This window comes from Streptomyces griseus (assembly GCF_001715295.1).
GTDB classification, from domain to species: Bacteria; Actinomycetota; Actinomycetes; order Streptomycetales; family Streptomycetaceae; genus Streptomyces; species Streptomyces griseus_G.
In genome coordinates, this window is sequence record NZ_MDKB01000001.1 from 1,429,292 (window position 1) to 1,540,611 (window position 111,320).

The 111,320-nt window shown below is 71.5% G+C and carries 111 protein-coding genes; 60 read left to right on the top strand and 51 right to left on the bottom strand.

What is annotated here, in order from left to right:
* From BA175_RS05615 to BA175_RS05650, 8 genes are all read left to right on the top strand, one after another.
* On the top strand, positions 1 to 422 hold a 422-nt coding region (locus BA175_RS05615), incomplete at its 5' end, for a phosphopantetheine-binding protein (RefSeq protein ID WP_175420747.1).
* Positions 423 to 502: 80 nt separating this feature from the next.
* Complete coding sequence (locus tag BA175_RS05620; RefSeq protein WP_069170076.1) at positions 503 to 1,225, top strand: GPR1/FUN34/YaaH family transporter; 723 nt, start codon at positions 503 to 505, stop codon at positions 1,223 to 1,225.
* Between the two features lie 57 nt (positions 1,226 to 1,282).
* Entirely contained in the window at positions 1,283 to 2,338 is a 1,056-nt protein-coding gene (locus BA175_RS05625; protein WP_069170077.1) for a hypothetical protein, read from the top strand.
* Between the two features lie 157 nt (positions 2,339 to 2,495).
* Positions 2,496 to 3,560: a methyltransferase gene (locus BA175_RS05630; protein ID WP_069170078.1), complete on the top strand. Its 1,065-nt coding sequence runs from the start codon at positions 2,496 to 2,498 to the stop codon at positions 3,558 to 3,560.
* Between the two features lie 129 nt (positions 3,561 to 3,689).
* Complete coding sequence (locus BA175_RS05635; RefSeq protein ID WP_069170079.1) at positions 3,690 to 4,736, top strand: methyltransferase; 1,047 nt, start codon at positions 3,690 to 3,692, stop codon at positions 4,734 to 4,736.
* Between the two features lie 185 nt (positions 4,737 to 4,921).
* Positions 4,922 to 6,511: an MFS transporter gene (locus BA175_RS05640; protein WP_069170080.1), complete on the top strand. Its 1,590-nt coding sequence runs from the start codon at positions 4,922 to 4,924 to the stop codon at positions 6,509 to 6,511.
* A gap of 895 nt (positions 6,512 to 7,406) precedes the next feature.
* Complete coding sequence (locus BA175_RS05645) at positions 7,407 to 8,837, top strand: FAD-binding oxidoreductase (RefSeq protein WP_069170347.1); 1,431 nt, start codon at positions 7,407 to 7,409, stop codon at positions 8,835 to 8,837.
* Positions 8,838 to 9,402: 565 nt separating this feature from the next.
* Entirely contained in the window at positions 9,403 to 10,245 is an 843-nt protein-coding gene (locus BA175_RS05650) for a methyltransferase domain-containing protein (protein ID WP_069170081.1), read from the top strand.
* A gap of 164 nt (positions 10,246 to 10,409) precedes the next feature.
* Here BA175_RS05650 and BA175_RS05655 read toward each other — a convergent pair whose 3' ends face one another.
* The gene (locus BA175_RS05655; RefSeq protein WP_438947311.1) at positions 10,410 to 11,336 is read right to left on the bottom strand and encodes an SDR family oxidoreductase; all 927 of its coding nucleotides are present in this window, start codon (positions 11,334 to 11,336) and stop codon (positions 10,410 to 10,412) included.
* A 630-nt stretch (positions 11,337 to 11,966) separates the two neighbouring features.
* On the opposite strand from BA175_RS05655, the gene BA175_RS05660 reads away from it, so the two are divergent.
* Both BA175_RS05660 and BA175_RS05665 read left to right on the top strand, forming a co-directional pair.
* Positions 11,967 to 12,404 (top strand): VOC family protein, encoded by a 438-nt coding sequence (locus BA175_RS05660; protein ID WP_069170348.1) that lies wholly within the window; start codon positions 11,967 to 11,969, stop codon positions 12,402 to 12,404.
* A 307-nt stretch (positions 12,405 to 12,711) separates the two neighbouring features.
* A complete protein-coding gene (locus BA175_RS05665) occupies positions 12,712 to 14,541 on the top strand; it encodes an ABC transporter ATP-binding protein (RefSeq protein ID WP_069170083.1) in 1,830 nt (609 codons plus the stop codon).
* 130 nt (positions 14,542 to 14,671) lie between these two features.
* Here the strand turns inward: BA175_RS05665 and BA175_RS05670 are convergent, their stop codons facing one another.
* From BA175_RS05670 to BA175_RS05730, 13 genes are all read right to left on the bottom strand, one after another.
* The gene (locus tag BA175_RS05670; RefSeq protein WP_069170084.1) at positions 14,672 to 17,680 is read right to left on the bottom strand and encodes a family 16 glycoside hydrolase; all 3,009 of its coding nucleotides are present in this window, start codon (positions 17,678 to 17,680) and stop codon (positions 14,672 to 14,674) included.
* 388 nt (positions 17,681 to 18,068) lie between these two features.
* Complete coding sequence (locus BA175_RS05675; RefSeq protein ID WP_069170085.1) at positions 18,069 to 19,151, bottom strand: ABC transporter ATP-binding protein; 1,083 nt, start codon at positions 19,149 to 19,151, stop codon at positions 18,069 to 18,071.
* A 61-nt stretch (positions 19,152 to 19,212) separates the two neighbouring features.
* Positions 19,213 to 20,088: a molybdate ABC transporter permease subunit gene (gene modB / locus BA175_RS05680; RefSeq protein WP_069170086.1), complete on the bottom strand. Its 876-nt coding sequence runs from the start codon at positions 20,086 to 20,088 to the stop codon at positions 19,213 to 19,215.
* Positions 20,085 to 20,897: a molybdate ABC transporter substrate-binding protein gene (gene modA / locus BA175_RS05685; protein ID WP_069170087.1), complete on the bottom strand. Its 813-nt coding sequence runs from the start codon at positions 20,895 to 20,897 to the stop codon at positions 20,085 to 20,087. The genes modB and modA overlap by 4 nt, the downstream gene beginning before the upstream one ends.
* An 813-nt stretch (positions 20,898 to 21,710) precedes the next feature.
* Complete coding sequence (locus BA175_RS05690) at positions 21,711 to 22,103, bottom strand: TOBE domain-containing protein (RefSeq protein ID WP_069170088.1); 393 nt, start codon at positions 22,101 to 22,103, stop codon at positions 21,711 to 21,713.
* 164 nt (positions 22,104 to 22,267) lie between these two features.
* The gene (locus BA175_RS05695) at positions 22,268 to 23,803 is read right to left on the bottom strand and encodes an NADH-quinone oxidoreductase subunit N (protein WP_069170089.1); all 1,536 of its coding nucleotides are present in this window, start codon (positions 23,801 to 23,803) and stop codon (positions 22,268 to 22,270) included.
* Entirely contained in the window at positions 23,800 to 25,299 is a 1,500-nt protein-coding gene (locus tag BA175_RS05700; protein WP_069170090.1) for a complex I subunit 4 family protein, read from the bottom strand. The genes BA175_RS05695 and BA175_RS05700 overlap by 4 nt, the downstream gene beginning before the upstream one ends.
* 7 nt (positions 25,300 to 25,306) lie before the next feature.
* Positions 25,307 to 27,181, bottom strand: a complete 1,875-nt coding sequence (locus BA175_RS05705) for an NADH-quinone oxidoreductase subunit 5 family protein (RefSeq protein ID WP_069170091.1) — start codon at positions 27,179 to 27,181, stop codon at positions 25,307 to 25,309.
* On the bottom strand, positions 27,178 to 27,483 hold the full coding sequence (locus BA175_RS05710; protein WP_069170092.1) for an NADH-quinone oxidoreductase subunit NuoK: 306 nt from the start codon (positions 27,481 to 27,483) through the stop codon (positions 27,178 to 27,180). Before BA175_RS05710 ends, BA175_RS05705 begins: the two co-directional genes overlap by 4 nt.
* Complete coding sequence (locus tag BA175_RS05715) at positions 27,480 to 28,043, bottom strand: NADH-quinone oxidoreductase subunit J (RefSeq protein ID WP_069170093.1); 564 nt, start codon at positions 28,041 to 28,043, stop codon at positions 27,480 to 27,482. Before BA175_RS05715 ends, BA175_RS05710 begins: the two co-directional genes overlap by 4 nt.
* Positions 28,044 to 28,062: 19 nt before the next feature.
* Positions 28,063 to 28,965 (bottom strand): NADH-quinone oxidoreductase subunit H, encoded by a 903-nt coding sequence (locus BA175_RS05720; protein WP_069170094.1) that lies wholly within the window; start codon positions 28,963 to 28,965, stop codon positions 28,063 to 28,065.
* Positions 28,958 to 30,217 carry a hypothetical protein gene (locus BA175_RS05725; protein ID WP_069170095.1) on the bottom strand — a complete coding sequence of 420 codons (1,260 nt, stop codon included), beginning with the start codon at positions 30,215 to 30,217 and terminating at the stop codon, positions 28,958 to 28,960. Before BA175_RS05725 ends, BA175_RS05720 begins: the two co-directional genes overlap by 8 nt.
* Positions 30,208 to 30,570, bottom strand: coding sequence for an NADH-quinone oxidoreductase subunit A (locus BA175_RS05730; RefSeq protein WP_069170349.1), 363 nt, complete (start codon positions 30,568 to 30,570; stop codon positions 30,208 to 30,210). The genes BA175_RS05725 and BA175_RS05730 overlap by 10 nt, the downstream gene beginning before the upstream one ends.
* A 218-nt stretch (positions 30,571 to 30,788) precedes the next feature.
* Between BA175_RS05730 and BA175_RS05735 the strand changes: the two genes are divergently transcribed.
* From BA175_RS05735 to BA175_RS05745, 3 genes are all read left to right on the top strand, one after another.
* Positions 30,789 to 31,295 carry a DUF6153 family protein gene (locus BA175_RS05735; RefSeq protein WP_254667812.1) on the top strand — a complete coding sequence of 169 codons (507 nt, stop codon included), beginning with the start codon at positions 30,789 to 30,791 and terminating at the stop codon, positions 31,293 to 31,295.
* 99 nt (positions 31,296 to 31,394) lie between these two features.
* Positions 31,395 to 32,021, top strand: coding sequence for a DUF305 domain-containing protein (locus BA175_RS05740; protein ID WP_069170096.1), 627 nt, complete (start codon positions 31,395 to 31,397; stop codon positions 32,019 to 32,021).
* Positions 32,022 to 32,448: 427 nt separating this feature from the next.
* Positions 32,449 to 32,877, top strand: a complete 429-nt coding sequence (locus BA175_RS05745; protein WP_069170097.1) for a pyridoxamine 5'-phosphate oxidase family protein — start codon at positions 32,449 to 32,451, stop codon at positions 32,875 to 32,877.
* A 315-nt stretch (positions 32,878 to 33,192) separates the two neighbouring features.
* Here BA175_RS05745 and BA175_RS05750 read toward each other — a convergent pair whose 3' ends face one another.
* The 3 genes from BA175_RS05750 to BA175_RS05760 form a co-directional block, all read right to left on the bottom strand.
* A complete protein-coding gene (locus BA175_RS05750; protein ID WP_069170098.1) occupies positions 33,193 to 33,696 on the bottom strand; it encodes a metallophosphoesterase family protein in 504 nt (167 codons plus the stop codon).
* Positions 33,697 to 33,718: 22 nt separating this feature from the next.
* Complete coding sequence (locus BA175_RS05755; RefSeq protein ID WP_069170099.1) at positions 33,719 to 35,377, bottom strand: catalase; 1,659 nt, start codon at positions 35,375 to 35,377, stop codon at positions 33,719 to 33,721.
* Positions 35,378 to 35,792: 415 nt separating this feature from the next.
* A complete protein-coding gene (locus tag BA175_RS05760; protein ID WP_079159423.1) occupies positions 35,793 to 36,992 on the bottom strand; it encodes a metallophosphoesterase family protein in 1,200 nt (399 codons plus the stop codon).
* Between the two features lie 620 nt (positions 36,993 to 37,612).
* On the opposite strand from BA175_RS05760, the gene BA175_RS05765 reads away from it, so the two are divergent.
* The 3 genes from BA175_RS05765 to BA175_RS31060 all read left to right on the top strand — a co-directional run bounded on the left by BA175_RS05765 (position 37,613) and on the right by BA175_RS31060 (position 38,220).
* Positions 37,613 to 37,861, top strand: a complete 249-nt coding sequence (locus tag BA175_RS05765) for a DUF5133 domain-containing protein (RefSeq protein WP_368073311.1) — start codon at positions 37,613 to 37,615, stop codon at positions 37,859 to 37,861.
* Positions 37,862 to 37,945: 84 nt separating this feature from the next.
* Positions 37,946 to 38,080 (top strand): hypothetical protein, encoded by a 135-nt coding sequence (locus tag BA175_RS32090; RefSeq protein ID WP_302622483.1) that lies wholly within the window; start codon positions 37,946 to 37,948, stop codon positions 38,078 to 38,080.
* Positions 38,077 to 38,220, top strand: coding sequence for a hypothetical protein (locus BA175_RS31060; RefSeq protein WP_175420723.1), 144 nt, complete (start codon positions 38,077 to 38,079; stop codon positions 38,218 to 38,220). Before BA175_RS32090 ends, BA175_RS31060 begins: the two co-directional genes overlap by 4 nt.
* 181 nt (positions 38,221 to 38,401) lie before the next feature.
* On the opposite strand, the gene BA175_RS05770 is transcribed toward BA175_RS31060, so the two are convergent.
* Entirely contained in the window at positions 38,402 to 38,959 is a 558-nt protein-coding gene (locus BA175_RS05770; protein WP_069170101.1) for a hemerythrin domain-containing protein, read from the bottom strand.
* A 240-nt stretch (positions 38,960 to 39,199) separates the two neighbouring features.
* Positions 39,200 to 41,248 (bottom strand): heavy metal translocating P-type ATPase, encoded by a 2,049-nt coding sequence (locus BA175_RS05775; RefSeq protein WP_069170102.1) that lies wholly within the window; start codon positions 41,246 to 41,248, stop codon positions 39,200 to 39,202.
* Between the two features lie 96 nt (positions 41,249 to 41,344).
* On the opposite strand from BA175_RS05775, the gene BA175_RS05780 reads away from it, so the two are divergent.
* On the top strand, positions 41,345 to 41,731 hold the full coding sequence (locus BA175_RS05780) for an ArsR/SmtB family transcription factor (protein ID WP_069170352.1): 387 nt from the start codon (positions 41,345 to 41,347) through the stop codon (positions 41,729 to 41,731).
* Positions 41,732 to 42,039: 308 nt separating this feature from the next.
* Here BA175_RS05780 and BA175_RS05785 read toward each other — a convergent pair whose 3' ends face one another.
* The 4 genes from BA175_RS05785 to BA175_RS05800 form a co-directional block, all read right to left on the bottom strand.
* On the bottom strand, positions 42,040 to 42,447 hold the full coding sequence (locus BA175_RS05785; protein ID WP_069170103.1) for a DUF2267 domain-containing protein: 408 nt from the start codon (positions 42,445 to 42,447) through the stop codon (positions 42,040 to 42,042).
* A 210-nt stretch (positions 42,448 to 42,657) separates the two neighbouring features.
* The gene (locus BA175_RS05790) at positions 42,658 to 42,834 is read right to left on the bottom strand and encodes a DUF6381 family protein (RefSeq protein ID WP_069170104.1); all 177 of its coding nucleotides are present in this window, start codon (positions 42,832 to 42,834) and stop codon (positions 42,658 to 42,660) included.
* A 141-nt stretch (positions 42,835 to 42,975) separates the two neighbouring features.
* Positions 42,976 to 43,596 (bottom strand): L-threonylcarbamoyladenylate synthase, encoded by a 621-nt coding sequence (locus BA175_RS05795; RefSeq protein ID WP_069170105.1) that lies wholly within the window; start codon positions 43,594 to 43,596, stop codon positions 42,976 to 42,978.
* 94 nt (positions 43,597 to 43,690) lie between these two features.
* The gene (locus tag BA175_RS05800; RefSeq protein ID WP_069170106.1) at positions 43,691 to 45,052 is read right to left on the bottom strand and encodes an FAD-dependent oxidoreductase; all 1,362 of its coding nucleotides are present in this window, start codon (positions 45,050 to 45,052) and stop codon (positions 43,691 to 43,693) included.
* A 451-nt stretch (positions 45,053 to 45,503) separates the two neighbouring features.
* On the opposite strand from BA175_RS05800, the gene BA175_RS05805 reads away from it, so the two are divergent.
* The 4 genes from BA175_RS05805 to BA175_RS05820 are packed head-to-tail and all read left to right on the top strand — an operon-like array spanning position 45,504 to position 48,307.
* Positions 45,504 to 45,947, top strand: coding sequence for a nitroreductase family deazaflavin-dependent oxidoreductase (locus tag BA175_RS05805; protein ID WP_069170107.1), 444 nt, complete (start codon positions 45,504 to 45,506; stop codon positions 45,945 to 45,947).
* Positions 45,948 to 46,002: 55 nt separating this feature from the next.
* A complete protein-coding gene (locus tag BA175_RS05810; RefSeq protein ID WP_069170108.1) occupies positions 46,003 to 46,680 on the top strand; it encodes an ABC transporter permease in 678 nt (225 codons plus the stop codon).
* Complete coding sequence (locus tag BA175_RS05815) at positions 46,677 to 47,354, top strand: ABC transporter permease (RefSeq protein ID WP_069170109.1); 678 nt, start codon at positions 46,677 to 46,679, stop codon at positions 47,352 to 47,354. The genes BA175_RS05810 and BA175_RS05815 overlap by 4 nt, the downstream gene beginning before the upstream one ends.
* Positions 47,351 to 48,307 carry an ABC transporter substrate-binding protein gene (locus tag BA175_RS05820; protein WP_069170110.1) on the top strand — a complete coding sequence of 319 codons (957 nt, stop codon included), beginning with the start codon at positions 47,351 to 47,353 and terminating at the stop codon, positions 48,305 to 48,307. The genes BA175_RS05815 and BA175_RS05820 overlap by 4 nt, the downstream gene beginning before the upstream one ends.
* Positions 48,308 to 48,740: 433 nt before the next feature.
* Here the strand turns inward: BA175_RS05820 and BA175_RS05825 are convergent, their stop codons facing one another.
* The 3 genes from BA175_RS05825 to BA175_RS05835 all read right to left on the bottom strand — a co-directional run bounded on the left by BA175_RS05825 (position 48,741) and on the right by BA175_RS05835 (position 52,018).
* Positions 48,741 to 49,715: an acetylxylan esterase gene (locus tag BA175_RS05825; RefSeq protein WP_069170111.1), complete on the bottom strand. Its 975-nt coding sequence runs from the start codon at positions 49,713 to 49,715 to the stop codon at positions 48,741 to 48,743.
* Positions 49,716 to 49,863: 148 nt separating this feature from the next.
* On the bottom strand, positions 49,864 to 50,688 hold the full coding sequence (locus BA175_RS05830) for an aldo/keto reductase (RefSeq protein ID WP_069170112.1): 825 nt from the start codon (positions 50,686 to 50,688) through the stop codon (positions 49,864 to 49,866).
* Between the two features lie 166 nt (positions 50,689 to 50,854).
* Complete coding sequence (locus tag BA175_RS05835; protein ID WP_069170113.1) at positions 50,855 to 52,018, bottom strand: ABC transporter ATP-binding protein; 1,164 nt, start codon at positions 52,016 to 52,018, stop codon at positions 50,855 to 50,857.
* Between the two features lie 106 nt (positions 52,019 to 52,124).
* Here BA175_RS05835 and BA175_RS05840 point away from each other — a divergent pair, with 106 nt between their 5' ends.
* Positions 52,125 to 53,414, top strand: coding sequence for an alpha/beta fold hydrolase (locus BA175_RS05840; protein ID WP_069170114.1), 1,290 nt, complete (start codon positions 52,125 to 52,127; stop codon positions 53,412 to 53,414).
* Between the two features lie 284 nt (positions 53,415 to 53,698).
* On the opposite strand, the gene BA175_RS05845 is transcribed toward BA175_RS05840, so the two are convergent.
* Positions 53,699 to 54,271: a rhodanese-like domain-containing protein gene (locus tag BA175_RS05845; RefSeq protein ID WP_069170115.1), complete on the bottom strand. Its 573-nt coding sequence runs from the start codon at positions 54,269 to 54,271 to the stop codon at positions 53,699 to 53,701.
* Positions 54,272 to 54,487: 216 nt separating this feature from the next.
* Here BA175_RS05845 and BA175_RS05850 point away from each other — a divergent pair, with 216 nt between their 5' ends.
* From BA175_RS05850 to BA175_RS05885, 8 genes are all read left to right on the top strand, one after another.
* Positions 54,488 to 55,219 (top strand): PIG-L deacetylase family protein, encoded by a 732-nt coding sequence (locus tag BA175_RS05850; RefSeq protein WP_069170116.1) that lies wholly within the window; start codon positions 54,488 to 54,490, stop codon positions 55,217 to 55,219.
* Between the two features lie 655 nt (positions 55,220 to 55,874).
* Positions 55,875 to 56,474: a helix-turn-helix domain-containing protein gene (locus BA175_RS05855; RefSeq protein ID WP_069170353.1), complete on the top strand. Its 600-nt coding sequence runs from the start codon at positions 55,875 to 55,877 to the stop codon at positions 56,472 to 56,474.
* 102 nt (positions 56,475 to 56,576) lie between these two features.
* Positions 56,577 to 57,545 (top strand): NADPH:quinone oxidoreductase family protein, encoded by a 969-nt coding sequence (locus BA175_RS05860; protein WP_069170117.1) that lies wholly within the window; start codon positions 56,577 to 56,579, stop codon positions 57,543 to 57,545.
* Complete coding sequence (locus BA175_RS05865; RefSeq protein ID WP_069170118.1) at positions 57,542 to 58,735, top strand: acyl-CoA dehydrogenase family protein; 1,194 nt, start codon at positions 57,542 to 57,544, stop codon at positions 58,733 to 58,735. The genes BA175_RS05860 and BA175_RS05865 overlap by 4 nt, the downstream gene beginning before the upstream one ends.
* On the top strand, positions 58,732 to 59,883 hold the full coding sequence (locus BA175_RS05870) for an acyl-CoA dehydrogenase family protein (protein ID WP_069170119.1): 1,152 nt from the start codon (positions 58,732 to 58,734) through the stop codon (positions 59,881 to 59,883). Before BA175_RS05865 ends, BA175_RS05870 begins: the two co-directional genes overlap by 4 nt.
* Positions 59,884 to 60,084: 201 nt before the next feature.
* Positions 60,085 to 60,966 carry a phosphatidylinositol-specific phospholipase C/glycerophosphodiester phosphodiesterase family protein gene (locus BA175_RS05875; protein ID WP_069170120.1) on the top strand — a complete coding sequence of 294 codons (882 nt, stop codon included), beginning with the start codon at positions 60,085 to 60,087 and terminating at the stop codon, positions 60,964 to 60,966.
* A 138-nt stretch (positions 60,967 to 61,104) separates the two neighbouring features.
* The gene (locus BA175_RS05880; protein WP_069170121.1) at positions 61,105 to 61,299 is read left to right on the top strand and encodes a hypothetical protein; all 195 of its coding nucleotides are present in this window, start codon (positions 61,105 to 61,107) and stop codon (positions 61,297 to 61,299) included.
* Positions 61,300 to 61,454: 155 nt separating this feature from the next.
* On the top strand, positions 61,455 to 62,204 hold the full coding sequence (locus BA175_RS05885; protein ID WP_069170122.1) for a hypothetical protein: 750 nt from the start codon (positions 61,455 to 61,457) through the stop codon (positions 62,202 to 62,204).
* A gap of 9 nt (positions 62,205 to 62,213) precedes the next feature.
* Here the strand turns inward: BA175_RS05885 and BA175_RS05890 are convergent, their stop codons facing one another.
* Both BA175_RS05890 and BA175_RS05895 read right to left on the bottom strand, forming a co-directional pair.
* The gene (locus BA175_RS05890; RefSeq protein WP_069170123.1) at positions 62,214 to 62,828 is read right to left on the bottom strand and encodes an endonuclease; all 615 of its coding nucleotides are present in this window, start codon (positions 62,826 to 62,828) and stop codon (positions 62,214 to 62,216) included.
* On the bottom strand, positions 62,825 to 63,007 hold the full coding sequence (locus BA175_RS05895; RefSeq protein WP_069170124.1) for a DUF6480 family protein: 183 nt from the start codon (positions 63,005 to 63,007) through the stop codon (positions 62,825 to 62,827). Before BA175_RS05895 ends, BA175_RS05890 begins: the two co-directional genes overlap by 4 nt.
* A gap of 122 nt (positions 63,008 to 63,129) precedes the next feature.
* On the opposite strand from BA175_RS05895, the gene BA175_RS05900 reads away from it, so the two are divergent.
* Complete coding sequence (locus tag BA175_RS05900) at positions 63,130 to 64,371, top strand: FUSC family protein (protein WP_069170125.1); 1,242 nt, start codon at positions 63,130 to 63,132, stop codon at positions 64,369 to 64,371.
* A gap of 228 nt (positions 64,372 to 64,599) precedes the next feature.
* Here the strand turns inward: BA175_RS05900 and BA175_RS05905 are convergent, their stop codons facing one another.
* The 3 genes from BA175_RS05905 to BA175_RS05915 all read right to left on the bottom strand — a co-directional run bounded on the left by BA175_RS05905 (position 64,600) and on the right by BA175_RS05915 (position 66,587).
* On the bottom strand, positions 64,600 to 64,836 hold the full coding sequence (locus tag BA175_RS05905) for a CDGSH iron-sulfur domain-containing protein (protein WP_069170126.1): 237 nt from the start codon (positions 64,834 to 64,836) through the stop codon (positions 64,600 to 64,602).
* Positions 64,820 to 65,503, bottom strand: coding sequence for a HemK2/MTQ2 family protein methyltransferase (locus BA175_RS05910; protein ID WP_069170127.1), 684 nt, complete (start codon positions 65,501 to 65,503; stop codon positions 64,820 to 64,822). Before BA175_RS05910 ends, BA175_RS05905 begins: the two co-directional genes overlap by 17 nt.
* Positions 65,504 to 65,621: 118 nt before the next feature.
* Positions 65,622 to 66,587, bottom strand: a complete 966-nt coding sequence (locus tag BA175_RS05915) for an iron-containing redox enzyme family protein (protein ID WP_069170128.1) — start codon at positions 66,585 to 66,587, stop codon at positions 65,622 to 65,624.
* Positions 66,588 to 66,790: 203 nt separating this feature from the next.
* On the opposite strand from BA175_RS05915, the gene BA175_RS05920 reads away from it, so the two are divergent.
* Complete coding sequence (locus tag BA175_RS05920) at positions 66,791 to 68,149, top strand: PP2C family protein-serine/threonine phosphatase (protein ID WP_069170129.1); 1,359 nt, start codon at positions 66,791 to 66,793, stop codon at positions 68,147 to 68,149.
* A 121-nt stretch (positions 68,150 to 68,270) separates the two neighbouring features.
* Here the strand turns inward: BA175_RS05920 and BA175_RS05925 are convergent, their stop codons facing one another.
* Together BA175_RS05925 and BA175_RS05930 are read right to left on the bottom strand one after the other, a co-directional pair.
* Positions 68,271 to 69,290: a PHP domain-containing protein gene (locus BA175_RS05925; RefSeq protein WP_069170130.1), complete on the bottom strand. Its 1,020-nt coding sequence runs from the start codon at positions 69,288 to 69,290 to the stop codon at positions 68,271 to 68,273.
* Between the two features lie 2 nt (positions 69,291 to 69,292).
* Entirely contained in the window at positions 69,293 to 69,736 is a 444-nt protein-coding gene (locus tag BA175_RS05930) for a hypothetical protein (protein ID WP_069170131.1), read from the bottom strand.
* 127 nt (positions 69,737 to 69,863) lie between these two features.
* Here BA175_RS05930 and BA175_RS05935 point away from each other — a divergent pair, with 127 nt between their 5' ends.
* The 10 genes from BA175_RS05935 to BA175_RS05980 are packed head-to-tail and all read left to right on the top strand — an operon-like array spanning position 69,864 to position 75,427.
* The gene (locus tag BA175_RS05935; protein WP_069170132.1) at positions 69,864 to 70,184 is read left to right on the top strand and encodes a gas vesicle protein; all 321 of its coding nucleotides are present in this window, start codon (positions 69,864 to 69,866) and stop codon (positions 70,182 to 70,184) included.
* Between the two features lie 38 nt (positions 70,185 to 70,222).
* Positions 70,223 to 70,675 carry a gas vesicle structural protein GvpA gene (locus BA175_RS05940; protein WP_069170354.1) on the top strand — a complete coding sequence of 151 codons (453 nt, stop codon included), beginning with the start codon at positions 70,223 to 70,225 and terminating at the stop codon, positions 70,673 to 70,675.
* Positions 70,676 to 70,678: 3 nt separating this feature from the next.
* Positions 70,679 to 71,419: a GvpL/GvpF family gas vesicle protein gene (locus BA175_RS05945; RefSeq protein ID WP_069170133.1), complete on the top strand. Its 741-nt coding sequence runs from the start codon at positions 70,679 to 70,681 to the stop codon at positions 71,417 to 71,419.
* A gap of 1 nt (position 71,420) precedes the next feature.
* Positions 71,421 to 71,675, top strand: a complete 255-nt coding sequence (locus BA175_RS05950; RefSeq protein WP_069170134.1) for a gas vesicle protein GvpG — start codon at positions 71,421 to 71,423, stop codon at positions 71,673 to 71,675.
* Positions 71,676 to 71,682: 7 nt separating this feature from the next.
* Complete coding sequence (locus BA175_RS05955) at positions 71,683 to 72,582, top strand: histone protein (RefSeq protein ID WP_069170135.1); 900 nt, start codon at positions 71,683 to 71,685, stop codon at positions 72,580 to 72,582.
* A 6-nt stretch (positions 72,583 to 72,588) separates the two neighbouring features.
* Positions 72,589 to 73,758, top strand: coding sequence for an SRPBCC family protein (locus BA175_RS05960; RefSeq protein WP_069170136.1), 1,170 nt, complete (start codon positions 72,589 to 72,591; stop codon positions 73,756 to 73,758).
* Complete coding sequence (locus BA175_RS05965; protein ID WP_069170137.1) at positions 73,751 to 74,086, top strand: gas vesicle protein; 336 nt, start codon at positions 73,751 to 73,753, stop codon at positions 74,084 to 74,086. The genes BA175_RS05960 and BA175_RS05965 overlap by 8 nt, the downstream gene beginning before the upstream one ends.
* Positions 74,087 to 74,105: 19 nt before the next feature.
* Positions 74,106 to 74,921 carry a GvpL/GvpF family gas vesicle protein gene (locus BA175_RS05970; RefSeq protein WP_069170138.1) on the top strand — a complete coding sequence of 272 codons (816 nt, stop codon included), beginning with the start codon at positions 74,106 to 74,108 and terminating at the stop codon, positions 74,919 to 74,921.
* Positions 74,922 to 74,924: 3 nt separating this feature from the next.
* Positions 74,925 to 75,152 (top strand): gas vesicle protein, encoded by a 228-nt coding sequence (locus BA175_RS05975; RefSeq protein ID WP_069170139.1) that lies wholly within the window; start codon positions 74,925 to 74,927, stop codon positions 75,150 to 75,152.
* A complete protein-coding gene (locus tag BA175_RS05980; RefSeq protein ID WP_069170140.1) occupies positions 75,149 to 75,427 on the top strand; it encodes a gas vesicle protein K in 279 nt (92 codons plus the stop codon). Before BA175_RS05975 ends, BA175_RS05980 begins: the two co-directional genes overlap by 4 nt.
* 93 nt (positions 75,428 to 75,520) lie before the next feature.
* Here the strand turns inward: BA175_RS05980 and BA175_RS05985 are convergent, their stop codons facing one another.
* Positions 75,521 to 76,198 (bottom strand): Dps family protein, encoded by a 678-nt coding sequence (locus BA175_RS05985; protein WP_069170141.1) that lies wholly within the window; start codon positions 76,196 to 76,198, stop codon positions 75,521 to 75,523.
* A 205-nt stretch (positions 76,199 to 76,403) separates the two neighbouring features.
* Between BA175_RS05985 and BA175_RS31065 the strand changes: the two genes are divergently transcribed.
* Positions 76,404 to 76,559 (top strand): DUF6131 family protein, encoded by a 156-nt coding sequence (locus tag BA175_RS31065; protein ID WP_175420748.1) that lies wholly within the window; start codon positions 76,404 to 76,406, stop codon positions 76,557 to 76,559.
* A gap of 367 nt (positions 76,560 to 76,926) precedes the next feature.
* Positions 76,927 to 78,510: an MFS transporter gene (locus BA175_RS05990; RefSeq protein WP_438947312.1), complete on the top strand. Its 1,584-nt coding sequence runs from the start codon at positions 76,927 to 76,929 to the stop codon at positions 78,508 to 78,510.
* Positions 78,511 to 78,734: 224 nt separating this feature from the next.
* On the opposite strand, the gene BA175_RS05995 is transcribed toward BA175_RS05990, so the two are convergent.
* From BA175_RS05995 to BA175_RS06005, 3 genes are all read right to left on the bottom strand, one after another.
* Positions 78,735 to 79,316, bottom strand: a complete 582-nt coding sequence (locus tag BA175_RS05995) for an N-acetylmuramoyl-L-alanine amidase (protein WP_069170142.1) — start codon at positions 79,314 to 79,316, stop codon at positions 78,735 to 78,737.
* A gap of 268 nt (positions 79,317 to 79,584) precedes the next feature.
* Positions 79,585 to 80,868 (bottom strand): SWIM zinc finger family protein, encoded by a 1,284-nt coding sequence (locus tag BA175_RS06000; protein ID WP_069170143.1) that lies wholly within the window; start codon positions 80,866 to 80,868, stop codon positions 79,585 to 79,587.
* Positions 80,865 to 83,756, bottom strand: a complete 2,892-nt coding sequence (locus BA175_RS06005; RefSeq protein ID WP_069170144.1) for a DEAD/DEAH box helicase — start codon at positions 83,754 to 83,756, stop codon at positions 80,865 to 80,867. The genes BA175_RS06000 and BA175_RS06005 overlap by 4 nt, the downstream gene beginning before the upstream one ends.
* A gap of 257 nt (positions 83,757 to 84,013) precedes the next feature.
* Here BA175_RS06005 and BA175_RS06010 point away from each other — a divergent pair, with 257 nt between their 5' ends.
* From BA175_RS06010 to BA175_RS06020, 3 genes are all read left to right on the top strand, one after another.
* Positions 84,014 to 85,075, top strand: coding sequence for a fatty acid desaturase family protein (locus tag BA175_RS06010; protein WP_069170145.1), 1,062 nt, complete (start codon positions 84,014 to 84,016; stop codon positions 85,073 to 85,075).
* A gap of 83 nt (positions 85,076 to 85,158) precedes the next feature.
* A complete protein-coding gene (locus tag BA175_RS06015) occupies positions 85,159 to 85,341 on the top strand; it encodes a hypothetical protein (RefSeq protein WP_069170146.1) in 183 nt (60 codons plus the stop codon).
* Complete coding sequence (locus BA175_RS06020; protein ID WP_175420768.1) at positions 85,338 to 85,880, top strand: MOSC domain-containing protein; 543 nt, start codon at positions 85,338 to 85,340, stop codon at positions 85,878 to 85,880. Before BA175_RS06015 ends, BA175_RS06020 begins: the two co-directional genes overlap by 4 nt.
* A 73-nt stretch (positions 85,881 to 85,953) precedes the next feature.
* Here the strand turns inward: BA175_RS06020 and BA175_RS06025 are convergent, their stop codons facing one another.
* A complete protein-coding gene (locus tag BA175_RS06025) occupies positions 85,954 to 86,844 on the bottom strand; it encodes a hypothetical protein (protein WP_069170147.1) in 891 nt (296 codons plus the stop codon).
* A gap of 206 nt (positions 86,845 to 87,050) precedes the next feature.
* Here BA175_RS06025 and BA175_RS06030 point away from each other — a divergent pair, with 206 nt between their 5' ends.
* Complete coding sequence (locus BA175_RS06030) at positions 87,051 to 87,956, top strand: oxygenase MpaB family protein (protein ID WP_069170148.1); 906 nt, start codon at positions 87,051 to 87,053, stop codon at positions 87,954 to 87,956.
* Between the two features lie 135 nt (positions 87,957 to 88,091).
* On the opposite strand, the gene BA175_RS06035 is transcribed toward BA175_RS06030, so the two are convergent.
* Both BA175_RS06035 and BA175_RS06040 read right to left on the bottom strand, forming a co-directional pair.
* Entirely contained in the window at positions 88,092 to 88,691 is a 600-nt protein-coding gene (locus BA175_RS06035; protein WP_069170149.1) for a class I SAM-dependent methyltransferase, read from the bottom strand.
* Positions 88,692 to 88,865: 174 nt separating this feature from the next.
* Entirely contained in the window at positions 88,866 to 89,294 is a 429-nt protein-coding gene (locus BA175_RS06040) for a PPOX class F420-dependent oxidoreductase (protein ID WP_069170357.1), read from the bottom strand.
* Between the two features lie 133 nt (positions 89,295 to 89,427).
* On the opposite strand from BA175_RS06040, the gene BA175_RS06045 reads away from it, so the two are divergent.
* The 5 genes from BA175_RS06045 to BA175_RS06065 all read left to right on the top strand — a co-directional run bounded on the left by BA175_RS06045 (position 89,428) and on the right by BA175_RS06065 (position 94,245).
* Positions 89,428 to 89,838 carry a roadblock/LC7 domain-containing protein gene (locus BA175_RS06045; protein ID WP_069170150.1) on the top strand — a complete coding sequence of 137 codons (411 nt, stop codon included), beginning with the start codon at positions 89,428 to 89,430 and terminating at the stop codon, positions 89,836 to 89,838.
* A gap of 117 nt (positions 89,839 to 89,955) precedes the next feature.
* A complete protein-coding gene (locus tag BA175_RS06050; RefSeq protein WP_254667813.1) occupies positions 89,956 to 91,065 on the top strand; it encodes a DUF6397 family protein in 1,110 nt (369 codons plus the stop codon).
* Positions 91,066 to 91,124: 59 nt separating this feature from the next.
* Positions 91,125 to 91,613 carry a GNAT family N-acetyltransferase gene (locus tag BA175_RS06055; RefSeq protein WP_069170152.1) on the top strand — a complete coding sequence of 163 codons (489 nt, stop codon included), beginning with the start codon at positions 91,125 to 91,127 and terminating at the stop codon, positions 91,611 to 91,613.
* Positions 91,614 to 91,980: 367 nt separating this feature from the next.
* Positions 91,981 to 92,619, top strand: coding sequence for an LAETG motif-containing sortase-dependent surface protein (locus BA175_RS06060; RefSeq protein WP_069170153.1), 639 nt, complete (start codon positions 91,981 to 91,983; stop codon positions 92,617 to 92,619).
* 567 nt (positions 92,620 to 93,186) lie between these two features.
* Positions 93,187 to 94,245 carry an enoyl-CoA hydratase/isomerase family protein gene (locus BA175_RS06065; protein ID WP_069170154.1) on the top strand — a complete coding sequence of 353 codons (1,059 nt, stop codon included), beginning with the start codon at positions 93,187 to 93,189 and terminating at the stop codon, positions 94,243 to 94,245.
* Between the two features lie 60 nt (positions 94,246 to 94,305).
* Here BA175_RS06065 and BA175_RS06070 read toward each other — a convergent pair whose 3' ends face one another.
* From BA175_RS06070 to rhaI, 3 genes are all read right to left on the bottom strand, one after another.
* Positions 94,306 to 95,790: a rhamnulokinase gene (locus tag BA175_RS06070; protein WP_069170358.1), complete on the bottom strand. Its 1,485-nt coding sequence runs from the start codon at positions 95,788 to 95,790 to the stop codon at positions 94,306 to 94,308.
* 245 nt (positions 95,791 to 96,035) lie between these two features.
* Positions 96,036 to 98,081 carry a bifunctional rhamnulose-1-phosphate aldolase/short-chain dehydrogenase gene (locus tag BA175_RS06075; RefSeq protein ID WP_069170155.1) on the bottom strand — a complete coding sequence of 682 codons (2,046 nt, stop codon included), beginning with the start codon at positions 98,079 to 98,081 and terminating at the stop codon, positions 96,036 to 96,038.
* Between the two features lie 62 nt (positions 98,082 to 98,143).
* A complete protein-coding gene (rhaI, locus tag BA175_RS06080; RefSeq protein WP_069170156.1) occupies positions 98,144 to 99,310 on the bottom strand; it encodes an L-rhamnose isomerase in 1,167 nt (388 codons plus the stop codon).
* Between the two features lie 476 nt (positions 99,311 to 99,786).
* Between rhaI and BA175_RS31635 the strand changes: the two genes are divergently transcribed.
* Positions 99,787 to 100,239, top strand: a complete 453-nt coding sequence (locus tag BA175_RS31635) for an SRPBCC family protein (RefSeq protein WP_254667814.1) — start codon at positions 99,787 to 99,789, stop codon at positions 100,237 to 100,239.
* Between the two features lie 79 nt (positions 100,240 to 100,318).
* Here the strand turns inward: BA175_RS31635 and BA175_RS06090 are convergent, their stop codons facing one another.
* Both BA175_RS06090 and BA175_RS06095 read right to left on the bottom strand, forming a co-directional pair.
* Positions 100,319 to 100,546 carry a hypothetical protein gene (locus BA175_RS06090; protein WP_069170157.1) on the bottom strand — a complete coding sequence of 76 codons (228 nt, stop codon included), beginning with the start codon at positions 100,544 to 100,546 and terminating at the stop codon, positions 100,319 to 100,321.
* Between the two features lie 87 nt (positions 100,547 to 100,633).
* Positions 100,634 to 101,125, bottom strand: a complete 492-nt coding sequence (locus tag BA175_RS06095; protein WP_069170158.1) for a hypothetical protein — start codon at positions 101,123 to 101,125, stop codon at positions 100,634 to 100,636.
* Between the two features lie 119 nt (positions 101,126 to 101,244).
* On the opposite strand from BA175_RS06095, the gene BA175_RS06100 reads away from it, so the two are divergent.
* From BA175_RS06100 to BA175_RS06115, 4 genes are all read left to right on the top strand, one after another.
* A complete protein-coding gene (locus BA175_RS06100) occupies positions 101,245 to 102,114 on the top strand; it encodes a pentapeptide repeat-containing protein (RefSeq protein ID WP_069170159.1) in 870 nt (289 codons plus the stop codon).
* A gap of 217 nt (positions 102,115 to 102,331) precedes the next feature.
* Positions 102,332 to 102,883, top strand: coding sequence for a glycoside hydrolase family 25 protein (locus BA175_RS06105; protein WP_069170359.1), 552 nt, complete (start codon positions 102,332 to 102,334; stop codon positions 102,881 to 102,883).
* A 158-nt stretch (positions 102,884 to 103,041) separates the two neighbouring features.
* Positions 103,042 to 104,772, top strand: a complete 1,731-nt coding sequence (gene ctaD / locus BA175_RS06110; RefSeq protein WP_069170160.1) for an aa3-type cytochrome oxidase subunit I — start codon at positions 103,042 to 103,044, stop codon at positions 104,770 to 104,772.
* A gap of 38 nt (positions 104,773 to 104,810) precedes the next feature.
* Positions 104,811 to 105,152, top strand: coding sequence for a hypothetical protein (locus BA175_RS06115; RefSeq protein ID WP_069170161.1), 342 nt, complete (start codon positions 104,811 to 104,813; stop codon positions 105,150 to 105,152).
* Between the two features lie 109 nt (positions 105,153 to 105,261).
* Here the strand turns inward: BA175_RS06115 and BA175_RS06120 are convergent, their stop codons facing one another.
* Entirely contained in the window at positions 105,262 to 105,639 is a 378-nt protein-coding gene (locus tag BA175_RS06120; protein ID WP_069170162.1) for a VOC family protein, read from the bottom strand.
* 539 nt (positions 105,640 to 106,178) lie between these two features.
* A complete protein-coding gene (locus tag BA175_RS06125; RefSeq protein ID WP_069170163.1) occupies positions 106,179 to 106,373 on the bottom strand; it encodes an antitoxin in 195 nt (64 codons plus the stop codon).
* Positions 106,374 to 106,727: 354 nt separating this feature from the next.
* Between BA175_RS06125 and BA175_RS06130 the strand changes: the two genes are divergently transcribed.
* Entirely contained in the window at positions 106,728 to 108,014 is a 1,287-nt protein-coding gene (locus tag BA175_RS06130) for an FAD-binding protein (protein WP_069170164.1), read from the top strand.
* Between the two features lie 15 nt (positions 108,015 to 108,029).
* Here the strand turns inward: BA175_RS06130 and BA175_RS06135 are convergent, their stop codons facing one another.
* The 3 genes from BA175_RS06135 to BA175_RS06145 form a co-directional block, all read right to left on the bottom strand.
* Positions 108,030 to 109,025, bottom strand: coding sequence for an MASE1 domain-containing protein (locus tag BA175_RS06135; protein WP_069170165.1), 996 nt, complete (start codon positions 109,023 to 109,025; stop codon positions 108,030 to 108,032).
* 61 nt (positions 109,026 to 109,086) lie between these two features.
* Positions 109,087 to 109,923 carry a PP2C family protein-serine/threonine phosphatase gene (locus tag BA175_RS06140; protein WP_069170166.1) on the bottom strand — a complete coding sequence of 279 codons (837 nt, stop codon included), beginning with the start codon at positions 109,921 to 109,923 and terminating at the stop codon, positions 109,087 to 109,089.
* A gap of 172 nt (positions 109,924 to 110,095) precedes the next feature.
* The gene (locus tag BA175_RS06145; protein WP_069170167.1) at positions 110,096 to 110,575 is read right to left on the bottom strand and encodes a MarR family winged helix-turn-helix transcriptional regulator; all 480 of its coding nucleotides are present in this window, start codon (positions 110,573 to 110,575) and stop codon (positions 110,096 to 110,098) included.
* A gap of 108 nt (positions 110,576 to 110,683) precedes the next feature.
* Here BA175_RS06145 and BA175_RS06150 point away from each other — a divergent pair, with 108 nt between their 5' ends.
* The gene (locus BA175_RS06150) at positions 110,684 to 111,094 is read left to right on the top strand and encodes an organic hydroperoxide resistance protein (RefSeq protein ID WP_069170168.1); all 411 of its coding nucleotides are present in this window, start codon (positions 110,684 to 110,686) and stop codon (positions 111,092 to 111,094) included.
* The last annotated feature ends 226 nt before the right edge of the window (positions 111,095 to 111,320 follow it).

Here is a 111,320-nt window from a genome sequence, read left to right on the forward strand (position 1 = left end):
TTCCCGACTTCATGGTTCCCTCCGTCTTCGTCGGCCTGGAGGAGTTCCCCCTCCTGCCCAACGGCAAGATCGACCGCTCCGCTCTGCCCGACCCTGACCCCGGCACAGGCCACGCCACCTACCGCGCTCCCTCCGGGCCCGCCGAGGAACTCGTCGCCGAGATCTGGCGCGAAGTCCTCGAGGTCTCCGACATCGGCGCGGACGACGACTTCTTCGTCCTCGGCGGCCACTCCCTCCTCGCCACCCGGGTCATCAGCCGACTGACGGCACGCACCGCAACCGACATACCTCTCCACCTCATCTTCGAGCACTCCGTACTCGCCGACCTCGCCCGCCGGCTGCCCGATCCGGCGTCCTGGTCGGCGGCGCCCACCCAGATCCAGCGCATCCGGCGCGTCAGGGGAGGAACACCCGCGGGGTGACATCCGGTTCCTTCCCTCCACTCCCGTACACCCCGCTCCGCCCATCCCACCTCCGCTCCCTACCAGACCAGGAGAAAGTGATGAAGCAGGAAGAGACAACACTCGACATCCCGGCGGCGGCCACCGGGACCGCTCACACCGCCAGGCCGTCCGCGCCCGTGCCGGACCTGTCCGACGGACCCCGGGCCAACGAGCCCGCCATGCTGGGCTTCGGAGGCTTCCTGCTGGGCTCCATCTCGCTCGCCTTCTACCTGAAGGACGTCAGCATCCCGGCCAACTCCCTGGTGGCCTCGCTGCCCATCATGGTGTTCGCCAGCACCATCATGCTGCTGATGGCCTCGGCCTGGGCGATGCGCCTGGGCGACGGGGTGTTCGCGGCGGTGTACGGCCTGTTCGGCACCTTCTGGCTCAGCTTCTCCATCCTCAGTCTCGCGCTGAACAACAACTGGATGGGAGAATTCGAGAACATCGAGCAACGTCAGGCCACCGCCAACTTCGTCCTGGTGTGGGCCATCGTGATCGTCCTCCTGACGCTGACCACCCTGCGCCTGCCGCGGGTCTTCACGCTCCTCTTCACCGTGGTCTCCGCGACCCTCCTCGTTCTGTTCGGCTCGATCGAGCAGGCCATCGACCAGACCGTCAACAACCCCCTGAAGCCGAGCGACCCCTGGCTGATCTACATCGGGATCACGACGATGTTCCTCTTCATCGCCGTCGGCATGTACGTCTTCGCGAGCTTCATGCACCGCGCGACCGGCGCCAAGAACCTCCCCCTCGGCAAGCCGCTGATCAAGAGCCGCTGACCGGCACGGCCGCTGCGTACGGACCCTTGCCGACCATGCACACGTAAAGGAGGCACGATGACCGACTACCTGCCAGACGTCGCCACCGTCCCCTTCCCCATGCCGTGCCCGGAGGACCTGCCGGGCGACGCCCCGGCCATCGCGGCAGCGGCTCCCTCCACCCTCACCGCGCTGGCCGACGGGATGGCCGGCCCGGCGTACCGGACCGCTCTCGCCGGCATGCTCGCCGCCGTCCGGACCGCTCGCGCGGATCTCGGCCCGGTGCCCAGCACGCTCGTCGTGGACGATCCGAGGGAGTCCCGGCCGAATCTGGACAACGACCTGGCGTTCGGCATCGAACGGCACCACGGCGATCCCCTCACTCTGTTCGTCGCTGCGGCCCTCAACGCCCATCTCGGCATCCTCGAGATCGCCGAGGAGCGAGGTACGGGCTTGGACGAAGCCGCGTGGCACGACCTGGTCAACGGCTTCGACACCCTGGTGCGGTGGCCGGCCGATCCCACCCGGCTGCCGGCGCCGCTGCCGGTGCCCGCCTGCGGACGGTCAGGGAAGCCGGAACCCCTCGACGGACTCCGGCGCTGGGTCCGCGGCCACCACGTCTTCATGGTGCTCGCGCAGGGCGGCACCCTCGCCGTGAACAGCCTCACGGCGGCGGCCGAGGCAGGCGACGAGGAGGTCGCCGCCACGGCGGCCGCAGTGGCCTCCCGGGTCATGTGGGCCTGCCGCGCCGCGCTCCAGTTCGCCGGGGATGCCAGCCCCGACCAGTACCAGGCGGAGATCAGACCCACCCTCATGCCACCCGTCGCGCCCCCGCAGATGAGCGGGCTGCGCTGGCGGGACCACGAGGCCCTGGTGGTCGCGCTCACCGCGTCGAGCGGAGCCTGGTCCTGGCTGGCGGAGCGCCGCCCCGACGCCCTGAGGGACTTCCGGACCGCGCTCGACGCCACGTACGAGTCGCACAAGGGTGTGTGCGGTCACTTCGTCGGCCGCCAGTCACCGAGTCTCCTCGCGACCAGCAGGTCCCATCGGCCCGCCGTCGGCGTCATCGAGCAGTTCCGGCGGCTGCGCGTGGGCACCCTGCCCGCCGTCCCGCATCCCGACCCCCACACATGACCCCCTCACCGCCACCGACCGTCCGACCGCGGCACTCCGCGCCCCACGGGCTCTGCGGAGGAACGCGCGCACTTCCCGACCGCACCACACGCACCACCACCGGTACACCCCCCAGTGACCGGTCGGAACTCACTCACATCCGAGAGGCAGGGCACTCATGACCGAGACCGCATCCACCCAGCACGGCGGGCCCGTCGAGCTCGATATGGACGGCCTGTCCCGGATTCTCTTCGGGCATGCGGCCTTCCAGTACCTCAACGCCGCCTGCGAACTGGGCCTTCCGAACCTGGTCGCCGAGAAGCAGGAACTGACCCGGGACGAGATCCGCGACGCACTCTCCCTCCAGGACCGCGCCGTCGACATCCTGCTCCTCGGATGCACCTCGCTCGGCATCCTCGTCAAGGAGGACGGACGGTACCGACTGGCCGAGGTCGTCAAGAACCTCATGGACGAGGGCGACTGGCAGCGCTTCGAGGACACCGTCGCCTTCGAGCAGTACATCGTCTACGAGGGCCAGCTCGACTTCACCGACTCGCTCCGCGAGAACCGCAACGTCGGTCTGCGCCGGGTCCGCGGCTCCGGCCGTGACCTCTACCACCGGCTCGCCGAGAACCCGCACATGGAGCAGGTGTTCTACCGCTACATGCGTTCCTGGTCGGAACTGGCCAACAAGCACCTGGTCCAGGAACTCGACCTCTCCGGCCGCCGGCACCTGCTGGACTGCGGCGGCGGTGACGCCGTCAACGCCATCGCCCTCGCCCAGGCCAACCCGGACCTCAAGGTCACCGTCTTCGAGATCCCGGCATCCGGCTCCATCGCCGAGAAGAAGATCGCCCAGGCGGGGGTCGGTGACCAGGTCTCCGTCATCACCGGCGACATGTTCCGCGACCCGCTGCCCACCGGCTGCGACGTGGTGATGTTCGCCCACCAGCTGGTCATCTGGACGCCGCAGGAGAACACCGAACTGCTGCGCCGTGCCTACGAGGTCCTGCCCGAGGGCGGCCAACTGGTCATCTTCAACTCCATGTCCAACGACGAGGGGGACGGCCCCGTCGTCGCCGCCCTCGACAGCGTCTACTTCGCCGCGCTGCCCGCCGAGGGCGGCATGATCTACTCCTGGGCCACCCACGAGCAGTGCCTGCGGGACGCCGGGTTCAGCACTCTCAAGCGCATCCCCTTCCCGGGCTGGACCCCGCACGGCGTCATCGTCGCGACCAAGTAGGCCCTCCCTCGCACGCGGATCCACCGGGCCGGCCACCACGGCGGCCCGGTGGTACACCGCCCCGCGAGACCCACCGACCACAGCAGACGCATGACGACAGAGAACCGCGACGAACAAGGAGGTGACCGCATGCTTCACCCACGACTCCGGGACGACGCCGCACGCATGCGCATGCTGCTCTACGGCCGGCTCGTCTCCCAAGCGGTGTGTACGGCGGTAGAGCTCGGTCTGCCGGAGGCACTGGCCGGCGGCCGCCGCTCGGCCGAGGACCTCGCCGACGAGGTGGCGGCGCACCCCCTCGCCCTGCGCCGACTGCTCCGCGCGCTCGTTCCCTTCGAGGTGTTCACCGAGGAGCCGGACGGCACCTTCGCGCTGACCCGCCTCGGCACGACCCTCCTGCCGGACACCCCCGGCACTGCACGCCCCAGCGCCCTCCTGCTCGCCGGTGAAGTCGGCCGCACGTGGGGCGAGTTCGGCCACGCCGTCCGGACGGGCGACTCGGCGTTCACCCTGCTCCACGACTGCGCACTCTTCGAGCACCTGGAGCGGCGACCGGATCGGCGCGAGGTCTTCGACCGCTCCCAGGAGGCCGGACTGCGACTGGAACTGGACGAAATCTTCGACGCGGTCACCTTCGACCGGTACCCGACGATCGTGGACGTCGGCGGTGGAAACGGCCATCTGATGTGCGAACTGCTGCAGCGCACCCCGGGCAGCACCGGCAGTGTGGTCGACCTGCCCGGGACCGTGCAGCTCGCGGAGAAACGCATCGTGGAAGCAGGCCTCACCGACCGTTGCACCGCCGTCGCAGGAGACTTCTTCAGCGGTGTCACACCCGGCGCGGACCTCTACATCCTCAGCCACATCCTGCACGACTGGGGTGACGACAGCGCGGTATCCATCCTCCGCACCTGCGTCGACGCCATGCCCGCGCACGGGCGGGTCATGGTGATCGACCTGCTCACCGACGCTGCCGCGGACGACCGGGGCGGACGTCACCGGCTTCCCGCGCTCATGGACCTCTACATGCTCTCCCTCTTCGGAGCGGCGGGCGGGCAGGAGCGCACCGGCGAAGAGTTCACCGCGCTGCTCACGGCCGCCGGACTGGAACCGGAGGAGACCAGGGTGCTGCCCAGTGGCATGGGCGTCATCACGGCCCGCCCACACGTCACCTGACGGGTGACCCACTCCGTCCGACGGGTCGTCGGCACCTGCCCGGTTTCTGATCCGCCGGCACCGCCCGGACGCCGGTGCGGTGTGCCACGACCCGTCGCCCCCCGGGGCCGAAAACCGCTCCCAGGGCGGCCATGGACCGTTCAGATGGGCGTACCACCCTTTCGTCTCCGGATAGGCACTCCCACATGATTCACGACTCCACCGCCGCCCCGCCCGCCCGCGCCGGCAAGCGCGAATGGACGGCCCTCGGCGTCCTCGCCTTACCGGCGCTGCTCATCAGCCTCGACAACACGGTGCTCCACCTGGCAGTTCCACATCTCAGCGGGAGCATCGAGCCCAGCGGACTGCAACTGCTGTGGATCGTCGACATCTACAGCTTTCTGATCGCCGGTCTGCTGATCATCGCGGGCACGCTCGGTGACCGGTTCGGCCGACGTCGGCTGCTGCTGGTCGGGGCGGCCGGCTTCGGACTGGCCTCCGTGCTCACGGCGTTCTCCTCCAGCGCGGAGATGCTGATCGTCAGCCGGGCTCTGCTCGGCATCGCAGGGGCGACCCTGATGCCGTCCTCGATGTCCCTGATACGCAACATGTTCCTGGACTCGCGACAGCGGTCCGTCGCCTTCAGCGTCTGGATCGCCTGCTTCCTGGTGGGAGGGGCTCTCGGTCCTCTGGTCGGCGGTGCGATGCTGGAACACTTCTGGTGGGGATCGGTCTTCCTGCTGAGCGTGCCGGCCATGGTGCTGCTGCTGGTACTGGGACCGGTACTGCTCCCCGAGTACAGGGACCCGAACCCCGGCAGGATCGACCCGGCGAGCGTACTGCTGCTGGTGGTATCCCTGCTGGCGACGGTGTACGGGCTCAAGGTGCTGGCGGGCAAGGGGTTCGACGTCCTGCCGGTGGTGCTGCTTCTCGCCGGGCTGGCTCTGGCCGTGGTGTTCGCCGTACGCCAGCGGCGTCTCACCCATCCTCTGCTGGACCCCGCCCTGTTCCGTGAGCGCACCTTCTCCGTCTCCCTCACCACCATGAGTCTCGCCCTCTTCGTGATGTCGGGATCGCAGTTCTTCGTCGCGCAGTATCTCCAGATGGTCGTGGGGCTGTCACCGTTGGAGACCGGCCTGGCGTCCCTGCCCGGAAGTGTCGGCGGGGTGGCCGGTGCCCTGCTGGCCCCGGTGGCACTGCGCTGGATGCGGTCCGCGTACGTCATGACGGTGGGACTCGCGATGGCCGTGATCGGTTTCGCCGTACTGACCCAGGTCGATACGGAGAACGGGCTCGTCCCGGTGATGATCGCGCTCGGGATGCTCAACTTCGGTGTGGCACCGACCATCGCGCTCGGCACCGACATGATGATCGAGTCCGCGCCGCCGGAGAAGGCCGGGGCCGTCTCCGCGATCTCCGAGACCTGCCAGGAACTCGGCCTGGGCATGGGCATCGCGATCCTCGGCAGCGTGGGGACCGCCGTGTACCGCGCCGAGGTCTCGGACACCCTGCCCGCCGGCGTGGCCGCCCGGGCCCAGGACACCATCGGATCGGCCGTGTACGAGGCCGGGAGACTTCCGGACGAGGTCGGCGCGGCGGTCCTCGCCGCGGCCCGCGAGGCGTTCACCGACAGTCTCTTCTACGTCAGCGTGATCTGCGTGGTGGTCACCCTGTTGGTCGTGGTGACCATCGCGGTGCTGCGCCCCACGACAGGGGGCAACCGTCACGGCCTGGACGACGCCGATGAGTTGGACGGCCGCGGTGCCGCCGGGGGTGCGTCGCGTACCGGTCCCTGACCGGATCGGCGCGTCGGTGCGTGATGCCCCCGCCGGACGGCGGAACCGGATGACCGGAGCCATCGACCGGCATATCGGCCGGTGCCGCCGTTCGGATCCGCCGAGCTCTCCCGCCGGGCTGCGGGTGCCGGCCTGCCGACCCGTCTCACCGAGCGGCGCCGCCGGGCCGGTTCACCCGATGGGGGCGGGACCGCGCGCTGCACACTCCCTGCGCCGGGCGGCGATCGCGCGCGGGCGCTGTCGGAACCCGCCGCCTTCCGGACATCACTTCACCGTGAGGTGGGCCAAGGGCTGTCCCGCACTTCCCGGTGGATCGGCGTGCGGCGTCAGATGCGGGGCATCGCAAGGCGGAGGGACGTCCGCATACTGGATGTATGTGGACGTTCCGACAACGCGGCGAGGTGCCGTAGCTGTCGTCGCGCGCCCGCCGGGAATTGCGGAACAGCCCTTACCGGCGGGTAGTGGCCGTCCAGGCGTCCATCTCGCATCCCGCGCTCCCGGGTCGAGCGGATTCCCGTATTCCGCCTGTGAAAGGAGACCTGGTGAACACCGTCCGGCCCGGGATTCCTTCAGGATTGAAACATCATCAAAACTGACACGTTTCGACACCCCCGGTATGACGTAGGCTTCCGATCTGCCGATGTCGGGCCAGTCGGTGAACGTTTGAGATCGAGTTGTGCCCAATTCCTGTGAGAAGCAAGGAGTCGCGTCAATGTCTGAACTGAACCGCCGGGGATTACTCACTCGTGCCGGACTTGTCGGGGCCGGTCTGGTCTCGGCGGACCTCTTAGCCGGAGGTGGCACCGCGGCCGCGGCAGGGAGGAGCGCCGGAGAATGTTCACCGGCGTTCGGCTCCATCACCGTGCAGCCCGGGGACTCCCGGTACGACAGCTTCATGCGCGCGCACAACACCCGCTTCAGCAACCGGCCGGACCAGGTCACCATCGCGACCTCCGCGGCCCAGGTCGCCGAGGCGCTCGGCCGCGCCGTCGCGGCCGGCCAGCAGGTGGCCGTCCGCTCCGGCGGCCACTGCCTGGAGAACTTCACGACCTACTCCGGGGTCAAGCACCTCATCGACCTCTCGCAGATGTCGGACGTCTACTACGACGAGCGCCGGTGCGCCTTCGCCGTGGGCCCCGGCGCGATCGTGGCCCCGACGCAGAACACGCTCTTCAAGGGCTGGGGCGTGACGATACCCTCGGCGGGCTGCTCGGAAGTGGGCCTCGGCGGGCACATACTCGGCGGCGGCTACAACTTCTTCTCCCGTATCCACGGAATCGCCGTCGACCACCTCTACGCCGTCGAGGTGGTCGTGGTGGGCGCCGACGGGCAGCCCCGCGTCGTCGTGGCGACCAGCCGGGCGGACGACCCCAACCGCGACCTGTGGTGGGCACACACGGGCGGTGGCGGCGGCAACTTCGGGATCGTGACGCGGTACTGGATGCGTACGCCCGGTGTGGTCTCCACCGACCCCCGTCAGCTCCTGCCCCGTGGCTCGAACCAGCGGGTCCGGAACGTGCAGTGGTCGTGGGACAACCTGTCGCCGCAGGCGTTCAGGACGCTCGTGCGCAACTACTCCCAGTGGTACGAGCGGAACAGCGCCCCCGGAGCCAAGGAGGTCCAGGTATGGGCCTCCTTCTCCGCCTCGCACCAGGCCGCCGGTGTCATCGGCCTGATGGCCGGTGTCTCGAAGGACGTCCCGGGGGGCGAGGCCCTGCTCGACGGGCTCTTCGAGGCCACCACCGCCGGAGCCGGTGTCACCGCCGTCTCCGACTCGCGGTACGAACTGCCGTGGCTCGACCGTGACAACTGGTACTGGGGTCCCCCCGGACGCCAGAAGGACAAGACCTCGGACCTCAAGAAGAGCTACTCCGACGAGCAGTTGGACACGATCTACACCTACCTGACCGACGACTCGATCAGCAATCCGGGCGCCCAGGTGAATCTGGCCGCCCTCGGTGGGAAGATCAACTCGGTTCGCTCCGACGCGACCGCCTACGTCCACCGGGACTCGATCCTGCGCGTCTACTTCACCCCCGGTGTGTGGCGCGAGGAGGCCGACGACGCCACCCACGTCGGGTGGGTGCGCAAGCTCTACCGTGACGTCTACCGCAACACCGGCGGTGTTCCGGTGCCCGACGCGGACAACGCCGGCGCGTACATCAACTACCCGGACGTCGACCTCGCCGACCCGGAGTGGAACACCTCCACCACCCCGTGGCACGGCCTGTACTACGGCGCCAACTACGCGCGGCTCCAGCGGGTCAAGGCGGCCTACGACCCGCGTGACGTGTTCCGCCACGCGCTGTCGATCCGTCCCGCCTGATCCGGCATCGGCACGGTGTGCCCGCCGGGCGGCCTCGTCCGGCGGGCACACCGCACCCCCAGGTGAGGGAGCCCGCCTCGCCCGGCTGTCCCGCGACGTCCGGTGGATCAGTGCGTGGCGTCGGACGCGGTGCGCCGCACGGTCGAGGGGCGTCCGCCTACCGGGCGTACGGGGACGTCCCGGCGACGTGGCGAGGTGCCGTGGCTGCCGCCGCGCGCCTGCCGGGAGTTGCGGGACGGCCCCGGGCAGGCGTCCCGGTGCGTCCGGCGCGGGGAGCGCGCGGCCGATCGTAAGAGCCGCCGGATTGTCCGGTGGGCGCTTCCGGGAAATGCGCCCCTTTCCTTCCGCCGTGCCGCCTTCTTTCGGCCGGAGGAATGCGAACGGGGGGCCCGGGACCGCCTTGACACCCCGTTCCTGTCATGAGTTCGTTTGTGCTTCACAGAAAGTCTTCGAGCGCCCCGGTACGCCTTCAGCCCCGCACTTCCGCACCGGACCCTGGCGGGCTCGACGGTGGTCCGGCCGAGCACCCGGGGCCAGGATGTCGCAGACAACAGGGAGATGAGAGATGACTGCCGAGATGTCCGGCGTCGACAATGTCGCGAGTTTCTACGAGGGCCTCGGCCAGGTTCTCAATATCGCCTGGGGTGAGAACCTGCATTACGGCTACTGGGAGAACGACGCCGACGACAGCACGGTCGACGTCGCCACGGCCCGCCTCACCGACCTGCTGATCAGCATGCTCGACCCCGCGCCCGGTGCCTCCGTCCTCGACATCGGCTGCGGTGTCGGCAAACCCGCCCTGCAGCTCGTCGCGGCCAGGAAGACGCATGTCACCGGCATCGATGTCAGCGACGTCGAGGTGGAGCAGGCCACCGAGCGCGCCGCCCGCGCGGGCCGGTCCGAACTGGCCACCTTCCGGAACGCGGATGTGATGGAGCTGCCTTTCGGAGACGACTCGTTCGACGGTGCCTGGGCGGTCGAGTCGCTGCTCCACGTGCCGGACCGGAGCCGCGCGCTCGCCGAGACGGCCAGGGTGCTGCGTCCCGGCGGGCGTCTGGTGATCGCCGACACCGTCGAGCGCCCACCGGTGGGTCCTGAGGCCCGCGCGGTGCTCGACGAGATCTGCGCCGCGTACCACGTGAGCGCCTACGCCACCGCCGACGAGTACAGCGGACTGCTCACCGCGAGCGGGTTCGTCGACATCGACATCCGCGACATCAGCGACAAGGTCGCCCGGACAGGGATGATCATGGCCGATGCCGTCGAGGCCCGGCGCGAAGAACTGGCGCGGATCGACGGGCCGGAGCCGGTCGACCAGTACATCGGCCTCATGCGCCGGGCGGCGGCCAGCCCGGACATCGGGTACCTGGTGATCGCCGCGACGCTGGACCCCGCGTCCGGCTCCTGATCACCGCCGCTGCGCGCCGGGCCGCCCTGCACCCCGCCGTCTCGTGGGGTGCAGGGCGGCCCGGCGCGCGTGCGGGTACCGGAGCCCGGCCGGGACGGCGCAGACCCGCCGTCCCGGCCGGGGAGCGGACCGCTGTCAGCGCCCCTGACCGTGAACGGTGCCCGTCACCGGTAACCGGACGCGTCGGCGGGCTTGCCCGCCTCCTCCACCTCGACCAGATAGCGCCAGCAGTCGGGCCGCGAGCCGTCGAGGTCGGTGAAGCCGTACTCCTGCGCGAGCTGCCCGCTGGACACCGACTGGCCGTTCCAGCGTGCGACCTCCGCGTCACCCGCGAGCGCCGCGACCGCCCGGCCCACGTACGACGGGCTCTCCGAGATGCAGAAGTGCGGCACCTCGGTCAGCGCGTCGCGCCAGGTCTCCTCCGTGACGCCGAGCGTCTCGAGCATCATCTCCGAACGCATCCAGCCCGGTGTGAGCGTCACCGCCGTCCCGCCGTACGACTTCAGCTCGTGGGCGAGCACATATCCCATACGCAGCACGCTGTTCTTGACCAGGTCGTAGAAGTACGAATTGCGGTAGTGGCTGCCGTTGTAGTCGGAGGTGCCGTCGGTCATCTCCACCACGAGCCCGCCGGGCCGGCGCACCAGGAGCGGCAGCAGGAAGTGGCTGGAGATCGCATGCGTGTCCATGCCGAGCCGCATCAGCCGGAGGCCGTTGTCCAGATCGTGTTCCCACACCTTCTTGTCGAACTCGAACAGCCGCTCACCGCCCCAGACGTCGTTGACCAGCACGTCGAGCCGCCCCTGCTCGGCGTCGACGCGCTCGGCGAGCGCACGTACCTGCTCGGGCACCAGATGGTCGGTCGGGACCGCGATACCCGTCCCGCCCGCCTCGGTGACCAGCTCCGCGGTGTCCTCGATCGTCTCGGACCGGTTGTACTCCGAGCGGCGTTCCCGGGTCGTACGGCCGGTGACGTAGACCGTCGCACCGGCCGCGCCCAGTTGGACGGCGATGGCTCGTCCGGCTCCCCGGGTCGCACCCGCGACCAGTGCGATCTTCCCCTGGAGGTCCGGAGCTGGTGTGTCGGACATGAGTCCCATGGAGTTCCCTCATCTGTCTGTGCGGTTCCGGCCCGCGTTCGTCCTCGACGCGAGCGGCTTCACACCATGATCACCTCTTAACCCGACAACCCTTGTCGTCTTTTTCGGCCGTTCTGTGCGAGCGCGGCGGAAAGGGCGGGCCACCGCGCGACCGGACGAGCCGTCGGCCGCGTCGTCGGGAGAGGACCCCGTCGGCGCCGCCCGGTGGGACTCCATCCCGTGGATGCCCCGCGCGCCTCACGGGGAGAGGAGCGCGGGGCTACGGTGTCAGCACGATCCTGCCGAGGACCGGCGCGTCACCGAGGCCCGGACGCCGCCGGGCGGACCGGCCCGGACGTCGGTGGACCGGTCACGGCCGACCTCGCCGGGGACGTGTCACCCGACTGGGGACGCGTACCCGGCCGTGGTCTGAGGGCTGTCCCGCAATCCCCGTTCGATCAGCGTGCGGCGTCGGATACGGGGCTCCGCACGGCGGAGGGACGTCCGCATGCTGGATGTACGGGGACGTCACGACGGCGCGGCGTGGTGCCGTAGCCGTCGTCGCGCGCCCGCCGTGAAGCGCGGGGCAGCCCTCAGCGGGAAGCGCCGTGTCGGTACGGGTCAGCCCTTAGCATGCCGCGTATGGCCATCACACTCGAGAACGTCGGAATCGCCGTGCGCGACCTCGAAGCAACCATCTCCTTCTTCACCGACCTCGGTCTCACGGTCGTCGGCCGTGACACGGTCAGTGGTGAGTGGGCCGACACCGCCGTCGGCCTGGACGGCAATCACGTCAACATCGCGATGCTCCGGACACCCGACGGGCACGGCTGCCTCGAGCTTTTCGAGTACATCCACCCCGAAGCGATCGAGTCGGAGCCCACTCGCCCCAACGAGATCGGCATGCACCGCGTCGCCTTCTCGGTCGACGACCTCGACCAAGCCCTCGAGACAGCCGCACGGCACGGATGCCACCCGCTGCGCGGGGTGGCGACCTACGAGGACGTCTACAAGCTCACGTACGTCCGCGGTCCCAGCGGCATTCTCGTCATGCTCGCCGAGGAGCTGAAGAACAACTGACGGACGATCGCGCCCGTGGCCCGTGAGGACACCCGGTTGTCGACGGGGCTGGGAGGACTGCCCGTAGGGCGTGTGCGCCGGTCGCGCGAAGGTGAGCCGTGGACCGGCCGAGCGGCGCCGCGTGCTGCTCGCGCCCCTGAAAACACGTGGACGCCGTTCGCTCGGCCACGGGAGACTCTTCTCTTCGGATCTCTTGCCACGGACGCCCGGCGAGCACGTGGGCCGGCACGGAGGAGCGCCCTCGCGGGAGGCCTCTCCCACCTGGCGGAGCCCGGAGCAACTGCCCGCGAACGGACGTGAGGTCGGTATGGGATCGCAGCAGTTCCGCAGGGCCCGACCGGGTGGAGGCCCGGTCCGTATCGCTCTCCGCCACTACCTCCGGGAGCTCTCCCGCCAGCGTGGACTCTCCGTTCCTGCGCTCGCGCTCCCGGCCCTCGGCAACATCGGCATCACATACGTCGCGCCCCTGGTCGTCGCCAAGCTCGTGGGCCGCATCGCCGACGACGGCCCCCTCGGCATCCGCGACGCGCTTCCCTACGTCGGCGTGTTCGCAGGCGTACTCCTTCTGGCGGAAACTCTCTGGCGGCTCGGGTTGCACTGCCTCAACCGCGTCGACGCCCGTGGCATCGAGCACCTGTACGTCATCGGCATGGACGAACTGTTCGCAAAGGACGCCGCGTTCTTCCAGGACAACTTCGCCGGGTCACTGACCAAGCGGGTACTGAGTTTCGCCTCGCGCTTCGAGGAGTTCGTCGACACCCTCACGTTCAACGTCGTCGGAAGCCTGGCCCCGCTGCTGTTCGGCACGGTGATCCTCTGGAGCTACGACCCGTTGCTCGTGGCCGGGCTCCTGATCATGATCACGGTCACGGCGTTGTGCGCCGCTCCTCTCATCCGCCGCCGCCAGAAACTGGTCAACCGCCGAGAGGACGCGATCGCCCGCGTGTCGGGCCATGTGTCCGACGCACTCATGAACATGGACACCGTGCGCGCGTTCGCCGCCGAGGAGCGCGAGGCCGCCGAACACCGGGCACGGGTCGCGGAGTCCCGTCGGCTGACGCTGCGCTCCTGGGACTACGGAAACCTCCGGATCGACACCCTCGTCGCGCCGCTCTCCGTCCTGACCAACGGGCTGGGTCTGCTCCTCGCCCTCGGTATCGGCGCCGGCGGCGGCAGCGTCGAGGCGATCGTGGTCGCCTTCACGTACTACACCGGTTCCACCCGCATCATGTTCGAGTTCAACCAGATCTACCGCCGCCTCGAGAGCTCGATGACCGAGGCGGCCCAGTTCACCGAGCTGCTGCTCACCCCGCCCACCGTGCTCGACCCGGTGGCACCCGAACCGCTGGACCCCCGGTCCGCGGACGTCCGCTTCGAACGCGTCACCTTCGCGCACGACGGGGGCGCCCCCATCTTCGACGGGCTGGAACTGGACGTGCCCAGCGGAGCGAGGATCGGCCTCGTCGGACGTTCCGGCGGCGGCAAGACCACGCTCACCCGGCTCCTGCTGAGGATGGCCGACGTCCAGTCCGGCCGCATCCTGGTCGGAGGCCAGGACATCAGCCGCCTGCGCCAGTCCGACCTACGGAGCCTGATCGCGTACGTCCCCCAGGAACCCGCCATGTTCCACCGCACCCTGCGGGAGAACATCCGCTTCGCACGCCCGGACGCCACGGAAGCGGAGATCCGCGCAGCCGCCGACGCGGCACACGTCACGGAGTTCGCCGACAACCTGCCGGCGGGCTTCGACACGATGGTGGGGGAGCGTGGCGTGAAACTCTCCGGCGGGCAGCGGCAGCGGGTCGCCCTGGCCCGTGCGATCCTGCGCGACGCGCCGATCCTCCTGCTGGACGAGGCGACCAGCGCGCTGGACTCCGAGAGCGAGACCCTCGTGCAGCAGGCCCTGTGGCAACTGATGGAGGGCCGGACCGCGCTGGTCGTCGCGCACCGCCTGAGCACCGTGGCGGCCATGGACCACCTCATCGTGCTCGACCGCGGCCGCATCGTCGAGCAGGGTACGCACCACCAACTGCTGCGTACCGACGGCGCCTACGCCAGGCTCTGGCACCACCAGTCCGGCGGGTTCCTCGTCGACTCCGTCGCCGGAGGGCCCGCGGACGTGCCCGGACCGCGCTGACGGCCCGGCGCTCCGGGCCGAAGGAGCCGACCTCCTCGGAGTGGCAGGAGAGCGGGGCGCAGAGGCCGGGCAACGCTGCGGGGCTCCCACAGGACCGTGGGAGCCCCGCGCCGTGCGGACAGGCGGGGCCTCAGCCCAGCGGTTCGATACGGATGTCCCGGAACCTCACCTTGTTGCCGTGGTCCTGGAGGCGGATGGCCCCGGCCGACGGCCCCTCCGGCCGGCCCGCGCCGGTCGGTCCGTCGATCGCGACGTCGTCGTGCACCGTCCGGCCGTTCCACACGACCGTGACCCGCGCATCGGCGGTCTTGCGGCCGCTGTCGTCGAAGCGCGCGGCGCGGAAGGTGATGTCGTACGTCTGCCAGGTCTCCGGGGCGGTGGCCGCGTTGATGTCCGGCGCCTTCTTCTGGTAGATCGCCCCCGCCTCGTTCGTGTCCGGAGTGGTGTCGCCGTAGGAGTCGAGGATCTGCAGCTCGTAGCGGTCCTGGAGGTAGACACCGCTGTTGCCCCGGTCCTGTCCGGTCACGTCGTCGGGGAGCAGGGGCACCCGGAACTGCAGGCTCAGCCTGAAGTCCTGGTAGGCGTCCTTGGTGCGGATGTCACCGCAGCACACCTCCATCGACCGCTCGGCGGACAGCGGCCACTGGACGCGGCGGCCGTCCGTGTGCTGCCACTGGTCCTGCGAGCCGCCGGTACCGTCGAAGAGGGGGACGGGCTCCCCGTGGGGGCGCACGGTGATCAGGTCGAGGTTGACGTGACCGGCGTCACCGGCATCGAAACGGTACGAGACGGTGTTGGGTCCGGCGTGCAGGCGGACCCGCTCGGTCCGCGTCGCCCAGTCGTCCCAGGTGCCGGTCGAGGTGAGCGGGATCTGTCTCAGCTTCTGCCCGTTGACGTAGAGCGAAAGGGACTTGGTGCCCTGGTAGGGGTTGGGCCCGTTGGCGTATCGGAGGTTCACGTCGTAGTCGCCGACCGCGGGGACGGTGACGTCGAAGGTCGTGGCGGCCTTGCCCTCGGTGTTGTAGCGGTCGACGAAGCCGCTGCCCGAGTAACCGGGATGGTCCTTGTTGATTCCGGCCGTCCCGGTGAGCCGTGCCTCCTCCGCCTCGTACAGGGTGGCCGGGGGCGGCTGCTTGCCCGGCAGGGCGTTCAGCGTGTACCACGCTTCGGTGCTCCACAGCGCCTCGCCCGACGCGGAGGCGAAGGGGCGCGGAGACCGCAGGTGCACCACCCGCCCGGGCTTGAGCCCGTCGAGCCGCAGACGTACGGTACGGCCGTCGTCGGCGAGTGCCGCGGAGCGCACGGCGAGCCGCTCCTCGGCGATCTTCGGGCCGCCGTAGTCGGAGGTCGGGGTGTAGCGCCACTGCTCCGCCCGGTAGCGGGTGGCCAGTTGTGCCGCGGTGTCCGATGACAGCGGCTGGGTGTACTCGAGGTCGAAGCCTCCCGGGACCGCCCGCATCTCCTTGATGTCGAAGGTGTTGCCGCCGTTCGGTGTGAGTTTCTGCAGACCGAACTTCAGCTTCCCTTCCTGGCCCCAGTTGCCGTCGGCGCCGAGGCCGCCGGTGTAGAGGGCGCCGTCGGGTCCCATGGTGACGCGGTTGACGCCGGCTTCGAGCCCCTGGGTGTAGCGGAACACGGCCCCCTGGTACTCACCCTTCACCTTCTCCAGGTACGCACGCTGGAGTCCGCCGTAGGTGACGTCGCCGATCAGCATCTGACCGGCGAACCGGCCCTTCGTCAACTGCAGAGGCGTGCTCGGGGAGTTGGCTATCTCGTTCTGCGGAAGCCAGAGCACGGGCTGGGAGACGGGCCGGCTGTCGAACGGGCCTGACGGCTCCGTGTAGTGGTTGAAGAAGCGGTCCTGCCTGATGTGGACGAGCTTCGACGCGGGGAGCCAGCCACCCTGGTTGTCGGTGGTGAAGATGTCACCGCCGGGGCCCCAGCCGATCCCGTTCGGTGTCCGCAGGCCACCCGCGACCGGCTGGATCCTGCCGGTCTTCCGGTTGACCTTGTACGTCGTGCCCCGGCCCGGTGCCGGCTGCGGAGTGGTGGTCGCACCGCCGTAGTTGATGGCCACGGACAGGTTGACGTAGAAGTATCCGTCCCGGTAGAGCAGGCCGAAGGCGAACTCGTGGAAGTTGCCGCCGTAGGGCCAGGTGGCCACCGTGCGGTACTCGTCGGTGACGGAGTCCTTGTCCGTGTCGACGAGTTGGGTCAGCTCGTACTTCTGTGAGACGTACAGCGATCCGTCGACGTACTTGATGCCCATCGGCTCCCGCAGGCCGCTCGCGACCTTCTTCACCGTCACCTTGTCACGGCTGGTGTCACCGGTGACATGGTCGAGGAGGTACACCTCCCCGGTCCGGTTGTCCGTACCGCCCCACGTGGAGAGCGCCAGACGTCCGTCGGGAAGCCAGTCCATACCGGTGACCTGGGGTTCGAAGCCGTCCGGGCGCAGGTCGGTGAGATCGAGGTCGGGGCGTACGCCGGCGAGCGGCAGGCCGTCACCGGGACTGTCCGCCCCCGATTCGCATTCCTTGCGGCCCGGCGCGGTGACCCGGACGACCCCGGCGTCGGTGCTCAGGGACTCACGCGGGACGACGGTGAAGTCACTCGCACCCGGTGGCCGCCAGGCGAGGGTGAGCTGCTGTCCGCCGCCTGCCTCGAAGTAGTCGATGCGGAACGGGTGCGAGCCGGCGCTGAGCTGCACGGACCCGTCCTTGGGCTCGGCACCGTGCAGGCCGTCGTGGTCGATGACCTCCCGGTCGTCGACGGTGAGGCGCGAGCCGTCGTCGCTGGTGAGCCGGAAGGCGTACGTGCCGTCGGCGGGTACGACCAGGTAGCCGGAGGCCTGGGCCATGAAGTTGTCGGCGTAACCCCCGAAGTCGGCGACCGTGGACCAGTCCACGGTGGGCATCAGCTTGTCGTGGTTGGGCGTCTGGCCCGGCTTGAGCGTGCACAGCGTGCTGAGTGGCACCTGGGTGTCGAAGACGCGAAGCGTGACGCCCGGTTCCTGGGGCGGAATCTCATCGGGTGCGGCGGCCGCCGGGAGGGCGGTCCAGACGCCTCCCGCCAGGAGGCTTCCGACGAGCACTGCGGTGAGTCGTCTTCGGGCACGTGGGAACAGCCGTGGATGCATCGGTCCTCCAGAAGGGGGTCGCACTCCGGTGGGGCTGAACGAATCCGCGAAACAGCAGAACGCCTGCGGTTGCGCCGCCACGCTAAGGACTTCTGCCGAGGAAGTCCATACTTTGTCATCTCAGAACTCAAAGTCACGTGAGCGCAGCGGAGTTCGAGGAACGGGTCCTGCGGCTGCCGACGCGGGCCGGGCGGGTGGGAGGCGGCACGGGACAGCATCTCGCCGAGGGTGGCGATCCGCCCGGTACGTCGATTCAGGGGCCGGACCCCGGAGGTGCGTCGCCGCCGGCGGGAGACGTATCCACGCGAGCACGGATGACACCGTGCGCCCGCCGGAACGAGCGGGGAGACCGTGGGCACCGCAACGAGCGCCGAGCCGGACCCCACGGTCAGGCGGGGTACGTGTGCGTCTGCGTGGCCTTGACCGCGGCCCAGACCGGGGCGCCCGGACGGAGGTCGAGTTCGGCGGCGGCGACGGTCGTCAGATCGGCGACCAGCGGGAGTCCGCCGGTGAGGTCGGCGCGGACCCGGTCGCCGTGCGTCTCGAGTCCCGCGACCTCGCAGCGCCACAGGTTGCGGGCGCTCGAACCGGTGGGGCGCTCGCGGTACAGGGTGACGGCGCTCGGTGGGAAGGCGACGAACGCCGGACCGGTGAGCTCCTCCGTGGTGGTGATCACGTGACCCGCTTCGAGCCGCACCACGTGCCCCTCGGCCCGCCCCTTGTACAGATTCAGGCCGACCAGCCGGGCGATGTAATCCGTACGCGGACGGCGGGCGATGTCCGAGGGTGCGCCCTCCTGGACGACCAGGCCGTGCTCGATGACGACGAGCCGGTCGGCCAGCACCATGGCGTCCAGCGGATCGTGCGTGACCAGCACCGCCACCGCCTCGAAGTCGGCCAGATGGCGGCGGAGCTGGGCGCGGACGTCCAGGCGGGTACGGGCGTCGAGCGCGGCGAGCGGCTCGTCCAGGAGCAGCAGACGGGGGCGGGTCGCCAGGGCGCGGGCCAGGGCGACGCGCTGGGCCTGGCCACCCGAGAGACGGCGCGGCTTCACCCCGGAGTGCTCCGCGAGACCCATGCGGTCCAGCCACCGGGCGGCTTGCGCGCGGGCGTCGGCCTTGGAGGCGCCGTGGCAGCGGGGGCCGAAAGCGACGTTGTCGAGAGCGGTCAGGTGAGGGAAGAGCAGGTAGTCCTGGAAGACCACTCCCACGGGGCGGCCCTCGGGCGGCGTACCGTCCAACACCGTTCCGTCCAGACGCAGATGGCCGGAGCTGAGCGGGGTGAGCCCGGCGAGGGCACGCAGGGCGGTGGTCTTGCCGGCCCCGTTCGGCCCGAGCAGGGCGACGACATCGCCGGGCGCGACCCTCAGCGCCACGTCGAGACGGAAGCCGCCGCGGTCCACGACGAGCCGGGCGTCCAGGCCCGCCACGTGGGCCGGGCCCGAGCCGCATTCCTTGCCGAAGTCGGTCATCGGACGGGCATCCCGTGGTCGGACGGCCCGGTGGAGACCGTGAGGGGTGGGGACACGCCGGTCATCGCACGGTCGCCCAGCGGTCGCGCAGTCCCGCGAGGACCGCGACGGACACGGCGAGCAGGACCAGGCTCAGCGCGACGGCGGCTGCCGGATCGTTCTGCAGGGCCAGGTAGACGGCCAGCGGCATGGTCTGGGTACGACCCGGGAAGTTGCCCGCGAACGTGATCGTCGCACCGAACTCGCCGAGCGCCCTGGCCCAGGCCAGGACGGAACCCGCCGCGATGCCGGGCATGATCAGGGGCAGGGTGACCCGCCGGAACGCGGTGAAGCGGGAGGCGCCCAGGGTCATGGCCGCCTCCTCGAAACGCGGGTCGGCGGCCCGCAGCGTGCCCTCCACGCTGATGACCAGGAACGGCATCGCGACGAACGCCTCCGCGACCACGACGCCCGCGGTGGTGAACGGCAGGGTGATCCCGAACCAGGAGTCCAGCCACTGCCCGACGACTCCGTTGCGCCCGAGCGCCAGCAGCAGTGCCACACCGCCGACCACCGGGGGCAGGACCAGAGGGAGCGTCACCAGCGCGCGCACGAGCCCGCGTCCGCGGAACTCGGCGCGTGCGAGCAGCCACGCCAGCGGCACTCCGAGAACCAGGCTCACGGCGGTGGCCGCGCTCGCGCAGATCAGGGACAGCCGCAGGGCTTCCCAGACCTCCGCGCTGGTCAGCTGTTCAGGAAGGCTGCGCCAGGGGGTCCGCACGAGAAGGGCGGTCAGCGGCAGCAGCAGGAACACCAGGCCGGCGAGGGCGGGCAGCAGCAGCGGCAGGGGCACCCCACGCCCTGCGCCCACCCGGGCACGCCGACCGCCCGGCCCGCCCCGGGTCCCGGCACCCGTACGGATCTCGGCCCCGGAGTCCGGCCTGTACGGCGTACTCACGGCGCGAGGAACCCGGCTCCGGTCAGGACCTTCCGGCCCTCGGCGGACCGCACGTAGGCGACGAACTCCTCGGCTGCCGCGGGGTTGGGCGCGTCCTTGAGGAGCGCGATCGGGTAGTCGTTGACGGCATCGGCCGACTCGGGGAACTCCACGCCCTCCACCTTGTCACCCGCGGCCTCGACATCGGTCCTGTAGACCACCGAGGCGTCGGCCTCCTTCAGCTCGACCTTCGTCAGCGCGCTCTTGACGTCCTGCTCGTAGGAGACGGGCGTGAGCTCCAGTCCCGCCGCATCGAGGGCCTTCTGCGTGGCGGCGCCGCACGGCACCGTACGGTCGCAGAGTACGACCTTGAGGCCGGCCCCGGTGAGGTCCTTCAGCGAGGTGATCCTGTCCGGATTACCGGGCAGGGTGGCGATCTCCAGCTGGTTGCGCACGAAGGTGGAGGGCGTCCCCGACACTCCGCCCGCGTCGGAGACGACGGCCATCGTCCTGGGACTGGCGGCCGCGAAGACATCGGCCGGTGCTCCGCCGGTGATGCCGGCGGCCAGGGTGTCGCTGCCGCCGAAGCTGAAGGTGACCTTCGTTCCCGGGTGCGCCTTCTCGAAGTCCTTGCCCAGCGCCGTGAAGCTCTCCTTGAGGGAGGCGGCCGCGAAGACAGTCACCGGGCCGGAGACGTTCCCGGATCCGTCGGCGGAAGCCGACGAGCCCGGCGTGGAGGAGCCGCCGGGGGAGGAGCAGGCACTCAGCGCCAGCAGCACGGCTGCGCCTGCGCCGGCCCGTAGGGTCCGCTGCACGGAACGGGGCGTCATCACGGGTCTGCTCCCTCTGACTCTTTCGGGCGTTCGCGTGTACGGAGGCTCGCTCCGCCGACGTGCGGCGGGCGAGCGCACTCCCGTCCAGGTGGACGGGCACGCGCTGATCATACTGCCGCAGATACAAGGCGTAAGTCTCTCGTCGCATCGCATGAGCTGGACATGGGGTGATTACAGGATGCATGTGCGTGTGTACGAGGCTGCCCCTGAGGGCTCTCCCCAGGGGAGGTGACCCGTGAACCGGCGCACGGCGGTTGCCTCCGCTCCCGTGACCTCGCGCGCCCGGCCGGCTGACGGGGGCCGGTCCGCTCGTGCGGCCCCGGGACCGGACCCGGGACGGCGCAGGCTGCGCGACCGGCGGTATCCGGCGCGATCTCCGCAGGGGGCCGCGGCTGAGGAATCCTTCCCGTCGCCGCACCAGGCTCCGCCGCCTCCGGTGCGCGGACCGGCCGCGGTTCCTGACCGCCGCGACGGGTGCGAACGCCCCTTCCTCCCGCTCTCGCGGGCGGAGCCGACCCGGACCTCGGGCACGCTCCCGCCCGGCGCGTCACGAGCATCGACGGCGTACCCCCGGCCGGCGCCCACCTCGTCATGGGGCAGGGCCGGTACGGTGCCAGGGGCGTCGGTACGGGCTACGCGAGGCTCGCGAAGGACGTCACACGCCGAGAACGCGGGACGGGCGGATTCCGGCCCCCGGCCACCGGGGTAACCGGCTCCGGCGGGTCAGGAGTGAGGGAGTCACGGGCAACGAAGCGCCGGGAGCCCCCTCGTGCCGGCACATCCCGCATACGAGGGCCGCCGGCTGAGCAGTCAGGTCCGGTCGATGTGTACGTTGGTCGACTTCACGCGGGCGGTGGCCTCCATGCCGACTTCCAGGCCCAGCTCCTCCACGGCCTCACGTGTCAGCAGGGACACCAGCCGGTGCGGACCCGCCTGGATCTCCACCTGAGCCGCGACGTCACCCAGCTTGACGGCGGTGACGATGCCCGGAAAGGCGTTCCGCGCAGATGTGTACGGGGTCTCCCCCTCCGTGACGCTCCCGGCGATCTCCACCGAGAAGGCGGCCAGATCCCTGCCGTCGATGAGCCGGCGCCCGCTCTCGTCGCGGTGAGTCGCCACCCTGCCCGCGTCCGCCCATCGGCGTGCCGTGTCCGGGCTCACGCCCAGCAGTCGTGCCGCCTGGCCGATCGTGTAGAACTGCATGCCGGTCAAGATAGCCAGCTGCGCTTGCATATGCAAACGCATGGGGGCCTGGTGGTCGGCAGGCGCGGCACCGGGGCGCCGAGGGCGGAGCCCGTGCAGCAGCGGAAGGCCGGTGGCCGCCCGTCGCTCCGCCTGGACTCCTGGCGCGCTGCGGGGCGGCGGGCCTATCGGCCGAGGCCGCCCGAGACGGCCTCCAGGATCGGTCCGGCCGCCACGCCCATGGCTGCCGAGAGCGTGGCGCAGGTGTAGGCGACGGCCCGCGCGGGGCGGTTCTCGGTCGCGGGAACGGCCGGTGCCGGAGCCCGAGCGGAAGACCGTTCCTGGGCCGACGACGGCACCGGAACCGAAGCGGAAGAGCTCCGGGATCCGGCCGCGGAAGCGTGCGCCGCGACGGCCTCCGGTACCCGGCCGTCCACGCGGGCGAACGCCGGCAGGATCCAGCGCAGGTAGTAGAAGAGGGAGGCGAGGGTGTTGACCGCGGCCAGGACGGCGAGCCAGGCGTAGCCGCCGTCGATCGCCGCGGTGAACATCTCGAGCTTTCCGACGAAGACGGCCGTGGGCGGGGTGCCGACCAGGCCCAGCAGGCAGATCACCAGCGCGGCCGTGAGAAGAGGACGCCGGTGGGCCAGGCCGCGGTAGTCCTCGACGCGTGTGGCGTGGGGAAGGGAGCAGACCACCGCGAAGGCGCCGAGGTTGGTGACGGCGTATGCGGCGAGGTAGTACAGCAGGGCCGGCTGCGCCTGGTCGGTACGGGTGGCGACGGCGACCGGCACGAGGAGGTAACCGACCTGGCTGATGGTGGAGTAGGCGAGCAGCCGTTTGACGTCGCTCTGGAAGAAGGCTGCGAGATTGCCCAGGGTCATCGACGCTGCGGCGAGGACGGCGAGCAGTGCGGCCCAGGGCAACGGTGCCGCGTCGAGGGGGACGGCGCCGAGCCGGAAGAGTGCGATGAGCGCGCCGATCTTCGGCAGGGTGGAGATCAGGGCCGCCGCATGGGGGGAACTGCCCTGCACCGCGTCGGGGATCCAGTGATGCGCGGGTACGGCGCCCGCTTCGAAGAGCGGCCCGGCCAGGACTCCGAGCGTGCCGGCGGTGACGAGCGCCCGGGGGGCGTCGCCGAGCACGCCGGCCAGGGCGGGGTACCCCGTGCTCCCGCCGGCGGCGTACAGGAGCGTGATGCCGGCGAGCATCACGACTCCGAGCAGGGCGCCCATGACGTAGTACTTCAGGGCGGCTTCGGTGCCCGGGCCGTCCTTGCGGAAGCCGGCCAGGGTGTAGGTGGGGATGGAGGCCAGGAGGTACCCGGCGGACAGCAGCAGCAGGTCCTGTGCGCCGGCCAGCACGACCGCTCCCAGCAGGGCGAGTTGGAGCAGGACGTAGAACTCGGTCTCGCGGGGGTCCCCGTGCAGGGGACCCAGGCTGAGCGCGAGGACGGCCAGTCCTCCCCCGAGGAGGACGACGCGGCCGGTGCCCGTGAGGGCGTCGAGGGCGAAGGCGCCGCCGAAGACGGTGGTGGCCGGACCCGGAGCCGCCACGGCCGCGGCGGCGATCCCGGCGGCGCACGCCGCGGCCGCGAACGCTCCCGTGATCCACTGCCGTCGGCGCGGCAGCCAGGCGCCGAGGAGCAGGCCCACCACGGCCCCGGCGGCCAGGAGGATCTCCGGGAGGATGCCGAGAGGGTTCTCGTTCATCTCCGTCATCGGGCCGGCAGCTCCAGCAGCACGGCGCGGGAGGCGGGTTCGACGACGTCGAGGAGGAGGCGTGGCAGGACGCCCACCACCACGGCGAGGGCGAGCAGCGGTACGACGGCCGTGGACTCGTGGGCGCGCAGGTCCCCGAAGGGGCGCGGCGTTCCGGGGCCGTCGGGCAGTCGCAGCGGCCCGAGGAAGATCTTCTGCAGAGCACGCAGGAACAGCCCGGCGGTCAGCAGGATGCCGAGGACGGAGAGCGCGGTGGCCAGGGGGCGGGTCCCGAAGCTGCCGGTGAAGATCTGGAACTCGGCGATGAAGCCGGAGAAGCCGGGCAGCCCGAGCGAGGCGAACGCGGCGACCACGGTCAGGCCGGTGAGCACGGGTGCCCTTCCGGCGATCCCGGAGTACGCGGCCATGTCGTACGTGCGGCCGCGCTCGTACAGGGAGCCCGCGAGGAGGAACAGCGCGCCGGTGAGCAGTCCGTGGCTGACCATCTGGGTCACCGCTCCCGTGACGGCGAGGGACTGGGCCCGGTGGCCGGTGCCGGCGGTCGCCGCCGCGGCGCCGACGGCCAGGACGATGTAGCCCATGTGGTTGACGGAGGTGTAGGCGATCATCCGCTTGAAGTCGCTCTGCGCGAGGGCGACGAGAGCGCCGTACAGGACGGAGACGACACCGATGACGACCAGGACGGTCGCGTACCGGAGCCAGGCGTCGGGCAGCAACGGCATCGCGATGCGCAGGAAGCCGTACGTGCCCATCTTCAGCAGCACCCCCGCCAGGATCGCGGAACCTGCGGCGGGGGCCTCGGTGTGCGCGAGCGGCAGCCAGGTGTGGAACGGCACCGTGGGTGTCTTCACCGCGAGTCCGCCGCCGACGGCCAGCAGCACGAGTCCCGCCCGCCCGGCCGGCGGATCGGCCGCCGCGAGGTCGACCATGTCGAACGTATGCGGGGAGGCCGCGAGGTAGAGGCCGATGAACCCGAGCAGCAGGGCCAGGGAGCCGAGGAACGTGTAGAGGAAGAACATCAGTGCCGCGCGGGCGCGGTCCCGGTGCCCCCAGCCCGCGATGACGAAGTACATGCCGACGATGGACAGGTCGAAGAAGACGAAGAAGAGGATGAGGTCCAGCGAGACGAACAGGCCCAGGCAGGTCGTCTCCAGGAAGAGGAACAGGGCCGCGAACCCCCGGATCCGCCGCTCCTCGCGCCACGCGTACACGGCGCAGGCGAGGAAGAGCACGCACGTCAGGGCGATCATCGGCAGGGAGAGTCCGTCCACCCCCACGTGGTAACCGGCCCCGACGCCGGGCATCCAGCGTGCGCGCGTCTCGTACTGCATGCCGCCGGCCGGGTCGTAGCCGGCCCAGAGGCCGGCCACGGCCGCCGTCAGTCCGGCCGTGGTGGTCACCCAGACGCCGCGGATCACCGCGGCGGGGGTGCGGCGGGGGAGGACGAACAGCAGGAGAGCGGCGGTGAGAGGGACGAAGACGATGACGGTCAGCACCAGAGGCCTACTTCACGAGGAGGAACACGAGGGCGAGGACGGTGAAGGCCGCGACGGCCTGGGCGAGGTACTGGTGCAGCTGTCCGGTCTGCGGCCGCCGTGCCGCACGGCCCAGTGACCGGCACGCCGAGGCGACGGCCGACACCGCACTGGTCAGGGCCGTCTCCAGGCGGCGGTCCGTCCAGCGGGCCAGCTCGTACGCCCCGCGTCCCGCGCCGCGTACGGCCCTGTCCAGAACGCGGTCGTCGAACCGTGCGGCGGCGCGGGCGGCCGCGAGGACCGGCCCGGTCACGGCCAGTCGGGCGGCATCCTCGAGACGGAGCCAGCGGCCGAGGAAAGCGGCGCCGGCCGTGGCGGGCAGGGCCGCCCACCGCCTTCCCCACGCCCAGGCGAGGCCCGCCGCGCCCACCACGAGGACGGCACCGGCAACCAGCTCCCACGTGTTCGGGGCGGGCTGCGGGGCAGAGCCCAGTACGCGGGTGAACGCGGCCCGGGCCGGGTCGAACGCCAGGACGCTCGACGCCACGCAGGCCGACGCCAGCACCGCCAGGGGAGGAAGTGCCCGGCCCGGGACGCGCCGGGTACCGCTGTGCCCGTCACCCCGGCCGCCGGCCGTCGTGGGCACGGGCTGCCACACGAACCACAGGGCCTTCACGCTGTAGAGCGCCGAGACCATGGCCGCGGCCAGCCCCGCCGCGTACAGGGCGGGGCTGGCCTCGAACACGGAGGCCAGCACGAGGTCCTTGGCGCCCCACAGCGGCAGCGGCGGCAGACCCGCCAGGGTGAGCGCGCCGACCGTGAACAGGGCCCCCACGGCCGGGTACCGCCGGGCGGCGCCGGACAGCCCCGTCAGGGTCCGGGTACCGAGCGCGGTCAGCCATGCCCCGGCGATCAGGAACAGCAAGCTCTTGGCGGCCGCGTGCGCGACCAGTTGCAGGGCGCCGCCGGTGGGGGCGCCGGTCCCGGCGGCCAGCACCATGAAGCCGATCTGCGCACAACTGGACGCGGCGAGCAGCTGCTTGAGATCGGTCTGCGCCAGAGCCACGAGTCCCAGGACGACCGCGGTGAGGGCACCGGCCCAGGCCACCACCGGGACGCCCCATGCCGACGCCTCCAGCAGAGGGTGGACACGCAGCAGCAGATAGGCGCCGGCGACGACCATGGCCGCGGAATGCAGCAGGGCGGAGACGGGACTCGGCCCCGCCATGGCACGCGAGAGCCAGAAACTGAAGGGGAGCTGAGCGGACTTGCCCAGAGCCGCGGTGATCATCCCTGCCGTCATCACCGACCGCCAGGGTTCACCGGCGCCGGGAAGGTCGCGCAGAGCCAGTGTTCCGGTCGGGTCCGCGGCCAGGGCGGCACCTGCCGCCAGGTAGAGACCCAGATCGGCGGTACGGGTGGTGAGGAACGCCGTGTTCGCGGCCTCCGTCCGTTCAGGGTCGCGCCACCGGAAGCCGATGAGCGCCCAGGAGGTGGCGCCCATCACCTCCCAGCCCATCAGCAGGACCGGAAGCGTGGCCGCGGTGACGGTCAGGAGCATGCTGCCCGCGAAGAGCAGCATGAGACCGAAGAACCGGCTGCGGCTCTCGTCACGCCCGAACTCCACCGCGCTGTGGGCCAGCACCAGCAGGGTGACGGCGGTGACCGTGAGGCACAGGACCGCGGACAGGCCGTCGACCGACAGCTCGGCCGGCATCCCGGCCAGGAACGGGACCCGGACCGCGGGGCGGCCGGACGCCACGGTCAGCGCCAGGCCTGCGACCGCCAGCATGACGGTCACCGCGACGGGGGCGGCGGCCCGATCGGCCCGGCGCCCGGCGGTGAGCAGTGACACGCCCACGGCCGGGGGGAGGAGGACGAGTACCAGGAGCGCGTCGCTCACTCCTTGAGCTCCGCGGCCCTGTCGGTCACGTCGACCTCCCGCTCGCGGAACAGGGCGGTCACGACGGCGAAGCCGATCGCCATCTCCAGCGCCATCGCGGTCACCGCCACGAGTACGATGACCTGCCCGTCCGCACGGTCCGGAGCGAGGTGGTGCCAGGTGCCGGCCGCGGTGGCGACGACACCCCCCAGCATCAGCTCCAGCCCCATCATCAGCATGACGACGGACTGCTGGGTGAGCACACCGAAGAGCCCCGTGCACAGCAGGGCCGCTGCCAGCACCATGACCGCCTGCAGGCTCATCCGCCCACGTCCCCTCGCGACGGACCGGGCTCGCGTCCGGCGTCGAGCCCGTCACCGCGCCGGTCGTAGCGGCCCCCGCGCACGGCGAGCACCACGCCGGACACGATCGTCGCGAACAGTGCCATGCCCAGGGTCATCATCGTCAGCATCTGAGGGCCCATCAGGGACATCCCCAGCTCCCTGGTCGCGTCCCGCGGCGGGCGCCCCCGGGGCTCCGGCCACGGAATCAGCAGGACGCCGGTCACCAGCAGGACGAACAGCAGGCCGCAGAGGACCGCGGAACCCCTGGTGTTGTGGACCATGGTCATCGGCATCAGACCTGCCGGGTTCATCATGTACATGATCATGAAGACGGCCATGACGGCCATCTCGATCGTCATCATCAGGACGGTGACCACGCCGAGGTAGTCCAGCCCGAGGCCGATGACGACACCGGCTACACAGAGCAGCGAGGTGAGCAGGGAGAAGGTTGCCCGTGCCATCGAGTCGACGACGAAGACGAGCACCCCCGAGGCGACGGCGAGCGCGGCCAGGGCGTGCAGGACGACGGCACTCAGCACCGGCTGCCCGCCCCCTCACTCATCGGCCGAGCACCACCAGCGCCACCAGCAGTGCCTGGGCGATCGCCAGCGGCGTCAGGACCATCCAGGACACCGCCGTCCAGCGCTCCATGCGCAGGACCGGCAGGCGGCGGCGTACCCACAGGAGCAGGGCCACGACCGCCGCGGTCTTGACCAGGGTCCAGGCCCAGCCGGGCAGCAGCGGACCGTGCCCGCCGCCCAGGAACAGCGGAACGCTCACAGCGGCGGCGACCGTGAGCAGCAGCCGGCGTCCACCCAGGAACAGCACCCGGTCCACGCCCGACAGTTCGACGCCGGCGCCCCCGGCGGCGTCCGAACCGACGGGCTGGTCGAACGGCCCCCAGAAAGCCATCGCCAGCGCGCTCGCGAGGTAGACGACGAACGACACCGGCATCCAGAGCGCGAACCACAGGCCCGCCTGCGCGTCCACGATTGCTCCCACCCGCAGCGACTCCGCGCCGAGAGCGGCGGTGGTGAGGGCCAGCATGTGCGGGATCTCGTAGGCCAGCCCCTGGGCCAGGAAGCGATAGCCGCCGATCATGGAGAGAGCCGAGTTCGGCCCCCATCCGGTCAGCCAGACCGCCGCCCACGCCAAGGCCTCCATCGCGTTGAACCACACCACTCCGTCGGGCAGGTCGCTCACCGAGGTGAAACCGAAGGGCACCACCGCCGCCGCGAGAAGCGCCGCCATGGGCAGGAGGATCACCCCGCCGCGCAGCAGCAGCCGGTCGGACGCGTTCGTGGACCGGCGCTGCTGCACCAGCAGCCGGAGCACCTCACGGCCTGTCCCCGCGACACCGCCGGTGCCCGGACGGGCGTCCACCGCGGCCACGGTGGCCGCCGCGACGACGAGAACGGGCGGCAGGGCGACGACGGCCCACAGCGAGGTGGCCTCAGCCATGGGGCTCCCGCGGCATGGCCGGGAGCACGAGTTCGTCCGGGTCGGGGTCGAGGCTCGCCACGACGAGCCGGGCGGCGGCGAACTCCACACCGTCCAGCAGCCCCGGCAGGACGTCCAGCAGGGCCCGGGACGGCGGGGAGGCGGCGTCCAGCGCGCCACGCGGTCCCGTCAGCCGCTGGGCGGCGTCCAGGGGATCCGTCCTGTCGCTCAGGGCGGCGGAACGGGCCGCTTCCTCGAGCCATACGGTGAGCCGGCTCCAGACGTCCCCGCCGGCCACGAGTGCCGGGCCCGACACCCGGGCCTGCGCCGCGGCCTCTGCGCTCAACCCGCCGAGCCCGACGGTGAGCCGGCGCAGCGTCCGCGAACGGCTCACCCGCCTCACGAGCGGCTGGACGGCGGCGCCGACCTCCGCGGCGGGCAGGCCGGCCAGTGCCCCATCCCGGGCGGTACGGGCCCGTTCGGCCTCCGTGTGCCACCCGGCCACGGCCAGCAACCGGCCGAGGCTGTCCAGATGCGCCGCGCACAGCCGCCGCGCCGCCTGACCCCGGGTCACCCGGTGCCCCGAGGCGGCCCGCAGCCACGGTTCGTCCCAGAACGGCGGACGGGAGTCCGTCAGGACCGGCATGTGCTCGACGCGCACCTGCTGGACCAGGTCGCCCTGCAGTGTCAGGCGGAGTACCAGGCCGGCCGGCCAGTCCGGCAGAGCGGGTCCGAGGGGCAGGTGCAGACGGTCCAGGCTGAGCCCGTCCCGGTCGCCGCCGCGGTCCGCCATCGGCAGCCCCGCGACCTCCGTCCCGGTGCCGTGGCCGGTGTGTTCGCCGTCCCGCCCGGAGTCCGCGCCGTGCCCCTCCTCCGTCCCGTGCCCGGCCTGTCCGTCGATCTGGCCCGGCCGTGGGGGAGTCAGGGGTGAGGGGGCCGGGGAGACGGTCCGGGAGCCGAGCGGGTCGCGCACCAGAGCGGTCACCACACCGTCGAGTGCGGGACCGGGGTGCTCGCCGGCCCGGATATGGACACGCGCCCGCGGGGCGGGGACCGCTGCCCACAGACCGTCGCACCAACGCGGGCCGGCGGGATCCGGGTCGCCGACCACCGCCAGCACGTTCGCCGACGCGGGCCCGGCCGCGACCGGCCATCCGCGCTCGCGCAGTTCGCGTTCCAGCCGGAGCCTGGCCCCCGTCGCCCCGGGGCAGGCCGCCAGGAGGACGGCGGGCCGGGCCGCTGCCGCCCGGCGGATGCGGGCCCTCAGGTCCATCGGAAGGCACCTTCCCGCCAGGCGTACACCACGGCGGCCGTCAGGATGCCGAGGAACAGGAACATCTCCACCACGGCGCTGACGCCGATCTCCTTCACGACCCGCGTCCACGGGTACATGAACAGCATCTCCATGTCGAAGGCGAGGAAGACGAGCGTCACCGGGTACCAGCGCACGTGGAACCGTGAGACCGGATGCTCGGCAGGCGCGAGCCCGCCGCTGAACGGCATCACGGCTACGAGCGGTTCGCGCACCGGCCGCAGCACGGACCCGGCGCCGTACAGGAGGACGACACCCACGGCGGTGATCACCGGCAGCAGCAGAACCGGCTGCCAGTCGGAGGTGCTGTCCATACACTCCGCCTCGCCCTTGTCGTCATCGGCCGTGGACACCTGACGGCGACTCCCGTCCCGGCGCGTCCGCCGAGACCCTATACGAGCCCGGGGTACAGAAAAGGGATCTCTCGGGCGTGGCGCCGGCCTGTCCGCCCCGGGCGCGGGTCCCCCGGACGAGAGGCCCCGAGCGGATCACCGGGCGGTGGGAGGGCGGCCCCTGTGTTTACGATGGGCCCGTGTCCCGTCACGAGCCGTCCGCAGCGCCGCGCCCCCGGGCGCCGCGCCTCGGGCTGCTGGTGTTCGGTCTGCTCGTCGGGCTGCTGGGCATGCACGGCCTCGGCTCCGTGCCGCGGACGCACGCGCAGACCCCGACGCACGCGCAGGCACCCCGGGCCCACGTGCCGCAGCTTCGGACGTACGCGCAGGCGCTGACGGCGCTGCGTTCGACGTCCGCGCGTCCGGGTGCCGTCGTTCCCGGAAGCGGGGCCTCGCACGCCATGGTCCTCTCAGACACGCCCGGCGACCGCGGTCACGATGCCGGCGGGGAGGGCGGGCACCCGGAGCACGCCGACTCGACCTGCGCGTCGGGTGCGGTCACCGGGTCGCCCACACTCGTCGGACCCCAGGCCCTGGCGATCGGTGACGTCCCGCGCCCCCAGGAGTCGGAGCCCTTCTCCCGGAGCGGTACCGAGGCGGATCGCGCGCCGCCCTCACTCGCGCAGCTTCAACTCCTACGGATATAGGCGGACCGCCCGTCGCCGCAGCCGTGTCCCGTTTGGGGCCCTCGCCGCGGTGACGCCCGACGCCACGCTCTTCCGTACGGAACCACAGGAGTTCTCCGCATGAACGCGCACCGAAAGCTGATCCGCCGCACCGCCCTTGCCGCCACCGCAGCGGTGGCGGCGCTGGTCCTGGCCGCATGTGGCGGCGAGGGCGGCCACGACATGGGGTCCATGGGCGACTCGGGCTCGTCCCCGTCCGCCCCGGCCTCGACCGGAACGCACAACGCGGCCGACGTCTCCTTCGCCGAGGAGATGATCCAGCATCATCGCCAGGCGGTGGAGATGGCCGAACTGGCCGAGACCCGGGCCGGGGCGGACGCGACCAAGAAGCTGGCCGCGAAGATCAAGGCGGCTCAGGACCCGGAGATCAGGACGATGTCCGGCTGGCTCACCTCATGGGGCGAGGAAGTCCCCGCGGACATGTCCGGCATGGGCCACGACATGGCCTCCGCCATGCCCGGAATGATGAGCCGCGAGGACATGCACCGGCTGGACGAGGCCCAGGGCGCCGACTTCGACACCATGTTCGCCGAAATGATGATCGAGCATCACCAGGGCGCCGTGGAGATGGCCCGGACCGAGAGGGCGGACGGTGCCTACGGCCCGGCCAAGAAGCTGGCTGACGACGTGATCAAGACCCAGACGGCCGAGATCGACGAGATGAGGAAGATGCTCGGCACGAGCTGACCACCCCCGCGGCGGCGGCCGGCGGATCGCTCCGTCGGCCGCCGTCCCGGGGCCGGCTTCTCTGCCTCCCGTCCCCGTGCCGAAGTGGCGCGGAAGGCGACAGGGCCGGCCTCGGTCCCCGGCGGGACACCTGGGGGAGCGACTTGCCACCCGCCGCCGCGCACAGGGTCGTCCCGCGATCCCCGGTGGATCGACGCGCGGCGTCGGACGCTGTGCATCGCATGGCGGAGGGACGTCCACGTACGGGATGGAGGGACGTTCCGGCAACGCGGCGAGGTGTCGTAGCTGTCGTCGCGCGCCCGCCGGAACGTGCGGGACAGCCCTCACGCGCGGACGACATGCGGTGCCGCGACACACCCTCACGCCGGCACCACAGGGGATAATGCGGCGCAGACCCCCCGAAAGCGAGCCCACGAAGGAGCCGACCGTGGCACTCACCCTCGAAGAACGTGAGCGGTTTCTGGCCGAACCGCATGTCGCAGCACTCGCTGTGGACTCGGGGCAGAAAGGACGAGCTCCCCTCAGCGTGCCGATCTGGTACCAGTACGAACCGGGCGGCCATGTCTGGATCATGACGGGACGCAATTCCCGCAAGGGGGTGCTGATCGCCGAAGCGGGACGCTTCACGTTGATGGCCGACCGTCTGACGCCGACGATCCGTTACGTCTCGGTCGAAGGCCCCGTCGTCGCCACGCTTCCCGCCACCCGCGAACAGCTGGTCGAGATCTCGACGCGGTACCTCCCCGCCGAGAAGGTCGACGGCTACGTCGACTTCGCCTGGGCGAACCACGGCGAGCAGGTGGTCATCCACATGCGGCCGGAGCACTGGCTCGGCACGGACCTCGGCGAGATCTGAGGGCGGGAGCGCGGGCGGTGTGCGGCCGGCGTCGCGGCGGACACGCACGCGCGCCGTACCGGGAGGCGCACACGCACACCGGGACGCAGACGTGGAGGGAAAGCCGCAGACGGCGGCGTGGTCATGTCCCGGCGACAGGCTGGCGCAGCCGCCGCCGGAGGCGAGCAGCGCACCGGGGCGGACACGATCAGGGCGGTCCGGCGTAGCCGCCGCCGAGCAGCGCACCGGGGCGAACACGATCAGCCGGTCCGGGGGAGCGGTGCACGGCCCACCACCTCTTGCGGGCCGGGCGTCCCCGGTCCGCAGGTGAGCCCGTCAGGTGCGGGGCGGGAGGCGGTGCAGCCGTACGTCGATGAGCCGCCCGCCCGCCACCTCCGCGGTCATGTAGGTACAGTGCGGCTGCCGCCGCCTGTCGGTCGGTGATCCCGGGTTGAGGAGCCGCAGCCCGCCCGGTGCGGTCGTGTCCCACGGGATGTGGCTGTGGCCGAACACCAGCACGTCCAGGTCGGGGAAGCGGTCCGCGCAGCGTCGCTCGCGGCCCTGCGCCGGGCCGGTCTCGTGCACGACGCCCAGGCGCAGCCCGTCGCACTCCACCCGCGCCACTTCCTGCAGCCGGGCCCGCAGCTGCGGGCCGTCGTTGTTGCCGAACACACCGACGAGCCGCCGTGCGCGGGCCTCCAGCACGTCCAGGGTCGCCACGTCCACCCAGTCGCCCGCGTGGACGACGACGTCCGCCGCGTCCACCTCGGCGAGCAGGGGTGCGGGCAACTCCCGGGCCCGCGCGGGTACGTGGGTGTCCGCTGTCAGCAGCAGGCGCACGGCCGCCCTCCCGTCCGTACGCTCAGCGGCTGACGACGTGCCGCTCGTCGGGCACGCAGTGCGTCATCGTCAGGCCCTCGACGTCCCGCGGCGGGTTCTTGCCGAGGTTGGCGAGACGCTTGCGGTCGTCGTCCGACAGGTCCTGGCTCGCCAGGGGCCGCAGCCCCGAGACGTCCTGAGGGGTGATACCGAGCCCTTCGCCGACCCGCAGCCCCAGGTCGTTCTCCACGAGGAGGAAGTGCCACACCATCCGTTCCTGCACCGGCCGGTCGCACTGCGAGAGCATGTCGACGAAGTTCGCCACCAGGTCGTCCCGCTCCCACTCCTCGAGGAGCAGGTACCGCTGGCCTGCCTGCAGGTAGTCGTTCGTCCGGGGGATCCTCTTGCGGGTGAGCCTGCCGCGGATCTCGGGTCCCTGTTCGTCGTGGGCCGGGTACGCACCCTCGCGGAGCCCGCCCGTGATGGACGGCTCGTAGTTCACCTCGGGGTTCGCACTCGTGGGCCCGTTGTCGTACGCCATCAGCCCGTCGCGCTGGTTGGTGGCCACGTGCGCGTTCTTGGCCTGGTTGACGGGCAGCTGGAGGTAGTTCGGGCCCACCCGGTAACGCTGGGTGTCGCTGTAGGAGAAGGTCCGGCCGACCAGCATCTTGTCGTCGGAGAAGTCCAGACCGTCGACCAGTACCCCGGTGCCGAAGGACACCTGCTCGTTCTCCGCGAAGTAGTTGTCCGGCACCCGGTTCAGCACCATCCGGCCCACCGGCTTCGGCGGGAAGTCCTGCTCCGGCCACGTCTTCGTGTCGTCCAGCGGGTCGAAGTCCAGCTCCGGGTGCTCGTCGTCGGACATCATCTGGACGACCAGCTCCCACTCAGGGTGGTCACCCCGCCTGATCGCCTCGTAGAGGTCCTTGGTCGCGTGGCCCAGCTCCTGGGCCTGGACGTTCGCCGCGTCCTCGGCGGTCATGCTGCGTACGCCCTGCTTCGGGAGCCAGTGGTACTTGACCAGGACGGACTCGCCCTCGGCGTTCACCCACTTGTACGTGTTGACGCCGAAGCCCTGCATGTGGCGGTAGTCGGAGGGGATGCCGCGCGGACTGAAGAGATTGACGAGCATGTGCATGCTCTCGGGGGTCTGCGACATGAAGTCGAAGATCCGGCCCGGCTTCTGCTCGTGGGAGACGGGGTCGGGCTTGAGCGCGTGGATGACGTCGGGGAACTTGATCGCGTCCCGGATGAAGAAGACCCCGAGGTTGTTGCCCACGAGGTCCCAGTTGCCGTCCTCGGTGTAGAACTTCACGGCGAACCCGCGGGGGTCCCGCGCCGCCTCGGACGAGTCGCGCCCCCCGATGACGGTGGAGAACCGGACCGCCACGTCGGTGCGCTTGCCCGCCTCCTGGAACAGCTTGGCGCGTGTGTAGCGCGAGATCGGCTCGTCGCCCCACTTCCCGTACGCCTCGAAGTAGCCGTACGTCGTCACGCCCCGCGCGTGGACCACGCGCTCGGGGATGCGCTCACGGTCGAAGTGGCTGATCTTCTCCAGGAACTGGTAGTTCTCCAGGGTGGCCGGGCCGCGGGCCCCCACCGTGCGCTGGTTCTGGTTGTCGTAGACGGAGTGACCCTGCCGGTTGGTGAGTACCGGACGGTCGTCGTTCCGATCGGGCCCTGAGCTCGCTACGTCTGTCACAGCCACCTACTCCTTCTCGCTTCCGGGTGCGCGGCGCAGGTTGTGCCTCGTACCCCTGAGTCCGCTCGTGATGCGGTGGGGGCCGTCCCGGACTCCGGGGTGCCGTGCCGTTCCGCCGGGGGAGCGGGACTCCGGAGCGGGTGCAGGCGATCCGCCTGCCCCCGGCGGGACAGGGCGCGCCTTCACGTGGACGGTCTCCGGCCTCATGCTCGTGCCGTCGCCTCGGCCGCACCACCGGAGCGGTGCGAATGGAGGAGACCACGGGGCCGGGCCGCACACCTCGGGTGTGTCACCGTTCGGTGCGCGGCCTTCGCGAACCGGCGCGGCACCCCTCCGTACCAGGGGTGCCGGGGGTGCCGGGGGTGCCGCGCCGGTTCAGGGACCCCGGGGAGATGCCACCGAGGCCCCGGAAGCATCACTGGCAGACGAACGCCTTGGCCGCCAGGCCGCCGCTCAGCGCGCACGTCTTGCCCAGCACCGTCCCGCCCGCGTCCCGGAAGGCGAGGGTCCAGGTCCCCCCGACGTCGCGGAGATCCGCATATCCGAAGATGCCCAGCCCTCCCGGGGTCTGTTCCTGGGTGATCGACTGGTGAACCGCCTGTTGCGGCGTGCCGATCATCTTCCCGACGACCTTGGAGTCGTCAGGGCCGCTGTCCAGGGGGCCGCCCGAGGAGCCCACGGTCAGCTGGGGCGGACGGTGGGTGCCGAAGTCCAGCATCTGGTAGAGGTGGACGTGGCCCGACATCACCAGACGTACCCTGTCGGCCAGTGCCTGCCGGCTGGTTCCGGCGACGGCCGCGTCGAGTACGTGCGTCAGCCATTCCACGTTCGTGGGCAGGGTTCCGGCCGACTTGACCATCCACAGCGGCTTGTGGGTGAACAGGAAGTAGTCGCCGCTGTGCTGCTGCGTGTCCTGGTTCAGGGCGTTGAACTGCCTGGTGTAGATGCCCGCCTGTGCTGTGCTCCCGTTGTCGTTCGGGTCGGCGAACGACGAGTCCACCGAGACGAGGTTCAGGGTTCCGGCCCGGATCGGCGCGACGGGGCTGTAGAGACTGCACGTCCCGTTGGACCGGAGCTCGTCGGCGAGGTAGCGGAACCACGCACCCCCCGCACCGCCCAACTGCGTCATGTTGCAGTCCTCGTGGTTGCCCCGGGTCAGCGCGATCGGTGCCGTGGCCAGGAGCGATTCGGCCGGTCTGAAGAAGTCGGCGACGACGCAGGCCCAGCTGGCGCTCTCGGTGGACTGCGTGCACCCGGGATTGGCCGCCTTGTCGTTCTCCCGGCTCGGATCCTCCCGGTAGAGGTAGTCACCGACGTGGATCACGAGGTCCGGCCGTGTGACGGTGGCGGCGCTGGCCGCGACCCGGGGGAAGGGCCAGCCGGTCTGGTGGTTGGCGCAGTCCTGCACGGCGCCCGTCGTCGGCACCTCGCACCCGGTGTCCCCGATGACGGCGATCCTGCCGGGACGCGTGGCCGCGGTCCAACTCGGCAAGGGAAGCTGACGATTCGCGGGGTGCACCGTGGCAGCCTGGACCGTCGAGGCGTCGATCACCGCGTCGGCGGCGGTGAGGGGAACCGCCAACTCGCATACGGTGGTGGGGAACTGTGAGCCCATGGGGGTGCTCACCGTGGTCATCCGGAACGGAGCCCTGTTTCCGCGAAGGGTGTAGCGCACGGCAGGGCACGTCCGGCTGGTGTCGGTGGACACATAGCGGATACGAGTCCCGTTGCTGGTGAGTTGGGTCCACGCCCAGGCTTCGCCGTTGGCTCCCCCTGGTGGGGGCGGCGTGGGGGGCGGTGAGGTGACGGGCGGTCTCGGGCCCGCACCGCCGGCACCGGTTCCCGAGGGCGCGGCGGCGGCCGCCCCTGTGGCGAGCACCCCCGCCACGGCGAGAGCGGCGATCCGATGAATCATGCGTACATACCTCCGGTCGCGTATCCCGGTCACCGGTCCTTCCCGTCGCCGGGGTCACACGTCGAATGCTCACCGGTGATCCGGGTGGACGCACCGCTACCGGAGCGAACGGCTGACGTCCGGGCCCACGAGCCGGGCGGCCCCCGGAGTACCGCCGTCGAAGGTGGGCCGCCCTCGTGGATCCTGCCTGCGCGGAGCGCGTCCCCTTCCCCCGGTGCGCGAGCCCGGAGGCGGGCTGAACGTGTGTACGCATGTTCGTGCGGATGCCGGGCATCCGGATGCATGACGCCCCCACGCGACGGAAGGGACCAACCGTGCTGATGCCGCACCCCACGATTCTCCGCGGACTCGTCGAACGCTACGCCGAGCTCAGCGAGGACCCCGGACGGGCCGGTGCCCTGGAGGACATCAGCTACACGCTGTGTGTCTCCACGGGCACCCGGACCGTCGAGGACGCGCTCGCCGTCGCCGAGAGCTACCTGGACGAGGTGCGCGCCGACGGGACACCGGCGGGGCAGCCGCTCGCGGGAGACGCGGCGGACCCGGGCACGGTGATCCTCACCGCCTGACCGCTCGACGGCCGGGTGGCCGCGAGCGCCGGCTGCGGGCACCCGACGGGGTGACACGACCCCGATCCGAAAGGCCCACGCTTCATGCAGAAGAAGAACATCTTCGTCCTCGGCCTCGACGAGGCGAGTCTGCCGACACTCGAGAACGTACCCGGAGCCGGGTCCTACCGGTTCCGGGCGGACGTCGGCGGCAGGCCTGTCTCGCCGAGGAAGCCATGACCGGCCTTCAGGTAGCCGTCGAGGGCTATGTGCACGAGGGCGAGGTGGCGGTGTACGGGGTCCTCGCCCCGATCAACCGCGGCGAGCGGCGGGTCTTCTCCCGCACGTGGAACGAGAAGGTCCCCCGCGAGGAGCTGTGAGACCGGCCGGCGGGGTGCGGGGGCCGGGCCGGTGCGCGGAGACCGTTCGCGCGGTGAGTTGTCCGAGCCGGGGTCGCTGCCCGTGCGGCGGACCTCCGCCCGGGCGGGACCCCCGGAGTTTCGGAGGGCGGCCCGGCTCGGCGCTTTCGCGGCAGTGGCGCCCGAGCCGGGCTCACCCCGGTCAGTGCTTGCGGCCGGTGACCAGATCCCGGGCGCGGTCCACCAGGCCTGCGCCCGGGGCGAGGATTTTGTCTGCGGGCGGCGTGTCCGGGGCGGAGGGGTGGGGGCGCGTGGGCGCCGTCTTCTTCGCCCTGCGGATCCGGTCGCCCAGCTCGTCCAGCGCCGCCGGGGAGCAGGCCGCCGCGAGGAGCGGGAAGAGCCGGTCCTCCTCGTCCCGGACGTGCGCGGTGACCTGGTACCTCAGCTTCGCGACCAGGTCGTCGAAGGCCGGTTCGTCGGCGGCACGCCCCTCCAGGTCCTTGAGCAGCCGTTCGACGGCGGCGTGATCCTCGATCTCCTTGTCCGCCATGTCGTCCCCGTCGTCGACGTAACGGCGGACGGCGGGGTAGAGGTACTGCTCCTCGGCGACCGAGTGCCGTACCAGTTCCACCGTCAGTTCGTCGGCGAGTTCCCGGCGGCGCTCGTCGCCGACCGGCTGCTCCTCGATCCGGGCGAACAGGGCGTCCACCTCGCGGTGGTCCGCTGTGAGTTCGCTGATGACGTTTCCGCCGTGTCCCATGCTGGCTTTCCTCTCTCGATGGTCCGGTCGGGGGTGGCCGGACCGCCCCGCCGGCCGCCGGGTGCGTACCCGTCCCGGCGGCGGGCATCCACGCGCCCCGCAGGACGGCAGTGCTGCCTCCCATCCCACCGCCCGGCCCCGCCCACGGCGACCGCCCGCGTCCACTCGGCCCAGGGACACGCCCGGTATCGGCGGGAGCCGCCGTTCCGGAGCGGCCAAGACCGCTCCGGCGCCGGCTTCTCAGACGGTGGCGCCGGCCCGGGAGGGACGGCGAGCGGTACGCGCCCCGTGCGCCGGAGCCCGTACGGCCGCGCGCCGCCAGGCCGACTCGCGCAGCAGGCGGAGGCCGTTGAGGCCCACGAGGACCGTTGACCCCTCGTGCCCCAGGACGCCGAGCGGCAGGGGCAGGTGGCCCGCGAGGTCCCAGACGACGAGGACGGAGATGAACGCACCGGCGATGACCAGGTTCTGCACGACCAGCTGCCGGGCCGCCCGGGACAGCGCCACCACGGTGGGGACGGTGGCGAGTTCGTCGCGGATCACGACCGCGTCCGCCGCCTCCAGTGCCAGGTCGGACCCGGCCCGTCCCATGGCGATCCCCGTGTGCGCCGCGGCGAGGGCGGGCGCGTCGTTGACCCCGTCGCCGACGACCAGGATCCTGCGTCCGGCGGCCTCCTGCTCGCGTACGGCCGCGGCCTTGTCCTGGGGGAGCAGCCCCGCGCGCACGTCGGTGATGCCGGCCTCGGCGGCCAGATGGGCCGCCGCTCGCGGGTTGTCCCCCGTCAGCAGCATCGGTGGCCGGCCGGTCAGTCCCGCCAGCGCCGTGACGGTCCCGGCGGCGTCCTGCCGAAGGCGGTCCGCGATGCCCAGGACGCCCACCGGGAGGCCGTCACACCGTACGAGCACAGCGGTGCGGCCCTGGTCCTCCAGTTCCGCCGCGGCCACGGCGGCGAGGGCCGCCACGGGCGCCGAGGTGTCACGGAGGAGCCTGGCCGGGGCACCGGCCTCGACACGGTGGCCGTCGACCGACGCCGCCACTCCCGTGCCGGGTGCCGAGGTGAACTCCGTCGCCGGGGAGAGGGCCAGCCCGCGCTCCCGGGCCGCGGCCACGACGGCGCGGGCCAGCGGGTGCTCGCTGGGGTGCTCGGCGGAGGCGGCAAGGGCCAGGACCCGGTCCTGGTCGAGCCCGGGACCGGGCAGGGGGCGGACGTCGGTGACCCGGGGAGTGCCCTCGGTGAGGGTGCCCGTCTTGTCCAGCGCCACCGCGTCGACCTGCCCGAGGCGCTCCATCACGACGGCGGACTTGACGAGGACACCGTGGCGGCCGGCGTTGGCCATGGCGGAGAGCAGCGGTGGCATGGTCGCCAGGACCACCGCGCACGGGGACGCGACGATCATGAAGGTCATCGCCCGGAGCAGGCTGTCGGCCACGTCCGCGCCGAGGACGAGGGGAACCAGGAAGACGGCCGAGGTGGCGACCACCATGGCCAGCGAGTACCGCTGTTCGACCTTCTCGATGAACAGCTGGGTGGGGGCCTTGGTCCGGGCGGCCTCCTCGGTCATGGCGACGATGCGGGCGATCACGGACTCCGAGGCGTCGCGCTCGACAGCGACCCGCAGGGTTCCCGTACCGTTCAGCGTCCCGGCGAACACCTCGTCCCCCGCTTCCTTCGTCACGGGCATCGGCTCGCCGGTGATGGTGGCCTGATCGACCTCGCTCGCCCCGTCCAGGACCCGGCCGTCGGCGCCCACCCGCTCACCCGGACGGATCCGGATGAGGTCACCCACCGCCAGGTCCTCCGTGGCGACCGTCTCCTCGCCGCCGGCGGTCGTGATCCGGGCGGCGGTGGACGGGGCCAGGTCCAGGAGGCCGCGGACGGCGTCCTGCGTACGGGCCGTGGCCAGCGCCTCCAGGGCTCCGGAGGTGGCGAAGATGACGATCAGCAGGGCGCCGTCCATGACCTGGCCGATGGAGGCCGCGCCCAGCGCCGCCACGATCATCAACAGGTCCACGTCCAGCGTCTTCTCCCTCAGTGCCCGCACCCCGGTGAGGGCAGGTTCCCAGCCGCCGGCCGCGTACACGAGGGCGTACAGCGGGCCCCACACCCAGGCGGGAGCGCCGGTGAGCTGCAGGGACATGGCGATCAGGAACAGGAGGAGTGCGGCCCCGGCCCAGCGGGCCTCCGCCAGCGCGAGCACCCGCGTACGGCGTCGCGGCACTCCGTCCGTACCGGAAGGGGCTCCACCGGGGGCGGCGGTGCGGGGGGACCGGACGACGGCAGGGGGCATGGGGAATCAACCTTCGGGGGCAGAGGCCAGGGCGACACCGCCACCGTACAGGAATATATGAACAGGTCTTCATGTGTCATCCGTAGAATGGACGGCATGGGCCACGGACGCGACGAGCAGAGCACCGCCACCACACGCGAGCGCCTGGATGCCGTGGGGGCCGCCGGAGTGGCCGCGACCCTCCAGGCGCTGGCCACCCCGTCCCGGCTCCGCATCCTGGCACGCCTCCAGGAAGGCCCCTGCGCGGTCGGCGACCTCGCGGAGGCCGTCGAGATGGAACCGTCCGCCTGCTCCCACCAGTTGCGTCTCCTGCGCAACCTGGGCCTGGTGGCGGGCGAGCGGCAGGGGCGTTCCATCGTGTACGCGCTCTACGACCACCACGTGGCCGAGCTGCTGGACCAGGCCCTCTTCCACGTCGAGCACCTGCGCCTCGGACTGCGGGACGCGCCTGCCGAAACGCCTGCGGTGACCTCCGGCCGGTAGATCCGGCCGGCCGCCGGGTCCCACCCGAATCCGTGGCCCCACCGCCGGCCGCGGGACCGGTGCGCGGTCACGCGGCGCAGCGGCGCCGGGCTCGGAGTCTGCGCGAACCCGGCGCCTCGAGGCCCGCGTGAGCTCCCTCTGCGTGTTCCGCGCCTGCGGGCCACGAGGGCCCGCAGGCGCGGAACGACCGCCCGGCACGCGTCGCGCTGCGGAGCGGTACCGGCCACGGAGTCGGTCGTCCGCACCGGGATCGCACTGCGGTTACGGCGAGGTCCCGCGGGGATGCGCGATGAGAGGGCCGCGGAGGGTCACGGGGACGTGTCCACCGAGCCGCTGTCGGGATGCCCGAACAGCAGGTCGTACCCCGGAGGGAGCTGCAGCAACAGTCGCTGCAGCAACTCCTCACCCGCCGCGTCGGCCACCACGCTCAGGACCGCGCCGGTGTCCCAGGCCGCGGTCTGCTCGCTGGCACCGTCGATCCAGGCGGCCGCCGCGCGCACGAAGCGGTCGGGCGCGAGGGGTTCCGCGGCCTGGAGCGGGTTGAGGAGGATGAGGGCGAAGGTCTCCGGCAGCCGGGCCGCCAGTTCGTTCCGCTCCTCGCCGACCAGATGTGCCCCGAGCAGGGCCAGGACCACACGGGACGCCCGCTCCGCCTCCATGACGGAGGGGTATTCGCCCCGCTCCCGGACCGCGTCCAGGAACGCCTGCCATCTCATGTACGTCACCGGGTCCCCTTCGCGAGGAACGGGGGGCGGAGAACGGGGTGGGGGAGGGGATTCCGCACCCCGCCCTCCGCGTATTCCACGGGTGTCACCACAGTTCCGGTGATAACACCGTGGGCCGGGGTCGGCAAGCGCACCGGGCGACTCCCGACCCGCCCGGCCGCAGGACGCCCCAGGGGCCCGGGGGCGGGGGACCGGCCGCGACTACTCGCAGGGATAGATGTCGCCGCTCGCCATGCCACTGGCCTGCTCGCTCCGTGCCCGGAGGCGTCGGGCCTCGTCCGTGAGACGCTGCCGTTCCTCGGGGTCGGCGGTGCGCTCCGCCGAGTTCTCGAGGTCCTTCGCCCTGTCGCGCATCTGCTGCGCGCCGCCATCACTCATGATCACTCCTTCGGCCGTGCGGGGAGCACATCTCCACCGAACCAGGCTCCGAGGGGGGACCGCATCTCAGCGGGACCTCGCGGAGCGCGGAGTGGCCGGGGCGACCGCCCCGGAGCGGCGGCTGCCCGGCCCGCGGCGCGGCTACTCGAACCGGGAGGTGTCGCCCGCCCCCCGGCGTACGATCTCCAGCTCGCCCCCGGAGAAGTCGACGACCGTGGTCGGCCGGGTACCGCAGTCGCCGGAGTCGAGCACGATGTCCACCACGTGGTCGAGGCGCTCCTTGATCTCCCAGCCCTGCGTCAACGGCTCCTCCTCGTCGGGCAGCAGGAGGGTGCTGGACAGCAGCGGTTCGCCGAGCTCGGCGAGGAGGGCCTGCGTGACCGCGTGGTCCGGGATCCGGACACCGACGGTCTTCTTCTTCGGGTGCAGCAACTGCCGTGGCACCTCTTTGGTGGCCGGCAGGATGAACGTGTAACTGCCCGGCGTCGCCGCCTTGATCGCGCGGAAGACGTCGTTGTCGATCTGGACGAGCTGGCCGAGCTGCGCGAAGTTCTCGCACATCAGGGTGAAGTGGTGGCGTTCGTCGAGATCACGGATCGACCTGATCCTGTCGATGCCGTCGCGGCTGCCCAGCCGGCAGCCCAGGGCGTAACAGGAGTCCGTCGGATACGCGACGAGTGCGCCGGAGCGGATGCTGTCGGCCACGTTGCTGATGGTGCGCCGCTGGGGGTTCTCGGGGTGTACGTCGAAATACTTCGCCATCCGGCGAGTCTACGGCGGACGGCGGTCGCGCCCGCCCGGGGTGACACCACGCCCCCGCGACCGAAGAGTCGCGGGGGCGTGGGCGGCCGGCGGGTCAGGCTCCGGACGCGTCCAGCATGGCGCCGCGCTCGACGACCTTGATCCGCTCGCGGCCCTGCTCGGCGCCGAGGGCCTGCTCATGGGCGTCCAGGCGGTGCCACCCCTCACGGGTGGTGTACCTGACGCCCCGCTGCTCCAGGAAGTCGACGACCGCGTCCGGCCCGGGCTCGGCGGGTTCCGGCAGCCGGCCGGCCGCGTGGTCCTCCAGCAGGCAGGCCACCGTCTCGTTGGCGTCGCCCTTGGTGTGCCCGATCAGGCCGATCGGGCCGCGCTTGATCCATCCGGTGACGTACACCGAGGCCATCGGCTCCGCCCCGGCCAGGACGCGCCCCGCGGCGTGCGGGACGGTGCCGGAGACGACGTCGAAGGGCAGCTTCGGCAGCTCCTCCGAGTAGTAGCCGACCGCGCGGTAGACGCTCTGCACGTCCCAGTCCGTGAAACGGCCCGTGCCCTTGACGTTGCCCGTGCCGTCCAGCTCGGTCCGCTCGGTGCGCAGGCCGACGACGCGGCCGTCCTCGCCGATGACCTCCACCGGGGACTCGAAGAAGTGCAGGAACAGCTTGTGCGGGCGGTCGCCCGCGTCCCGGATCGCCCAGTTCTCCAGTGTGGAGGCGACCATGTTGGCCTGCTTGTTCTCCCGCCGGGTGGCGATCGAGCCCTCGTCGTAGTCGATGTCCTCGGGGTTGACGATGACCTCGATGTTCGGTGAGTGGTCCAGCTCGCGCAGCTCCATAGGGCTGAACTTGGCCTGCGCCGGGCCGCGCCGTCCGAAGACGTGCACCTCGAGCGCCTTGTTCGCCTTCAGCCCCTCGTACACGTTCGCGGGGATCTCGGTGGGGAGGAGTTCGTCCGCCGTCTTGGCGAGCATGCGGGCCACGTCCAGGGCCACGTTGCCCACGCCGAGCACGGCGACCTTCTCGGCCTCCAGCGGCCAGGTGCGGGGGACCTCGGGGTGCCCGTCGTACCAGGCGACGAAGTCGGCCGCGCCGTACGAGCCGTCCAGGTCGATCCCGGGTATGTCGAGCGCGCGGTCCGCGTCGGCGCCGGTGGAGAAGATCACGGCGTCGTAGAACGACCGAAGATCGTCCAGGCAGATGTCGCGCGGATAGTCGACGTTGCCGAACAGCCGCAGCTGCGGCTTGTCCAGCACTTGGTGCAGCGCCTTGACGATGCCCTTGATCCGCGGGTGGTCCGGCGCCACTCCGTAACGGATCAGACCGAAGGGGGCGGGCATGCGTTCGAACAAATCGATCGAGACACCCGGGTCCTGTGCGGCCTCTGACTTGAGCAGCGCATCCGCCGCGTAGATTCCGGCAGGACCGGCTCCGACGATGGCGACGCGGACGGGGCGTGTCATGGAGTGTTGTTCCTTCGGGGCGGACGGGCACGGGCGGAGTAACAGCGGAGTAAGGCATGGCTTACTCCGCTGCACCCACGGTATGCCCTACGGTCGGGCAAACCCGGGGCGGGGCAAGGTTGCAGATGGGGGTCAAGGGTATGTCAGTGCCCATATCGCCCTGGATTCCGGGGATGAGTGACGCCGAAAGCTGACAGAGTGTTCTCTCTATATGAGACGTCGTCTCGCCATATGAGATGCTTCCGGCGTGCGGAACGTCTTGCGGCCGTTCGATGCATGCGTGATCACCGACGCGGCCATGATGGGTGAAGAGCGCAGTACTACGGAAGTGGACCGTGCCGGGCACGGCTCACGGGAGGCGAGGCGGAGCGGAGACGACACCGCGCGCGACCTCCTCACTCCGACAAGCTCCGAGCGATCCGAGAACCATCCCGACGAAAGGACACCTGTCATGCCGATCGAGGGCGAGTACGAGCCGAGCCCGACGCAGTGGGTGCGCGAGCAGGTCGAGCTCATCGAGAGCTCCGGCGGCACCGAGGGGATGACGATGCGGGGACTGCCCGTCGTCCTCCTGACGACGCGCGGGGCCAAGAGCGGCAAGATCCGCAAGACGCCCCTCATGCGCGTCGAGCACGAAGGCGAGTACGCAGTGGTCGCCTCCCTCGGCGGTGCTCCCAAGCACCCTGTCTGGTACTACAACGTGCAGGCCGACCCCCACGTCGAGCTCCAGGACGGCACGGTACGGAAGGACATGGTCGCCCGTGAGGTCACGGGGGAGGAGAAGGCCGTGTGGTGGGGCCGTGCCGTCGAGGCGTTCCCCGACTACGCCGACTACCAGGCCAAGACCGACCGGGAGATCCCCGTGTTCGTCCTCGCGCCCGCCCAGGGCGGGTAGCCCCAACGGTCGAACACGGCGCGCGGTCACCCGGCCCCACGGCTCCAATGGACGGGTGACCGCGCCCCCCGACGACTGCCTCGCGCGCAACGAGTGGATCTGCGGCGCCTACCTCACCAGCCGGCGCGGCATCCTCTGGGACGCCACGCTGCAGCACCTCCAGCTGGCGGCCGCCTCCGTCCTGCTCGGACTGGTGATCGCCGTGCCCCTCGCCCTGGCGGCCCGGCACCGGCGCTGGGCGGCCGGACCCGTGCTGGCGCTGACCACCGTCCTTTACACGATCCCCTCGCTGGCCATGTTCTCGCTGCTGCTGCCGGTGTACGGACTGTCCGCCGCGCTCGTCGTCGCCGGACTCGTCCTCTACTCGCTCACGCTCCTCGTCCGCAACATCCTCGCCGGACTGCGTGCCGTACCCGAGGAGACCCGGCAGGCCGCGCGCGGCATGGGCTACGGCCCTCTCCGCATGCTCCTGACCGTCGAACTCCCGCTCGCCCTGCCCGCCGCGATGGCGGGGCTGCGCATCGCCACCGTCTCGGCGGTCTCCCTGGTCACCGTCGGCGCCATCGTCGGCTTCGGCGGACTCGGCAACCTCGTCTACGCGGGCATGAACACCTACTTCAAGGCCCAGGTGCTCACGGCCTCCGTCCTGTGCGTCGTCATCGCCGTCGCCGCCGACCTGCTGCTCCTCGCGGTGCAGCGGCTGGCGACACCCTGGACCAGGAGAGGCCGGTGAACACCCTCACGGACGCCTGGTCCTGGCTCACGGCACCCGCCCACTGGCCGGGCCCCGACGGCATCGGGGCCCGTCTGCTGGAGCACCTCCTCCTCACCGTCGTCTGCCTCCTGATCGCCTGCGCCGTCGCCCTGCCGGTCGCCCTCGTACTCGGTCACCTCGGCAGGGGCGGCGCCCTCGCCGTCAACATCTCCAACATCGGCCGGGCCGTTCCCACCTTCGCCGTCCTGGTCCTGCTGCTGCTCACCCCCGTCGGCGGGTTCGGGCAGGGGCCGACCGTCGTCGCGCTGGTCCTCTTCTCCATCCCGCCGCTGCTCACCAACGCCTACGTCGGGATGCGCGAGGTCGACCAGGACGTCGTGGGGGCGGCTCGGGGCATGGGCATGACCGGTACGCAGGTACTACGCCAGGTCGAACTCCCCCTCGCCCTGCCGCTCGTACTCACCGGCGTACGTATCGCGGCCGTCCAGCTCGTCGCCACCGCCACCCTGGCCGCGCTCGTCGGCGGCGGCGGGCTCGGCCGTATCATCACGGCGGGCTTCAACCTGGCCTCCACCCCGCAGGTCGTCGCCGGAGCCGTCCTCGTCGCCGTGTTCGCCCTGGTCGTCGAAGGGATCTTCGGGGTGGGACAGAGGCTGCTGGCGGACCGGAGCCGCTCCGGGAAGCCGTCATGAGCGGGCCGCGACGGGCCGCCCGCGTCGCGGCGGCGATCCTCCTCACCGCCACCGCGTGCTCCACCGGCCCGAGTCTGGAGAGCAGGGGAGACGTCACCGCGCCACCCGGGGACAACAGGAACCTGACCATCGGATCGGCGGGTTTCACCGAGAGCGACCTGCTCGCCCGGATGTACGCGCTCCTGCTGGAAGGGGCGGGCTACTCGACCAGGATCCTCTCGGTCGGCAACCGTGAGATCTACGAACCCGCCCTGGAGAGCGGCCAGATCGACGTCGTACCCGAGTACGCCGCGACCTTCGCCGACTGGCTGAACGCCAAGGCCAACGGCGCCGACGCCGCCCCGGTCGGCTCGCCCGACCTCGCCACCACCATGAAGGCCCTGCGCGCCCTCGCCGCTCCCCGCGGCCTGACCGTGCTCCCCCCGGGCCGGGCGGTCGACCAGAACGCCTTCGCGGTCGCGGAGCGCTATGCCGCGGAGCACCGGCTGCGTACCCTCAGCGACCTGGGCCGCTCCGGTCTCCCCGTACGCCTGGCCGCAGGGGACGAGTGCGTACAACGCCCCTACTGCGCACCCGGACTGAGGAAGACGTACGGCATCGACATCACCGCGGTCGACCCCAAGGGTGTCGGCACCACCCAGGCCAAGCACGCCGTCCGGAACGGTTCGGACCAGATGGTCCTGACCACGACCACGGACGCGACCCTGGACGACTTCGGGCTCGTCCTCCTCGCGGACGACAGGCGCCTGCAGAACGCCGACCACCTGGTCCCGGTCGTCAACCGGTCCCGGGCCGGCAGCGCCGGGGTCCGCGCCGCCCTGGGGCGGCTCAACACCGTACTGACCACGGCCGACCTGGCTGGGATGAACGAGCAGGTCGACAGCTGGCGCAGGCTTCCGGAGGACGTCGCCCGCGCCTACCTGGAAGCCAGGAAGCTCGTCCCGAGGGGCTGAGCCGCCACCACCGCGGGGCGGCCACCCGGGCGGCGATCCCCGCGCGGTCCCGGGTGCCGTCCGCGGACAGCACCCGGTGGCGGCGCGTCACCGTCGCCCCGGTCCCGGAACAGCTTCTATCGGAAGGTGCACGGCGGGGCGACGTCGGCGGGCTGCGGACGGACCGGCGCGCCGGGACGCGTCCCGCACGCACCCCCCGTGCGATCCTGCCGGGGAGTGGGCGAAGGCGAGGCGTCGCGTGCCGGTCCGTCCCCGCGTACTCGCCCCCGTACCACCACCGCGACCCGCTCGGACCCCCGTGGAGCGGCACGGCTGGGTGTGGCGCACCTCCCTCATGGACGGCGTGACGCCTCCCGGCCGGTAAGCGTCTTCTCCGACAGGCCCGGGCTCCGCGTCTCCGGCAGGTCGAGAGGGGTGTGCCGGTCCCCGCCCGTCAGCCTTTCAGCAGCCGCGGCAGCCTGGCCAGTTGCACCGCCTGCTGGAACGGGCCGCCGCCCTCGTGGTCGTTGAAGTCGTAGACCTCGATCTCCTTGTCCGGGTGGGCGTACGCGTTGAAGGCGGCGAAGACCGTGGAGGGCGGGCAGGTCTCGTCCTCCAGCGCCGTCGAGAAGAGCGCGGGTGCCCGTCCGCGGGCCGCGAAGTGCACCCCGTCGAAGTAGGCCAGCGTCGCCCGCACCCGCTCGGCGCTGTGACGATGGGTCTTCAGGTAGTTGCCGATCTCCCGGTAGGGAAGCCGGTCGGTCAGCCTCGTCGCCCGGGGGAAGTCGCAGAGGAACGGGACGTCGGGGGCGATGGCCGCCAGGTCGGGTATCAGCCCACCGACCGCGATGGTGAGGCCACCGCCCTGGCTGACGCCGATCGCGGCGGTGCGGGCCGCGTCGGTCAGCGGGTGTGAACGCGCCGCCTCGACCGCGCGTACGGCGTCCGTGATCAGCCGGCGGTAGTAGTACGTGTGGGGATCCTCGATGCCCCGCGTCATGAACCCGTTGAACGCCGGGCCGCTGCCCACGGGATCGGCCGTGTCGCCCCGCGCCCATCCGCTGCCCTGCCCGCGGGTGTCCATCACGAAGTGGGCCGTACCGGCCGAGGCCCAGAGCAGGTGGGAGTGGGGCAGGCCGCGCCCGCCGCCGTAACCGAGGAACTCCACGACCAGCGGAAGCGGTTGTGTGGTGCCCGCGGGCAGGACGAGCCAGCCCTTGACGGGATGGCCGCCGAAGCCGGCGAACGTCACGTCGTACACCTCGACCGTCGTCAGGCCCGTGTCGGCGAGCAGTTCGAAGCGGGCGTCGAGGTCATGGGTCCTGGACTCGTCGAGGGTGGCCGACCAGAAGGCGTCGAAGTCCTCCGGCTCCACCGACCGGCTGCGGTAGGAGCGCAGTTCTTCCGGAGGAAGATCGAACAGGGCCATGCGGGAACCGCCTTACGTCATCAGCTCAGGTGAACGGTGACACCGTACGGCGGACGGCCCGGGGCGAGAAGTGGTGTCCGCCTCCTGGTCCCGGCGGGCGGACCGCACCGGGCGGCGGAGGCCGGCGGGCGGACCGCCCACGCGCGCCTCAGCTCACGGTCTCGGGGTCCGGGCCCGTGCGCATCCCCCGGTCCAGGCCGGCGACCGCGTCCATCTCCGCATCCGAGAGCTCGAAGTCGAAGACGTCGATGTTCTGCCGGATGCGGGCGGGCGTGACCGACTTGGGGATCACGACGTTGCCCAGCTGGAGATGCCAGCGCAGCACGACCTGAGCCGGCGACTTACCGTGGCGCCCGGCGATCGTGACCAGCACCTCGTCGTCGAGCAGCGCGCCCTGGGCGAGGGGGCTCCACGCCTCGGTGACGATGCCGTACCGGGCGTGCAGGGCACGCAGTTCGGCCTGCTGGAGGCCGGGGTGCAGCTCGATCTGGTTGACGGCGGGGACGAGTGAGCTCCCCTCGGTCAGCCGGTGCAGGTGGGCCGGCTGGAAGTTGGAGACTCCGGCCGCCCGGATCCGGCCCTCGGCCGCCAGCTTCTCCAGGGCACGCCAGGTCTCGGGGTACAGGCCGCGGGCCGGCGAGGGCCAGTGGACGAGGTAGAGATCGACGTGGTCGAGGCCGAGCTTGCCGAGGCTCGTGTCGAACGCGGCGAGTGTGGCGTCGTAGCCCTGATCGCTGTTCCAGACCTTCGTGGTGACGAACAGGTCGTCCCGCGGCAGGCCGGAGTCCGCCAGCGCGCGGCCGACGCCGACCTCGTTGCCGTAGACGGCGGCGGTGTCGATGGAGCGGTAGCCGGCGTCGAGCGCCTCGGTCACCGCCGCGGTGGTCTCGTCGTCGGGGATCTGGAAGACACCGAAGCCGAGCTGGGGGATGGTGACACCGTTGTTGAGCGTGAGGGTGGGAACCGTGGGCATGAGGAGCCTTTCCTGTGGCGCGGGGGCGTGGACACCGTGGCGGACCCGTCGGTGACCGCACCCCGCATGTATCTGCGTGCGACGCTTACCTGCGTGAACAATAATTGCATACGCGGGATACTTTCGGGCTGGTGGCGCCCCTCACCTCCCCGGATCGGCGGGTTCCCTATGCGTCGGCGACGGAGTCGAAGGGCACCTGGCCCCGCCCGACGCCGCGCGCGTCCGCATCGACCGACCGCCGCAGCGCCTCGTGCAGCTTCGCCGGGGTCAGGACGCCGAGGAACCGTGCTCCGTCGAGTACCGCCACCCACCCGGCGTCGTGCTGCAGCATCTCGCTGAACGCCTGCTTCAGCGGCGAGCCGACAGGAACCCACGCGTCCATGCGCCGGGCCAGGTCGCCCACGGTGCCGTGCTCCCCGGCGATCCGCAACGCGTCCGCCGCGACCCAGCCGTGCAGCTCCCCCGCACCGTTCAGCACGACCGCCCACCGCGCACCCAGCGCGCCGAGTCTGGCGGCGGCCGTACCCGCCGGCTCGTCCAGCCGCGCGGTCGGGGGCTCCTCCAGGTCGTCGGGCTCGATCGCCGTGACCGACAGCCGTTTCAGGCCGCGGTCGGCCCCCACGAACCGTGCCACGTACGGGGTCGCGGGCGTCCCGAGCACCGCTCCCGGAGTGTCGTACTGCTCGACGCGCCCCTCGCCGTACACGGCGATCCTGTCGCCCAGGCGCACCGCTTCCTCGAGGTCGTGCGTCACCAGCAGCACGGTCTTCCTGACCGCCGCCTGCAAGGTGAGGAACTCGTTCTGCAGCCGCTCGCGCACCAGGGGGTCCACCGCCCCGAACGGCTCGTCCATCAGCAGCACGGGTGGGTCGGCCGCCAGCGCGCGGGCCACCCCCACCCGCTGGCGCTGGCCGCCGGAGAGCTGGGCGGGATAGCGGGGGCCGTACGTCTTCGGGTCGAGCCCCACCAGGTCCAGCAGCTCGGCCGCCCGCGCCCGGGCCCGGGCGCGCTTCCAGCCGAGGAGGACGGGGACGGTCGCGGTGTTGTCCAGCACGGTCCGGTGGGGGAAGAGGCCGACCTGCTGGATCACGTAGCCCATCCTGCGGCGCAGCCCGACCGGGTCCATCCCGGAGACGTCCTCGCCGCCCACCAGGATCCGGCCCGACGTCGGTTCGATCAGCCGGTTGACCATCATCATCGTGGTCGTCTTCCCGCAGCCGGACGGCCCGACGAGAGTGACCAGCTCACCCTCTCCCACCTCGAAGGACAGCCCGTCCACCGCGGTCGTACCGTCCGGGAAGACCTTGCCGACGTCCTCGAACCGGATCATGAGTGCACGGTAGGAGCCGCAGCGGCCGGGCGCACACGGGCCGGGGCCGCCCGGGTCACGGCCCGTGTGCTGAACTGTCCGGGAAGCACCGGACACAGGAGCACCTTTGAACAGCTATCGCCACCCCGGCCTCGTCCTCACCGACCACCGGTTCACGGTCCCTCTCGACCGCGCCGACCCGGGCGGGGAGACGATCGAGATCTACGGCCGGGAGGTCGTCGCGAGCGCGAAGGCGGACGAGGACCTGCCGTGGCTCCTCTACCTGGAAGGCGGCCCCGGCTTCGGCGCCCGCCGCTTCATCGGCACGGAGGCCTGGCTGGGACGCGCGGTGCGCGAGTTCCGGGTCCTGCTCCTGGACCAGCGCGGCACCGGCCTGTCCACCCCGGCCAACCGGCAGACCCTGCCCCTGCGCGGCGGACCCCGCGAACAGGCCGACTACCTCGCCCACTTCCGCTCCGACAGTATCGTCCGTGACTGCGAGCTGATCCGGCCGCGGCTCACCGGCGGCAAGCCCTGGACCGTCCTCGGGCAGTCCTTCGGCGGGTTCTGCGCGGTGCGGTACCTGTCCGCCGCTCCCGAAGGCCTGGAGAGGGTACTGATCACCGGCGGACTGCCGTCCCTGGACGCCCACGCGGACGACGTCTACCGGGCCGCGTATCCGCGGATCGAGCGCAAGGTCGCCGCGCACTACGCCCGCTACCCGCAGGACGTCGCCCGGGCCCGGGCGATCGCCGCGTACCTCGCCGAGCACCGGCCCGACTGCGGCGGCCACCGCCTGACGCCCGAAGGTTTCCAGTCGCTCGGCATCCTGCTGGGCGGAGGCAACGGCAGCCACCAGTTGCATCACCTCCTGGAGAACGCCTTCGTCACGGGCCCGAACGGCGCCGAGCTCTCCGACACCTTCCAGGAGGCCATGCGCGCGGCCACCTCCTTCGCCGGTCACCCGCTGTACGCCCTCATGCACGAGGCGATCTACGGTCAGGGGGATCGGCCCACGGGCTGGTCCGCCGAGCGGGTGCGCGCCGAGTTCCCGCAGTTCGGTGCAGGTGCGGGCGAGGGACCCGTGATGTTCACCGGCGAGAGCATCCATCCCTGGCACTTCGAGGTCCACCCCGCGCTGCGTCCGCTGCGCGAGACCGCGGAACTCCTCGCCCGGACCGACTGGCCCGCCCTCTACGACCCGCAGCGGCTCGCGGCCAACGAGGTGCCCGTGGCGGCGGCCGTGTACCACGACGACATGTACGTCGACACCGCTCATTCGCTGCGCACGGCCGCCTCGATCCGCGGGCTGCGTACCTGGGTCACGAGTGAGTTCGAGCACGACGGCCTGCGAGCGGGCGGGCCCCGCGTTCTGGACCGGCTGCTCGCCCTCGTCCGCGGCGAGTGCGACCGCTGAGGGCTGTCCCGCGGCTTCCGGTGGACGGGCGCACGGTCGTACACGGTGCGTCGCACGGTGGAGTGCCGCTCGGGTGATGCCTCTACGGGGGCGGATCGGCAGCGTGGCGAGGCGCCTGAGCCGTCGTCGCGCGCCCGCCGGGAGGCGAGGCGCAGCCCTCGGGCGGGCCGGACGCCCTGCTCACGAACGTCACCGGCCGCAGGGCCGACCTCCCGTCCGGACCGGGGCGGGCCACGAGGGCGGGCCGGTCCGGACGGGGGTCCCGGGCGGGGTCGCGGCGCGGGTCAGCGCTGCAGGGCGGTCAGGGTGGCGGCCAGGTCGGCGCCGCCGCGCGGCGCACGGTTGTAGGGAAGCCTGGACAGCGCGGCGGCCATGCCGCAGGTGTTGCTCACCGCGGAGTAGACGAGGCCGGCGCCGATGCCCGCCGACAGCCAGCGGGCCGCCGGGAAGCGGGTGCCCGCCAAGAGGCCGGCGACCACGAGCGAACCGGCGGCGAGCCGCACCTGGCGCTCCATCGCCCAGGTCGCCGAGCCCCCCTCCGGCCGGTCCAGGCCGTGTCCGTCGTTCTCCCACGCGGACGTCCCGCCGGACAGGGTCGCCGCCTGGATGTCGGCGTCGGCCAGGATCTCGCAGGCCCGGGTGGAGCGGACACCGGAGGCGCACACCACCAGCAGCGAGCCGCGGGCCGAGGCGGACTTCAGCGCCGGCACGGCCTCGGGGAGGCGGTCGAGCGGGATGTTCAGAGCGCCGGGCACGTGGCCCGAGGCGAATTCGCCGGGGGCGCGGACGTCGATGACGGTGAACTCCGTCAGACGGGCTGCGGCCTGGGCGGGGGAGAGGGAAGCGGGGCTGGGCACGAGTGGAATTCCTTTCGTTCGCAGGAGCGGAGCCGGGCGGGTGCGGGTGGGGACCGGGTCCCGCCTGCTCCGGCCACCACGATACCCGGAGGGGTATGGGTGCTCGCCGTGCGAGGATCCGGCCGGTCCGTTCCCGCCCGATGTCCTCCTGCCCCTGCCCGGATCCGCTTCCGGAATGCGCCGTCCGTCACGCGTGCCGTGGATAGCCTGGCCGGTATGACGGAGCAGCTGGAACCCATGCCCTCGGACTGGCGGCGCGCGCTGGCGGTCGTCGCGCACCCGGACGACCTCGAGTACGGCTGCGCCGCGGCCGTCGCCGGCTGGACGGACGAGGGACGCGAGGTCGCCTATCTGCTGGCCAGCCGCGGTGAAGCCGGTATCGACACGATCCCTCCGCACGAGTGCGCCCCCCTGCGGGAGCGGGAGCAGCGAGAGAGTGCGGCGGTCGTCGGCGTCCGCGCAGTGGAGTTCCTGGACCACCGGGACGGAGTGATCGAGTACGGCCCGGCGCTCCGCCGCGACATCGCGTCCGCCGTCCGCCGTTACCGGCCCGAACTGCTCATCACCCTCAATCACCGGGACACCTGGGGCGGGAGGACGTGGAACACTCCCGACCACCGTGCCGTCGGCCGGGCGGCCCTGGACGCGGCGGGCGACGCCGGTAACCGCTGGATCTTCCCGGAGCTGGCCGAGCAGGGGCTGCGACCGTGGGACGGGGTGCGGTGGGTGGCGGTGGCCGGCACCGACCGGCCCACCCACGCGGTCGACGCGGCCCCGGGGTTCGAACGGGCCGTCCGGTCGCTGCTGGCCCACCGCACCTACATCGAGGTCCTCACGGACGAAGACCCGGAAACGTACTGCCGCACCTTCCTGACCGGTACGACCGGTGCTCTCTCCGAACGGTTCGGCGGCCGCCCGGCCGTCGCCTTCGAGGTCTTCGCCCGCTGAGGCGCACCCTGTGCCGGCTGTGCGGCGGCCGGTGATCCCCCGGCTCACGCTGACGGCGAGCAGGCCGCCTGCACCGGTGGAAGCGCGTACGACCTGTCCCGCCGGGCCGCCCGCGCCGGGAAGCCGGAGCGCCCGGGCGGCGAGGAGGCGGCCACACGCGTGGAGAGGGCCGGCCCGCGACGGGGCCGCCGGCTCGTGCACCGGGCGCCAGGCCGGTGAGGAGGCGCGAGGGGCGACGCGAGTCCGGGACGGCCGCGGCTCGGAGCGGCCGCGTGCTGCACACCCACCGTCCAGCCGGGGCGGGCCGCCCTGGGTACGGTGACCGTGACCGTGACTTCGGGATCGTCCCGCGATTCCCGGTGGATCGGCGCGGCGTGGGATGCGGGGCATCGCACGGCGGGGTGGCCGCATACGGGATGTACGGGGACGTTCCGACGGCGTGGCGAGGTGCCGTAGCTGTCGTCGCGCGCCCGCCGTGAAGTGCGGGACAGCCCTTGGCGGGTCGCGGCCCCGGGGACATGCCCGGCCGAGGTGTCGCCTCCGGTTCCGCCGCGCTCCGGGACCGCCCAGGACCCCCGCCGGGCCGGCGTGCACTCCGTGACGCCGGTTCCGTTCCGGATTGACAAAAGGGTTTGCCGATTCTGCAATGGACCGCATGAAGGAACGGACCCAGGACGAACCGGAACTCGACGCCGTACTCTCCGGAGTCGGCCCCAGGCTGCGCCGGCTGCGCAGGGACCGGGGGGTGACGCTCGCGGCTCTCTCCGAGGCGACCGGCATCTCCGTCTCCACGCTGTCCCGCCTGGAGTCGGGCGGCCGGCGCCCCAGCCTCGAACTGCTGCTGCCCATCGCCCGGGCCCATGAGGTACCGCTCGACGATCTGGTCGGGGCGCCGCCCGTCGGTGACCCCCGGGTCAGGGCGAAGCCGATCGTCCACGGGAGGAAGACCTCCCTCCCGCTCACCGGCCGGCCGGGCGGCCTGCAGGCGTACAAGGTCGTGCAGGAGGCGCCCTGCGAGGAGGTGCCCGAGCAGCGCACCCACGAGGGGTACGAGTGGCTGTACGTCCTCTCCGGGAAGCTACGGCTCCTGCTGGCCGACCACGACCTCGTCCTGGTGCCCGGTGAGGCGGCCGAGTTCGACACCCGGCTGCCTCACTGGTTCGGGCCGGCGGGCGACGATCCGGTGGAATTCCTCAGCCTGTTCGGGCCGCAGGGCGAACGGATGCACGTCAGGGCGAAGCCGAAACGGGGGTGAAGGGGCTCGGTCCGCCCGCCCCGAAGTGTTCCCAGCGAGGCAAGCGACCGCTTAGTATGCGCCGGAGCAGTGGTAACGCCGACAGTGTTGTGGAGGCCCCTCATGCAGGCATGGCGAGTGCACCGGAACGGCGAGCCGGGCGAGGTGATGGAGCTCGAAGAGGTGGACCGGCCGGTCCCCGGCGACGGACAGGTACTGCTGAAGGTCCGCGCGGCGAACATCAACTTCCCCGACGCCCTGCTCTGCCGCGGCCAGTACCAGGTGAGGCCCCCGCTGCCCTTCACCCCCGGCGTGGAGATCTGCGGCGAGACGGAGGACGGCCGCCGGGTGCTCGCCAACCCCGCCCTGCCGGACGGCGGCTTCGCCGACTACGTGGTCGCCGACGAAGCTTCCCTGCTCCCCGCCCCCGACACCCTCGACGACGCCGAGGCGGCGGCCCTGCACATCGGCTACCAGACCGGCTGGTTCGGGCTCCATCGCCGCGCACGGCTGCGGGCGGGCGAGACGCTGCTCGTGCACGCCGCGGCGGGGGGTGTCGGCAGCGCGGCCGTCCAGCTCGGGAAGGCGGCGGGCGCCACCGTCATCGGGGTGACCGGCGGACCCGAGAAGGCCGCGACCGCCCGCGAACTGGGCTGCGACCTGGTCATCGACCGGCGGAGCGAGGACATCGTGGCAGCGGTCAAGGAGGCCACCGCAGGACGCGGCGCCGACGTCGTGTACGACCCCGTGGGCGGTGACGCCTACGCCAAGTCCGTGAAGTGCATCGCCTTCGAGGGCCGCGTGGTCGTCGTGGGGTTCGCGAGCGGCACCGTCCCCGCGCCGGGCCTCAACCACGCCCTGGTGAAGAACTACTCGATCGCCGGACTCCACTGGGGCCTGTACACGACCAAGGACCCGGCCGCCGTACGCGCCTGCCATGACGAGCTGACCGCACTCGCCGACCAGGGGGTCGTCAGGCCCCTGGTCAGCGAGCGCGTCCCGATGGCCGGTGCCGCGCGCGCCGTCCAGCGCGTCGCCGACGGCACCAGTACCGGCCGCATCGTCGTCCTCCCGGCGGGGGGCACCCGATGAGCACCGCCCTCGACGCGGCGGAGATCCGCCGCCGCACCCGGGAACTGCTGGCCACCCACCCGCCGGCCACCACCGGACGGACCGACTTCCTCAAGGCCCGCTTCGACGCCGGACTGGCCTGGGTGCACTACCCCGCCGGTCTCGGCGGACTCGACGCGCCACGCTCCCTGCAGCCCGTCGCCGACGCCGAACTCGCCGCCGCCGGGGCCCCCGACAACGACCCGCGCCGCATCGGCATCGGCCTGGGGATGGCCGCTCCCACCCTTCTCCAGTACGGCACCGACGAGCAGAAGAAGCGCTTCCTGCGTCCGCTGTGGGTCGGTGAGGAGGTCTGGTGCCAGCTCTTCAGCGAGCCCGGTGCCGGCTCCGACCTGGCCGCCCTCGGTACGCGTGCCGTACGGGACGAGACAGGCGACTGGGTGGTCGACGGCCAGAAGGTGTGGACCTCCAGCGCCCACCTCGCCCGCTGGGCGATCCTGATCGCCCGCACCGACCCGGACGTGCCCAAGCACCGTGGCATCAGCTACTTCGTCTGCGACATGACCGACCCCGGCGTCGAGGTGCGGCCGCTGCGCCAGATCACCGGTGAGGCCGAGTTCAACGAGGTCTTCCTCACCGGCGTACGCATCCCCGACAGCAGGCGGCTCGGCCCCGTCGGCGACGGCTGGAAGGTCGCGCAGACCACCCTGATGAACGAGCGTGTGTCCATCGGCGGCGCCCGTGTCCCCCGCGAGGGAGGCATGATCGGGACCGTCGCCCGAACCTGGCGCGAGCGCCCCGAGCTGCGCACCCACGACCTCCACCAGCGGCTGGTCGCCCTCTGGGTCGAGGCCGAGGTCGCCCGGCTCACGGGCGAACGGCTGCGCCAGCAGCTCGTCGCAGGACAGCCGGGACCCGAGGGCTCCGGGATGAAGCTGGCCTTCGCGCGCCTCAACCAGGAGATCAGCGGCCTCGAGGTCGAACTCCTCGGCGACGAAGGGCTGCTGTACGACGACTGGACCATGCGCCGCCCCGAGCTGGTCGACTTCACCGGCCGCGACGCCGGGTACCGCTACCTGCGCTCCAAGGGGAACTCCATCGAAGGCGGTACGAGCGAGGTCCTGCTCAACATCGTCGCCGAGCGCGTCCTCGGCCTGCCCGCCGAACCGCGTACCGACAAGGACGTCGCCTGGAAGGATCTCGCCCGATGAGCGCACCGACCGAAGCCGCACCGACCGGGCCCGCACAGGACGCAGCCGGACGCACACCCGACCTGCTGTACTCGGAGGCCGAGGACGACCTGCGGTCCGCCGTGCGCTCGCTGCTCGCCGACCGGGCCGGCGCGCCGGCCGTGATCGCGGCCACCGAGTCCGGCACGCCGTACGACCCGCGGCTCTGGGAATCGCTCGCCACCGGGATCGGAGCGGCCGGACTGCTGGTCCCCGACGAACTCGGTGGGCAGGGGGCGAGCCACCGCGAGGCCGCGGTGGTCCTGGAGGAGCTCGGCCGGAGTGTCGCACCGGCCCCCTACCTGACGAGTTCCGTCGTCGCCACCGAGATCCTCCTGGCCCTCGGGGCGTCCGGCGGGCCGGTGGGGGAACTCCTCGGCGACCTGGCGGCGGGCCGCAAGGTCGCCGTCCTCGCCCTTCCGTTCACCGCGTCCGCCGCCGACGCCGCCACGGCGATGGCGGGCACGCTGGAGCGGACCGTCGCCGGTGTCGCCGAGGCGGCGGCGGCCGATGTGCTCCTGGTGCCCACCGCCGCGGGCCTGTTCGCGGTCGCCGCCGCGGGGGAGGGGGTCGAGGTCCGGCCCCAGGTCCCGCTCGACCTGACCCGGCCGCTCGCCTCGGTCACCCTCACCGGGGCCGGTGGAACCCTGCTGGCCGGGCCCGGGTCAGCGGCAGCGGCCGTGGCGAAGGGGCTGCGGGCCGGGGCGGGGCTGCTCGCCTCGGAGCAGCTCGGCATCGCCGAGTGGTGCCTGACGGAGACCGTCCGGCACACCCGGGAGCGCCACCAGTTCAACCGCCCGGTCGGCTCCTTCCAGGCGCTCAAGCACCGGATGGCTCAGCTCTGGCTGGAGGTCGTCTCCGCACGCGCCGCCGCCCGCAACGCCGCCGACGCGCTGGCCTCCGGCAGCCCGGACGCGCCGCTCGCGGTGGCCGTGGCCCAGGCCTACTGCTCGAAGGCCGCGGTGCACGCGGCGGAGGAGTGCGTCCAGCTGCACGGCGGGATCGGGATGACCTGGGAGCACCCCGCGCATCTGTACCTGAAGCGGGCCAAGGCCGACTCCCTCGCGTACGGAACGGCGGGCCGCCACCGCGAGACCGTCGCCGAGCTGATGGAGCTGCCGGCACCCTGACCGGGCGCCGGGAGGCGGGGGTACGCCGGGCCGTGCGTGCCCCCGCCGCGGCGTGCCGGGTAACAGCGGGCGCAGCACAGTCGACGCGCGGACGACGACGGTCCCAACTCTTGGCAGGTACCTGCCTTCCAGCTCTCCCGGGCCCCATACTCGTCGCGTCCCCCCGCCCGCTCTGCCCGACCGACCGCTTCAGGGAGACCCATGGCACACCTGACCCGTCGCAGAGTCGTCACCACCGCGCTGGCCACCGCCGCCGCGGGCGCCTTCATCCCCGCCCAGTCCGCCACGGCCACGCCCGCACGTCCCCGCGGTCCGCGTCCGCTGGAGCGCGCCCACGCCCACAACGACTACCTCCACCCCCGCCCCCTCCTGGACGCCCTCGCCCATGGGTTCACCAGTGTCGAGGCCGACGTGTTCCTCGTCGACGGCGAACTGCTCGTCGCCCACGAGCCCGCGAGCCTCGACCCCTCCCGTACCCTCACCTCGCTCTACCTCGACCCGCTGGCGGCCCTCGTCCTGGCGAACCACGGCCGGGTCCACGCCGGATACGGCACACCCCTGCAACTCCTGGTCGACATCAAGGCCGACGGCGCCGCCGCCTACCTGGCTCTCGAAGGGGTGCTCCGCCGCTACTCCCGCATCCTGACCCGCTCGGTCCGCGGACGGGTCCACCCCGGCGCGGTCACCACCGTCGTCTCGGGCGACCGTGCCGCCCGTCTCCCGATGGAGGGCCGGACCACGCGCTACGCCTTCTACGACGGCAGGCTCGACGACCTGGGCACCGCCGCGCCCGCCTCCTTCGCGCCGCTCGTCAGCGCCAACTGGACCCAGACGTTCTCCTGGCAGGGCGCCGGCCGCTTCCCCGCGGCCGAGCGGGACCGGCTGCGCACCCTCGTCTCGGCGGCCCACCGAGAGGGGCGGCGCCTCCGCTTCTGGGCCACCCCGGACACCGCGGGGCCGGAGCGCGACGCCGTGTGGTCCGAACTCCTCGCCGTAGGCGTCGACCACCTGAACACCGACGACCTGGCGGGGCTCGAAGCCTTTCTCCGCCACCGCGACCGGGGCGGCCACGAGGGCGTCTGACCGCCTCCCGGACGAGCTCCCCCGATCACCGTGCGTCACCACCCGTTCGGCGGGCCCGCCGGTCCGCCGAACGGCTCCCCGCCTACGCCACACTGGCGGCCGAATGCCGCAATTCAGGCGCGGCGGAGGAGGTTGGCCATGGCTGTTTCGATCTCGTTGGTGCTGCTTCTCGTGGTCCTCGCAGCGATCTTCCTGCGCAACGGCGGGCTGAAGGTCTCGCACGCCATCGTCTGCGCCCTCCTCGGCTTCCTGCTGGCGAGTACGCGCATGGCGCCCACCATCCACGAAGGGATCACCGCCACCGCGGACGTGGTGAGCGGCCTGAGGCCCTGACCCACGCCCCTCCAGGTACGGGAGAACGTCCCCGGCCGCGCCGGAGCGCCGCACACGACCCGCCCGGGGCGGTACGGTCGTCGGCAGGTCCCCCGCGTCGCTTCGCCGACCGGCCGGGCCCGGCCGTCCACGCCCCGCACCTGGAGAACGCAGTGATGTCATTCCCGCCACCCGGCAGGCAGTCGGGAGCCGCCCACCACGAGTACTGCGACCACGTGCTCTGCTGCCGCTGCCAGCAACGCCGGTGGACCACGAAGCTCGGCGAGGAACGCCTCTGCGGGCCCTGCGCCGCCTGTTGCCGCGACTGCGGCCGGGCCCCCGCGCCCCATCTGGACGGACTGGACGACGGGCTGTGCGCGGAGTGCCGCGGTATGTGCGGCCGGTGCCGCGGCCCCCTGCCCGCCGACGGGCCGTGTGCCTGCCGGAAGTGGCGGGAGCGGGCGGGCGGCGACCCCGTCACCTACGTCCTCCAGGCCCTGCCGCAGCCTCTGCTCCAGGCTCTCGGCCACCGCATGCCGCGCACCGTCCATGAACTGATCCACCGGGAACTGGCCCGGCGCACCCCCGATCAGCTGCTGGAACGCCTCGAACGCCGCTGGAACGTCCGCTGGTCGCACGCCCTGCACGAGAAGGACGAGGAGGGCCTGCGCCGCTGGGCCCCGCAGGAGATCGCCGAGGCCCTCGTGGGCCCGGGCCCTTGCTCGCACCCGCAGTGCGAGGACGGCTACCTGCTCACGACGGACACCCCCTGCGGACGCTGCCTGCGCCCCACCCACCGCTTCGTCACCTCCGTGGCCGACCGCACGGCGACCACGGAACACGCGCGGGCCACGGCGGCCGGGATCCGGCGTGCGCTCGTGGAGGGCCGCTCCGTCAAGCCGGGCGGCAGGCGGCCGAAGGGCTGACCCCGGGTCTCACCCCTTGTCCAGTGCCGCACGCACCAGCGCCGCGGCGAGCACCGCCGGGTCGGACCCGTCCGCGAGCCCCGTCAGCTTTCCCGGCGACGTGGGCAGACCGAGCCGCTCCGCACCCTGGAGCGCCTTCGAGTCGAGGTAGGGCGCGTACTCCGGCCACACGCTCTGCACCTCGCGCAGGAAGATGTCGGTGCCCATCGGGCCCACTCCGGGGTAGCGGCGCAGGCCCTCGCGGAGCGCGGCCACGTCGCCGTCCACCTCCCGGCGCAGGCGGCGCAGATCGCCGCCGTACACGTCGAGCAGCAACTCCGCGCCTTCCCCGAGCTGGGTCGCCGTGCGTTCGTCGTAGCGGCGGTAGCCGCCTTCACCCAGCGCGTCCACCCGCTGCTGCCACGTGGCGTCGGCCATGCGCCGCGCGTCGCGCATCCCGTGGGAGAACAGCGCCCGCGCCGCGGCCACGGCCACCGAGGCACGGATCCGCGCGCTCAGCAGGTGGCTGAGCACCAGGAGCTGGTACAGCGGCTGGGGAGTGTCGCGCAGCGTGATGCCGGCCTCGGCCGCGTAGGTCGTGCCGTGCCGCTCCAGCAACGTCTCCAGCGTGTCGCTGTCGCTCATGCGAAGCCGAAGATCCGGGCGATGAAGAAGCCGGCGACGACCACCGCGACGAGCACCACCAAGGCCACCCAGAAGAAGGGGTGCTCCCAGATGCCACCGTCGGGCCGCTCGACGTGCGCCTCGCTGATGCATCCTTCCGCCGGAGGGGTCTCGGTCGGGGGTGTCAGTGAAATAGCCATACCTCCACCATCTCTCCGTCCGGCTCTCCCGGCACGTGCTCGTTGGCGGCACGCATACATCCGTACGGAGTTCGCCGGGCCGGAAAGCGCTGCGAGCGCCCGGTTCGGGGCACCGTCAAGGAATGCCTGCCGTATCCGCGCCCGCACCCGTCGTCAAACTCGTCCAGCGCACCACCGAGCCGGCCGCCGCACAGATCATGCGGTCGACGGCGGCCGCCGTCATCGCCTTCGCGGTCGCCAAGTTCGTCCTGCCCGCTCCCCATCCGGCGCCCCTGACCGCTCCGCTCACGGCGCTGCTGGTGGTACAGGTGACCCTCTACGCCACGCTCACCACCGGGATCCGACGGGTCAACGCGGTCGTGGTGGGGGTCCTGATCGCCAGCGGGTTCAGCTCACTGGTCGGCCTCAGCTGGTGGAGTCTCGGGTTGACGATCTTCACCTCGCTGCTCATCGGCCGGGTGGTCCGGGTCAACGAGTTCGTGCCGGAGGTCGCGATCAGCGCCATGCTGGTCCTGGGCGTCTCGCAGGTCGCCAACACAGCCTGGGAGCGGGTGCTGGAGACCCTGATCGGCGCCGGTGTGGGACTGCTGTTCAACCTCCTGTTCGCGCCTCCGGTCTGGGTGCAGTCCGCAGGCGTCTCCATCGGTGGTCTCGGGGAGCGTATGGGCACCATGTTCCGGGAGCTGGGCGACGAGGTCGGCGGAAACCATCCGGTACCGCAGGCCGCCGCCCGCCTCCACGAGGCACGGCGGCTCGACCACGACATCGTCGAGGTCGACGCCTCCCTGCGCCAGGCCGAGGAGAGCCTGATACTCAACCCCAGGGTCAGGCAGGGACTCCTCTACCGGGTCGTCCTGCGGACCGGGCTCGACACGCTGGAGATCTGCGCCGTGGTCCTGCGCGTGCTGACGCGTACGGTCACCGACCTGGCGAAGGCCCGCCTCGACGAACCGCTCTTCCCCGAGGACGTGGCCGTCCTGCTCAGGGAGTTGTTCGGTCACATGTCCGACGCCATCGAAGGCTTCGCGGTGATGATCACCACGCCGATCGCCGCGAGCGGCGAGGAGGCGGAGGAACGGCTCGCCGACGCTCTCGCACGCAGCCGGGCCACCCGTGACCGCGTCGCCGACCTGCTGCTGGAGGACGTCCAGGAGCATCCGCGGCAGTGGCAGCTGCACGGAGCCCTGCTCGCCGAGGTCGACCGCATCCTCGACGAGCTGGACATCGACAAGCGCACGGAGCGCCTTGCCGAGGAACTCGACCGCAGGTCGACGCAGGTCCACGAGCGCCACCCCCGGCTGCAGGCGGCGATCCGCCGGCTGCGGGGGGTCACGGGCACCACCGGGACGGCGGCCGAGGGCTGAAGCGCACGGCGACGGGCGGCCTAACGCGCCTCGGAACGGACCGGACGGAGAACAGGACCTAGCGAGAGAAGAAGAAGGACCGGATCGGGACAGACCGCCGATCGGGACAGACCCCTGGGCGGGACAGACCGCCGAACGGGACAGACCCCTGGGCGGAACAGACCGCCGGTCGGAACGAACCGGGCCGGGACGCCCCCAGGGCCGTACGGGCCACGCGCCAGGGCGGCGTCAGGAGCCCGGGCCGTCGCCGGCCTCCCCGCCGTCCTCGCGCTTGACCCGGCGCCGGTGGCTGGTGTCGCACCACGGGTACATCCGGCTGCGGCGGCACGTGCAGACAGCGACGACGAAGCGGTCCGAGACGGCCACGCTGCCGTCGGGGCACGTCACCTCCACGGGCCCCTCGACGAGCATGGGTCCCTGGTCCTCGACGGAGATCTTTCGGCGGCGCTCAGGAGTGTTCGGCACGGATGACCACCAGTTCCTCCAGCATGTCGCCCGCGTTCAGCAGGCCTCTGTCCCGCAGCCAGTGCAGCCGCGAGCGGAGCACGGGCCCCAGGGGCACGAACGCACGCTCGGTGACGCGGGCGCTCAGTCCGGCCTCCGACAGACGGCGCAGGGTCACGTTGCTGTCACACAGTCCGGAGTGGACGATCAGCAGACGGCCGCCGGGACGCAACGCGACCGGCACCGTCTCGCACAGGCGATCGATAATGGCGCGCCCGTCACGCCCGGCGTCCCAGGCCCGCGCGGCACCGTGCCCGGGAAGCCGGCCGAGCGGGGACGGCACATACGGCGGGTTGCAGATCACCAGGTCGTAGGAGTGGCCGGGCAGCGACGCCAGCAGGTCGCTCCGCTGCACGGTGATGCGCCGGCGGCGCAGCAGCGCGTTCAGGCGCGCGGTCATCACGGCCCGCCACGAGATGTCCACCGCAGTCACCCGGGCACCCAACTGCGCCGCGTGCAGGGCGAGCGCGCCGCTGCCCGTGCCGAGGTCCAGGACATCGGTGCCCGGTCGGACCCCCTCCTTGTCGAGAGCCGCCATGAGCAGGCGGGTGTCGTGCTGCGGCGCGTACACGCCGGGAAGGGTGACGATCCGGGCGCGAGGGGTGTCCTCGGTCATTTCTGCGGGCATCTGCGACTCCCTTGCGAACGGGTGCGTGCGTGAACACGTCTGTTTCAAAGACTCCGCCGGGCACTCCCCGGCCACCACCTCTGCCGTCACTCGACGTGAGCCAGGGGGCAATCCCCGCTCAGACCCGCCACTGCGTGAGCAGGCGGTCTTCGAGGCGGTCCTCCAGACAGGAGGTCGCGGTGATACCGAAGGCGACGTCGGCGGTCAGCTCCGGTTCCTCCTCCAGCAGGCCGCCGATCACCTCCCGGCGGACCACCTGTTCGTGGACGGCGTCCGCCTCGACGTGCTCCGTGTAGAAGAACTCCGCGGCACGGCCCGCACGCGTCCGCGCCATGGCACGGGCCAGGCGCCGTGAGGCCGGGGACGAGGTGATCTCGACGGCGGCGAAGTGCCCCACGAGCGCCCCGCGCAGGCGCCGGTGCAGCCCGAACAGGGACATCAGGTTCACGAGGGCCAGCATCTCCGCGTACCCCTCGTCCAGGTAGCGCCCGTACGCGGTGTCGAGCTCCAGGTCCGCCATGAGATCGGCGAACAGCTGCGCGTGGACCCGCTCCGCTCGCCCGGCACCGAACTCGTCGTACTCGATCGCCGCCATCCCCGCCTTGGCCCGTCCCCACAACCGGGGGAGCACCCAGGCATGCGGGTCGGCCTCCTTCAGGTGGTACAGGGAACGCTGAACCGCGTACTCACGCAGGTGCCACAGCTCGCCACGGTCCTGGAGGAACCAGGAGAGCCCGGTCCCGTGGACCGGCTCCACCAGCAGGCCGGCCAGTACCTCGTCCAGGTCGGCCGTCCCCCCGGCATCGCGCCGCAGGGCGGTCAGGAAGCGCTCCTCCAGTGCGCCGCGCAGCGCCAGCAGCGCCGGGTCCCACTCGAGTTCCGGACGGACGTCGGCGAAGCCCCGGTAGTGCAGTTCGTAGCAGACGTACAGGGCCAGCTGCAGGTCCTCGCCGTACGGATCGGCGTCCCGGGCAGCGCCGGACCCGGGCAGAGCGTCCTCCTCGTCGCGGAGACGGGCGAGCACCCCGGCGGAGAGCACCCCGCGGGCCTGCGGAAGAGAAGGTCCACTGCGTTCATCGAACATGGATCGCTCCTGCCCTGTCGTACGGCGGAGTCACCTGCCACGTCGTCCGACTTTACGCCGGGGCGCCGACCGGAGCCGCTCGAGTACGCCGTCGGTGCCCCGCCCGCGCGTGCCGGGCACCCTGGCCTGGCGGACAATCGAAACAGGCGGGTACGGCAGTCCCGCCGGACGCCCAGGTACTCCGGCGCCGAGGAGCCCCCATCATGTGCGCTGACCTGAGCAACCGGGGCGGCGATCCGGCAGAGGCCGACTACGAGGTGGACGAGGAGGTCCAGCACGCCCTGGACCGGCTGACCCTGCTGATCAACGCCGCGGAGGCGCTCGGCAGCACCCTGGACGAGGAGGACGGGCTTCGCCGCCTGTGCCGCACGCTCGTCCCCGGGCTCGCCGACTGGTGCGCCGTCGACCTCCTGGAGGCCGACGGGCGGCTGCGCCGCGTCGTCGTCGAGCGACGCGAGCCCGACAGGCTCCCCTCCGGGCTTGACGAAGGACCGCTGCCGCCGACGGCCGGATCGGCCGCTGCGACCGCACGGGCCCTTCACCTGACCGGACCGGTGCTGCTCACCGAGTTCCCCCCGCCCCACACGGCCTCGGACCCGCTGCGTGCCAGGGAACTCGAGTTCTTCGACCGGATGACCGCGGACACGGCGGTCATCGCCCCGTTGCGCGCACGGCGCCAGGTCCTGGGCGTCATCACCCTCGTACGGTCCACCCGGGCGGCAGCGCTCGACGGCGACGTCCTCGCCCTGGTGGAGGACCTCGCCCACCGGGTCGCCCTGGCCGTCGACAACTCACGCCTCCACTTCGACGCCCAGCACACCGCCGAACGGCTGCAGCGCTCGCTCCTGCCCGACCTCCCCGACCGGGGCCCCCTCGAGATCGCGGCCCGCTACCGGTCGGCCGTGGCGACGGCCCAGGTCGGCGGCGACTGGTACGACGCGTTCGTGCTGGCCGAAGGGGCCACCGCCCTCATCATCGGCGACGTGGCGGGCCACGATCTGCGCTCCGCGGTCACCATGAGCCAGACGCGGAACATGCTGCGGGGCATCGCCTGCGACCGGAAGGAGCCCCCCGGCAAGATCCTCGCGCGACTGGACGCCGCCATCGGCATCCTCTACCCGCACCAGACACTCACCTGCATCTACGCCCTGGCCGAGAAGCCCACCGCCCCCGACCCGTGGCAGCTGCACTACGCCGCGGCGGGGCACCCACCACCGCTCCTGGTGACCCGGGAAGGCGAGACCCGCTTCCTGGAAGGCGGCCGGAGCATGATGCTGGGCGTCGACCCCGACGAACACCGGCCGGACGCGTGGGAAGAGCTCCCGGCGAGCTCGACCGTTCTCCTGTACACCGACGGCCTCGTCGAACGCCGTGACGAGGTCCTGGACCGTGGGATGGCCCGGCTGCGGCGTCAGGCGGCGGGCCTGGCCCGCGCGCCCCTGGAAACGTTCTGCGACGAACTGCTCGGCGGACTCGCCACGGCCGGCACGGACGACGTCGCACTCATCGCCGTCCGCGTCCCCCCGCCGCACGCCGGTCCTCCCACCGCGAAGACCGAGTGAGCGCGACTCTTCCGGGGGTCCCGCACGCCCCGGCGGGCGGGTGACGACGGGTACGTGGTTCTTCGCCCCGCGGTGCACCGCACGGGACGCCGCTCGGCGTCCCCGCAGTAACACGGCAGCCTTACCCCCGTGGCTTCCGCTCCGCCCGGTCCAGGAGCCGTTGCGCCGCCCACGTGGTGATGACCCGCTCCGCGGGGACCCCGCACTCCTCGGCCCGCGCGCAGCCGTACGCCTGCCAGTCCAACTGGCCCGGAGCGTGCGCATCGGTGTCGATCGAGAAGAGGGCCCCCGCCGCGACCGCCTTCCTGAGCAGCCCGCGCGGAGGATCGAGCCGCTCCGGCCGGCAGTTGATCTCGACGGCCGTCCCCGCCTCCGCGCACGCGGCGAACACCTGGTCCGCGTCGAACGACGACGGCGGCCGCGTACGTCCGGAGAGCAGCCGCCCGGTGCAGTGACCCAGTACGTCCGCTCGCGGATGGCGCACGGCCGCGACCATCCGGTCCGTCATCGCCTTCGTGTCCATGCGCAGCTTCGAGTGGACCGAGACCACGACGACATCGAGCCGGTCGAGCAGTTCCGGCTCCTGGTCGAGTGAGCCGTCGTCCAGGATGTCGCACTCGATGCCCGTGAGAAGACGGAAGGGAGCCCACTCCTCGTTGAGCCGCGCGACGACGTCCAGTTGCTGCCGGAGCCGCTCGGGTGACACACCGTTGGCCACGGTCAGCCTGGGGGAGTGGTCGGTCAGTACCGCCCACTGGTGACCCAGCTCCGCGGCCGTGCGGCCCATCTCCTCGATGCCGCTGCCCCCGTCCGACCAGTCCGAGTGCAGGTGGCAGTCACCGCGCAGCGCCGCCCGAAGGGCCTCGCCCCCTGAGACCGGCGCCGCCGGTCCCTCCTCCTCCAGCCGTTCGAGGTACCGGGGCGTGCCCCCGGCCACCGCTTCCCGGATCACCTGGGCCGTCTTCGGCCCGATCCCCCGCACGGTCTCCAAAGACCCGTGCGTCACCCGCTCCGTCACCTCGCCGCCGTCCATGGCCGCGACCGCGTCGGCAGCCGTACGGAAGGCCCTGACACGGTAGGTGGCCGCCTGGGAGCGCTCCAGGAGGAAGGCGATCCTGCGCAGCGCGGTGACCGGTTCCACGGTCAGGGCCTTTCGGTGTGCTGCGGGTGCCCGTGCGTGCGGCGGGCCTCTTTCATCTCCGCCTCGTAGAGGTGGCGACGCCCGGCCACCAGTTCCCGTCGCACCCGCTCCTCGACCTCGACGAAGGGCCGGTAGTAGGTGGCGTCGTACGCCTCGACCACCTGAAAGGTCCAACAGCCCGGGATGACGTTCCTGCCGAGGATCTCCCGCTCCACCAGGTCGGCATGGTCCGTGTGGCCCGCCGTCCGGAGCAACTCCACCGCCCTGTCCAGAGTCAGGTCCGCCCCTCCGGTCAGCTGATGGAACGCGTACAGATGGCCCCTGGCCCGCTCCACCGTCTCCAGCGCCTCGGACAGTGCGCCGAGTCCCTCGACCGTGGTGTCCGAGACCCCGGACGGGCGCTCGTGGTCGTCGTCGTACGCACCCACGTCACCGTTTCCGCTCATGACTACGACTGTGCACGCGTCCCGCGCCCGACGTCCTGCCGGAACGGCGAAGGGGTGAGAACGGCTCCGGGAGCCGGCTCCGAGCGCTCGGGATGCGATGAGGGCGGTTGTGTCCAAACCTGGTCGCATGGCAGAGAAACGTCGCGCGCACGCCGATCGACCGACCAGGACGGCTGCGCCCCGTACCTCGTCCGCACGAGGTCCCGAGCACGCCGCCCGCAACGCCTCCGAAAGTCTCGAACGGCTGATCTGCCATCCGGCGGAAGGTGTGTCGGCCGTGCGGCGCCACGACGACGGATGGTGCGTCGTGGTGGACGTACTCGAAGTACCCCGCATCCCGGACACCACGAGTCTGCTGGCCTCCTACGAGGTGCGGCTCGACGACCGGGGCGAACTCATGGAGTACCGCAGGGTCCGTCGTTACCGGCGGGGTGCCGCCGACGAGTGACCCGATACTCCCCCCACCCGGAAGGACGCTCCATGACCCTGACCACGACCACGTACGCCGACGAGATCGCGCCGTGCCCGCCGCGGGCCGGCACCCTCTACGACGTTCTGGAACTCATCCTCGACCGCGGCATGGTCATCGACGTGTTCATCAGAGTCTCCCTGGTCGGCATCGAGATCCTCAAGATAGACGCACGCATCGTCGTCGCGAGCGTGGACACCTACCTGCGCTTCGCCGAGGCCTGCAACCGGCTCGACCTGGAGCGGGATTCGCGGAGCACCACCGTTCCCGAACTGTTCGGTGGGCGCGCGGCCAAGTCGATGGGCAAGCGCAAGGTCCGCAAGGCGGCGGACTCGCTGGGTGAGACGGTGCGCAAAGCGGTCGGCGGCGGTGACGAGCACGACGAGTCGGAGGAGCGGGGTGAGCGGCCCAGGAAGCGTCGGGCCCCCGCACGCGACGGAGCGGGCCGACGCCGCCGCGTGGAGGCGTGAGCCGTGGCAGCAGCGAACGGAGTTTACGTCTACGCCATCCTTCCCACGGGTGAAGCGCTCCCGTCCGAGGCGACCGGTGTGGGCAGCCCCCCGGCGACGCTACGCCTGGTCGAACAGGGGCCGGTGACCGCCGTGGTCAGTGACGCACCACCCCAGCTCCGGGCCAGACGCCGGGACCTGATGGCTCATCAGGAACTGCTGCTGCGCCTCACGGACCGCGGTCCGGTGCTGCCCATGCGCTTCGGCATGGTCGCCCCGGACGAGGACACGGTGCGCACGCAGCTGGCCGGGGCGAGCGCCGACCACCTCGCCACCCTCCGGCACGTTGCCCGGCGCGTGGAGATCAATCTCAAGGCGCTCCCGGCCCAGAACGCGCTGGCGGCCGTCGTGGCCGAGGAGAAGAACGTACGCCGTCTCCGCGAGGAGGTGCGCCGGCGCCCCGGCTACGAGGCGAGCGTCCGGCTCGGCGAGGCTGTGGCCGGCGCGCTGTCACGCAGGGCGTCCGAGGCGGGGAAGAAGCTTCTGCACAGCCTCACCCCCATGGCCCGTGCGGTGGCCACAGGTCCCGAGGTCCACGGATGCGCGCTCAACGTGTCGTTCCTCGTCGATCGCGACGACAGCGACGACTTCCGTGCGGTGGCCGAGCGGTTCGCCGCCGCCCACCGGACCCACGTGGAGCTCCGGGTCGCCGGGCCACTGCCCTGTTACAGCTTCGTCTCGCACCGATCCGCAGCGGGGGTCTGACATGGGGCTGATCAGTGGAGTGCTCATGCTGCCTCTCGCACCTGTCCGCGGCGTGATCTGGGTGGCGGAAAAGATGAACGAGGCGGCCGACCGCGAGCTCCACGACCCCCACGTCGTCCGGGCGCAGTTGGCCGCACTGAACCAGGAACTCGAGGACGGCAACATCAGTCCGGAGGAGTTCGAACGGGAAGAGGAGGTGCTGCTCGACCGGCTGCACGCCGTTCGAGTCCGCACCGCGCCGAACCATCGAAGGTGACTCACTCATGGAAGACCAGACAAAGGTGACGCTCGCGGCCGCCGTGGTCGGCGGCTACGTACTCGGCCGGACGAAGAAGGGCCGTGTGGCCCTCTCCGTCGCGACCTACCTGGCGGGCAGGCGCTTCGGCCTGGAGCCACGCCAGCTCGCTGCGGAGGGAATGCGCAGGCTCAGTGAGATGCCCCAGTTCGCCGGGCTCCAGGACCAGTTGAAGGGCGAGGTCCTCGAAACCGGCCGGAAGGCCCTCAGCGCAGCGGCGGACCGGGGCATGAGCTCCCTGGCCGACGCCCTGAGCGACCGCACGGCACGACTCGGACAGCGGGACGAGGAGTCGGACGAGGAGTACGAGGGGGAGTACGACGAGGAAGAGCCGGACGAGGAGTACGAGGGGGAGTACGACGAGGAAGAGCCGGACGAGGAGTACGAGGAGGAAGAGGAACCGGAGGACGAGGAGCCGGAGGAAGAGGAACCGGAGGACGAGGAGCCGGAGGAGGAGGAAGAGCCGGAGGAGGAAGAGCCGGAGGAGGAAGAGCCGGAGGAGGAACCCACCCCGGCGCCGGCGAAGAAGGCTCCCCGGAAGAGGGCCGCCGAGAAGAAGGCTCCTCCCGCCAAGAAGGCTCCCGCGAAGAAGGCGCCGGCGAAGAAGGCACCCGCCAAGAAGACGGCCGCGGCGGGGGAATCCGCTGGGAAGAAGCCGGCTCCGGCCAAGAAGGCGGCCGCCAAGAAGACGGCTCCGGCCAAGAAGTCCGCGGCCAAGAAGACGACGGCCAAGAAGTCGGCTCCGGCCAAGAAGTCCGCGGCCAAGAAGACGACGGCCAAGAAGTCGGCTCCGGCCAAGAAGTCCGCGGCCAAGAAGACGACGTCATCCAAGCGGTCCGCGCCTCGGCGCGGCGCACGGCAGAGGTAGGCAGCCATGACAAGGACGGACAGGGACCGACCCGATTCACAGGAGTCGGGCATGGACCGCCTCCGCGAGGAGCTCTCCCACTACCTCGGTGCCCAGGCGGGGAGGCTCGCCGAGAAGGCCGGGGAGAAGCTGACGGGTGTCACCGGGCAGCTCTCCGACATCGCCGACAACGGCGGCTCACTGCCGGCGATCGGGTCGCGCATCCTCAAGGGCGAGTCGCCCGTGAAGGCGCTGATGGCGGGAAAGGCCAAAGGCGTCAAGGACAACGTCGTCGACAAGGTCAAGGGAGCGTTCGGGGGTGGGGACGGGGGCAAGGGAAAGGGGGGCAAGGGCAAGTCCAGCGGCGGCAAGTCCATGAACATCATCGAGGTACTCGACGTGGGAGTGCCGCTGCGCACCGCGTACGACTACTGGACGCAGTACGACAAGTTCAGCAGCTTCACCAAGGGCGTGCAGAGTGTCTCGATGAGCGACGAGATGTCGAGTGACTGGAAGGTCAAGATCGGCCCGTCCGCGAGGAGCTTCAAGGCGACGGTCCAGGAACAGATCCCGGACGACCGCATCAGGTGGACCTCCGAGGGTGCGAAGGGCTCCACCCGTGGAACCGTCAGCTTCCACGAGCTGGCGCCCAGCCTGACCCGGATCGTGCTGGTGGTGGAGTACTACCCGTCGGGCTTCTTCGAGAAGACCGGCAATCTCTGGCGGGTCCAGGGCCGCCGCATCCGGTTGGACTTCAAACTCTTCCAGCGGTACGTCACGCTCACCGACGAGGAGCCCGAGGCCTGGCGTGGTGAGATCCGCGACGGAGAAGTCGTCGTGTCGCACGAGGACGCCATGCAGAAGGAGGAAGAGGAGAAGGAGGGCGAGGAGGGCGAGGACCAGGAGTCCTACGAGGAGGACGAGGGAGAAGAGGGCGAAGAGGAAGAGGGCGAAGAGGAAGAGGGCGAAGACGGAGAGGGCGAGGAGGAAGAGGAAGAGGACGAGGAGGAAGACGAAGACGAAGGTGACGGAGAGTGGGAGGACGAGGACGAGGAACCGGAGGACGACGGGGAGTGGGAGGACGAGGACGAGGAACCGGAGGACGACGGGGAGTGGGAGGACGAGGACGAGGGCGAGGAAGAGGAGGACGAGGAGGACGTCTCCCCGAGGGGCGGGCGGAGGCGCCGAGGTGACTGACCTCGACCTCGAGCGGGAGGCCTGTCCCATTCCCGGGCCGCCGAACAGCAACCTCGCCGACATCCTCGAACGCATCCTCGACAAAGGCATCGTCATCGCGGGTGACATCAAGATCGACCTCCTCGACATCGAACTGCTCACCATCCGACTTCGCCTGTTCGTGGCCTCCGTGGACACGGCGAAGAAGGCGGGCATCGACTGGTGGGAGACGGACCCCGCGCTCAGTTCACGCGCCGCCCGCGACGCGCTCCAGAACGAGAACCGTGAACTGCGCGAGCGTCTCGAGGCGATCGAGTCCAGGAATGACGACACGCGGACCGCACGATGAACAAGGAGAACCGAGTCACATGAGGGAGTGGGGATCCGACTCCTCGGATGCCGCCGCACTGTACGTGTTCGCGGTCTGTGACGCACCGGACCCGGCACTCTTCGCCGATGTGCCGGGCTTCGCGGTGGGCGGCCCGCTGCGGGGACTGCGGTGCGGAGAGCTGACGGCCGTCGTCCAGACCGTGCCTGCGGCCGACTTCACGGACGAGGCGTGGCAGGCCCGCATGTCCGACCGCGGCGAGCTCGAACGGTACGCACGCGCCCACCACCACGTCGTGTCGGCCGCCGCCGCTCTGTGGCGCACCGTTCCGCTGCCGCTGGCCACCCTCTACCACGGCGAGGACCGGGCCCGCCAGGCACTGATCGCCGAAACCGAGCGGTTCCGGGCCGCGCTGAAGCGCACGGCGGACCACGCGGAGTGGGGCGTTAAGGTCTACGCGGCCCCCCCTCCCACCGACGAGCCGAGTCCCGCGCTCCGGGCTTCCGGGAGCCCGGCCGGCCGTTCCCGTCCGGTGCCCGGTGCCGGTCTCGCGTACCTGGACCGGAAGCGGGGGATCCAGGCACGGCGCGAACGGCGCCACGAGGAGTCGCTCCGCGTCGCCGACACGGTGGACGCGGCTTTCCGGAACGTGGCCGCGGAGGTCCGCAGGCTGCGGCTCCACGGCCCCGAACTCACCGGGACAAGCCGGCTGCAGATCCTCAACGCCACGTATCTGATGGCGGAGAACAGAGCGGACGAGCTCGCTCCGCTCGTCCGGGAGCTGCGGGAGAGAACGGGCGCGGAGATCGAACTGTCGGGGCCCTGGGTCCCGTACTCCTTCATCGGTGAGGTGTAGGCCGTGTTGCACGAAGTCGTCCCCTGGGACAATCCCGAGCCCCTGACGGGCCCCCTAGGTGTGCCGCTCGTCGACCTGCTGGACCGGTTGCTCGCCACCGGGGTGGTGATCAGCGGAGATCTCGTGATCGCGATCGCCGACGTGCCGCTCGTCCGGCTGTCGCTGCACGCCCTGCTCTCCTCGGTCAACGAACGCGTCCCGGCACCGTGGGCGGACGGAGGACCGTTGTGACGACCTCACGACTCGACGTCGACTCCGACCGGTTGGGGCATGATCTCGTCGCGCTGGTGCTGACGGTGGTGGAACTCCTGCGTCAGCTCATGGAGCGCCAGGCCATCCGCCGCATCGATCAGGGCGACCTGTCCGACCGGCAGATCGACGAGATCGGGACGACCCTCATGCTGCTCGACGAACGCATGATGGAACTGTGCGAGCAGCACGGGGTGCGTCCCGAGGAACTGAACCTCGATCTCGGTCCGCTGGGTACCCTGCTGCCTCGCGACTGACACCCGCACACGCCTGTGCGCCCACCGGAGAACCGGCGGGCGCACAAGTGCGACAGGTGGTGCGTCGGTGCCCGTACCTCGGAGCGGCAGGGCTCAGCGGGAGGTCCGGCTCCGGCCGGTCGTCGTCTTCCTGGCGCTCGTCTTCTTGGCCGTGCTCTTCTTGGCCGCGGACTTCTTCGACGTCTTGCGCGGAGCCTCCGCCGTCTCGGCGCCGGCCTTCGCGGCCCGGGCGGCCTGCACCTCGCGTTCCGAGCCGGCGGTGCTGAGCCGGCCCGAACTCGTCTCGAGGTGGGCCCGGACGAACCACTGGAACTGCTCCAGGTCACGGAGCTGGGAGATCAGCAGGTCCTGAGTGACGGGGTCGGTGTCCTCGGTCTCGTCGACCGCGCGCCGGTGCGACTCGATCAGGCCGGTGTAGACCAGGTCGAGGGCGCCGAGGTGGGCGATGGCATCGGCCCGGCCGATGCTGTAGTCGTCCCACGAGCGTTCGTCGACCAGCACACCCGGTGTTCCCTGAGGTTCGCCGCCCAGAGCCGAGATGCGTTCCGCCACCGCGTCGGCCATCTCCCGCACCGCCGACGTCTGCGGGTCGAGCATTTCGTGAACGGCGATGAAATGCGGGCCGACCACGTTCCAGTGAATGTGTTTGAGCGTGAGCGCGAGGTCGTTCAGAGCGTGCAGGCGCATGCCGAGCAGGGCGATGACCTTGCCGCCCTGCTCGATACTCAGACCGGGGACGGTGTAACGGGGGGTGACGGCAGAGGGGGACATGATGCTCCAGCGCTATCGGGGGTTTTTCTGCGGCTCCGAACGGCCCGCCTTCTCCCCTTTATGCCGACCGGGGACCGCGCACGCCAATGCTGATGGACCGTTCCGGTGGGAACGCATTTCGCCACGTCTGGGAAATCGTGCACATACGGCATATGCTCGTAAGTGCATACAGCTTTGTGTGCGAGGCGTGTGACCGGAGGCAGCCATGATCATCCTCGGAGCCATCCTCCTCATCATCGGCCTGGTGACCGGTGTCGGCGTTCTGTGGACCATCGGAGTCATCCTGCTGGCCATCGGGGTCGTGCTGTGGGTGCTGGGCGCGGTGGGTCACGCCGTCGGTGGCCGCCGCCACTACTGGTGACACCAGGGGCAGGCGATCCCGGGAGTCCGGGGCCGAGCGTTCCGCACGGGCGCTCGGCCCCGAGCCGCCCGGGTCGTGTGCGGGTTCCCCGCGAAACGGGTCCTTGCGGGTCTCTTGGGCGCGTAGGCACGACAGACGGCCGGGTCCCCGGCGCGCTCGCCGCCGTACGGGACCCTCCGCCGCGGCCGGCGGGGCCGGCCCGCGTCCTCGGAACTGATCGACTGGCGGGGTGGTCCCGGCCGTTCTAGCGTCGATGGGTGAACGCCGACGTTCACTTCTGGTCCGAAGCGCAACCATCGTCACGACGGGACTGCCGGTGAAGCCATCGCCCACTGACGAAACGTCCCCGCGGAGCCGCGGTAACGGCATGGCCCTTTTCGTGATCGCGTCCTGCCAGTTGATGGTGGTTCTCGACATCACCATCGTCAACATCGCACTTCCGCACATTCAGACGTCGCTGGGTTTCTCCACCGAGAATCTGTCCTGGGTGATCAACGCCTACACGCTGACTTTCGGCGGACTGCTTCTGCTGGGCGGGCGGCTCGGCGATATTCTCGGGCGGCGGAGAGTTTTTGTCTTCGGCGTCCTGCTCTTCGTCCTCGCCTCGTTGCTCGGCGGTATCTCGCAGGAGTCCTGGCAACTGCTCGCCGCCCGTGCGCTCCAGGGCGTCGGCGGTGCCATCGCCTCTCCCACGGCTCTCTCCCTCATCACGACGACCTTCCGTGAAGGGCCCGACAGGAACCGGGCGTTCGGGGTGTTCGCCGCCGTGTCCGCCGGAGGCAGCGCGATCGGACTGCTCGCGGGCGGCATCCTGGTGGAATGGCTCGACTGGCGGTGGGTCTTCTTCGTCAACGTCCCCATCGGCCTGCTGATCGCCCTCGCGACACCCCGCTACATCAAGGAGTCCGAGCGCCATCCCGGCCACTTCGACCTCCTGGGTGCGCTCACCTCCACGCTCGGCATGGTGCTGCTCGTCTACGGCTTCATCCGCGCCTCCGAGGACGGCTGGAGCGACAGCCTGACGATCGGTGCCTTCGCGGCGGCGGTGGTGTTCCTCGCCCTGTTCCTCGCGATCGAGCGTGGATCCAAGCAGCCCATCACCCCCCTGCGCATGTTCCGCGACCGCAACCGCGCCGGCGCCTACGGAATGATGCTCAGCCTTGCCGCGGCGATGTTCGGCATGTTCTTCTTCCTTACCCTCTTCGTCCAGAACGTGCTGGACTTCAGCCCGCTGCGTGCCGGACTGGCATTCCTGCCGTTGAGCGCGATCATCGCCGTCAGCGCGGGCTTCGCCTCCCAGCTGCTGCCCCGGTGGGGTCCCAAGCCCTTCATGGTGACGGGTGCGCTCCTCGCGGCTGCGGGGCTCGCCTGGCTGACCGCGACCGACGTCCACAGCAGCTACCTGGGGAGCATCCTCGGTCCCACCCTGGTCTTCGGCTCCGGTATGGGCATGCAGTTCGTCTCGCTGACGCTGATGGCGGTCTCCGGAGTGGTCCCACGGGAGGCGGGCGCCGCGTCCGGCGTCCTCAACGCCACCCAGCAGGTGGGCGGATCGCTCGGGCTCTCCATCCTGGTCACGGTCTTCGGAACGGCCAGCCGCAACGAGGCCATGGACCAGGTGCCCCGTTTCCTGTCGGAGGCCACCCCGGCCCAGCGGCTGGAGTTCCGCCGGACCGGCACACTGCCGGGACGCTGGGGCGACGAGGTGCTGGCCTCCGGCGTGTCGAGCGCGTTCGTCGCCGCTACAGCCATGGCGGTGGTGGCCGCGCTGATCGCCCTCTTCGTCGTGCAGGTCCGCGCCGGTGACCTCGAACGGCTGCGCGGCGCCACGACGGTGCCGCCGGTGGCCGGGGAAGGCGCGGAAGAGGGCCGGGTGGACGGGGCGCAGGGGGCGAGACCTCCGGCTCCGAAGCGCGCCCCGGGTGACGACAAGCAGCCCCCGGGCGGATGACCGCGCCGAAGGCCGGTGCCGCACGGCCTCTCCCGGGCAGCGCGCCGCTCGCCCTGTCACTCACCGGCAGCGGGCGACCGTCGGCGCACCCTCGTGCACGGGTCCGGAGCAGGCGGCCGGGCCCGGGACGACACCGGCCACCGGCCGTCCTCACGCCGGGAGGACCTCGACGACGACGCGGTGCCGGACGGCGGAGAGCCGGTCGGCGCGTGCGCCGTGCCACCTCACAGAAGGTTGACGAGGCGTATGTAGCGCACCCAGTCCCAGTTGGCGCCCGGATCGGTGTGGTCACTGCCCGGGACCTGGTGGTGGCCGATGATGTGCGCCCGGTCCTTGGGCAGGCCATGACGGTCACAGATGTCCGCCGTCAGCCTGGCCGACTGTTCGTACATCGCGTCGGTGAAGTACGCCGGCTGGTCCACCCAGCCCTCGTGCTCGATGCCGATGCTGCGGGTGTTGTAGTCCCAGTTGCCGGCGTGCCAGGCGATGTCCTTCTCGCGCACGCACTGAGCCACGAATCCGTCGCCCGACCGCACCACGTAGTGCGCGGAGACCTGTTTGGCAGGATTCTGGAAGATGCCGATCGTCTCCGAGAACGTCTGCTGGGCGACGTGGACGACGACGAAGTCGACCCGGTAGGCGGCGGGGCGGTTCGACACCGAGTAGTTGGACGTGGACGCCGGAGCCCATTGGGCCGACGGGTAGTCGGTCCCCGCGGCAGGGGCGGCCACGGCGCGGACCGAGGCGGGTAGAAGGGCAGCGGCGGCGGCGACCGCGCCGCCCTGAAGGATCCGTCTGCGCTGCATCGGCACTCCTGTGGGTGAGGGACGTCCGTCGTGGGGGACGTGCTGTCCGGCATGCGGGCGGACAGCACGCCGCCCCACCGTAAGGGGTGCCGTGCGAGGGGCGGAAGATGGCCTGACGTGCTATCAGCAGACCTGTCACGCAAGGAACTTCGGGGTAGGTGATGGATCCGCACCGCGTCACCGGCGGCGGTGTGGCTGTTCGCCCTGCAGGACGCCCCCGTCCGGTGTGCCGGAGCCGTTGCCGCCGGCACCGGCACGCCGGACGGTCTCAGGCCTCGGCCATGGCTCCCGCCAGCGCGGCCGCCGGATCGTCGTCCGCCGGCCCGGCGGGCACCCAGCGGGACCGCTCCTTGCGGTACGGCCACCAGCGCCCGTCGCGCCCGTACCGCAACTGCAGGGCCGCTCCCACCACGGTCCAGCGGTTGCGCGTGGCCCGCAGCCGGGGGCCCTCGCCCTCTTCCCACGCTGCGGCGAGCCGGGCGTGGGCCCGTGCGAGCTCCCTCGCATCCGGTTGCCATTCCTCGTCGTACACGGCCAGCGCGGCGGCCCGGCCGTACCGCCAGGCCGCCACCGCGGCGTCGAGCTCGGCCGGCTGCCGTTGCGCGGCGGCTGCGAGGCGTGCGCTCATCTTCGCGTCGGGCCGGGCGTCGGCTGCCAGCCGTACGACGTCCTGCTCCGGAGTCAGAGCGGGCGCTCCGGGCTGGTCCCCGTGGTCCCGGCCGAGAGCGTCGGCGAGCATCCTGTGGGCCCGCACGGCACTGTCGGCCGCCAGGAACTCCAGCGCCCCGTGATCGACACCGGCTGCCGGACCCGTCTCCGTGTCCAGCGACGGCGGCGCCCCGGGAACGTCCGGCAGCGGTGGGGGCGGAGGCAGCGGCGGCAGGATGTCGCGAGCCGCGAACGCCTCGTCGGCCCGGACACCGCGAGGTGTGCCGCCGCCCGTCGCGGGAGTGGCGCGCCGCGTCGTACCGGCCGCGCGTGCCGCGCTGCGCAGCTGCAGCTCGTCCAGCAGCCGCCGTTCCTCGCGCCCCCGCAACAGCAGCAGGACGAACGGGTCCTGGTCCAGCAGCCGCGCCACCTGGTAGCACAGGGCCCCCGAGTGGGAGCAGTGGTCCCAGGCCTCACAGCTGCACTCGGCCTCCAGGTCACCGATCCCCGGCAGCAGGTGGACGCCGGCCGCCGCCGCGTCCTCCACCAGGTGCGGTGGCATCTCCCGGTCGAGCAGCGCGGCGATGTGGCCGGCGCGTTCGGACGCCATGTCCAGGAAGCCGTCCCACTCCTCCTGGCTCAGCCGCTGGAGCAGCACGTCGCTGCGGTACGCCGTGGAGTCCTGGTCCTGGACGACCGCGGTGATCCGGCCCGGCCGGACCGAGACCGCGCCGACGCCGCCCGCACGGGCCAGCGCGCGTCCCTTCTTGAGCTGTCTGCCGTCCAGCGCGGTGTCCTCCAGCGCCTTCAGCCACGCCTGCCCCCACCACGTGGAGGCGAATGCGCGGCCCGGCGCGGGCGACAGCGCGGCGAAGGTGCGTTCCGGTTCACCGGTGTCGTTCATCGTGTGGTCCCCCGCAGTTCGACGAGTTCGGCCAGTTCGGCATCGGTCAGTTCCGTCAGGGCGCTCTCGCCGCTGCCGAGCACCGCGTCGGCGAGCCCCTGCTTGCGGGTCAGCATGGCGGCGATCCGGTCCTCGACGGTGCCCTCGGCGATGAGCCGGTGCACCTGCACCGGCCGGGTCTGCCCGATCCTGTAGGCCCGGTCGGTGGCCTGTGCCTCGACGGCCGGGTTCCACCAGCGGTCGAAGTGCACCACGTGCTCGGCCCGCGTCAGGTTGAGGCCCGTACCCGCCGCCTTGAGCGACAGCAGGAACACCGGTGCCGCGCCCGCCTGGAAGCGGTTCACCATCGCCTCCCGCTCGGCGACCGGCGTGCCCCCGTGCAGGAACTGCGTGGGGACGCCCCGGGCGGCCAGATGGCTCTCCAGCAGCCGCGCCATCCGCACGTACTGTGTGAACACCAGGACGCTCGCCCCCTCGGCGAGGATCGTGTCGAGGAGTTCGTCCAGCAGCTCCACCTTTCCCGAGCGGTCCTCGATCCGCGGGGTGTCCTCCTTGAGGTACTGCGCGGGGTGGTTGCAGATCTGCTTGAGCGCCGTCAGCAGCTTCATGACGAGTCCGCGCCGTGCGAAGCCGTCCGCCCCGGAGATCTCGGCCAGGGTCTCCCGCACCACCGCTTCGTACAGGCCGGCCTGTTCCGCCGTCAGTGACACGGCGCGGTCGGTCTCCGTCTTGGGCGGCAGCTCCGGGGCGATTCCCGGATCCGACTTACGGCGCCGTAGGAGGAACGGGCGCACCAGCGCGGCCAGCCGCTCGGCGGCGGCGGGGTCGTCGCCACCCTCGACCGCACGCGCGTACCGGCTGCGGAACGTGCCGAGCCGGCCCAGCAGTCCGGGGGTCGTCCAGTCGAGGATCGCCCAGAGCTCGGAGAGGTTGTTCTCCACGGGCGTACCGGTGAGAGCGACCCGGGCCCGCGCCCCGATCGTCCGCAGCTGCCTGGCGGTCGCCGAGTGCGGGTTCTTGACGTGCTGAGCCTCGTCGGCGACGACCAGGCCCCACGGTGCCTGCGTCAGCCGTGCCGCGTCCAGCCGCATGGTTCCGTACGTGGTCAGGACGAACTCGCCGTCGGCGAGGTCCTCGAGAGAGCGCGACGCGCCGTGGAAGCGACGTACCGGCGTACCCGGGGCGAACTTCTCGATCTCCCGTTGCCAGTTGCCCATCAGGGAGGTGGGGCAGACCACGAGTGTCGGCCCGGCAGCGGACTCGTCGGTCTGCCGGTGGAGATGGAGAGCGATCAGCGTGATGGTCTTGCCGAGCCCCATGTCGTCGGCGAGACAGCCTCCGAGACCCAGTGATGTCATGGTGTGGAGCCAGTTCAGACCACGCAGCTGGTAATCGCGCAGGTTCGCCGCGAGGGCGGCCGGCTGAGTGACCGTCTGCGCGTCCCGCGACTCCGGATCCGCGATCCGCTCCCGCAGGTTGCGGAGCCAGCCCGTGGCGGTCACGTCGACCCGGCGTCCGTCGACGTCGGTACTGCCGGTCAGTACGGCGCTCAGCGCGTCGATGGGCGTGATCTTACGGTCGCGGGACTCGCGGGCGCGCCGGGCGTCCTCCGGGTCGATGAGCACCCACTGATCGCGCAGCCTGACCAGGGGCCTGCCCGCCTCGGCGAGCCGGTCGAGCTCCGCCCGGCTCAGCTGCCTGTCGCCCAGGGCGAACGACCAGTCGAACGCGAGCAGTGCGTCGGCCGACAGGAAGGACGGTGTATCGGAGCCGGCGCGGCGGGACCCCCCGCCGGCGTCCTCGGGGTCGTCCTCGTTCCCGGCCGGGCCGATCACCGCCCGGGCGGTCAGCTTCCCGGCGAACTCCTTCGGCCAGTGCACCCGCACGCCGGTCGCGGCGAGTGCGCGGGCGGCCGGGCCCAGCAGCTCGGCGATCTCCTCGTCCGCCGGTTCCACCGCGTCCGGCACGGGTGCCGACAGCAAGGGCGTCAGCGGAGGCCAGGCCCGGGCGGCCCGGCGCAGTGCCAGCAGGGCGTCCATGCGGGCACGTGGGCCGAACAGCGCGGCGGCGGGGCCACTGCCCGCCCACACCTCGGCAGCGTCGGCGACCAGCGCGGGGTCCTGGACACTGTGGATCTGCAGGACGGCGCGGAAGGAGGGGCCGCCCTCGCCGGCCTCCTCCGCGGCCCCCTCCGGGAGCCGCGCCACCTCGACACGCAGGGAGAGCCGTACGCCCGCGTCGTGACCCGCCGCCACGTCGGCGGCCCAGGGCCGCAGTTCCGGCAGGTGCTGGGCCGGCGGTGCGGCGAACGCCGGCCCGCCGGTCACGAACACGGCGGCCGGGGAGCGTGGCAGCCCGTCGGCGACCGCGTCGAGGAACGACCGCAGCAGCGACTCCGGTTCGGCCAGCATCACCGGCTCGTCGGCGGCCTCCAGCGGCACCGCGTGGGCGGTGGGCGGCATGGAGGCCGCCAGCACCCGCACACCTTCCAGATCATCCGCGGAGAGCGGCCCCACACGCCAGGCGTCGTGGTCGCCGGCGCTCAGGCCGGGCAGCAGCAGTCCACGCGCCAGGAGGTGGAGCGCCAGCATTCCCGCGGCGCCCCAGAAGGCGGCCGCGGGCGAGGCGTGAGCGGTGGCGCGCGCCCGTGTCAGAACCGGGAGGGCATCCCCTACGGGCATGAGCAACGCCGGTACCCCGTAAGGGCGGACGTCACTTCCGACCACGGTCAGCTCCTGCTGACTCCCGGGACCATCGGGCGGGGTGCTACCGTCCGGGTTCCAGAACGCGATCCGGCCGGTACGGGCCGGGTCCGCGGGGAGGAAGACTGCGGAGCAGCGGGACAGTTCAGAAATCTCGTCGAGTGTTGCCGCAGCGAGCCTGTGCACAGCGATGTCGAATTCCTCAAATTTGACTAGTGAGCTCGGGGTCGCCGAGGGTACCCCATCCACGGCCCGTCCCGGGAAAGCCGCGCAGTGATCCACGTCACTCGTTTCTGCCTTCTGAGGCCTGCGGTGCAGCGCGCACCACCACGGGATGCGGGGGCTTTCCCCCGCATCACCGGGGTGATGACGTCATGGCTGCCGCAGGCCCGCCTCCGTACGTTTGACGAGGTCAGCGCAGATGCCCAGAAACCGGAGACGTCATGCCCCAGGCGGTAGCCACCGTTGCCCCGAACACCCTCGAGAGAGCGGAGAGCCCGGAAGCCCCCAAGGCCACCGGAAGCGACTTCGCACCCCTCCTGAAGACGGTCAGGAGCCAGGGGCTCCTGGAACGCCGCACGGGCTGGTACGCGGTGGGGATCGCCGCCAACCTGATCGCCCTCGGCACGGTGGTCACCGGCATGGTGCTCCTCGGCGACACCTGGTGGAACCTGTTCCTCGCCCTGCCGCTGGCGGTCCTGTGGACCCGTACCGCCTTCTTCGGGCACGACGCCGGACACGCGCAGATATCCGGCGGCCGCACGGCGGGCCGGGCCATCGGCCTCGTGCACGCCAACCTGCTCCTCGGCATGAACGAGGCCTGGTGGAACGACAAGCACGTACGGCACCACGCCAATCCCAACCACATCGACAAGGACCCCGACGTCGGGGTCGGAGCACTGGTGTGGACGCAGAAGCAGGCCGCGCAGCGTGAGGGCTTCTCCCGCTGGCTCACCCGCAACCAGGCGCGCCTCTTCTTCCCGATGCTGCTCCTCGAGGGCATCGCACTCAAGATCTACGGCTTCCAGTTCCTGCGGCGCCAGCCCGTCCGTGAGCGCGCGCTGTCCGCACTGCTGCTGGCCGGCCACCTCGCCCTGTACGCGACGCTGCTGCTCGGCGTCATGTCGCCCGGCAAGGCCGTCGTCTTCGCCCTCGCGCACCACGCGCTCTTCGGCCTGCACCTGGGTATGGCGTTCGCGCCGAACCACAAGGGCATGGAGATGCCCGACCCGGACGGCGACCGCTGGGGCCACCTGCAGCGTCAGGTGCTCACCTCGCGCAACGTACGCGGTGCCGTCCTCACCGACTGGTTCCTGGGCGGCCTCAACTACCAGATCGAGCACCACCTCTTCCCGAACATGCCCCGGCCGCACCTGCGACTGGCGCAGCCCCTGGTGAAGGCCCACTGTGCCGGGATCGGGATGCCGTACGCGGAGACGGGGCTCGTCGAGTCCTACCGGCAGGCTCTGCAGCACATGCGCGAGGTCGGCGAGCCGCTTCGGTGACGACGGCCACCTCCCCGGAACCGATGGACGGGTCCAGGCGTTCTCCCCACAGGAGCGGCTCGGCCGCGAAGGAGGCACGGATCATGTCGAACGGTGCAAAGATCGCCATCGGGGGAGTGGTCGCGGCAGTCGTCCTGATTCCGTTCATCGGATTCTGGTGGTCACTGCTCGTCCTCGTCGGGGTGCCCGTCCTGGGCTACCTGGCGCTCGACCCCTCCCAACGGCGCAGGCTCCGCCGGATCACCCGTAAGGAGATAGGACACTGAACAGCACGGTCGCGGCAGTGAGCAGCAACGGCGTGTATTCCTTCACCAAGCCGAACAGGGACAGCATCACGCTCCTGACCGGACTCGGAGTGGAGGGGGACGTCCACGCCGGTGTCACGGTCAAGCACCGCTCGCGCGTCGCCCAGGACCCGACGCAGCCCAATCTGCGCCAGGTCCACCTCATCCACCAGGAGCTCTTCGCCGAGCTGCGCGACGCCGGTTTCGACGTCGCGCCGGGAGAGCTCGGGGAGAACGTCACCACCAGCGGCATCGACCTCCTCGCCCTGCCGGTGGGCACGCTGCTGCACCTCGGCGACGAGGCCGTCGTCGAGGTCACCGGCCTGCGCAACCCGTGCGTGCAGATCGACGACTTCCGGCGCGGACTGCTCAAGCGGGTCGTCGGCCGGGACGAGGACGGCACCCTCGTCCGCAAGGCGGGAATCATGGGAGTCGTCACGGCCGGCGGAGTCGTCCGGCCCGGCGACCCCGTCGAGGCCGAGCTGCCCGCCGGCCCCCATCGGCGGCTGGAGCGGGTGTAGGGCCTGCCCGGCAGGCCCGGGCGTGCGCAGCACGCAGCAACTCCCCGGCCTGCCGGAAGGTGTGCCGGCGGGCTCAGGAGGGCCGGACGGACATCTCTTCGAGGGCGCTGAGTAGCCTGGGCAGTTCGGCGCCCCGCCCCACCGGCAGGACCTCTCCCGGTTCCTCGTCCAGAAGGACGAACGCGATGTCGTCGGTCCGGGCGACGAGGGACCAGCCGGGGCCGTCGACGCGTAGTGTGCGCGCTCCGCCGGGCGCGAAAGCCGAGCGGATCCGCCCGGGCGGCGGTGGGGCGGCCAGGTAGGCGCGGACCTCGTCGAGCACCCTGCGGATGCCCGGGTGCCGCGCCGAAGGGGCCACCCCGCCGCCGGAGCCGTCCGGTTCCACGACAGGACCGACCGCCTCACCTCCACCGCCGGTCCCGTCCGTCCCCTCCGTCCCGCCGGGCCGGCCGAAGGCGGTCTCGTCGTCGACCTGCTCCCGCCAGGCCGCCCACTGCAGGGCGATCTCGTCCGCTCCCATACGCCGCTGGGCCGGGCCCCAGGCCTCGGTGTCCGGCGGCGTGAGTGGCACCGGGTCCTTGCCCTGAGCCGCCGGGTCCGGCACCGGGTCGTGGGGAGCGGGGACCCCTGGCGCGGCGACCGCCAGGGCGAGCGGCCAGCCCGGCAGGGCGCAGACCACCGAGCGGTCGTCGGGGGAGAGGTCGTACTCCATGCCGCAGTCCCAGGACGCGATGGCGACGGCCACGAGCGAGACGTCGTCCACCACCACCGTCCAGCGGGCGCCGGTGCCGTCCTGGCCGAGCACCAGGCCGTACCCCTCGGCGTACGGCTCCAGGCCGAGCACGGCGCACGCGGCGACATAGTCGTCACCGAGCACGCTCGGGAACTGCGCGGGGGTCAGCAGCACCGCGGTCAGCACGAACAGCGCGTCCTCGTCGGCGACCATGTCGTCCGTCCCGGTCACAGCACCCTCCTCCACTCTCGTCGCTCGGTCCGTCGGCGCACCCTAACTACTCGGTAACCTCCCCGTCGAGGCCCTGACGGGCGACGACGGCAACGCCTCCGGAGACGCCACAGGCCGTTCCGGCACGCCGAGGTGCCCCCACGCCGTGGTGCCGGGTGGCCCACCGCCCGTAGGGTGGTTCCTCCGGCTCACGAGGGGGGCACAGCATGCCGAAGCGGTACGAGCGCCTCAAGGAGATCCTGCGGCTCGATCCGGAGCGTGACTTCCTGGAGATCTACCGGCTCACCGTGACGTACGAGTTCCCCTGGGACATCACCCGCGCTCTCGAACTCGCCCTGTACCGCACCTATGCCGTCCCCAGCATCGGCCGACTGCTGGCGGAGACAGGCGAACTGACGGAACGTTCTCAGAAGCGGTACGACGACACCGCACTCCTCCTCGACACCGTCGTGGAGCACGGTTTCGAGAGCGAGGAAGGACGCACGGCCATCCGGCGCATCAACCGGATGCACCGGAGCTACGACATCAGCAACGACGACATGCGCTATGTGCTGTGCACCTTCGTCGTCACCCCCAAGCGATGGCTCGACGCGTACGGGTGGCGCAAGCTCACCGGCCACGAACTGCGCGCGTTCACCGCCTACTACCGCACCCTCGGGGCGCACATGGGCATCAGGGACCTGCCCCGCACGTACGAGGACTTCGAGCGCACGCTCGACCGTTACGAGGACGAACACTTCGGCTGGGACGAGGGCGCCCGCGCGGTCTCCGACGCCACCCTGGCCCTGATGGGATCCTGGTACCCGGGCCCGCTGGCGCCCGTGGTGCGGGGAGCCGCTCTCGCGCTGCTCGACGACTCGCTGCTGCGGACCTTCCGCTACCGGCGCCCGGGCCGTGTCGCCAGGAGTCTGACGGGCGGGGCCCTCCGCCTGCGGGCCCGCGCCGTACGGCTGCTGCCGCCGCGGTCCACCGCGCGCCACGCCCGGCAGAACCCCGAGATCAAGGGCTACCCGGACGGGTACGACGTCTCCCGGCTCGGGACGTTTCCCGTCCCGGGCGTCCGCGGCTGCCCCGTCGCGCACGGCCGGCCTCCGGAGACGGCGGCCGAGTGAGCCCAGGGTGACCGCCGTCCACGTGGGGGTTCCCGCCCGGGTGACGGCGCAGACGCCCCGCCGGGAGTGAACCTCCTCCCGCGGGCCGCGCGCACCGATCCGGAGCCGCCAGGAATCCGGCACGTCGGCCGCCGATCATCCCGTGCGCACGGCGAGCACGAGGAAGCGCTCGTCCTCGTCGGTGTACGAGACCGGCCGCCATCCCGAACGGACCAGCAGGGGCGACAGCCGCGGTTCGGCCCGCAGATCGGCATCCGAGAGGGGACGCCCGTGCCGGGCAGCCAGGGCTGCCCGGCCGATCGGGTGGAACAGGGCCAGCCGGCCGCCCGGCCGCACTACCCGCGCAAGCTCGCGAAGGTCCTGCTCGGGCCGCGCCAGGTGCGAGATCAGCCCGGCCGCGAACACCGCGTCCAGCGTTCCGGTGCGCAGCGGCAACCGCGCCACGTCGGCCAGCAGCAGGGAGCCGCTCGCCCCGCGCCCCGCCCGTACCGCGGCCTCCAGCATGGCGGTCGTCAGATCGGCCCCGACCACCGTGCCCCCCGCCCCGACGGCGGCCCTGAGGGCCGGCAGCGCACGCCCCGTCCCGCAGCCGGCGTCGAGCACGGTGTCGCCGGACCGGAGGCCGAGATCCGCGACCGCGGCGGCGTAGGCGGGCCCGTCGTCGGGGAAGCGGCTGTCCCAGCCCGCCGCTCGCACCGCGAAGAAGTCCTGGACAGTGGAGTGGTCATCGGCCATACGGACATGATCGCGCAGTCCGCACCCGAGCGGGACGGCGAGAGCCGGTGCACCCGTTCCGGCGCTGCCCGGAGGGCCGGAAGCCCCGGTGACCGTCAGCCCGGGAGGCCGTGAAGCCCCAGGGTGCCGTCCGCCCTCTCGCCCTGCCCCAGGGCGAACGCGTCGGGGCGAGGGTCAGTCCGCCACCTCGGCCATCGCGAGCACCGTGTCCATGCGCAGGCGTACGAGCAGTTCGCCGGGCATCCCGTTGCGGGCGCCGAACTCCTCGGCCGCCTCCGGCCCCATGTAGCGGGCCGCGATCCGGGTCGCCCAGTCCCTGAGTTCGGCGGGGTCCTCGCTCAGGGTCGCACGTCCCTGGACCACGGCGAAGGCGAACGGGGGCCGGTCGTCGTCGACGCAGACCGAGACCCGGCCGTCGCGTGTGAGGTTGCGGCCCTTCACGGTCTCCTTCCCCGTGTTGAAGACCAGGTCGTCGCCGTCCAGCAGGAACCAGACGGGTGCGATATGGGGGCTGCCGTCCGCCCGGACGGTCGCGACCTTGCCGGTACGGGTGCCCTCCGAGAGGAACCCCCGCCATTCGTTCTCTGTCATGTGGTGTGCCATGCCCCCATCTTCGGCGGGGTGACCCGCCATGGCGAGAAGCGACGCCCCGGTGACCGGGCGGCGCTTGCCCGCGGGGAAGCCGTAGGCGAGGCTTGCGCACGAGGCGGGGACAGCGAACGGGGAGGACGAGTACATGGCGATGGACCGGAGACTTGACTGGCTCCTGGACGAACTCACCGGCCGGGTGGAGCACATACGGCACGCGCTCGTGCTGTCGAACGACGGACTCGTGACCGGAGCCAGCACGAGCCTGGCCCGGGAGGACGCGGAGCACCTGGCAGCGGTCTCCTCCGGTCTGCAGAGCCTGGCCCGAGGCTCGGGGCGGCACTTCGGAGCCGGAAGGGCGCGCCAGACGATGGTCGAGTTCGACGAGGCCCTGCTCTTCGTCACTGCGGCAGGGGACGGCAGCTGCCTGTGCGTCCTCAGCGCCGCGGAGGCCGACGTCGGCCAGGTGGCGTACGAGATGACACTCATGGTGAACCGGGTGGGAGAACACCTCGGTGTGGGCACACGGCAGGGCGCCGAGGGAACAGACCCCCTCTGACCGCTTCCACCTGGCCCTACGCGCCTGCCGTCGCAGTTGTCCACAGGCCACGCGGCGACCTCTCCCTCCGCGCTACCGTGATCACGGAGAGTCATCACAGATCATGGGGAGGACGTCATGGCGACCAGGGAAGTCACTCGCGCACGGACGGCCGACGGGCGGCGGGGACGAGCGGAAACACGTGACGGAACGCGACGTGCCGGGGACGCGGGGCCTGTCGGAGGTGCGGATGAGGCAGGGGGTGCCGGGCCGGCCGACCCGCCCGTGCCGAAGGCCGTGGCGCGGGGGAGCTCCCTGTCCTCGGTTCGCGCCGCTCAGGAGCTGGAACTGAAGCGCGGAGAATTCGAACTCGCACTGCATCTCGGCCTGATCGACGCCGAGTCCGCACCGGAGGGTCGACGGCCGAGGGTTCGCCGGGAGGAGATCGACCGGCTCCGCGCCACGCCGGGGTTTCCCGCCGCGCTGCGCGACCGGGTGCGCACGGCGGGGACGGCGGAGGGTGCCGCACTGCTGGGCATCAGCCCGGTCCGCTTCACCGGACTGGCCCGCATCGGGTGCGTGTCCCCGGTCGCCTTCTACCTCAACCGGTACCGCGCGGTGGTCTGGCTCTACCTCGTCGACGAGCTCCTCGCCTTCGCCGAGAAGGAGCCTGAGCTGCTCGCCGGTAGGAGCCCGGCCGGGATGCGGGTCATGCTGGAGGCCGGAACGGACTGGCGTGCGCGCAACTGGCGGGCACGCCGGATCGACAGGCTGCTGAGCCGGTCTCAGGACCCATGGGTCCGCGCGGCCCTCCAGGCGTCGGCCCTGGACCCGGTACAGCTCGCCGAGATGGTGGACGACCCCTACGAGCGGGCCTACCTTGCGCGGGTGCTGCCGTACCTTGCCGGCGGGCGCCCGGTCTCCGTACCGGGAAGAGAGGCCATGGGGCAGCTGATGCTCGCCGACGATCCGGACGAGATCCTCTGGCGGCGGGTCAACCTGTCGATGGAGCTGGACCTCGCGCGCGAGATTCGTCCTGCCCCCCGGCCTGGCGCCGGGACCGCGTTCCGGGCCGCACCGACGACGGTAGGGGCGGCCGGACGCGGTGATCGCGGGACCGGCAGCCCGCCCGGGGCGAGCAGTTCCTTTCCCGGTGCACCCGAGGGGGTCCGCTCCTTGCCGGGAGCTTCCGTCGTCCCGTCCCGCGTCCGCAGGGGGTGGCTCGCCCGGATCGGGCTGGGCGGATAGCGGGGCTGAGACCGTCAATCGGCTTGCGTGCGGCCGGGCCGACAGGCATCTTTGCCGCCATGCTGATCAGGAATGCCACAGCGGAGGACTGGCCCGCCATCTGGCCGTTCTTCCATGACATCGTCAGAGCGGGCGAGACGTTCACGTACCCCCTCGACCTCGGCGAGGAGGAGGCCCAGGGCTGGTGGCTCATCCCGGAACCCAGCCGCTCGGTCGTCGCGGTCGATGACGCGGGGACCGTCCTGGGCACGGCCAAGATGAACAGGAACCACATGGGCAACGGCTCGCACATCGCCAGCGCCAGCTACATGGTCGATCCCCGGCACTCCGGGCGGGGAGTGGGACGTGCGCTGTGCGAGTACACCCTGGACTGGGCGCGCGGGGCCGGTTACCGCGCCATGCAGTTCAACGCGGTGGTGGAGACCAACACCCCTGCGGTGCGGCTCTACCGCTCCCTGGGCTTCGAGGTGACCGGAACCCTCCCCGAGGGCTTCCACCACCCGACCGAGGGGTACGTGGGCCTGCACATCATGCACAAGGCTCTCTGAGTACACGACGGCCGGTCCGGGCGGTCCGGTACCGGATGGCGCGGTCCTCGCTCCCAAGGAGCACCGGCTGTCGGTTCGGAGCGCCGTCGGACCGATGCCATCCGGCCATCTTCTGCCGCGCTCCGACACGTCAGGTGGCCGTGCTCGGTGACGCCCTGTGGCGGGAACGTGCCGGACGGCTCGCGCGACGCCTGCCGGAACCGCCCGCCGCGCCGGCCCATCGCCGTCTCCAGGAGGTAACAAGGCCTGAAACGAGCGTGGTTGAGGTGGCAGGGACCCGTGGGGGTGGTGGGTGGGCAGGGAACCGGTGGCAGTACTGTGCGCCCCACCACCATTCTGGTGGCGCACCCCTCTGGAGGAAGAATCCATGACCGTACCCAGGAGTTCGTGGCGTGCCGCGGGAACGTTCGCGGCCGCCGCAGTTGCCGGTCTGGCGGGCGGAGTCCTCTTCGCCGGCCCGGCCGCAGCTCACACCCCCACCTGGGCCGTGACCTGCTCGCACGTAACCCTTGACCTGACGGCCTACTCGGACACGGCCACCAACAAGGTGACCGTCTCCGTGGTGGGCGGGGAGGACCTGCTCCCCACCACGACGTTCGGCCGCGCATACCGCACGGAGGTTCCGCTCCAGCTGCCGCCGCACGACAAGGAACTGACCGTCCGGCTCGTCGTCGAAGCGGGGGACGACGACAGGTTCTCCCGTGACCTGACAAAGACCGCCCCGGTCTGCGAGGAGGACGGTACCCCGTCGCCCACGCCGGCCGAGGAGACGCCCGCCCCGACCCCGAGCGCGGAACCGTCGGCCTCGCAGACCCCTGAGCCGAGCGGCAGCCCCACGGACAGCGCACCCGCCCCGGCCGGGTCGTCGGGCCCGGCGACACCGGATCTCGCAGAGACCGGGTCCTCGTCCACGACGCCCGTCATAGGCGGCGCGGCTGTCGCCGTGCTCCTCGCCGGTGGCGGCATCCTGTGGTCCGTACGCAAGCGCCGGGTCACGGGGCACTGACCCCCGCGCACCCCTGGCCCCCGGCGGGGTAACCGCGGGAGCCGGGCGGGGGTGTACGGCATCCTGTCCGGTGCGGTACACCCCCGTCGCGCGCGAACCCGGAGGCCGACGGACCACCCGGTCCGTCCCCGCACCGGGCTGCCGTGCCTCCGCGCGGCTCGACGCTCCGGCACCGGGCGACCGCGTCGAGGAGCGGGAGACTCGTCCGGCCGTCGGCACACCCGGTACCGGTGACGCGGCGGCGCGGGCAGGAACCGGGCATCAGGATTCCCCTCGAGGCCGCCGGTCCGCTTCAGGACCGGACGTTCCGCGGTCCCGCCCCACTGCCGAGCCCTCGGCCGAACCGGGGCGGCGGCGGAGCGAGGGCTCCGTCCGCCGCGAGGACTCGGTCACGCGCCCTGAGGAGATGACCCGGCCGGGGCACCCGACCTCGCCGCCCGTCGGTTGCGGCCGTCGCGCCGGTGGGCGGGACTGCCCCAGCGGTCCCACGGGCCCCGGGTCCCGGCCTCCGCGAGGCGGGTCGCAGAATGGCAGCAGGGAATTCCACCGGCTGACCGGAGCGCACTGATGAACGACGACGAGCCCGTCCTGCTGCACACCGAGGGTCGCACCCTGCGCATCCGGCTCAACCGGCCCCGGGCCCTGAACGCGCTCACCCACAGCATGGTCCGCATCATCCACGACGCCCTGACCGCGGCCGCCGGGGACGACACGATCACCGCCGTGGTCATCGACGGAGCCGGCGAGCGTGGACTGTGCGCGGGCGGTGACATCCGGTCGATCTACGAGGACGCCAGGGCGGGCCGACAGGCGTCCGTGGACTTCTGGCGCGACGAGTACCGGCTCAACGCCGGGATCGCCCGGTTCCCCAAACCGTACGTCGCGCTGATGGACGGCATCGTCATGGGAGGCGGCGTCGGTATCTCGGCCCACGGCGACGTCCGTGTCGTCACCGAACGCTCGAGCGTCGCCATGCCGGAGACCGGGATCGGATTCGTCCCCGACGTAGGGGGCACCTACCTCCTGGCCGCCGCACCCGGCGAGCTCGGCACCCACCTCGCGCTCACGGGGCTCGCGGTGAACGCTGCGGACGCCATCCTCTGCGGGCTGGCCGACCACTTCGTGCCCTCCCACCGCCTGGAGGACCTCACCCGTGCCCTCGCCGGCAGCGTCACGCCCACCGAGGTGACGGACACGGTGCTCGGATACGCGCAGAAGCCGCCGGCGGGGGAGCTCGCCACATCCCGCCGGTGGATCGACGACTGCTATGCCGCGGACACCGTCGAGGAGATCGTCGAGCGGCTCCTGGACAGCGGCCTGCCCGCGGCCAAGGAGGCCGCCGCCACGCTGATGACCCGCTCGCCCACCGCGCTCAAGGTCACTCTCGAGGCGGTACGCCGGGCGAGGGGGCTCAGCACCCTGGAAGCGGCGCTCGACCAGGAGTTCCGGGTTTCCTGCCGCGCCTTTGCCGGCCACGACCTGGTCGAGGGGGTGCGTGCCCAGATCATCGACAAGGACCGCAGCCCCCGCTGGGCGCCCGCTGAACCGGCCGGCGTCACCGACGCCGACGTCGCCCGGCACTTCGAGCCGCTCGGTGAGCGGGAACTCGGCCTGGCCGCCGGCTGACCCTTCCACCGGCCGGTTCGCGCCCCGAGTCCGGGTCGCGCCACCGGCCCGCCCGGCCTGTCACGAGCGTGCCGCCTCCAAGCGGTCCGCGGCCCTCTCCCAGGCTGACTCGTCCCCCCGCGGGCTGTAATGACGCAGCTCCTGGGTGCGTGCGACCAGTCGGCGCATGTCCGCCAGATTTCCGACCAGCCCGTGAGCTCGTGCCTGGAGCAGCACATTGCCGAGCGCGGTGGCCTCGGCGGGCCCTGCGGTGACCGGCACCCCCGTCGCGTCCGCGGTCCACTGGCACAGCAGCTCGTTACGCGAACCCCCGCCCACCAGATGGATCCGGGTCACCTCGCGGCCCGCCAGCCGGGCCGCCTCACGTAGCGTCCTGCGGTGGGCCAGCGCAAGGCTCTCCAGTACGCACCGTACGTATCCGCCCGGGCCGTCCGGCAGTGGCTGGCCCGTGCGCGTGAGCGCCTCGTCGATCCGTGACGGCATGTCACCGGGGGCCAGAAAGACCGGGTCGTCCGGGTCGACCACCGAGGCGAACGGCCGGGCACGCGCCGCGTCGGCGAGGAGCTCGGCCAGGCTCGGGGAGATGCCGTTTCGCTCCCAGGCACGACGGCACTCCTCGAGCAGCCACATCCCCATGATGTTGCGAAGGTAGCGGACCGTGCCGTCCACCCCGCGCTCGTTGGTGAAGTTCGCCGCCCTCGACTCCTCGGTGAGCACCGGCGCGTCCAGTTCGAGACCGGCCAGTGACCAGGTGCCGCACGAGACGTACGCGAACCCGGGTTCGAGGGCCGGGACCGCGGCCACCGCCGAGGCGGTGTCGTGCGAGGCGACCGTCGTCACCGGAGTACCCGCCCGCAGGCCGGTGAGTTCGGCGACGTGCGGCAGGAGCGTCCCCGCCTGCTCGCCCGGCTCCCGCAGCGGAGGGAAGAGGGAACGTTCCAGACCCAGCCGCTCGATCAGCGCGTCGGACCAGGTGCCCGAGCGGGCGTCGAGGAGCCCGGTGGTCGAGGCGTTGGTGACTTCCGCGCCCACCGTCCCCGTCAGCCAGTACACCAGCAGATCCGGTATCAGCAGCAGCGTCCGGGCCGTCGCCCACTGCGCGGTGGAACGGTGGGCGGTCAGCTGGAAGAGGGTGTTGAACGGCAGATGCTGGAGTCCGTTGACGCCGTACAGTTCCTGCGCGCCGAAGCCCGCGAGCACCTTCTCCGCTGCCGCCGCGTTCCGCCCGTCGCGGTAGTGGAACGGAATGCCGAGCAGTGTCCCCCCGGAGTCCAGCAGGCCGTAGTCGACGGCCCACGTGTCGACCCCCACCGAGGTGAGCGGCCCGCCGCGCGCCGCCGTGCGGAGTCCGTCGATGATCCCCTGGTACAGGGCGAGCACGTCCCAGCGCAGCCCGTCGGGGAGCCGCACCGGGGTGTTCGCGAACCGGTGCGCCTCGGTCAGCACCAGTGTGCCGGGACCCACCGCGGCGGTGATCACCCGGCCGCTGGTGGCACCGAGATCGACCGCGGCGAACACCGGGTCGTGTCGTGAAGTAGCAGACATGTCCATACATTCGGTCCGGGCGGGGTTGCGCCCCGCCGTTCAGGGAACGGCCTCAGGGTTGTCCCGCGTTTCCCGGTGGATCGGCGCGCGGCGTCGGACGCGGGGCATCGCTCGGCGGAGGGACGCCCGCGTACGGGATGTATGGGGGCGTTCCGACAGTGTGGCGAGATGCCGCGACTGCCGGCGCACACCCGCCGTGAAGTGCGGGACAGCCCTGGTGGGACGCGGGGGGAGCGCTCGTGGACTCAGCGCAGGAAGGCCGCCGCCACACCGGCGTCGACCGGGATGTGGAGCCCCGTGGTGTGTGTGAGGTCGCCACCGGTCAGCGCGAAGACGGCGTTGGCCACGTGCTCCGGCAGCACCTCGCGCTTGAGGAGGGTGCGCTGGGCGTAGAACTCCCCGAGCTCCTCCTCCTCGATGCCGTAGGTCGCCGCACGCTGGGCCCCCCACCCCGCGGCGAAGATCCCGGAGCCGCGCACCACACCGTCGGGGTTGACGCCGTTGACGCGGATCCCGTGCTCGCCGAGCTCGGCGGCCAGCAGCCTGACCTGGTGCGCCTGATCGGCCTTCGTGGCCGAGTACGCGATGTTGTTCGGCCCCGCGAACACGGCGTTCTTGGAGGCGATGTAGACGATGTCACCACCGAGCTTCTGCGCCCGCATCACCCGTGCCGCCTCGCGGGAGACCAGGAAGGAACCGCGCGCCATGATGTGGTGCTGCAGGTCCCAGTCCCGGGCGGTGGTCTCCAGCAGCGGCTTGGAGATGGAGATCCCGGCGTTGTTCACGACCAGGTCAACGCCGCCGAAGGCCAGCACCGCCGCCTCGAACGCATCCGTGATCTGCTCCTCGTCCGTCACGTCGACCGTGATCGCCACGGCCTTGTCCGTCCCGCCGAGTTCCTCGGCCACCGCCGCGGCGTTCTCCGCGTTCAGGTCCGCGACGACGACGCAGGCACCCTCCGCCACCAGCCGGTGTGCGATGGCCCTGCCGATGCCCGATCCGGCTCCGGTCACCAGGGCGACCCGGGTGGCCAGCGCCTTGGGAGCGGGCATCCGGCGAAGCTTCGCCTCCTCCAGTTCCCAGTACTCGATGCGGAACTTCTCGGATTCCTCGATCGGCGCGTACGAGGAGACGGCCTCGGCACCCCGCATCACGTTGATGGCGTTGAGGTAGAACTCCCCGGCCACCCGGGCCGTCTGCTTGTCCTTCCCGAACGAGAACATGCCGACACCCGGCACCAGCACGATCGCCGGGTCCGCGCCGCGCATCGCGGGCGAGCCGGCGGTGGCGTGACGTCCGTAGTACGCGCGGTACGCCTCCCGGTACTCCTCATGGAGCGCCTCGAGCCGGGTCACCGCTTCGTCCAGCTGTGCGTCGGCGGGCAGGTCCAGGACCAGCGGGCTGACCTTGGTACGGAGGAAATGGTCGGGGCAGGAGGTGCCGAGCGCGGCGAGGCGCGGGTGTGCGGCGCGCGAGAGGAAGTCCAGGACGGGCGGCGCGTCGGTGAAGTGCCCGACCTGCGGACGGTCCGTGGACGCCAGGCCGCGGATCACCGGGGCGAGGGCGGCGGCCCGCTTCCGGCGCGCCGCCTCCGGGAGGGGCTCGCGACCTGGGAGCACGGGCCCGAACGGCTCCGCCGAGCCCTGCTCCGCCAGGAAGGTCTCGGCGGTCCGGATCATCCAGAGCGCGTTGCGTTCGCACTCCTCGGAGGTGTCGCCCCAGGCCGTGATGCCGTGTCCACCCAGCACCACGCCGACGGCGCGCGGATTGGCCTCCTTCACGGCGGCGATGTCCAGGCCGAGCTGGAAGCCGGGCCGGCGCCAGCCGACCCAGGCGACCTTGTCGCCGAAGCACCGCGCGGTCAGCCTCTCGCCGTCGGCCGCGCACGCCAGAGCGATGCCCGAGTCCGGGTGCAGATGGTCGACGTGTGCCGCGTCGACGAGGGCGTGCATCGCCGTGTCGATCGACGGGGCCGCGCCTCCCTTGCCGTGGAGACAGTAGTCGAACGCCTGGACCATCTCGTCCTCGCGTTCCACCCCCGGGTACACGTCCTTGAGTGCGCGTACCCGGTCCAGCCGGAGCACGGCGAGCCCGGCCTCGGTCAGCGTGCCCAGATCGCCGCCCGAGCCCTTCACCCAGAGCAGTTCGGTCTCGCCGCCGGTGACCGGGTCGGTCTCCGAAGCCTTGGCTGAGGTGTTGCCGCCGGCGTAGTTGGTGTTGCGCGGGTCGGAGCCGATCCTGTGGGCGCGCTCCAGGAGCGCGGCGACTTCGGCGTGCGTCGCGGAGGTCATGAGGGGTCCTTCACGGTGGTGGGGCGGGCGGGTGTGCGGGACGTACGGTGCGGGAAGGGAGCTCAGGCGCCCCAGCCGGCCTGCTCGCCGCCGACCCGCTCGGCGGCGATGCGCTCCTGGTTACCGGAGGCGAGATAGGCGGCGAACGGGTCGCGGTGGAGGCCCAGTTCCTCGCGCACCTCGGCGAGCAGCGGCCGGACGTCGGTGTTGAAGGCGTCCATCAGCGCACCGTTGGCGGCCAGGACGTCGCCGGACCGCTGCGCCGCGGCCAGCGACTCGGTGTCGATGAGCAGCGCCTTCGCCGTGGCCTCCTGCACGTTGGTGACGGAGCGGATGACGGCCGGGATCTTGGCCTCGATGTTGTGGCACTGGTCGAGCATGAAGTTGACGTTGCTCTCGGCCTTCAGACCGCCGTTCTTGACGACCTCGTGCATGATGCGGAACAGCTGGAACGGGTCGGCGGCGCCTGCCATCAGGTCGTCGTCCGCGTAGAAGCGGGAGTTGAAGTCGAACGCGCCCAGTTTTCCCTCGCGCAGCAGGAAGGCCACGATGAACTCGATGTTGGTGCCCGGCGCGTGGTGGCCGGTGTCCACGACGACCTGTGCTTTGGGGCCGAGCTTGAGGCAGTGGGCGTACGAGGTGCCCCAGTCCGGCACGTCGGTGGCGTAGAACGCCGGCTCGAACAGTTTGTACTCCAGCAGCATCCGCTGATCGTCCCCGAGCCGTTCGTACACCTCGGCGAGAGCGTCCGCCAGCCGGTCCTGACGGCTCGCGATGTCGTCCTGGCCGGGGTAGTTGGTGCCGTCGGAGAACCACAGTTTGAGGTCGGGGGAGCCGGTGGCGTCCATGATGTCGACGCACTCGAGCAGGTGGTCGGTGGCCTTGCGCCGGACCGTGGGATCCGGGTGGGTGACCGAGCCCAGTCTGAAGTCGTCGTCCTGGAAGACGTTGGAGTTGATGGCGCCGATGCGCAGCCCCAGATCCTCCGCGTGCCGGGTGAGCGCGGTGTAGTCCTCGACCCTGTCCCACGGGATGTGCAGGGAGACCTTCGGTGCGACGCCGGTGTACCGGTGCACCTGAGCGGCGTCCGCCAGCTTCTCGAAGGGGTCGCGGGGGATTCCGGGCTGGGCGAAGACCTTGAAGCGGGTCCCGGAGTTTCCGTAACCCCAGGAAGGCGTCTCGATGAGCTGGGACTTCAGGGCTGCCTTGACGGCCGACACATCAGACATGAGCACCTCGTAAGCAGAGTCATCCGGCGACCGGTCAGGATCGGGGATGTGAATCGTTTCATCCGGACCGTACGCTAGGTTTCAGCTCTGTCGCTAGTCAAGCGGCCCGTCTGGTTCTTCTTGATTTGAATCAATTCACATCAGGCCTCCGCACAGAGTCCGGGACGGCTGCGCGGACGAGGTGGGGGGAGCCCCGGCCGCCCCGACACGCCGCGGCCCGCTCGACGAGCTCTTCCGGGGCCATGGACAGACACTGAGTGCGTGGGAAGGGCGCTTCGACACCACGCGCATCGCGAGGGGCAAACACCCCGGACCGCTCCAAGCGGCGGGCCCGTGGACGCCCGGCGACGCCGCCGGGCAGAGCTCCACTTCCTCGATCCGGTGCCCACCCGGCCCGTCCGCGACCGGGGGGCCCGCACAGACGCGAGGCCCTGGCGGCAGGGCTCCGGGCCTCAGGAGCTGACGGGAGATACCCCATGGAGAAGGTCTTCGAGCTGTACATCCGCACCACGCCCGAGCGACTCTGGGAGGCGATCACCGACCCCGAGATCAGAAGCAAGTACAACTTCGGCGCCCGCGTCACCTCCGACTGGACGCCGGGCTCGCACTTCGAGATGAGTGCCCCGGGGGCCGGTGGTCCACTCGGCGAGGGCCGGAACCTGGAGGTCGACCCGCCCCGCAGACTGGTCCAGAGCATGGTGGCCCTCTGGAGCGACGAGGTGAAGAGCGAAGGGCCGACCCGCGTCACGTGGGAGATCGAGCCCGTCGGCGACTCCTGCCGCCTGACCGTCACCCACGACGAGCTGCGCGAGGGCGCCGACGACCAGTTGTACGGCGGCTGGCCGATGGTCCTCTCCGGGCTGAAGACCTGGCTCGAGACGGGTGAGCTCCTGACGACACCCGGATCCCTGATGTACAGCGGTCAGTAGCCACTGCCGGGCGGTGGGTGATCCCCGCGCAGCCGGATCACCCACCGCGGCCCCCGCGCGGTTGCCCGAACGCATCCGCTCAGCGGTCCGAACCCGTCAGGCTCGGGCGCAGAGCCCGTACGGCGGCGAAGAGCCGTTCCTCGTTCCCCGCGAAGCCCGCGCTGCGCAGAGCCGCGTCCGCCTCCTCGATCGGGGAAGCCAGCAGCGGCATGTACAGAGGGGCGTCGGACGGTTCGGCCAGGGCGGCACGCGTCGCCTCCAGTAGACGGACGTACGCCTGGGCCGCGGCGATCTCGTCGTTGCGCATGTCAGCATCTCCCGCTCAGAGGTGTCGGACCGTCAAGCATCTCCCACGGGTCTGACAACGCGCCTTTCCCGCACCTGGAAGGCCTGCTCAGGCGGGCCCGCTCCGCCGCTCGGCCGACGGCGGTTCCACTTCCAGGAAGCGCCGCCGGCGCGGCCCCCGGTACATCAGTACCGTCCAGCCGAGCCGCCGCAGCACCGTCGTGCACCCGGCCAGCGCCCCTTCCTCCTCGTGGGCCGCTCCGCCGCCCGCTGGACCGACCCACTCGACCCGTACGGAACGGGGGGTCTCGCCCTCGCATACGCGGTAGCCCGTCACCGTCCGCCGTCCGGTCGGACCGACCGCGGAGGCGGAGATCCCGGCGGCCTCCAGAGCCAGCGCCACCGCCCGCACCGGCCGGCGCAGCTCCCACTCCGCGGGTACGCCTTCCGGGTCCGGGTGGCGCGCGTTCGTGAGCCGCCTGATCTGCATCATGCCCTCGAACGCCGCACGCACCGCACCCTCACGTCCGGTCCCCGGCACGGTCATGGCCGGCCCGTCCCCGGTCGCCGGATCGAACCCGCCGTCCCGCGACGTGTCCATGTGCCCCCTTCCCTCGCCCCTCCGCGTGCCAGTCTGCACCCGTCCACCGACAGCGGGGCCTCATGGAGCCGTACCCCGATAAACTCGCGCTCCCAGCACACACCGGAGGAAACGCGCACGTGCCCGACAACGATCCGATCGCCGCACCCGCCACCGACCGGGCCTCGCTGCGCGCCGACTGCGCGAACTGCTTCGGGCTGTGCTGCGTCGCGCTGACGCTGACCGCGTCCGCCGACTTCGCGATCGACAAGGACGCGGGTGAGCCGTGCCGCAACCTCCAGGACGACTTCCGTTGCGGCATACACACCCGGCTGCGGTCGGCGGGCTTCTCCGGGTGCACGGTGTACGACTGCTTCGGCGCCGGCCAGAAGGTCTCCCAGGAGACCTACGGCGGCACGGACTGGAGGCGCGCACCGGACACCGCTCCGCAGATGTTCGAGGTCTTCCCGGTGATGCGGCAGCTCCACGAACTCCTCTGGTACCTCACCGAAGCCCTCACACTGCCCGCCGCCGCACCCGTGCACGAGGAGCTCCGCGGCGCCCTGGCCGCCACCGAACGTCTCACGCGCGCCGACGCGGAGGAACTCGCCGCGCTGGACGTCTCCGCACACCGCGAGCAGGTCGCCGCACTGCTGCTGCGCACCAGTGAACTCGTGCGCAGCACGCTTCCCCGGGGCAGGAAGCGCGACAAGCGCGTCCGCCGGGGAGCCGATCTCATGGGCGCCCGCCTCGAGGACGCCGATCTGCGCGGCGCCGACCTGCGCGGGGCCTACCTCATCGCGGCCGACCTGAGGGGTGCCGACCTCCGCGGCGCCGACCTCATCGGCGCGGACTTCCGCGACGCCCAGCTCTCGGACGCCGACCTCACCGGGGCGCTCTTCGTCACCCAGACCCAGCTGAACGCGGCGAAGGGCAACACCGCCACCCAGCTGCCGCGGTCCCTGGCCCGGCCCACCCACTGGTCCGGCGCCGGGCCTGAGGCCGGCTGAGCGGTGTGCCGGGCGGCACCGGCACCGGTGGCCGCGAGGTCCGAGCCGCGTGCCTTCCGGCGTACTCCGGCGTGCGCCGGTGCTCCTCGACTGCGGCACGCCGGTGTTGTCGGCCTGACGAATCGGTTCTGCGGTCGGTGGCGCGGATGGGGACCTTCCGCCTGGGCACCTATGGGGTGAGAAACGGAACCCCAGCGCCTACTCGGAGGTGGTGGCCGTGCTGCACGGCGTCGATGTGAGCTCCCACCAGACCGACTTCGACACGGACGGGGTGGACTTCGTCTTCATCAAGGCCACCGAAGGCCGTTCGTACGTCAACCCGAGACTCGACGGACAGATCGCGCGGGCCAGGAAGGCCGGGTGCGTGGTCGGCTTCTACCACTTCCTCTGGCCCGGGAACGCCGAGCAGCAGGCCGCCTACTTCGTCGAGGGGACACCGGAGAAGCCGGGCGACCTGCTCGCCGCCGACTGGGAACGGACCGGCGACGGGACGCACGCGAGCAGCAAGGACAAGGACCGCTTCATCCGTGAGGTGAAACGTCTGAGGCCCCACCACCGCGTCCTCCTGTACTGCAACCGGTCGTTCTGGCGCACCTACGACACGAGCTCCTACGCGGGCGACGGACTCTGGATCGCCGACCACGTCACGGCCGGGGAGCCGCGCATCGAGGCGCGCTGGCGCGTGCACCAGTACACCGACACGCCGTTGGACAGGAACGTGGCCGACTTCTCCTCGCGGGATGCCATGCGCTCCTGGGGCGGCGCCTGACGAGGCACGTCAACGCGCGCGTCTCCGCCATCGGCCAATCGGGTGTCCTTTGCCAGCCGGTGGGGGAGCGCTGACGGGGATAGCGCGCGGTTCCGCCGAAGGGGGGTCCATCCTGGTCGCCGAGTCAGCATCCGGCCGTCGACCGAAGGAGTGCCGCAGTGACGACGAGGGGCCCCTCAACATCGGTGGAAGCCGATACCGCCTACGAGGACGAACTGCCCGTTCGGAGTCGTCGGCCGGGAAACGTGGTCGTCAAGTGGCTGACCACCACGGACCACAAGACGATCGGCACGCTCTACCTGACCACCTCGTTCGCCTTCTTCCTGTTCGGCGGCGTGCTGGCGCTCGTGATGCGCGCCGAACTCGCCCGTCCAGGCACGCAGTTGATGTCGAACGAGCAGTACAACCAGGCGTTCACGATGCACGGCACGATCATGCTGCTGATGTTCGCGACGCCGCTGTTCGCCGGCTTCGCGAACTGGATCATGCCGCTGCAGATCGGCGCGCCCGACGTGGCGTTCCCGCGGCTGAACATGTTCGCCTACTGGCTGTACCTCATCGGGTCGAGCATCGCGGTCTCCGGGTTCCTGACACCCCAGGGAGCCGCCGACTTCGGCTGGTTCGCCTACACGCCGCTGTCCGACGTGATCCGCTCACCCGGCGTCGGCGCCGATCTCTGGATCATGGGTCTGGCCTTCTCCGGGTTCGGCACGATCCTCGGTTCGGTCAACTTCATCACCACGATCATCTGCATGCGGGCCCCCGGCATGACGATGTTCCGTATGCCGATCTTCACGTGGAACGTCCTGCTGACCGCTGTCCTGGTCCTGCTCGCCTTCCCGGTCCTGGCCGGTGCGCTTCTCGCACTGGAGGTGGACCGCAAGTTCGGCGCACACATCTTCGACCCTGCCAACGGCGGCCCGTTGCTGTGGCAGCACCTCTTCTGGTTCTTCGGCCATCCGGAGGTGTACATCATCGCCCTGCCGTTCTTCGGGATCGTCTCCGAGATCATTCCGGTCTTCAGCCGGAAGCCGATCTTCGGTTATGTCGGTCTGATCAGTGCGACGATCGCCATCGCCGGCCTCTCGGTGACGGTGTGGGCGCACCACATGTTCGTCACGGGCGGAGTGCTGCTGCCGTTCTTCTCGTTCATGTCGTTCCTGATCGCCGTGCCGACCGGTGTGAAGTTCTTCAACTGGATCGGCACGATGTGGAAGGGGTCGTTGTCCTTCGAGACGCCGATGCTGTGGTCCATCGGCTTCCTCGTCACGTTCCTCTTCGGTGGCCTGACCGGCGTTCTTCTGGCCTCGCCGCCGATGGACTTCCACGTCTCCGATTCGTATTTCATCGTCGCGCACTTCCACTACACGGTGTTCGGCACCGTTGTCTTCGCCATGTTCGCCGGCTTCTACTTCTGGTGGCCCAAGTTCTCCGGCAAGATGCTCGACGAACGCCTGGGGAAGATGCATTTCTGGACGCTGTTCGTCGGATTCCACGGCACGTTCCTGGTCCAGCACTGGCTCGGTGCGGAAGGGATGCCGCGTCGTTACGCGGACTACCTCGCCGCCGACGGTTTCACCGCGCTGAACACCATCTCGACCATCTCCTCGTTCGTGCTGGGGCTGTCGATGCTGCCGTTCCTCTACAACGTGTGGAGGGCCACCCTGTACGGCAGGAAGGTCGAGGTCGACGACCCGTGGGGCTACGGCCGGTCGCTCGAATGGGCGACGTCGTGCCCGCCCCCGCGGCACAACTTCCTGACGCTGCCGCGGATCCGCTCCGAGTCCCCGGCGTTCGACCTCCATCACCCCGCGATCCGCGCCCTCGAGGAAGCGGTGACCCGCCCCGACGAGTCCGTCACGGTCGCGCCGGGTGACAAGCAGGTCTGAACGTCCGGTGGACGACGACCCCTTGAGAGGTGGACGGCATGAAGCGGGACGAGGAGACCGCGCGGGGCCTGGCCCAGGTGGAGGGCTACCTGCTCTGGAACGCCGAGGTCGATGAGGCCCGCCGCCAGGCAGGCCGCTTCACCGATCAGCTGCCGTGGCTCACCGCGGCCCAGCGCGAGGACGTCGAACGCGTCTACGTGACGGACCGGGTGGCGGTTTGCCGCGAGGCGCTCACGAGGATCGCGGGTCGGGCCACCGAACTCCGGGGTGAGTACACCGCACGGTACGAACGCCTTCGGGTGCGCTGTGTGGCCGCGTCCGTCATGACCGTGGGGGCGGTGAGCGGCGCCTGCGCGGCGGTGTCACTGATCAACCGGTGACATCCGTGAGGCCCTCGGGCCCGAGGGCCCGGGTGACGAGCCGCCGACGGACGGGCGCGCCGAGGACGCCCGGTGCTCTGCCGGGCTTCTGCGGAGGATGAGCGTACGGTCAGTGCCGGACCAGGCAGAACGGATGACCGGCAGGGTCCGCGTAGACGCGCCAGCCCCGCTCGTCCGGGCCGGCGTCCAGCAGCGTGGCGCCGAGGGCGAGCACCTGCTCCTGGGCGCGCTCCAGGTCGGCCATACCGAAGTCCTGATGGAACTGCTGGGGGCGGTCCGGGTCCGGCCATCGCGGGGCCCGGTGGTCCGCGACCCGCTGGAAGGCGAGGACGGTCCCGGCCGGTGTGTGCAGGGTCGCCCAGTCGGGGCCTAGGGACCACCGCCGGTCGGGCTGATCCACCTGTCCGCCGAGGACGGCCCCGTAGAAGGCGGCCAGCCGTGCCGGGTCGGGACAGTCCAGCACCACGCATTGCAGTTCGGCGATCACGCGGCTCATCCTACGAGGCCACCGAGGGGTCGGCCGACGAGAGAACGGTGACCGTACGTGCGACCGTCGGCGCACGGTCGCATCACGCCGCACCTGCTGCGCCGCGTGTCTCCACCGGGGCGTCCGGGCGTGCCCGAGGCAACGGTGCCGCAGCAGCCCTCTCACCGTGCCGGTGCGCCGACGCCGGGCACGGACCTGGTGGCGCTCGACTCGTCCGGGCCCGCCGGACGACCGACTCCGCCACGCGCACGAAACCGGCTGACGGCCGGGACGCAGCCGGCTGCGGGCCGGGGCGCGCACACCACCGACGGAACGAGGGCCGGACCCACCGGCAGGCTCGCGGCGGGGAGCAGATCCGTACGGTGCCCCGCGCACACCGTGTACCCGCGCCTCCGTCGTCCCGGTCCCTCGTGCAAGCGGCTCACCGTCAACTCGGGTGCCCGCGTGCCCGGCCCGGAAGCAGCCGGGGGCTGCTTCCGGGCCGGGCACGTGACAGGGAGACGTGACGGCCGGTACTCCCGGCCGGCGGGTCCTGACGGTCAGCCGCGCGACGGGTCGTCAGGGTCCCGGTCCGCGCCGAGCTGCTGGTGAAGCTTCTCCTGGCCGGTGTCGACGTGCTTGCTGTACTTGCCCTGCGTCCGTTCGTCGATCATGTCGCCGGCCTTGTCGACACCCTTCCCTGCCTGGTCCTCGTGGCCCTTCAGCATTTTCTTGATCTTGTCCATGGCGGACATGTCGGATCCTCCTCCGCTCGGCGTCCCCCTCGTCCAGGGTCTCCGCACACGGGGCGTACCGCATCCGCGAGGGCGCCTCGGCGTTTCCGGGGCGTGCGGGACGTGTGAAGGGCGCCCGGATGGGCAGATACCGGTGACCTGAGGAGGTGGTGGCCGTGGGCCGCATCCAGATCGTCCGCCGTCCCAGGCCCCCCGCGGGGCCGCCCCCGCCGGATCTGCGTACCCCGTCCGGACGCGTACTGCCGTACTGACTCCTCGTCCGCCCTCAGGACGCCCCGGCGGCCCGGGGGCGGGCGCGTGAGCGGTACCGGGCCCGCGAGGGGTCTGCGCGCGGCGAGCGTAAGCTTCGGACACATGATCGATCACTCGGGGCGCGCCTCGTCCGTCCGGCGGACGAACTGGGCCGGCAACATCTCGTTCGGCGCACGGCGCCTGCACACACCCGCCTCGGTGGCCGAGCTCCAGGACATCGTTGCCGCCGCCGGTACCGTGAGGGCGCTGGGCACCGGCCACTCCTTCAACACGATCGCCGACACCACCGGCGACCTCGTGTCCGTCGCGGGCCTGCCCCGGTCGATCGAGATCGACCGGGAGGCCGCCACCGCGACGGTCAGTGCCGGGCTGCGCTTCGGCGAGCTGACCGACACGCTCCACCGGAGCGGCTTCGCCCTGCACAATCTGGGCTCGTTGCCCCACATCTCGGTCGCGGGGGCCTGCGCGACCGGCACCCACGGATCCGGGGTCGGCAACCGTTCCCTGGCCGGGGCCGTCCGGGCGCTGGAACTCGTCACCGCGGACGGTGACGTGGTCACTCGGCAGCGAGGCGATCAGGACTTCGCAGGCGCGGTCGTCTCCCTGGGCGCGCTCGGAGTGGTGACCCGTGTGACCTTGGACCTCGTGCCCGCGTTCGACGTACAGCAGTGGGTCTACGAGGGGCTGCCGCGGGACGAGGTGATCGGCCGGTTCGACGCGGTGATGTCCGAGGCCTACAGCGTGAGTCTGTTCACCGGCTGGCGGGGCGATCCGGTCGATCAGGTGTGGCTCAAACGACGGCTCACGGGCGACGGGCCACTCGTCGCGCCGCGGCGCTGGCGGGGTGCGACGCTGGCCGGCGGGCCGCGGCATCCGGTCCCGGGCATGCCGGCCGGTCACTGCACGCAGCAGGGGGACGCCGGCCCCTGGCACGCACGGCTTCCCCACTTCAGGCTCGAGTTCACCCCCAGTAACGGGGAGGAGCTCCAGTCCGAGTACTTCGTAGCCCGGTCCGACGCCGTGGCGGCCTACGAGGCGCTGGAGCGGATCCGCGGAAGCTTCGCGCCGCTGCTGCAGATCGGCGAGATCCGCACCGTGGCCGCGGACGACCTGTGGCTCAGCCCGGCCCAGGGCGGCGACGCCGTGGCGTTCCACTTCACCTGGGTGCCCGACACGGCGGCCGTCACGCCCGTCCTCAGGAAGATCGAGGAGGCGCTGGCGCCCTTCGGAGCCAGGCCGCACTGGGGCAAGGTGTTCACCACGGAACCCGGCAGGCTGCGCGAGCTGTACCGGTACTACGCGGACTTCGAGGAGCTGATGACCAGGTTCGACCCCACGGGGACCTTCCGCAACGACTTCCTCGCCCACCACTTCCCGCTGGCCGGCTGAGGGAGGCGCGGCCCTTCAGGGCGGGCCGCGTCCCTCGCCCGGCCCGGGTGTCCGGTTCTCCCCCGGCGGCCGGGGTGAGAGGTCCTCGACGAGAGCCGCGAGTTGCTCGCACGCCAGTTCCGTCTCCCGGCGGATGTTGTTGTGTTCGGTGACGATCGCGGCCAGCAGAAGGGCGGTGAGGGCCACGCACCCGTTCAGGACGGTGAGGTTGAGCATGACCTCCAGCACGGTGTGGTCGGCGAACGGCCCCGCCCCGTCGGTTCCGGCGACGATCGCCATCACGGACATCAGCAGGGCACACGGTGCGCTGCCCGCCAGCTGGAAGCGCAGGGCGGCCCAGATCAGCACCGGGAAGAGCAGATAGATCATGGAAAGGGGGCTTCTCGTCGCCACGACCGTCACCCCGACCGCGACGACCGCCAGCGCGAGCGCCTCCCCCCACCGGTCCCCCCTGCGGGGCAGCCGCGCCGTGCGCAGGACGAGCAGCAACGGGGTGACCGTGAGCACGCCCATGGCGTCCCCGGCCCACCAGGCCGACCAGACCGGCCAGAACTCCAGGGACGGCAGATCGCCGCTCAGCGCCTGGACACCGACGCCTACGGTGGAACTGAGGACCATGCCTGCCATGGCCCCCAGGAACACCAGGAGGACACCGTCGCGCAGTCGGTCCAGTTCCTTGCGGAAGCCCACCGCCCGTAGGGCGAGATAGGAGCACAGCGGGGCCACGGTGCTCCCGACCGTGATTCCGGCACCCCCGAGCGTGAGACCGCCGCTGATCCAGACGACCATGAGCAGGGCGCCGACCGCGATCGCGGGAACGGCGCGGAGGCCCAGGTACAGCAGGGCCGCCAGGGCGATGCCGGTGGGCGGCCACAGCGGGGTGACGACCGAATTGCCCACCTCCAACTGCCGGAGCAGCCCGAGACGCCCGGAGCCGTAGTAGGCGGCCGTGATGCCCGCCATCTGCAGGACGACGAGGGCTCGGCGTCTGGTTTCCTCGCTGCGGATCACGCGTCTCATCAGACACCGCCCATGGCGGCGGGTGGCCGTGACACGCGGCAGGGGGCCCGTCTCACGAGGGGTCGCGCGGGGGGAGCGCCTCGTGGCGCAGGACCAGTACGGCGGCGTCGTCCTCGTGGCCGGTGCACACGGCGGCTTCGAGCAGTCGGTCCGCGAGTTCCTCGGCGGTGTCACCTACGTGGGAGCTCAACAGGCCTCTGACGCGCTCGAGTCCGTCGCCGATCGGCAGCGAGGGCCCCTCGATGACACCGTCGGTGAGCAGGACGAGCGCACCGTCCTCGGCGAGCGTGCGCCGGGTGACCGGATAGTGCTGACGGGGCGCGATGCCCAGGGGGAGTCCGCCCGCGTCCGCGGTGATCCCCGACCGGCCGTCGGCAGTGGCCCACACGCACGCCACGTGTCCGGCCCGGGCGCTCTCGACCTCCCGGCTGACGGGATCGATACGGAAGAACGAGCAGGTCGCGAAGAGGGCGGAGTCCATGGAGAGAATCAGGTCGTTCGTACGGGTCATCACCTCGCCGGGGTCCTTCGCCGTGCTCGCGAAGGCACGCATGGCGATGCGTATCTGCCCCATGAAGGCGGCCGCCTCGACGTCGTGACCCTGCACGTCCCCCACCGCCAGGGCGAGTGCCCCGCCGGGCAGCAGGAAGCCGTCGTACCAGTCGCCGCCGATGTCGAGACCGTCGCGTGCGGGGGCGTAGCGCGCGGCGGTCCGCAGTCCCGGAAAGACGGGCAGCGTGGCCGGGAGCATCTTGCGCTGCAGCGCCTGGGCCAGCTCGACCCGCGCCTGATGCAGACCCACTTCCTGCCGGGCGCGGGCCGTCAGGTGCTGCAGCGTGTTCAGCACGTCCTCGGCGCTGGCCGACCGGGGAGTACGACGCCGGTTCATGGGCCGCTCCGCGTTACGTCGATTTTCTGCATCCTATTTCGGCCACACGGGTCCGGCGAGCGCTGAGCGCGGCCCCGGAAAGCCGAGCACCGGTGGATCGCGGCTCCGGGAGAGGCGGGCGGGAGTCCCGCCCGTACGCGGACCGGGGGCCCGGGAAGCGCCCGTACGCGTGTCAGACCGCCCGGCTCAGAGAAGCCGTGAGACGCCCGAGCGTCCGCTGGAGCGCGACGATCTCCTCGACCGGCAGGCCCGTGGCCGCGAGGATCGTCCGGGGGACGGGCAGCGCGCGTTCGCGCAGAGCGGCTCCGGTGTCCGTGAGGTGGACGACCACCGACCGCTCGTCCTGGGCGCTGCGCTCCCGCCTGACCAGTCCGGCCGTCTCCAGCCTCTTGAGCAGGGGGGAGAGGGTCCCGGAGTCCAGATGGAGCCGCTCCCCGATCGCCCTGACCGGCAGGGGGCCGTGTTCCCACAGGACCATCATCGCGAGGTACTGCGGATAGGTCAGCCCGAGTTCCCGCAGCGCCTCCCGGTAGACGCCGCCGAAAGCCCGGGAGGCGGCCTGGAGCGAGAAGCACACCTGGTGGTCCAGGCGCAGCAGCTCGCTGTCCGGCAGACCGGCCGGGTCGGAGGAGTGGGGCGGTGATGACGTCATCCGCCCAGGGTAGCTCGCTTCCTGCAATAAGTTGTGCACAATTTAATTGTGTGCCATTCTCGTGGCGGTGACCGGCCCGCGGTCACCGCGTACGAGAGAAGGTCACCCATGGACGCGCTGTACACCGCTGCCGCCACCGCGAACGGCCGTGAGGGGCGGGCGGTGAGCTCGGACGGCCGTATCGACCTCGCGCTGGCGCTGCCGCCGGCTCTCGGCGGCAACGGCGAGGGAACCAACCCCGAGCAGCTCTTCGCCGCCGGGTACGCCGCCTGTTTCGCCAGCGCGATGAGCTCGGTCGCCCGGGAGATGAAGGTCGACGCCAAGGACGTCGCCGTGACCGCGGAGGTCTCGATCGGCAAGGACGACACGGGCTTCGGCCTCGCCGTCGTCATGCGTGTCGAGCTGCCCGAGGCGCTCGAGGGGGAGACCGGCCGCCGCCTGGTGGAGGCGACCCACGCCTACTGCCCCTACTCCAAGGCCACCCGGGGCAACATAGACGTCGAACTCGTCATCGAGTAGCCGTCGTGGTCCCCTCGGCGGCTGGGCCGAGGGGACCGGTGCGGCCCAGTGGGACAGGAGCCCCGCAACCTCCGGCAGCGGCCGGGCCCGCGGCCATGGAGACGGCACTCCGGCCTCCGGGCCGCACTCCTTCGACGTCGTCCTCACCCGGTCGGGTGTCCCGCGGCGCGGCAACCGGTCTTCCCGGTGCCTCCGCCCGGTCACCGGGCCCCTCCCTTCGCAGGTC

Bases quoted from the DNA above. Each gene is read 5' to 3' on its own strand.
- BA175_RS06130 (WP_069170164.1), top strand. From the start codon at position 106,728: ATGATCGATCACTCGGGGCGCGCCTCGTCCGTCCGGCGGACGAACTGG.
- BA175_RS06140 (WP_069170166.1), bottom strand. From the start codon at position 109,923: ATGAACCGGCGTCGTACTCCCCGGTCGGCCAGCGCCGAGGACGTGCTG.
- BA175_RS32090 (WP_302622483.1), top strand. From the start codon at position 37,946: ATGCAGAAGAAGAACATCTTCGTCCTCGGCCTCGACGAGGCGAGTCTG.
- BA175_RS05950 (WP_069170134.1), top strand. From the start codon at position 71,421: ATGGGGCTGATCAGTGGAGTGCTCATGCTGCCTCTCGCACCTGTCCGC.
- BA175_RS05920 (WP_069170129.1), top strand. From the start codon at position 66,791: ATGTGCGCTGACCTGAGCAACCGGGGCGGCGATCCGGCAGAGGCCGAC.
- BA175_RS05850 (WP_069170116.1), top strand. From the start codon at position 54,488: ATGACGGAGCAGCTGGAACCCATGCCCTCGGACTGGCGGCGCGCGCTG.
- BA175_RS06075 (WP_069170155.1), bottom strand. From the start codon at position 98,081: ATGACCTCCGCGACGCACGCCGAAGTCGCCGCGCTCCTGGAGCGCGCC.
- BA175_RS06070 (WP_069170358.1), bottom strand. From the start codon at position 95,790: ATGTCTGCTACTTCACGACACGACCCGGTGTTCGCCGCGGTCGATCTC.
- BA175_RS06115 (WP_069170161.1), top strand. From the start codon at position 104,811: ATGAAGCGGGACGAGGAGACCGCGCGGGGCCTGGCCCAGGTGGAGGGC.
- BA175_RS05635 (WP_069170079.1), top strand. From the start codon at position 3,690: ATGCTTCACCCACGACTCCGGGACGACGCCGCACGCATGCGCATGCTG.
- BA175_RS05835 (WP_069170113.1), bottom strand. From the start codon at position 52,018: ATGATCCGGTTCGAGGACGTCGGCAAGGTCTTCCCGGACGGTACGACC.
- BA175_RS05800 (WP_069170106.1), bottom strand. From the start codon at position 45,052: ATGACACGCCCCGTCCGCGTCGCCATCGTCGGAGCCGGTCCTGCCGGA.
- BA175_RS05665 (WP_069170083.1), top strand. From the start codon at position 12,712: ATGGGATCGCAGCAGTTCCGCAGGGCCCGACCGGGTGGAGGCCCGGTC.
- BA175_RS05645 (WP_069170347.1), top strand. From the start codon at position 7,407: ATGCGCGCGCACAACACCCGCTTCAGCAACCGGCCGGACCAGGTCACC.
- BA175_RS05625 (WP_069170077.1), top strand. From the start codon at position 1,283: ATGACCGACTACCTGCCAGACGTCGCCACCGTCCCCTTCCCCATGCCG.
- BA175_RS05805 (WP_069170107.1), top strand. From the start codon at position 45,504: ATGCCGATCGAGGGCGAGTACGAGCCGAGCCCGACGCAGTGGGTGCGC.
- BA175_RS06125 (WP_069170163.1), bottom strand. From the start codon at position 106,373: ATGTCCGCCATGGACAAGATCAAGAAAATGCTGAAGGGCCACGAGGAC.
- BA175_RS05655 (WP_438947311.1), bottom strand. From the start codon at position 11,336: ATGTCCGACACACCAGCTCCGGACCTCCAGGGGAAGATCGCACTGGTC.
- BA175_RS05675 (WP_069170085.1), bottom strand. From the start codon at position 19,151: ATGACCGACTTCGGCAAGGAATGCGGCTCGGGCCCGGCCCACGTGGCG.
- BA175_RS05855 (WP_069170353.1), top strand. From the start codon at position 55,875: ATGAAGGAACGGACCCAGGACGAACCGGAACTCGACGCCGTACTCTCC.
- BA175_RS05985 (WP_069170141.1), bottom strand. From the start codon at position 76,198: ATGTCCCCCTCTGCCGTCACCCCCCGTTACACCGTCCCCGGTCTGAGT.
- BA175_RS06040 (WP_069170357.1), bottom strand. From the start codon at position 89,294: ATGGCACACCACATGACAGAGAACGAATGGCGGGGGTTCCTCTCGGAG.
- BA175_RS05670 (WP_069170084.1), bottom strand. From the start codon at position 17,680: ATGCATCCACGGCTGTTCCCACGTGCCCGAAGACGACTCACCGCAGTG.
- BA175_RS05880 (WP_069170121.1), top strand. From the start codon at position 61,105: ATGGCTGTTTCGATCTCGTTGGTGCTGCTTCTCGTGGTCCTCGCAGCG.
- BA175_RS05860 (WP_069170117.1), top strand. From the start codon at position 56,577: ATGCAGGCATGGCGAGTGCACCGGAACGGCGAGCCGGGCGAGGTGATG.
- BA175_RS31065 (WP_175420748.1), top strand. From the start codon at position 76,404: ATGATCATCCTCGGAGCCATCCTCCTCATCATCGGCCTGGTGACCGGT.
- BA175_RS05740 (WP_069170096.1), top strand. From the start codon at position 31,395: ATGAACGCGCACCGAAAGCTGATCCGCCGCACCGCCCTTGCCGCCACC.
- BA175_RS05895 (WP_069170124.1), bottom strand. From the start codon at position 63,007: ATGGCTATTTCACTGACACCCCCGACCGAGACCCCTCCGGCGGAAGGA.
- BA175_RS05960 (WP_069170136.1), top strand. From the start codon at position 72,589: ATGACAAGGACGGACAGGGACCGACCCGATTCACAGGAGTCGGGCATG.
- BA175_RS06045 (WP_069170150.1), top strand. From the start codon at position 89,428: ATGGCGATGGACCGGAGACTTGACTGGCTCCTGGACGAACTCACCGGC.
- BA175_RS05915 (WP_069170128.1), bottom strand. From the start codon at position 66,587: ATGTTCGATGAACGCAGTGGACCTTCTCTTCCGCAGGCCCGCGGGGTG.
- BA175_RS05990 (WP_438947312.1), top strand. From the start codon at position 76,927: ATGGCCCTTTTCGTGATCGCGTCCTGCCAGTTGATGGTGGTTCTCGAC.
- BA175_RS05725 (WP_069170095.1), bottom strand. From the start codon at position 30,217: ATGGACCTGAGGGCCCGCATCCGCCGGGCGGCAGCGGCCCGGCCCGCC.
- BA175_RS05640 (WP_069170080.1), top strand. From the start codon at position 4,922: ATGATTCACGACTCCACCGCCGCCCCGCCCGCCCGCGCCGGCAAGCGC.
- rhaI (WP_069170156.1), bottom strand. From the start codon at position 99,310: ATGTCTGATGTGTCGGCCGTCAAGGCAGCCCTGAAGTCCCAGCTCATC.
- BA175_RS05865 (WP_069170118.1), top strand. From the start codon at position 57,542: ATGAGCACCGCCCTCGACGCGGCGGAGATCCGCCGCCGCACCCGGGAA.
- BA175_RS05890 (WP_069170123.1), bottom strand. From the start codon at position 62,828: ATGAGCGACAGCGACACGCTGGAGACGTTGCTGGAGCGGCACGGCACG.
- BA175_RS05900 (WP_069170125.1), top strand. From the start codon at position 63,130: ATGCCTGCCGTATCCGCGCCCGCACCCGTCGTCAAACTCGTCCAGCGC.
- BA175_RS05730 (WP_069170349.1), bottom strand. From the start codon at position 30,570: ATGGACAGCACCTCCGACTGGCAGCCGGTTCTGCTGCTGCCGGTGATC.
- BA175_RS31635 (WP_254667814.1), top strand. From the start codon at position 99,787: ATGGAGAAGGTCTTCGAGCTGTACATCCGCACCACGCCCGAGCGACTC.
- BA175_RS05885 (WP_069170122.1), top strand. From the start codon at position 61,455: ATGTCATTCCCGCCACCCGGCAGGCAGTCGGGAGCCGCCCACCACGAG.
- BA175_RS05870 (WP_069170119.1), top strand. From the start codon at position 58,732: ATGAGCGCACCGACCGAAGCCGCACCGACCGGGCCCGCACAGGACGCA.
- BA175_RS05820 (WP_069170110.1), top strand. From the start codon at position 47,351: ATGAGCGGGCCGCGACGGGCCGCCCGCGTCGCGGCGGCGATCCTCCTC.
- BA175_RS05780 (WP_069170352.1), top strand. From the start codon at position 41,345: ATGGGCCACGGACGCGACGAGCAGAGCACCGCCACCACACGCGAGCGC.
- BA175_RS05775 (WP_069170102.1), bottom strand. From the start codon at position 41,248: ATGCCCCCTGCCGTCGTCCGGTCCCCCCGCACCGCCGCCCCCGGTGGA.
- BA175_RS05720 (WP_069170094.1), bottom strand. From the start codon at position 28,965: ATGGCTGAGGCCACCTCGCTGTGGGCCGTCGTCGCCCTGCCGCCCGTT.
- BA175_RS05830 (WP_069170112.1), bottom strand. From the start codon at position 50,688: ATGCCCACGGTTCCCACCCTCACGCTCAACAACGGTGTCACCATCCCC.
- BA175_RS06095 (WP_069170158.1), bottom strand. From the start codon at position 101,125: ATGGACACGTCGCGGGACGGCGGGTTCGATCCGGCGACCGGGGACGGG.
- BA175_RS06050 (WP_254667813.1), top strand. From the start codon at position 89,956: ATGGCGACCAGGGAAGTCACTCGCGCACGGACGGCCGACGGGCGGCGG.
- BA175_RS06065 (WP_069170154.1), top strand. From the start codon at position 93,187: ATGAACGACGACGAGCCCGTCCTGCTGCACACCGAGGGTCGCACCCTG.
- BA175_RS06055 (WP_069170152.1), top strand. From the start codon at position 91,125: ATGCTGATCAGGAATGCCACAGCGGAGGACTGGCCCGCCATCTGGCCG.
- BA175_RS06060 (WP_069170153.1), top strand. From the start codon at position 91,981: ATGACCGTACCCAGGAGTTCGTGGCGTGCCGCGGGAACGTTCGCGGCC.
- BA175_RS06150 (WP_069170168.1), top strand. From the start codon at position 110,684: ATGGACGCGCTGTACACCGCTGCCGCCACCGCGAACGGCCGTGAGGGG.
- BA175_RS05955 (WP_069170135.1), top strand. From the start codon at position 71,683: ATGGAAGACCAGACAAAGGTGACGCTCGCGGCCGCCGTGGTCGGCGGC.
- modA (WP_069170087.1), bottom strand. From the start codon at position 20,897: ATGACGCCCCGTTCCGTGCAGCGGACCCTACGGGCCGGCGCAGGCGCA.
- BA175_RS05910 (WP_069170127.1), bottom strand. From the start codon at position 65,503: ATGCCCGCAGAAATGACCGAGGACACCCCTCGCGCCCGGATCGTCACC.
- BA175_RS05970 (WP_069170138.1), top strand. From the start codon at position 74,106: ATGAGGGAGTGGGGATCCGACTCCTCGGATGCCGCCGCACTGTACGTG.
- BA175_RS06035 (WP_069170149.1), bottom strand. From the start codon at position 88,691: ATGGCCGATGACCACTCCACTGTCCAGGACTTCTTCGCGGTGCGAGCG.
- BA175_RS06015 (WP_069170146.1), top strand. From the start codon at position 85,159: ATGTCGAACGGTGCAAAGATCGCCATCGGGGGAGTGGTCGCGGCAGTC.
- BA175_RS06000 (WP_069170143.1), bottom strand. From the start codon at position 80,868: ATGAACGACACCGGTGAACCGGAACGCACCTTCGCCGCGCTGTCGCCC.
- BA175_RS05875 (WP_069170120.1), top strand. From the start codon at position 60,085: ATGGCACACCTGACCCGTCGCAGAGTCGTCACCACCGCGCTGGCCACC.
- BA175_RS05995 (WP_069170142.1), bottom strand. From the start codon at position 79,316: ATGCAGCGCAGACGGATCCTTCAGGGCGGCGCGGTCGCCGCCGCCGCT.
- BA175_RS05765 (WP_368073311.1), top strand. From the start codon at position 37,613: ATGCCGCACCCCACGATTCTCCGCGGACTCGTCGAACGCTACGCCGAG.
- BA175_RS05760 (WP_079159423.1), bottom strand. From the start codon at position 36,992: ATGGGCTCACAGTTCCCCACCACCGTATGCGAGTTGGCGGTTCCCCTC.
- BA175_RS05710 (WP_069170092.1), bottom strand. From the start codon at position 27,483: ATGAGCCTGCAGGCGGTCATGGTGCTGGCAGCGGCCCTGCTGTGCACG.
- BA175_RS06145 (WP_069170167.1), bottom strand. From the start codon at position 110,575: ATGACGTCATCACCGCCCCACTCCTCCGACCCGGCCGGTCTGCCGGAC.
- BA175_RS05785 (WP_069170103.1), bottom strand. From the start codon at position 42,447: ATGAGATGGCAGGCGTTCCTGGACGCGGTCCGGGAGCGGGGCGAATAC.
- BA175_RS05795 (WP_069170105.1), bottom strand. From the start codon at position 43,596: ATGGCGAAGTATTTCGACGTACACCCCGAGAACCCCCAGCGGCGCACC.
- BA175_RS06090 (WP_069170157.1), bottom strand. From the start codon at position 100,546: ATGCGCAACGACGAGATCGCCGCGGCCCAGGCGTACGTCCGTCTACTG.
- BA175_RS05935 (WP_069170132.1), top strand. From the start codon at position 69,864: ATGGCAGAGAAACGTCGCGCGCACGCCGATCGACCGACCAGGACGGCT.
- BA175_RS05790 (WP_069170104.1), bottom strand. From the start codon at position 42,834: ATGAGTGATGGCGGCGCGCAGCAGATGCGCGACAGGGCGAAGGACCTC.
- BA175_RS05930 (WP_069170131.1), bottom strand. From the start codon at position 69,736: ATGAGCGGAAACGGTGACGTGGGTGCGTACGACGACGACCACGAGCGC.
- BA175_RS05660 (WP_069170348.1), top strand. From the start codon at position 11,967: ATGGCCATCACACTCGAGAACGTCGGAATCGCCGTGCGCGACCTCGAA.
- BA175_RS05825 (WP_069170111.1), bottom strand. From the start codon at position 49,715: ATGGCCCTGTTCGATCTTCCTCCGGAAGAACTGCGCTCCTACCGCAGC.
- BA175_RS05770 (WP_069170101.1), bottom strand. From the start codon at position 38,959: ATGGGACACGGCGGAAACGTCATCAGCGAACTCACAGCGGACCACCGC.
- BA175_RS31060 (WP_175420723.1), top strand. From the start codon at position 38,077: ATGACCGGCCTTCAGGTAGCCGTCGAGGGCTATGTGCACGAGGGCGAG.
- BA175_RS05620 (WP_069170076.1), top strand. From the start codon at position 503: ATGAAGCAGGAAGAGACAACACTCGACATCCCGGCGGCGGCCACCGGG.
- BA175_RS06010 (WP_069170145.1), top strand. From the start codon at position 84,014: ATGCCCCAGGCGGTAGCCACCGTTGCCCCGAACACCCTCGAGAGAGCG.
- BA175_RS05650 (WP_069170081.1), top strand. From the start codon at position 9,403: ATGACTGCCGAGATGTCCGGCGTCGACAATGTCGCGAGTTTCTACGAG.
- BA175_RS05690 (WP_069170088.1), bottom strand. From the start codon at position 22,103: ATGCAGTTCTACACGATCGGCCAGGCGGCACGACTGCTGGGCGTGAGC.
- BA175_RS05630 (WP_069170078.1), top strand. From the start codon at position 2,496: ATGACCGAGACCGCATCCACCCAGCACGGCGGGCCCGTCGAGCTCGAT.
- BA175_RS06030 (WP_069170148.1), top strand. From the start codon at position 87,051: ATGCCGAAGCGGTACGAGCGCCTCAAGGAGATCCTGCGGCTCGATCCG.
- BA175_RS05695 (WP_069170089.1), bottom strand. From the start codon at position 23,803: ATGACGGAGATGAACGAGAACCCTCTCGGCATCCTCCCGGAGATCCTC.